Genomic DNA, 102,198 nt, shown 5'->3' with positions numbered 1-102,198 from the left:
TCTGGGACAGCTCCCGGAAGTAGCCGATCACCGTTAGGAGAGCACCTCGTGGAGAAGATCCTTCAGTTGCAGGACCTGTCGGTCGCCGACATCGATGACACCACGCTGCCAGCCTTCAGCTCGTTGAGCTACCTCTGCGAAATCCACCAGGACTAGCGGGGGTTGAGCGGGAGGTGCTGTGTCCCGCTCACCCAGCGTCGTTCTGAAAGCGGCGCGGGCGGTCGCCCATCTGGGCACCGTCCGCGCCGCCCAGCACCGTACCCACCGTCCGGAGGAACAGCGATGGACAGCCCGCCGCTTCGCCGCAATCGCGACTATCAGTGGCTGTGGAGCGCACATGCGCTCTCGGCCTTTGGTTCGCAGGCCTGCTACATCGCTCTTCCCCTGGTCATCCTGTCGGCCACCCACTCTGTGACGGACTTCGCCGTCGTCACCTTCGCCGAGACCGTCGTCGGCCTGGTGGCGGCCCTTCCAGCGGGCGTCCTGGTGGACCGGGTCAACCGCAAGGCTGTCCTGCTGGCCTGCGACCTCGCCCGGGCGCTGGTCTTCGCCCTGCTCACCCTCGCCGTCGGCGCGCACCGAGTCACCTTGCCCATCGCCTTGATCGCCGCCACGGCCAACAGTGTCCTCACCGCGCCCTTCGGCCCTGCGGCCTCCGCCGCGCTGCGCAGCGTCGTTCCACCGTCGCAGTTGACCGCGGCGCTCTCCCTCAGCCAGGTGCGTGCGGCTGCGGCGACCCTGGTCGGCCCGCTGCTCGGTGCCGCCCTGTACGCTGCCGCACCCGCCCTGCCCTTCATCGTGAACGCTCTCTCGTTCCTCGCCTCGGCCGGCTGTATCGCCTTCGTGAAGATCCATGGATCGTCAACTACGAGCAGCGCCCGCGCCCACCCTGCTCGCAAACTGCTGCCCGATCTGACCACCGGCCTGTCCGAGGTGCGGCGCAGCCCGTTTCTGCGCTACACCCTGATCAACTCCGCAGTCGTCAACTTCGCCTTCGGCGGGATCATCCTGACACTCATCACCGCCAACTCCGCCGGCGGAACAACCGGCTTCCACAACGGCCTGATCATTGCCTGCTCCGGAGGCGGCAACCTCCTCGGCTCCCTTCTCGCACCCTGGGCAGGCCGCCACTTCACACCCCGCATCCTGGTCCTCGGCGTCCTGTGGATCACGGCAGCGCTGGTACCGCTGCTTGCCGTCCGAGGAGGCATCGTCCTCACAGTGCTGCTCATCGCCGGCTGCAGCGTGCTGGTTCCCTCCGCCAATATCGCCATCTCGGCGGCCACCCTGCACAGCGTTCCGAATCACCTGCAGGGGCGTGTCCAGACGGCGTGCGCGATCCTCCCCGGCCTGATCGTTCCGTTCGGGCCCCTCACTGCGGGTCTGCTCTTGGAGCACCTGGCCAACCCCGAGGTCTTCCTTGTCTTCGGCGCCGTCCTGAGCGTCCTCGCGCTCTTCAGCACCACCGACAACGGCCTTCGCCACATCCCCGATCTGCGTGATCACGCAGCCCCGACCGGTCCGCAACCGTCCAGCAGTAGGAAGGCCGCAGCATGACCGGTGCCCCGACACCGCCGCCTGAGGCCCTCCGGCTGAGGGAACCCTCGCAAGGCGCCAGCCGGGCAGCGCGGTTGCGACGGCTTCAGCGTCTGCGGGCACAGCGCTGTCCGGTCGGGTCGTCATGTCAGGATTTCCTATTTGCTGTCCGTTGGCGTCTCCCCTTCCAGGTGCCAGTGCAGGTTGCGCACCCCTGACTCCAGGGACAGCCGGGCGATGACGGGTTCCCATGCTTGGGGCGCATCGCCGCTGATCGCCACGGGAGTCCGAGGCTGGCGTACTCGCCGTGGTCCCAGTGGGCGCAGTCCGGTGGGGGTTAGCCCGTGGGCGGCCAGGGACTGTGCAGCAGTAGCGTCCGCATGTGGGTCTCCGCGCGGTGCTCGTTCTTCAGGATTACTGCGGCGCGCACCGCGTCCGGATCCGTGCCGGCGGCCGGGGCGTGGTTCAGCAGGCGTGCGACCGGGTGCAGCGCCAGGTGCACGGTGAGTACGGGCAGGGTGCCCAGCAGGGCGACGAGGAGTCCATCGGCGGCGGCCAGCAGTCCGAGGGCGGCCGAACACCACAGCGTGGCGGCGGTGTTGAGGCCGCGCGCTCCGGCGCCATCGCGCCGGATCAATCCGCCGCCCGGGGAAGCCGATGCCCGACACGACGTACGAGGGCACCCGGGTAGGGCTGTTGGTGTCGCCGACTGCCACGCTGTAGAGCACGAAGAGTGTGGCGCCGGTGGCGACCAGGGAGATCGGTTTGCAGGCCCGCTATCCGGGCTCGCCACTGCCGTTTGACGCCGGTAGGCGCTCCGCAACCCGCCCAGTCGCCAGCCGGAGCAGGAAGTCGAACATGGACAGATGGTGAGTGGAGCACTTCTTTCACAAGTGGTTCGGGGTCCGCCGGAGCACCGGCTCTAGTGCCGGACCCTTGGGCTATGCCTGCACAGCCCAAACCTTGACCGGCGCGTCCTCGAGTTGGTTTGGCAACTGCCAGGAGCGGAGGTGCTCCCATAACAACGGTGGGGGCATCCCCAATCGGGACACCCCCACCACCAAGATCTTCAGCCGGCTTCTAGTCGGCGCGGTCGGGCTAGGGGATGTTGACGGGGAGGCAGCAGCACGAGCAGGACCAGGCGGTGTTGGCGGTGGCCGGCTCCGGCTTCGCTGCCGGGTCGTGCATGCTGGTCACGGTCAGTGCGTTGAGGTCGAGGTCGCTGAGGTCGAACTCGACCTCCATCGCCTTGGTTTCGAGGATCTGGGGCATGGAGTCCTCCTACGTGTTGTGTTCCGACGCGACCCGTCCGGATTTTTGCAGGGCGGTATCGCGTATCCCGTCCACTCTCGGACTTTCGGCCTTGTCCGGCATCGGTAGAAGTACTTAACGGTGTACGTCTTCAGCTGCAGGACTGGCGTCGGTCGGAGATGTACGTAAGCGGTTAGGCATTTTTACCGACGCGGCTGGGGCGGACGGCTGCGAGCATCGCCTTCATGATCCTTGACGCCGCGCGTGGCCTGCCGCGCGGACTGGGCGGGCCGGAGGAGGCTGGATGACCGACACGACGGTCGGTGCGACGGATTTGCCCGCCGCCTCTCCCGGCGCGGTGACCGTGGCGCCGTACGCGGTGGTCCGAACCGTGGCGCTCTCTGCCCCGAAACCGTCGCCAACGGCGATCGCGTATCGTGAGATCGTCGGACGACTGGTCGACCTGACTTCCTGGTCCGAACGAGCCGGCCTCGAGCTGTGCGACACCCTGCACGACCTTGCCGGCTCCACACCACCAGATGTCCGTAGCCGGGTGCTGGTGCCCTTGCGACGAGACGTGCACAACCAACGATCACCGCGGCCGAAACTTCGGGCCGCGCTCGCAGACCTGCCCCAGCATTCCCCCTTGCTGGACGAGTGGCTGTCGTGGCGCGACGAAATCGACCGGATCGTCGACCAACTCGACATGCTCACCGAGCCGGCGTTGAAGGCCGACCGCAGTTCGCTGGCCGAACTCTGCCGGAGCGAGGAACTGCAGTGCGCCGTCGCACTGACCAGCGGGGATCTACTGCACGCGGTGCAACGTGCGGCCATCCAAGGTGAGGCACCGGACAAGCAGGCCCGCAAGTCCGAGGCCACGGTGCTGCGGTACGCGATGCGCGCCGTCACCAAGACCAGCCCGCTGTCCTGGTTCTCTCACGTCGGATGGGGCCAGTGGCGCGAGGATGACAGCGGACACGATCTGCGTCGCGCCGTGCCGTCCGCTGTGGCCCGGGTGGAGCGATCTACGCTGGAAGCGTTGGTCCAAGCGGTTCTCGGGCGCGGGGAGTTGCGTGCGGTATTGGACCACCGGCTCGCGCCGGGCCTGCGCTTCGACGGGTCGCACGTGCGATACCGTCGACGCTCCCCCGTCGACGAGACGTCCCCAGCCATCGTCCGCGAGGAGCAGGTGGCCGTTCCGCTGACCGCGCCGCTGCGCCATGTGCTTGCCCATGTCGGGGTCGGCGGCACCGTACGCCCGCACGACCTCGCCGCGGGTATCGCGGCCCGGCTTCCCGCGTCGTCGGACGAGGCAGAGCGCGCCGCGGTGGCGTACGTCGACGGGCTCATCGACCAAGGGTTGCTCCAGCCGGAAGACCCGTTCGATCCGCAGGCGAAAGACATCGTCCACGAGGCCACCCGCTGGCTGGTAGCCATCGGGTTCGCCGAAATGGCCGCGAAACTGGCCGACATCGGAGCGGACACCGAGAGGTACGCGCAACTTCCCGCGAAGTCCCGAGCCGAATGCCTGGCCCGGATCCGGTCCCGGTGGGCGGAGGCATTCTCACTGGTCGGAGCTGCACCTGCAGGCCGCAGGGCGCCGCTCACCGAGGATGTCGCCACTCACACGGTGACGGCCCTGGCCGCCGGTCACGGCAGCGCGGTCCTACCCGACATAGTCCGCCTGAGCCCCCTGTTTGAGCTGTTCGATGGATACTCGGTGGCCCGCCAGGTGGCACGGGACCGGTTCGTCGCACGCTTCGGCGTCGGCGGGAGCTGCGACTCGCTCGTCGAGTTCGCCGACGAAATCACCGAGGCATGGCGAGCGCTCGACCATGGGGACCGGGACAGCACGCTCGGCCGCCCCGACGGCCTACAGTCCGTCAGCGGTCAGGTCCAGGAGTTGCTGCGTCTGCGCGCCGAAGTGGCCTCCGCCGTCCCGGCCGCGGGAGTGGACGGCGAAGCGGTCCTGCCGGAGCAGCTGGTCGCCGATGCCGGACGTCGAAGTCCCGCCTGGCTCCGGACCCGCCCGACCTCCTACAGCGTGTTCGTACAGCCCGTCACGGATGCCGGCACCGCCCGCTTGTGCGTCAACCATGTCTACGGCGGCTGGGGGCGCTTCACGAGCCGCTTTCTCGACCACCTCGGCCCGGACGCGAAGCAGCAGGTGTCGGCGCAGATCGCCGAAGCGCTCGGCAGTGTGGAACGGGTAGCCCAGATCCGCCCTGTGGGCGGGTTCAACGCCAACCTCCATCCCCGGCTGGTGGCTGACGAGGTGTCCGAGGTCGCGGCCTGGGCGACGCTTCAACCAGAGCAGCTGGAGCTGGTCCACGACACCACTGGCGATCAGCTGCGGCTGCGGGTCGCCGCCACGGGCGAGCTGATCAATGTGCTGTACCTGGGCTTCCTCATGCCGTTCGTACTGCCAGGCCGTTGGATGCCGCTGGTGAACGACCTGGGGTCTGGCCTCGTGGACCTCGGTGGGGCGCTGGCGCGGACACAGGACCGCGACACCGCAGTGGGCCGCATACGGTACCAGTCCCGGTTGCGCTACCGCGATGTGATCCTCTCCCGTGCCCGGTGGCGGCTCCCGGCGGAGACGGCACATGCCTGGCGGGCCGATCTGGATCACGGATCACCCGTACAGGCGGCGTCTCGCTGGCGGGCCCTGCTCGGCATCCCCGAGCACGTCTTCGTCTCAGCGGCACCCCCCGAGGGTGCCACCGGGCCGAGCTCGATCACGTCCTTCTTCAAACAGCCCAAGTCCCAGTACGTGGACCTCGGAAGTGCCCTGCATGTGCGCTGCCTGTCGCGCACCCTGGCCCGCTACCCCGACAGCCTGATCATCGAAGAGGCGTTGCCGGAGCCCGAGGCCGGGATGCGCACCGTCGAGATCGTCGCCGAGACCTACCGGAGTCACCCGTGACAGCTCCAACCCTCCGTACCGCAATGCTGCGGCTGCGGCCGATCGTGCACGCCAGCCCGGTCCCTGACGGAATCCATGTACGGGGTGCTCAGTCGAGCTTCACCATGAACGGCGCTTCCGGACTGTGGCGACTGTGGCAAGCGACCTCAGTGGCCCTGGCTGACGGCCGCTCTCACGAACAGTTGCTGGACATGGCCCCCAACCCGACCGTCCGGACCGCGATGACCACACTGGTGCAGCAGTTGCACGAACACGACATGCTGGTCGAGATACCCCCGGGATGGGGTGAGTCACTGGACCCCGCCGACCCACCCGCGCGGATCGCCAGTTGGCTGGCTGCGGTCGCACCGGATCCCGTCGGCGCCTGGGAGCGGATCCGGTCCGCGGCGGTCACCGTCAGCAGGAGCGGTCCGGTCGCCGCCGCCGCTTCCCGGGCCCTGAGCGGGGCCGGGGTGAAGGCACTCTGCGCGGACGGTGTCGGTCAGCTGCCGGCCGCGCCCGTCCTGCTCGCCGCCGGTGACGTGTCTGTGGCGGTGGCGGCCTGCGGCGACGTCGGTTTCGTGACCCCGGCGGGATCCGCCGTATCGGCACACCGTGACGCCGAGGCGATCGCCGACCGGATCGGGCTGCCCGCCGAGATCCCCTCCCCGGCTGTGCTCGCCGCGTTGGTCGGCGGTGCCGCAGCGCATCGTCTGGTGTGCGCGATCGCCGGTCTGCCCGACCCCGGCGAGGACACATTCGCCGCCGCACCGGCAGCACCGTCCACGATTGGTTACCCCACCGCCCTCATCGCCCGCCTTGATCCGCTGCGTGCCGAATACCACCCGTGGTTGGACTCTGCCGAGCCCACCCTGCCGGTCGGCCGACCGGCCGATCAGGACACTGTGCTGACCCGGGTCGAGGCTCTGAGCGACCCCGAGACCGGCGTGCTGCCCGTTCTCGAACTGGACGACCTGCCGCAGCTGCCGGCCGGACTGGCCCAGTGCCGCATCGGCAGTGCCGTCGTCTGCGGCATCGGCACCGATACTGCCACGGCCCGGCTGAGCGCCGCCGTGGGTGCAGCAGAACACCTGATCGGCCTGGACAGCGGAGCCCCCGCCGTGGTGGGCGCCGACACCAGGCACGCCGAGGGTGTCCTGCTGCGCCGGCTGGTCCATGGACACCACCCTCATCCCGGCGGAACCGAGGCGGAGGCGGCGGATTGGGCGCTGTCGCCAGATGCCCGCCGCTGGTTCAAAGCGGTGACTCTGCGCTTCGGCGTCGAAGCCGACCTTCGGGTACACCGGACGGCCCCGGGCGTCTATCATGCCGAACTGCTCGGCGACACTGAACTGTTGGGCTGGGCTGTGGAGAACACCCCGGCGGACGCTGCGGCATTCTGCGCGCTGGCCGCGGCCGGGACCCTGCAATGGCGGGCCGCCGGCGGTGACCCGGCGGCGACAGTACATGCACCCTGTGGTGCCGCTCCCGCGCCCGCCACCAAGGCGCCGCGCTCGGTGCCTTGGCAGACCGGTAGCTGGATCTGGCCGGCAGCCGCGGCCGAGCGCGAAGACGCTCTGCAGCGTGCACTGCGTCGACTGCTCGTCACCCGTGCACAGTCCGCCACGCCGGTGGCCACGAACAGTGGCCTGCCCCGGGCGCTTGCGGTCGCCGGGTTCGTCGCCTTGGAGTTCACCCCGTGACCGGCACCACGCTCCGTTCGAAGCGACTGCGTCACCTTCTCGCCAGCGCTATGACCGACGCCGAGCTGCCGTGGCCGGTTCTGGACCTGAACACGGCGCTGACTGCCACCGCCCCTACCGCGGTGGTGGCACTGGACGATTGGACCCCCGACCAGGCTTCCGCCCTGTCCGCCCACACCTGGCGGACCGGGGCGACGCTGCTGCCGGTCCGGGTCGATGGGTCGACGGCACTGGTCGGGCCGCTGCTGCACCGCGACGCTCCTGCCTGCCTGGGCTGCGTCGAGACGGAACGCCTCGCGACCATCGGCGGTCGTACTCCGAGGGATCAGGGCGATCTACTCCTTGGCGGCGTGTGCGCGCCGACCGCGATCCCGCTGCTCGCCGCCCTTGCCGCGGATGCCCTCGCCGACCCCGCCCGCTGGTCGGGCACCATGTGGGCGGTGCGCACCAACGATGGCAGCTGCTCCACTCACTGGTCCAGGCCACGTCGCGGCGGCTGCTCGATCTGCGGGCCGCTGCCCAAGGACACGCCGGAACGTGCTCGGCTCGTCCCTGCCTCACGACCACTGGCCGATCCCTACCGGCTGCGTCAGGACAACCCGGCCACCAGTCGTGACGGGCTGCGTTCCGCACTGCACGACTGGCGGCTGGGCCCTGTGGCGGGCCTGTCCCGCCAGGAGGAGTACCCGCTGGCACTCGCCCACGCCGCAGTGGTCGGCGACTGGGAGAAGCGCGATGGCGGATACGGCCGCGCACTGACCTTCGCTGGTGCCGAACGGATTGCGCTGTTCGAAGCCGTCGAGCGGATGACCGGAATGGGCCCGCGCGGCAAGCGCACCGTGCTGCGCGGCAGTTTCGCCGAGCTCGGACCGCAGCGCGCCCTCGATCCCGCCCAGCTCGGGCTCTACGAACCGCACCTGGAGGAACTGCCGGAGTTCCGGATCGCCCGCTACACCCCGGAAACGACGACAGATTGGGTATACGGCTGGTCGATGGGCCGGGACCGAGCGCTCGCGGTGCCCGAGCAGGTGGCTTACTGGGGCCTTCCCCAGCGGCGGTCCGGCGGTGACTCGCCTCCGTTCGTCCTGGAGAGCTCCAATGGCTGCGGTCTGGGCAACAGCCTGGAGGAGGCGGTGCTCTACGGCCTGCTCGAGGTCGCCGAGCGAGACGCGTTCCTCATGGCCTGGTACGCCCGAACACCCTTGACCCGGATCGCGCAGCCCTGCGAAGACCCACTCGTGGGCCACTCGGCCGACCGGCTCGACGCCCTGGGCTACGACCTGCTGCTGTTCGACGCAAGCAACGACTTCGGCGTTCCCGCCGTGATCTCCCTCGTGCTGTGCCGCGACGCCGACTCCGCTGCCCCGCAGGCGTTCTTCGCGGCCGGAGCCCACCCCGATCCCATGGAGGCCATCCGCTCGGCCGTCGTGGAAGTGGTCGTCAACCTCGAAGTCGCCGCCGAACAGGCACGCACGTCGCCCCACACGTTCGACCGGGACCGACTGCGGCGGATGCTCGACGAGCCACAGCGGGTAGTCGCCCTTGACGACCACACCGGCTTGTACGCGCTGCCTGAAGCCCGTTCACGCTTCGACTTCCTGCTGGCGGACAGCGGACCGCCCCGACCCTGGCAAGAGATCTGGCCCGGACGGCCACAACCCGTACCTGATCTCGGCGTCCTGCTGACGGAGATGGCCGCCCATGTGGTACGGGCCGGCATGGACGTCGTCGTCGTCGACCAGACGGACCCGCAGGTACGCGACACTCTCGGACTCCATGCGGCCAAGGTAGTGGTGCCCGGCGCGCTGCCGATGACCTTCGGCCATGTCTACCGCCGCACCCGCGGTCTGCCGCGACTGCTGGACGTGCCGTGGCAGATGGGCCGCCTGCCGGTCCGTCCCCGCTACGAACACCTGCCTCTCGACCCCCATCCCTTTCCTTGAACGGGCAGGCATGACCGATCCCATGCGCACCGCGCTCGCCACCGCCTACGCGCACGGACCCGGAAAATCGATCCAGGCGTCGAACCGGACCGTACGCCCCGACCGGTACCGAGCAGCACACTCTGTGGCTCTGGGGAGCCTCGCTGACATCCCGGACTTCGGCCCGGCCCTGGTCCGAACGCTCACCGCGGCGCTGGCCCCCCACCGGTGGGAGCCCTGGAACCCGCACAACGACCACCGGGCCTACCCGTCTCCGCGCTGCGTGTACCTCACGGACGCCGCACTGCGGCTCGGTGAGCACCGCTGGCCGATCGATCCGGTCAGACTTCTGCTGGAAGGAGAACGACGGCTACCCGATCCGTCCACGGTCACCTCGGCCACGGTCGAGCTGACCGTCGAACCCCACCGGCTGTCCGACGGGTACGGCACCCTGCGCGACGCACTCGCCCTGTTGGAGGCCGGCCACCTCAGCTCCGCCCTCGTCGAGGCAGGGCGCGCCAACGGGCTGGCCGTGCATGCCTCGCCCCAGGTCGGCGGAGGCGGATCCGGCGTTGTGGCGGAGGTGACGATCCGTCACAGCACGGCCGTGACCTGGCCATGGCAACAGGTCAGCGCTGCACGCAGTTCGGCGCTGGGCCCACGGGGCCTGTCTGCGGATCCCCGACCGTTGCCTGCAGGGGTCCTGCAGCGCCTGCTCCAGGACAGCCGCCCGCCGACGGGTTCCCTGGCCGGCCGGCGCGGCGGGGGAGCGCTGCGGCACAGGCTCGCGGTGCGCGGGGTGACCGGGTTCACGGACGGACTGTACGAACTGGGCGAGGGAGGACTGATGGCACTTCGGCCAGGTCAGGCCACTCAGGGGATCCAGTCCGCGTTCCGGTTCGGTCCTGCGGACATCGACGTGACCGGCATGAACGTGGTCTGGGTGATCAGCGCCGATGTGGACGACGTGATACGAGGTCAGGGCCCCGACGGCTACACGAATGCGCTGCTGAGCGCAGGGGCGGCTGCCCAACACGTGTGCTCCGCGGCCGCCGCGGCAGGACTGTTCTGCCGCCCGGTGCGCAGCCTCGACGAACCCGCCACCGAGGCCGCAGTGCAGGCCGACATCGGCGAGGACATCGTCTACATGCTGCTCGTCGGCCGGCCCCGTGCCCAGGACTTCTGCTATGACCTCACGGACCCGGAGGAGCCGACATGGCAGTGACTCCCGCTTCGTCCCGCGGCAGGACATGGAGCAGCCTGCACTGCTTTCTGTACTGGCGGCCCGAGCACACCGATACCTTCCTCACTGCGACCCTGACACCGCTGATGGAGGCCCTGCGTACGTCCGGCCGGATCGAGGAGTGGTTCTTCATCCGCTACGCCGAGAACGGACCCCACCTGCGGATCAGGGCCCTGGGAGCTGACCCGGCGACCACTGAGGAACTGCACGAGCACCTGACCGAAGCCGTGCGGGCCGCGCCGTATCCGATCGGTGACCAGGTCGAGCAGGCATACCGGCGGACCGCGGGCGATCCGGAGGCCCTGCGCGGGCATGGTGAGGTGCGCGAGACCGCCTACGAGCCGGAGACCGAACGCTACGGCGGCGCAGCTGCGCTGCCGGTCGCGGAAGAGGTGTTCTGCCAGTCCAGCAGGATCGCCGCGGCGGCCGTCGCATGCACCCCGCAGCACGGCCAACGACTGGCCGCCGCAACAGACTTCGTTCTGGCTACCGCGCTGGCACTCGACCTCGACCCGCTGGATACCGTCCGGTGGCTGCGTCGCGGTGTGATCGCCTGGCGTGGGTACTCCGAGAGCACGAGTCTGGCTCCGACGACGGTCCAGGGCTCGGCACTCGACGCGGCGGCGACTCAGTCGGCGGCCGTCGTCCGCCGCTGGCACGACATACACTCGTCGAGTGCCTCCGGAACGCGGTTGCGTGACCAGTGGGGCGCCTGCGTCAAGGCGGCACGCTCGCGCCTGGAGGTGGACGACGCGGTCAGCCGGGAGCGCTGGCTTCAGGTGTGGTCCTCGCAACTGCACATGCAGCTCAACCGGATGGGCGTGCTGCCCGACGAGGAGCGTTCGCTCTACTGGTTCATCGCCTCGTCCCTTCTCGCTCCCGGCGGCACCACCGACTTCTTCGCCGACCACCCCCGGGCTGTGGACCGCTGTTACATCGACGCCAGCAACTACGCGCCGAGTCGGATGCAGTGGCAGCAGCCGAGAGACCTACCACGGGTCGAGAAGCAGACCCAGCGCAAACCGTTCGTCGGATCACCGGTGGCCCTGACAGCCGGAGAGTCGCCGAGTATGCCGCTGGGCGAGGCCATGACCCGTCGGAGGTGCGCGCAGGGGGATCTCGGCGGGTCCACGAACGCGGAGGATCTCGGCAACCTGCTGTGGTCCGCCCATGCCGGACATGCCGCACCTGATACCCGTGGCTACCAGCCTCGCCCGTACCCGAGCGCCGGCGCGAAGTACGTCGCCCGACTTCGGCTCATCGCCCGCGACGTCGCCGGCCTGAGCCCGGGCATGTATGAACTGGAGCCAGCGACCAGGACGCTGCTGCCGATCGGGGCGGCACCGACAGCCGATGAACTAGCAGCTGCGTCCATGTGGTTCAGGCGCGAGAACGCCTCTGCCCCGTATGTCGACGTGTCGGCGCTTCCCGCGATGGTCGGCCTCCACGTTGAACTCGGCGCGCTACGAGAACGCTACGGCCTGCGCGCTCTGCGGTTCGCCTTCCTGGAGGCGGGACACCTCGCTCAAAATCTGGCTCTCACGGCCGCGGCAACGGGGCTGTCGCTAGGCGTGGTGGGTGCGTTCTACGACGACATCGCACACGAGCTGTTCATGCTGGACGGCATTGATGACGTGCTTGCCTACTTGTTGCCGGTCGGCCAGCTCCGGTCCGGGGTGACTGGAGTTGTCGGACGGGCGGATCGCTGAAGGGCCGTACGGCTCTAGGAACGATAAGGATTGTCTGTGTTGTCGACGTTCGACCCGTGCCTCGAGCGGGAGCAGCTTGCGGTAGCCGTCTTCTGGTGCGAGGCGGTCGCCTACCCGGCCGACCACGGCCGGGCGTTCCGGCTGGGCGGGTACGCGGCCAGGACTCCCGAACTCGCCTTGGGCTGGCTCTTGGAGCGGGCCTCCGATGTGGCCGACCAGGTCGCGGAGATGGCGGCACTTCCCGTCCACTGCTGGCTCTATGACGCTCCCGGGCACGCGAGTGTGCTTCGTTCCCTTGCAGCCGGAGAGATGTTTGTCTTCACTGTCTTCGACGAAGGGGTCCGGTTCATCCTTTCCGCCCGACCGCCGGTGTTCCAGTCACCCTCCCGGGCACTCCAGTTGGACACTGCCGGAGGCCAGGTGCAGTTCCCGGAGCACCCGAACCCGGACAGGTTGCTCTCCGGAGGGCCGTAGTGAGCTCGCTGCTACGCCCACCGGTGCCGAGACTAGCGGGGCAGTGGATTGCGCATCGGAGTGATCAGGCCGAGTCGGCGTCATTGGCGCTGAGGAGGAGGCTGGTCAGGGCCGTGCGGGAGGAGACGTTGAGTTTGCGGTAGATCCGCGCGAGGTGGGCATCCACGGTGCGTTTGCTGAGGAACAGTTGTTCCGCGACATCGCGGCTGCGCTTGCCGGTCGTGACCAGGGCGGCGATCTGGCGCTCCCGCTCGGTGAGCAAGTCGGTGACGCCAAGCTGTGGGGATTCCGTGACTGTGCTCTCGGAGGTGGCGCTCGCTGCCAGCAGATCCTGTGCCGCGACAGCGTCCTCATGGACCCGCACGGCTCCGTGGATGTCGGCCAGGTTCACAGCTGAGGCCAGCCAGTTGGCGGCGGTCTCCGGGCCGAGTGCACTTTCGACTGAGGACGCGCCCACAACCAGCGTCCAGGCATGGTGGATCGGCCTTCCACCGCGCCGGAAGCCGAGAGCGGCCTGTTCGAACAGTTTGGCCGCCAGGGCGTGCTCACCGTCGGCCATGTGCAGGATGGCTTGAGCGCGGTCGACATGCGCCTGCTGGACAGGAAGCCCCAGTCGCTCGGCGGTGGAGTCACCGTCGCGGGCCCAGCGCCGGGCCGCGTCGGCATCGCCGGTGAACAGTGCAGCCGTGGACAGCATGGCCAGTAGCATCGGGTGGTAGTTGGGCTGGAACAGGTGCAGGTCCTCGCCTCCGCCTCCCTCGAGCAGAGCTTCGGTGCAGCCGGGGGCGTCTCCGCTGATCAGTCGCACCATGGCCAGCTGCATGGCTGCGGACCCTGCCCACCAGCCGGGCTGTGCGGTGCGTGCGCTCTCCTCGGCGAGTGCGACGACCGCGGCGGAGTCGCCCCGGCTTCGCGCCCAGACCATCGCGCCGACTCTCATCGCTTTGCTCATGCTGATTCCGTCGTCCGCACCGGTGGCCCGGGCGACACGCTCCGCCTCCAGCGCCCATTGCTCGGCCTCGTTCAGCCGGCCGGCCTCCTGATCGATGTAGGACAGGCCCAGCAGGCAGTGCGGCACCATCTGCTGCGGTCCGCCAGCCTGTGCGAGGGTCAGACCGCGGCGGAAGTGCCGCGATGCGGCGGGGTGCTGCTCGGTGAACAGCTCGGTACAGCCGAGCATGGCAAGGAGTTCGGGGGTGCGTGCGGCTGCGGCATCCGGCAGGCCGTCGACGAGTTGGGTGCAGTCGAGGAGCGCGGGAATCGCGGCGGTCATGTCGCCGAGGTAGCTGTCGCCGAACGCGGACAGGACGCGCACAGATGCGACGGCCGTGGCGTTGACCTCTCCGCTGGTGCCGGTCTCGTCCCTTGCGGCAGTCGCCGCCGCGACTTCGCGTACCAGCGTGCGCGCCTGCCGGTAGGTGCCCCAGAACACGTGCAGGCTTCCGTATTCGAAGGCGAGCTCGGCAGCGGCTGCGGGCAGCGGTCGCGGCAGCGCGTGCAGGGCGGTTCGCGCGGAAGCCTCGGCCTCAGCGAATCGGCCGAGTTGGCGTTCTGCGGCCGCGCGGGCGGCGTACGCCTTCAGGCGCAGGTCCTCTGTCAGATACGTGTGGTCGCGCAGGACTTCGTGGGCCATGGTCCGGGCGGCCTCGAGTCTCCCGGCCGCGCTCAGGGCGCGAGAGCAGTCGATCATCAGGGCAGCCCGTTCAGGGGTCGGGCGGTCGCCACTCGGCAGGGCGTCCAGGGCCAGGCGAAGCCAGCGGACCGCAGTCGCCGGAGCGTCCGGGAGGACTCCTGTCGCGCCCTGGGCCAGCAGGATGACGGCAGCCGGCGCGTCCGTGCCGACGAGGTGCTCGGCATGCCGTGCCTGTTGTACGACGGAGGCCCCACGGGCCGCGAGTAGGCCCAGCGCTCGCTGATGGGCGGTCAGGCGGTCCGATATCCCGGCGCGATCGTGGGCGACGTGGCGCAGCAGCGGGTGTCGGAAGGTGAAGCGCCCGCTCGACGTGACGGGACGCACCACGTCGGCTCGTACGAGGTCGTTCAGCGCGTCGAGGGTCTGGTCGAGATTGTGCCCGGAAACCTCCGCGACGTCCTCGGGGCGGAACGGGTCGCCGAGTACGGCAGCTGTGTGCGCTGCCGTAGCCGCATCCGGCGTCAGCGCGTCGAGCTCCGCAGTCAGGGCCACGGCCTCGCGAAGCAGCCCGTCCGTGTCGGATCCGGGGCGGTCCGGCCAGAGCTCGGGCTCCCAGCCCCCGGCTAGAAGAATGCGCAGGTGGCGCGGGTTTCCCTCGGACGCGGCGCGCAACTGCTCGGCGAGCTCGGAAGAGCTGAGAGGCTCGCGAACGGCGGCGGCAGCCACCGGGACGCGCCAGTGATCGAGCAGGACGGTCACCGCTTCGGTGTCCAGCGGTTCGGGGTCGATACGGACCACGCTTCCGGTCCGTACGCCGTGGTCCAGCGCCTCCAGTAGTACGGGGTCGGTCCGTCGGGGCTGGTGTGCCAGAGCGAGGATTAAGGGTCCGGGTACGGGGGTTCGGACCAGCCGTGCGGCCAATTCGGCAGAGGCAGGGTCGCACAGGTGGACGTCGTCCAACAGCAGCATGCCCCCTCCGCCGTCGGCGGCCCATTCCGCCAACCGGGAGCGGATCGCGCGGAAGACCGCTTCGTCGTCCGCTGCCGACACGCTCAGGCCCGGCCGGTCTCCCCAGGCGTCGCGGAACACCTGATAGGCAGTGGTGTTCCCGCGTACGGCATGGGCCCGGGCCACCTGGACCCCGCATCCCCCGGCCAGTTCTGCCAGCACGCTGATCAGGCGGGTCTTGCCGATGCCCGGATCCCCGGCGATCTCCAGGACAGCGCCGTGTCCGGAGCCCATTGCTTCCATCACCCCGATGAACCCCGTGGTTTCGGCCTCCCGCCCGACCAGCAGGTCATGGGTCCCCTGAAAAGCTGGAATGAACATGCGCACCCCTCCTGGCCGCGCCCCGAGACGTATGTTCCGTCGCGGGCGGATCCCGCCGGCAGACCCGAATGCAGGTCGAAGACGTCCGGTGCTCCGGCGGTCCGGAGGCGGCAACAGCTTGCACTGTACCCGTCACGCTGAAGCGGAGCCGCAGAGGAGACTTGAGCTTCTGAAGCGTAACTTGATTTTAACTTCTGATTCCAAACACAAAATGATGGGTGAGCCGCTCATTCCGGCACATCCCAGGTGAAGCGGTGGACGTGGATGCCGAAGTAGGGGAACGACTCCACCCCCCGCACCCCAGGGATCGTCCGGATACGGTCGTTGATCACCGCGGACAACTCGTCCATCGTGCGGCACACGACTTCGGCGAACAGGTCGAAGGAGCCCGCTGTGGCCACGAGGTAGATCACGCTGTCGATGTGACCGAGGGCGTCCGTGATCTCCCGCGGGTTGCGGTCGACCTTGATGCCGAGCAGCGCCATGACGGGCAGGCCCAAGGCCAGCGGATCGGTCACGGCGGCGATCTGCAGCACCCCGCTCTCCATCAGCCGCTGCACCCGGGTCCGGACCGCCGGAGCGGACAGTCCCACCTCCCTGCCGAGGTCGGTGTACGAAGTCCTGCCGTCTTCTTGCAGTCGCCGGATCAGTGTCCTGTCGACTGCGTCCAAATCGATGCGGGCCGTCACATGATCACCTTGCGCTCCACGGATCAGATCAGAGGGGTCCGATAGCTGGTCAGGCTGACTGCTTCTCCGACACAGACAACCGGGTCCTGCCTGAGGATAGACACGCGATCATGCGAACGTAACAACGGTGCAGCGCCCTGGTCGCGATCTGCTGCTGCTTCGCGCCCGAGACTGGATGTGATCCACGGGAGATGACCCCCGGGTGGGCGACCCGGTGGGAGTCCCACGGTGCGCCGCCCAGCTGTGATCGGCGGATCCGGCGGTGTCCCTGTACACCGGAAGCATGTCGACTGGACCTCCTTGAGCCCGGACTGCGTCGCGGCGTGCCCCTGCGCAGGCGCACATGCTGGGCGAACACGAAAAGCTGGGGGCTGAGTTTGACGATCACCCGCGGGATTGACTGGGCAGGACCACTAGACGTGGCCGACGCTGCGCCAACCGCCACCGGCGCTCAAACATCGACCGATTGAGCCGAGCCGGGTAGCTCATCGCACGGCACCCTTCGGATGCTGTTCGCCTGGACTGGACCTTCTGGTATCCCCACGACTCGTACAGGGCCTGGACGCGGGGTGGGTGGTGTCCACCAGCAGCACTGGCAACCGCCAGCTCTTCGCCGACTCCCCGCTGTACGCGGTGATGGTCAAGCACCTGGCCGTCGCCAACTCCGCCGTGAGCGCATAGGACTGCCCCGCCAGCTCGACCAGATCGACGCGACCCGCTCGGAGATCGCGCACCTGAGCCAGGAGATCGACCGGCAGTTGCAGCCCTACCGCCGCCAGGTGGAACTGCTGTGCACCATCGCCGGGATCAGCCAGACCCTCGCCGCGGTGATCCTCGCCGAGGTCGGCGCGGACATGGGCCGCTTCCGCACCGCGGGACACCTGGCGTCCTGGGCGGGGATGTGCCCGGGCAACTACGAGTCCGCCGGCAAGTCCAAGCCCGGACGAACCCGGCACGGCGACAGCTGGCTCAAGGGAGCCCTGGGCATGGCCGCCAGCAGTGCCTCCCGAAGCAAGAACACCTACCTCAACGCGCAGTACCGGCGCCTGGTCCCCCACCGGGGCAAGAAACGGGCCCTGGTCGCTGTCGGCCACTCCATCCTCGTCGCGATCTGGCACATGCTCGCCCACGACATCCCCTACCAGGACCTGGGCCCAGACCACTTCACCGCCCGGATCAACGCCGAACGCCGAGCCCACCGACTCCTGGCCGAACTCTCCAAACTCGGCTACGAAGTCACCACACAGCCCCGCCACGAAACCGCCTGACCTGCAGCACAGTTCACCGGTGCGGGTCATTTTCTAGAGAGCTCGGGAATGGTTGACGAGATCCCGTCCGATCCAAGTGATCGGGCGGGATCTCGTGGTTTTCGGGTCTGCAGGCGGTCGTCGCCGGGGCGGTGGCGGTGCTGGTGGAGTTGCACGGGAGCGGCTGGTCGGGGTGGTGTGCTTTTTGTGAGCGATCGTTCAACTATGGAGGTGCCGGTGGGCCGCAGACGGCTCTGGGGCCGGGCAGAGGTCCTGGCCTCTGCTATGCGACTCTTCCGCCACCGGGGTTACCTCGGCGCCTCGCTGCGGGACATCGAGGAGGCGACCGGGCTGCACCCGGGCAGCCTGTACCGGGTCTTCGAAAGTAAGGACGGCCTGTTCCGCGCCGCCCTGGACGCTTACAACGACCAGGTGGTGCAGGGCCGGGTCCGGGTCCATCTCCTTGAGCCGATGGACCCCGTGGCCGGCATCCGGTCGTTCTTCACCTCAGCGTTCGAGACCGGCCTCGATCCCGATCCGGGCTGTCTGCTCACCAACACCGCCGTGGAGTCCTTCACCGTTCCGCAGGCCGCCGCCGGAGTACGCCGAGGGCTGGACGCGATCGAGTCCGGCTTCGCAGACGCGCTGACGCGGGCCCGCGCGCTGGGCCTGCTGTCGGCGGATCTGGACGTCGAGGTGTCGGCAGCCCGGCTGCTGGCGCTCTATCAGGGTCTGCTGGTGCTGGTCAGGGCCGGCACGCCCCTCACGAAACTGCACACCATCACCGATGGCGCGATGGCGTCGATCGGCCCCGAGAAAGACGGACAGCGATGAGTGACTCACAGCAGCTCTGGACGAACTATGCCGCGTGCTGGTCGGCCGACCCCGACGAGCGGCTCGCCGCCCTTCGCGCGGTGGCGGTCGAAGACGTCGCCTACCGGGACCCGGGCACGGAGGTCGGCGGGCTGACCGAGCTGGCCGCCTACATGACCGGATTCGCAGGAGCCTTCCCCGGCCACCGGTTCCGTATAGACGAGGTACTCGACCACCACGACCGCTCGCTCGCACGGTGGACCCAGCTCGGCGAGCAGGACCAACCCGCCATGGCGGGCGTGAGCACCGCGCTCCACCGCGACGGCCGACTCGCCGACATCACCGGGTTCTTCTCCGCGTGAGCGGATCTCGCAGCCTCGCCGAGCATGTCGCCGATCAACTGGCGCCGCTCGGCGAGGTCACCATCCACCGCTACTTCGGCGGCTGGGCACTGCGCAGCCACGGCAGGCAGTTCGCGATCGTGATGGACACCCTCTACCTCCGCGTCGACAGCGCGGCCCGCTCCTTCTACGAGAGGGCCGGGTCCACGCCGTTCACCTACCACGCCGCGGGCCGCCAGGTGGTGGTGCACACCTACTACAGCGCTCCGGCAGAGGCGATGGACGATCAGGACGGACTGCGCTCCCTGGCCCGCACGGCACTCCGCTGATCAGCCGAGCCCCAACCGCCGCACCGACGGCACACCGCTCAGAACTCCGCCCCCGGTCGCTGCAAGCGGCCCGTCCGCCCGGTGGGGCAGGGCCGGGAACGGCGGCGACGGAAACGCGAAGGTAGGTCTGAGTTCGGGAAGCGATCATCACGGACTTGGGAAGCGATCTACAACGGCTCGAACCGCTGCTGGCCAGGCCTATTCGTGAACACCCTGGGCGACGGATGACCAGGCCGTCCCCGGTCGGAGCAGATCGCCGGGTCCGCAGTGGCCAGATGTCAGCGTGGGTAGGGTCGGGGCGTAATCGGACAGCGCGACAAGGGGGAGCGATGGGACAGGCCGTGAAGCGGATCGACTCGCTGGATCCCGGTGACCTGGGCGTCCGGGTTCCGGGCGGCCTGCAGGTGCAGGTCATGCACCCGGTGACCGGCCAGAGGCAGGACCGTCCAGTGCGCTGCCCGTGGTGCCAGGGCGGCACCGACCTGCTGCTGCGCACCGGCCCGAGGGACGCGACGGTGATCTGCGACCAGGGCCACGCCTGGACCGACATCGGCGTGCGGACCGCAGCGGTCCCCCAGCTCCACGCCCTGGCCCGGCACGGCGGCGTTCCGATCGCCGCCCCGGTGCTGATCCCGCAGACCGCCAGTGGCGTGTGGCTGTGGCTGCTGCCCGACGCCGAGGCCCCCGGCGCCGGCGGCGAGGACCTGCCCGTGACCGAGGCCCCGGACACCGCGCCTGGGTACTGCTGGACGGCTGCCCGACCTGGTGGTGCGTGACCCCACCGCGCCGCTGTCCTCGCGCTGGGCCCACTTCACCTGGGGACTGCTGGGCTGGGCCATCGCGAACGACGGCACGCTGTACGACCGCCTGGTCCACCATCCCGAGACCGGACCAGACACCCGCACGGTGGGTCCGGCGCTGTGGCTGCTGCTCTACGACACCGCCACCACCGGGCCGTTGCCTGCCGAGCACTGGATGCGGCTGGACCTGGCGGACCTGGCCGCTCGTTTGAACCCCGACGACCAGACCACCGTGCCCCTGCGGGATCGGCTGAAGACCCGGCAGGACCCCGAGGTCTGGGAGGCACTCAACGAGACCGAGACACCTCCGTGCTCCGCGCCTCCAGCACGGAGGAATGGATTCAGGCCTGCGCCCTGGCCCATCTGGTCCTGCTGGCCCAGCTCTACCAGGCCAGCATTGCCGGGGCTACGCGGCCGGGCTGCGCCTGGACCCGACGTTCGCGCGACCGCGGGCTGCTCGACTGCTGCGCAGTAAGGGATCGGCATGGAGACGTTCTTCAGCGACGGGAAGCTCTGGCCGGGTGGCGGCCCTTACCCCCACTTCCTGGTCCAGCTGGGCGATCGTCCGCAGTTCTGTGTCTACGCCCGCGCCCACCACGAGCTGTTCGGCCGGTATCCGTAGCTCGGCATCGTCCCGGAGCGGTGGCTGCACTCCACGGTCCAGGGCATCCACCAGCGCGCCACGCCCCGGCAGATCGACCTGTTGCGGGCTGCTGGCCGTAGGGAGCTGCGGATCATGCGGCCCTTTACCGTCCAGTGGGGCCCGACGTGGCCCGGGATCACCGCAGTCACTGTCGCCGCCTACCCCGAGACCGGCATGGCCGAGCTGAACCGGCGCGCACGGGCGGCGACCAGCAGCGTTCCCGGGCTCGCCATGCGTCCTGCCGAATCGCGGTTCTGGGCGCATTCGACGCTCTGCTACGTCACGGAGGCGTTCGAGGACCACCGGCTGAACCGCGCGCTGCGGGCCCTGCGTCCCGAACGCGTCGACGTCACCGTCGACCGGATCCATCTCGTAGACCAGCGCCAGGATCCCATTGCCGGGTACTACACCTGGGACGTGATCGAGGAACTCCCCCCACAGCCGCTCCATGACCCGCACGGGCCACGACGGGCCCGGTCAGCGTCACCTTGGTTGCGCTATCTGCTGCGGGACGCCTTCGGCGCGGTGCCCGTCACCGGGGACGCCTCCATGGACGTACGCGCCCTGGCCCTGGCCTACCGTATCTTCGCGCTCCAAGGCCCCACACGCTACGCGTTCATGTTCGAGCAGGCGGTGCCCAAGTTCGACCCCGGCCCGGACCTCCGGGCGCGAGCCTTGGAGAGCACCTTCGGGGTGCTGGCCGCCGCAGTCGCGCAGGCCGACGCACAGGCGACTCCCGAGCGCGGCGCGTACCTGCTCTGGACGGCAATGCACGGCATGGTGAGCATCGAGCTGACCCATCGAGACCGCACCGAGCTGCCCGGCTGGTCCATCGCGTCGGACTGGGAGGGCATCTACCTCGACGGCGTGCGCGCAGTCTGGAACGGCCTCGCCCTCTGACAGTGATGATGTGACTGGTGGTTCTGCTGATGAGCCTGACTCGCCCTCTGACTGACGTCTCGGACTGTCCTGTTTGGGATTTGTCGGCTCATCAGCGGCACCATCACGCACGCGGCCGGACGGGCGCTTGTGACTTCAGGAGCTTGGTCCAGGAGCCCCGTCACTGTCTTGTCCACCCGCCCGACCGGCGCGTGCCGCCCTCGGCTCGGACAAGCGGCAAGGACGGACCTGACCAGCATGACAGTAGCCGCCGTCGCCCCAGGACTTGGTGATCGTCGCGTAGGTCGCGGCCACGGTGCTGTTCCCGGTCGACTACGATGGCGACCGCGCCTGGCCGATCGGCCCGGCCGGCCGCCGCTTCGAGTTCGTGGCAGCGGTGCCTGGCTGGCATTACCGGAGCAGTGGCGCCGACTGGATCATGTTGTTCTTCGAACCCGTCGACCGGCTGGCCCTGTTGACGTTCGATTGGAGCTGACGGCCCGGCCGGCCGGTCCCGTTGTTGCTCGCGAGAGGCGGAGCGAATGTCGCAGGACGACCGGCAGAACGATCAGGGCGCAGCAGGCGCCAGAGCGGCTGCGCAGAACTTCTTCGACGAGATGCGCCGGTGGGAGGAGTGGATGGAGTCCTGTCGGCGCGACACCACGTACGCTGAGCAACTGGCAGCAGTGAAAGCGGTGTTCAACAGATATCTGGCGAAAAAGGCGCTGGCTCGGCATCAGTCGCGCTACGACCTGCTGTGCTTCGGCACGCCGCCGGATTTCGAGGAGCCGATCCTCCGCGTCGAGCAGGAGACGCCGAGGAAGTGCTGGGTGTACGTGCCGGAGGGACTGATCGGCGGCGAGGCCCGGTACGCCATGGTGCGCGAGGGCGGCGCGTGGAAGGCCGCGTTCAAGGAGGTCGACGTCGCCCTGACGGGCAAATGGAAGCGGTGGCTGGATCTCTAACGCCCGGCCGGACAGGCGCGTGCTAGTGCAGCGCCGCGTTATTTCGTTGAGGTGTCGGTGAGTCAGGCGGCCGGGTCGAGGTACAGGCGGCCGTTGTGCTGGCGAGGCAGCCTGTTGTCCTCGTGGGGGTCGCGGCTCGACGCACACGCAGATGGTGCTGCATCGGCTCCGCAGGACTCTTTGGCACGCAAAGCGCGCTGCCCCGCATCCGGTGCCTGTCGTGATCACCGCCTGCCAGATCACACTCCTGACCGGGTGGCGAGCCGTGACCGCGAGAGGATGAGACAGAGGTCGGTCAGCGTCGGGGGCGCCGGATTTTCATGTCGTCGAGGCTGGTTGCGGTGCCGCGCAGCGTGCTGTGGCGGATTCCGCGGTTGGCCAGGTCGGAAGCTGCCCTGTCGCAGGCCCGTTGGACTGCCGCGGCGTCATCGGCGTCGGCGGGTTGCCGGACGACGCAGCGGAACGTGAAGTTGCGTGGCGGCAGCTCGTAGATGAGGGTTCCCTCGTCGGTCAACGTGGCATTGAGGATGTCGTGTTCGGCGGCGGTCTCGATGAGTGCGGCACGTTGAGCCTGGTCGAGGTCGGCGAACGTGCCGCGGACGATGACGCGGTAGGTGCGGTCATTCATGTGTCGGGGGCTTCCGTTCAAGGGGGGCGGGTTCAGCTGTCGGGTGTGCGTGGTTCTCGGCGAGCAGGGCTGCCAGTCCGTCGAGGAGACGTTCGAGACCGAAGGCGAAGCGGTCCTCCATGGACGGGGCGGTGAGGTCGCCGGCCAGGGCGACGAGGTTCGGGTAGGTCGCTTCCGGCAGTCCGCGCAGTCGGTCGGCCGCCACCTGGGCGACCTCGGAACGGCTGGCGCCCTCGGTCTCGGATGCGGAGATGGGCGCCTGTTCCTGGAGCACGAAGCCCTGGACGAAGGCACCGAGAAGGTAGTTGGCCAGGGCGGCATCGGCGTCGGAGAATCCGGCTTCCCGCAGCCGGTCCAACTGATCCTCCATGAGACGCAGCAGGTTCGGGCCGAGTGCGAGCCGCCCTGCCACGACCTTGGCGGAGTCGCGCTTGGCCAGCAGGTGCCGCCGGTAGCGCAGCGAGTACTCGCGGAGCTGCTCCCGCCAGTCGCCCTGTCTGGGTGGCGGCTCAGCGTCGGCCATGAGCTCGTCGGTGAGCAGGTCCAGCAGTTGTTCCTTGTTGCGGACGTGCCAGTACAGGGAGGCTGCTTTCACTCCCAGTTCGGCGGCGACCTTGCGCATCGACAGCCCGGCGATGCCCTCGCGTTCCAGCACCCGCAGAGCCGCTGCGAGGAGCGTCTGACGGGTCAGTCCCGGCTGTGCAGGGCTCTCGGCTGCGCTGTCGTCTGCCACCGGCCACCTCCGTCGAAAGAAAACCAGATTGCAATCTAACACCGTTAGGGGCAGTCTATCGGCGCTGGACAACCAACTAACACCGTTAGGGAGTGTGATGGAGGAGTTGACCCCCCGGCGCAAGAGGCTCGTGCTTGCCGCCCTGTGCGCCACGATGTTCATGGCGATGCTCGACAACGTCATCGTCAACATCGCCCTGCCCCGCATCGGGCAGCAGTTGCACAGCGGTGTCAGCGGACTGCAGTGGGTGGTCGAGGGCTACAGCCTGGTCTATGCCGCCCTCCTGCTCACCGGCGGCACGCTCGGCGACCGGTACGGCCGCAAACGGATCTTCCTCAGCGGACTGGCGCTGTTCACGGCAGGATCGGCGGCCGCGGCACTGTCCGGGTCGATCGGCCTGCTGATTGCCGCACGGATGCTGCAAGGACTCGGCGCGGCACTGCTCACGCCGGGCAGTCTGTCGATTCTGCGGCACGTCTTCACCGACGAGAAGGAGCGGGCCCGGGCTGTCGGGCTCTGGTCCGGCGTCTCCGCCGTGGGCCTGGCGATCGGCCCGGTCCTGGGCGGGCCGATGGTGGACGCGTTCGGATGGGCCAGCGTGTTCTGGATCAACGTTCCGATCGGAGCGGCAGGGCTGGTGCTTGCCGCCCGGGAACTCCCGGAGTTCGCAGGCCGGGCCCGGCGAGTGGACCTTCCCGGCCAGTCGCTCTCTGCGCTGGGCTTCGGCGCCCTGGTCTACGCACTCAGCGAAGGACCGGCCCGCGGCTGGACCGACACCCGCGTCCTGGCCCTCGCAGCGGCGGCGGCAGTAGCCCTGCTGACCTTCGTCGCGGTCGAACTCCGCACCACGGACCCCATGCTCGACCTGAGCTTCTTCCGGGACCCGGTGCTCAGCGGGACCGCGTTGAGCGGATTCATGGTCAGCTTCGGCGTCTTCGGTGCGTCGTTCTTCTTGCCGTTGCTCATGCAGGATGTGTTGGGCTGGGCACCGTCGAACGCGGGGGTGGCAGGGCTGCCCATGACCGCGATGATCGTTGTCGCCGCGCCGCTGTCCGGCACACTCACCGCGCGCTACGGTCCCCGGATACTTTTGGTGACCGGCCTGGCCCTGTGTGCCGTGGCTCTCGGCGGCCTCTCCTTCTACAGTGAGCACGCCCGCTACCCGCAATACCTGTGGGTGTTGCTCACGATGGGAATCGGCATGGGGATGACCTTCACGCCGGTGTCCATCATGGTCATGCAGCGCGTCCCTCTCACCCAGGCCGGTATGGCCTCTGCGACCCTCAACATGCTGCGCGAGATCGGCGGTGTCGTCGGCGTCGCAGCCCTGGGAGCCGTCCTCACCAGCCGCCTGGCCGCCACATTGACCGGATCGCTCGATCGGCTCGACGTTCCCCCCGGCACCCGCCACAACATCGCCGACTCGGTCGCCGGCACGGGAGCAGACACAACCCTGGTCCTGCCCGCACCCGTCCATGACGCCGTGAACACCGCGTTCATCGAAGGGCTCCATCTGGCACTGCGCTGCGGCGGCGCGGCCATGGCCACCGCAGCTGTGCTCGTAGCTGTCCTCCTCCGCTCGGCACCGGGCCAGGCCACCGCGCCCGCCGGCGAACCGACACAGCAAGACGAACCGGCCTACCAGTAAGAGGAGGACAAGCGGGGGATGGGGCGGGCGACGGCGGTGGCCGTGGTGCTGGACGAGGCCACCCGCAGGTGGCCGGAGCGGACCGCCGCATCCGCATCCGGGCAGGTCCGCCAGGTACTACGGGCCAGGATCGTGCTGAGCGCTGCGGACGAACCGACGAACGGCCGCGCGGCCGGATCGCCGCTGCCGCGAGGGGTGGCGTAGGGGTGCTCGGTCGCCCAATTGAGCAGTGCCAGGAGCGGCAGGGACGCGCCGAGCACGGTGACCGCCCACCAGCCCCCGGCGCGGTAGGCGAGCGTGCCGAGCTGCGACCCGAGCGCACCGCCGGCTAAGAAGATGGCGATGAAGACGCTGTTCAGGCGGGCGTGGGCGCTGGGATCGAGCTGATATACGACGTGCTGGCCCAGGATCAGCGTGGTTTGGACGGCGACGTCGAGCAGGATCGCGGCGAGGGCGAGGAGCGCGATGTTGTGCCCGCCGAAGCCGGCCGGCAAGGCCGCGAGGGCCCCGAGCAGGAGCGCTGCCACGGTCATCGGGCGGCCCAGACCGCGGACGGCCCAGCGGCCCACCAACGGTGCCACGGCCACGCCTCCGGCTCCGACCAGTGCGAAGAGGCCGACACCGGATGCCGGGTAGCCGAACGCAGGGCCGGTGAGCAGGAAGGAGAGCGTGGTCCAGAAAGCACTGAAGGATCCGAAGACCGCCGCTTGGTACAGCCCGCGCCGCAGCAGCGCGGGGTGTGTGTGGACCAGGCGCACGGTGGAGCGCAGCACGTGATGGTACGACAGGTCGGTGGTGGGTGCGTGCTGCGGCAGGGCGAGGTGCAGGGCGAGCGCGAGCAGCGCCGTCAGGACGGCCGAACCGAGGTAGACGACCCGCCATCCCGCGGCGCCCGCCGCCAGGCTGCGGAGGGTGCGGGAGAGCAGGATGCCGGTGAGCAGCCCGGCCATCACCCGGCCGACGATCCGGCCACGGGCATGGTCGGGTGCCAGGCTCGCAGCGAAGGGAACCAGGATCTGGGCGACGACCGAGGTGGCACCGCTGACCAGCGAGGCGAGCAGAAGGATCGGGAAGCCGGTCGCCGCGCTGGCGACGGCCATGGCGAGGCTGGTGACGGCGAGCAGCAACGCCACCAGACGCCGCTTCTCGACGCGGTCGCCCCGCGGCACCAGGAACAACATGCCGAGCACGTAGTCGATCTGGGTGACTGTCACCAGCGCCCCGGCCGTGGTGGTGCTGACCTGGAACACCCGGGCCGGGTGGAGAGCAGGGGCTGGGCGTAGTACAGGTTCGCGACCGTCATGCCGGTGGAGAGGGCGAGCAGCGCCACGAGCCAGCCCGGAACGCCCTCGCGGGAGCTTCGCAGCGTGGGGCCGACCGGGGCAGGAGCGGTTGCCGGTGTGGGGGTGGGTTGGGTGGCCGTGGCTACCTCCTGAGGCACGTGCGCTCCGGGCTGGAGCCGGCCTTCGCCGCGGGGCCGGGACCGTCGCCGGTCGGGCGTGCCAGTTCGACGTCCTGGTCGATCGCCTTCGGCGCCCGTTGACGTTCAGCCTAGGAAGGCCCAGTGGATCGGCTTGCCCGACGGCGCACCCTCTTGGCACAGTCCGTGCACTCGTTGCCCGGCGAGGGGATCCCTTGGAGCCTCGGCGGCGGTGGGGTGCGGCATCCTCGCCGGCTGCTGCGCGTCTGAGCGGCCCGGCTGGCAGGATGGCTTCATCGCTCCTCGGCAACTACGCCCTGACCTCGCAGAGCAGGAAGCAATGTGTCCGCACCTTCGGCTACCCGCTGATGCGCCTGGTGGCCGTCGTCGAGTGCGGGACCCGCGCCCTTATGCGCGCGGCGTTCGGGCCCGACCGCTTCGGCGAACTCAGTCGGCGTCTGCTCGGGGTGCGTGCTGGGCGGTTCATGGTCAGGGGGTTGACGTCTCCTTGATGATTTTCTCGAGGAGTGCCACGGTGTCGGCGATCGGTGCTGCCACCAGGCTGATGCGGTCCATGACGGACATGTAGGTGTCGACGTCGGTGCGTTTGTCCAGGTAGAGGGCGCTGGAGAGTTGTTCGAGGTAGACGATGTCGGGCAGGTCCGGCACGGGGAAGCGCAGGATGGTGACCGGGCCGCCTGCCGCGGCGTGGCCGCCGACGTGGAACGGCAGGATCTGGAGCGTGACGTTGGGCAGGGCGCAGGCTTGGATGAGGTGTTCGAGCTGGGCGCGCATGACCGCGCGGCCGCCCAGGGGCCGGCGCAGGGCTGCCTCGTCGATGACGGCCCACAGTTTGGGGGCGTCGGGTCGGGCGAGGTGTTCCTGCCGTGTCATCCGCAGGGCCACGCGGCGCCTGGTCTCCTCCTTGGAGGCGTTCGGGAAGCCGAGTCGGGTGACTGCCTCGGCGTAGTCGGCGGTCTGTAGGAGGCCGGGGATGAACTGGACTTCGTAGGTGCGGATGAGGGAGGCGGCTTCCTCCAGGCCCAGGTGCGTTTCGAACCACGGGGAGAGGATGTCGCCGTACTGGCGCCACCAGCCGGGCGTGTTGGCCTGCCGCGCCAGTTGCAGGAATTCCTCGCGCACTGCGGCGTCGTCGACGCCGTAGGTGGTGAGCAGGTCGGCGACGTCGCGTTCCTTGAAGCCGGTCCGGCCCAGCTCGAGGCGGCAGATCTTGGCGTCGGAGGCGCGGATCACCGCACCGGCTGCTTCGCGGGTGATGTGGCGTGCCTCACGCAGGCGCCGCAGCTGGGCGCCCAGAACGATGCGCTGGACCGTGGGGCCGCTCGATTCGCGGGCGCGGAGAACCGCGGGGGCCGGGTCGCGGTCCGCTTGAGGTGCGATCATGCCTGGTCCCCCTGGGGCTGCCTGCGGCCCGTCGCCTTCGTATCCATGGTCGCCGTACGGCCACTGGGCCGACCGGTCCTCAGAGCTGCGGTGCTCAGGGCTGGACGTAAAACTTTAGCAGTCGATGGCCCCCGCTTGCGGCGGTTGCCCGAGTCGCCGAAGCCAGGGCCCTGCAGCGGACGGGTGGATGCCGTCGGTGCGGCCGCCGGGGTCGACCCGGTTCACCGGCCCGCGAGGAAGGCGTCGAAGTCACCGTCCCGCGCGCCGTGGACGAACGCGGCGATCTCGGCACGCGTGTAGATCAGCGCCGGGCCGCCGGGGTGGCGGGAGTTGCGGACGGCGATGCTGCCGTCCGGGAGTTCAGCCAGTTCCACGCAGTTCCCGCTCGGGTTGCTGCGCCGGCTCTTGCGCCAGGCGACCCCCTCCAGCTCGGTGGCCGGCATGCCGTTGCTGACGTGCTGCATCTGCGCCTCTCAATGGTGAAGCCGGCGGCCCGGCGGACTGCGCCCGGCTCATCAACCCGGCTTCTCCGCGGGCCCCGTGGACCGTTCCTGCGAGGTCACCTGCGGTCGGGACCCAGGGCGGTGTCCAGGTCCGCAGGGCCCGGCGCCAGAGCCTAGCATGATCATATGAAATTGCATCTGCAGTTACAGATGCACTTGCAGTTGCTGTGGGAAGTGGAGCACGATGCTCAAGAGCAAGCGAGGTGTGCGCACGCGTTCGCCGTGGAGCCCAAGGAGTGCGATGCCCGTAGACCCAGCCGCCCGACTGCTCCGGTTCCCAAAGGCCGACACGGTCTGGGACTGGGTGCCCCAGGCCGCGGGCAGAACCGGACCGCAGGATGCGCGGCAGGAGTGCTGCCCCGGCCCTCCACGCCTGGACCGCTCCACTGTCGACCGGCGCTCCGCGCTCGCGTTACCGATCGGGCCCCCATCGTCCTCTACCGCACGGGACTTCACCCGCACCACACTGCACCAGTGGGCATTGGACGACCTGGTCGACGACGTGGCCATGACGGCGTCGGAACTCGCGAGCAACGCACTGCGCTACGGCCAGGACCCCTGCGCGGCATACACCTCGCCGCCCACACTCTGGCTCGGGACCTGGGCACAGCACTCACACGTGCTCTGCGCGGTCTCCGACTCCAGCGATCACGCCCCCCAGGTCAAGCAACCCGACTGCCTCGCGGAATCCGGGCGCGGCCTGCACGTGATAGCCGGCCTCAGCGATGCCTGGGGATGGACACGGCGCACCGGCGGCGGCAAGGTCGTCTGGGCACGATTCCACAACTGCCCCCTGCGCAGCGCCTCGTGACCACGAATCAAGCAACCGCCCCACTGCTGCGGGCACTACGATCAACCAGGACACGCCGCGCAGCCGCGCACCACGGACGGATCCGGTGGCGCGTGCGCGCCGCACACCAGCACCAGCGGGAGCGTATATGAGCAGCCAGGAGCGGGACTTCCCCTCGATCGACCCCAAGGGGTCCCCGCCGGAGCTCGACGTCACGATCCCGCACTCGGCCCGGATGTGGAACTACTGGCTGGGCGGCAAGGACAACTACGCGGCCGACCGGCAGGCCGCCGAGCAGGTCATGGCGGTGTTCCCGGGCATTGTCGACGTCGCCCGCGCCTCGCGGGCGCTGCTGGCCCGGGTGGTCGCCTACCTGGCCGCCGAGGCGGGCGTCCGCCAGTTCCTGGACATCGGCACCGGCCTGCCCACCGCCGACAACACCCACGAGGTCGCCCAGGCCATCGCCCCGCAGTCGCGGATCGTCTACGCCGACAACGACCCCCTGGTATTGGTGCACGCCCGCGCCCTGCTGACCAGCAGCCCCGAGGGCGCCACCGCCTACATCGACGCCGACGTGCGCGACCCCGACACGATCCTGGCCGAGGCGGCCAAGACCCTGGACTTCACCCAGCCGGTGGCACTGGTGATGCTGGGCATCCTGGGCAACGTGCCGGACTACGAGCAGGCGCAGGCGATCGTGAAGCGGCTGGTGGACGCCGTGCCTTCGGGCAGCTACCTGGTCGTCAACGACGGCACCGACACCAGCACGGAGCGGGTTCAGGCCACCGACCGCCACAACGAGGGAGGTGTCGCCACCTACTTCAACCGCAGCCCCGCACAGATCGCCGGCTACTTCCAGGGGCTTGACCTCCTGGAGCCCGGCGTGGTCTCGGCCTCCCGCTGGCGCCCCGAACCCAACCCGTTCGGCGAACCCCCGATCGTAGACGCCTACTGCGCAGTCGCCCGCAAGCCCTGACCCTCATGATCCGAGCCTGCGGAAAGTGCCGCCCCCGCAGGACGGTGGCTCTGTCGGTGAGTGCCTTGGGGCCAGGGCAGCAGATACTCGGGGCCGGTGAACGGATGAAGGGAGCGTTGCCCCTGCCGAGAATGCCGTCCGTGCAGATCAACCGGCCTGCGACCGTTGCCGAGCAGCACGGTCGATGATCATGCCGCACGGGCGGCCGGAGATCGGGGTGCGTTTCCTGGCCGCCCTCTCGACCCGATCGCCCGGCCCGTGAACGGTGCCGTGCGCCTGCTCCGTCGCAAGGCCGCCGACGTCCGCGGCGCGGAAAGCTTCGTCGGCGAGGCCCTCGCCATCGCACAGGAGGCCGGCGGCATGGGGATCCGCCTGGTGCGCGCGGACAGCAAGTTCTACACCGCCGACATGGTCGCCGCCTGCCGCCGGGCCGGTACCCGCTGCTGTGCACTCATGTACCCCCAGGGGTACATTGCGGCCCGTGCGCCTGGCAGAGTTCCTGCCTGTCAGGCCGACCTGCCCAGCAGTTTCGCCAACCGGGCCGCCACGGCCTCGGCGGTGCCCCGGGCGTAGCGGGAGTTCATCGCCTCGTAGGTGCACCGGTCGTAGCTGTCGGTGTCGGCCATGTACTTCGCCCCGCCGTTGACCATGGTGGCGATCCAGGTCACCGGTGCCGTGGAGGCAGCCTTGACGGCCAGCCCGGTGCGCACGCCCAACTCCGCCTGCAGGCCTGCGATCGCCAGGTCGCCGATGCGCAGCAGGGTGATGACGGCGTGGGTGCGCCCGTCCGAGCGGTACGGGTAGCTGCGGGTCGGGCACAGGGCGTGCAGTTCCGGTGGTGGGACCTGTGCCTCGACTGTGATCTGTTCGCTGACCACGCCCAGTGGTCGGCTCAGGCTGCCGGTGGTGATGGCGTCGGCAGTGCGCAGGGCTTCCTGCGCCAGTCGCGATCCCAGCGCCGCGAGCAGTACCCGGGCGGCGGCCGGGTCGCTGGTGGTCAGGTAGGGCGCCTGGTCTCCGGCGGCGCCGGGCAGGAACAGAGCGACCGCGCCGTCTTCGCGCAGGTGCTCCTCCATCTCGCGGCAGGCGGCCCCGGCCAGGTCTGCGCTGACCTCGCGGGTGGGGCTGTGCGCCGCCGGAGACTGCATCACCGAGGACTGGACCGCGTAGTTCATCAGGAGGGCGATCGGGCGACCGTGCTCGTCGTCGATGCGCAGGACGGCGACGGTGTGGTCGCTCGGGCCGCCGTCGTCGGAGCCCAGCCACCAGCCTTCGGGGGTGCGGACGTCCCGGTTGACGTTCACCCGGCACACCCCGTCACCGGTGCCCAGCCGCGCCGGGCGCAGGCCTTTCACCGCGTCCTCGGCGGCCCGCTGTACGGCATCGTCGACGGCGCGGCTGAGCAGGGCGTTGCGTTCGGCCTCGACGCCGGTCAGCCGGTCGGGAGGGAAGACGTGGGGTGCGGAGAAGGTGTGGCTGGCCACCACCAGGCAGTGTTCGTACGGTGCGCCCGTGGCCTGGTGCAGCAGCGTGAGCAGGCGGGCCAGCTGGTCCTCGAAGACCGAGGTCTGGTCGACCACGGCGAGTGCGACCCGGGTGGTGCCGTCGTCGAGCGCCAGCACTCGGGCCGACAGCGGATCGTGGACGGTGTGGAAGCCATCGAGGGGCAGTGCCTCGGCAGGGATGGCGATCGGTGAGCGGCCGGCTCCGGCGCGCAGGACCGCTGCGGCGGTCGGGCAGGTCACCGCGTGCTCTCCTCTAGCAGGGCGAGGATGCCGCCGACGATGGTGTCCTCGGCGTGTCCGCGCACGATCGGGCATCCGCGCACCGAGTGCACGGGTCGGTCGAAGCGGGCGTCGTCCGCGATGTAGCCGATGCGGTCGTTGGCGATGGAGACCAGCAGTGTGTCCGCCAAGGGCGAGGCCTCGCGCAGCCGTTCGCCGATCTCGGTGACCACCTCGCCGGACACACCCGCGAGTGCGATGTCGCCGATCCGGATCAGCGCCAGGCGCAGCGGCACGGTCTCGGTCCGCTGCTGGCGCATGCTCGCCATGACGTCCACCCCGGCCTTGCACGGCAGGTGGACCGTTCGCTGGCCGGCGCTGATCGGGGCTGTGGAGGAGCCGCGGGTGATGCCTTCGGCGACCCGGACCGCCTCCGCACCGACCATCAGGCCCTGGGCCTCCATGGCGCGGTAGGCGCGTTCGGCCTGCCGCGCGTCCGGTGCCGCTCCGAAGGGCAGGCCCAGGTCGACGCGGGGTGCCTGGTCGCCGATGGTCCCCGGCGTCCACAGGCAGACGGCCTGCTCGTCGAAGTGGTCCTCGACATGGCGGCAGGCGGCACCGGCGAGGTCGGCGCTGACCTCGCCGGTGCCGAGCACGACGGTGGGGTGGACGGAGTAGTTGACCACGAGTGCGATCGGCCGACCGTCGAGCCCGTCGAAGCGCACTACCCGCACCGCCTTGTCGCAGGGGCCTTCCGGATTGAAGCCAAGGATCCACTCGCCGTCGGAGTACACCTCGCGGTTGATGTTGACGTCGGCGCTGCCGGTCGCCGTGCCGACCGTGGCCGGGCGGGCCGAGGCGCGGGCGGTGCGCAGCGTTTCGAGCATCGCGTCGTAGACCGTGGCGGTGTAGGCCAGGGACTGCTGCGAGCCGGCGTGGGCGAGGGCGCCCGGGCTGACGTCGCCGATGCGTGGGGCGCTGTGGGTGTGGGTGGCGGTGATGACGATGTGGTCGAAGGGGATGCCCAGCTCCGCCTCGATGCGTCGGCGCACCGGGGTCATGTCGCCGGCCTCGACCAGGTCCAGGCTGATCAGGGCCACTTCGGTGGTTCCGTCGTCGGCCACCAGGGCGCGCAGGTGGATCGGGTCGTGGACCCGCTCGAAGGGCCGGCCCATGGGGTGCAGACCGGTCAGGTCCTGCGGGGTGATGTCCGTCCTGGCCGCGCCGACGCGCAGTCGGGCGGCCCCGGTGGTGGTGCCCGCGCTGCCGCCGCGGGCGGGGGTCGGGTCGGGCTTGGTGGACAAGGGTGGCTCCTGGGTGCGACGGCTGCCGCCTGGGCAGCCGGTTCTGTACGTGGTCGGAACGGGCTGGGCCGGTGGGTTCGGCCGGGGGAGGGGGCGTGGCGCCTCAGTGCGAGGAGGCGCGGACCGGGCCGGGGAACGGAGGTGCGGCGTCCGGTGGAAGGGCTATGTCGAAGGCGTTGAGCAGCATGGCCAGTGCGGTGAAAGTGCCCAGGCAGCCGACCAGGTCCACCAGTGCCTGCTCGCCGAAGTACTCGGCGGCCCGGTCGTAGAGCTGGTCGTCGACGCAGTGGCCGTGCAGCAGCTGCTGTGCGAAGCGGTGCAGCAACTGTTCGTCCTCGCGCGCGAAGCCGGGTTCTTCGCCGCGGGCGAACCGGGAGAGCGCCTCGGCGTCCACCCCGGCCTCCTGGGCCTTGCCGACATGCGCGTTCCAGGAGTGCCCGGCCTCGAAGGCCCGGGCCGCCTCCAGCAGGGCCAGCTCCCGCAGGCGCGGCGGCAGCGAGGACTCCTTGATGCAGTAGCTGCTCAGTTCCTCCATGCGCACGCCGAGCCCCGGGCTGCGCAGCAGGACCTGGAAGGGCCCCTGGGCACCGCCGGGCCGGGCCGACAGCTGCGCGCGCGGCGCCTGGTGGCCGTTGGGTGCCGGCTCCTCAAGGGGTTTCAGTCGCAAGACGCTCTCCTGGGTTCGTTGCGTGAGCGCCGATCGGCGCCGGGGGGGCTGGGGGACCGCACGTGCCGACGGTCATCAGGATGTGGTGCGGGAGTACGCCGAGGGAAATGGCGTTCCCCTATGTTCGACATAGCGGATCCCGATGAGGTGCCGCCACGGCCCGTGCGCACGTTCCCCGGGTGCCCTTGCGGTTCGCAGCACCGGCGCTGAGCAGGGACTAAGGCCTGGGTCCGGGCTGCGGCCGGTGGCCGAACACGCTCCGGGGACACCCCTGGCCGCCCCGTTCAGGCATATCTTGCGCAGTCGGAACCTTGCGTCCCCTGCGCCGCGGGTGGCACGGTCGTCGCAACCCGGCCCACCTGGCCGCGGACCGCTTGCCCGGGTATCCGCCGACGAACCCGTGAGCGCCGCGCCACCAGACCAGGTCCGTCGGGCAGCACCGCAGGGCCCGTGCGAGGCACTTCGGCGTGCCTTCCCCGTGCCGGGGGACCGCTCATCCGTAGACGGGTGCCCGCCGCAGACGCCCCTTCGGTCCCGCACGCCGTCCACCGTCGCGCCACCCCCAGGGCGTCTGTCATGAGCCCTGGAGGGCCGACGTGTCACTGCCCGAACGTGCCCATTACCATCCACCGATTGATCGAGGAGACGAGTTGACAATGATGTACACCTCAAAGACCCAGCGCCGACGTGCCGCGGTCGCCGCCACGGCGCTCGCGACCGCCGTGTTCACCGCCGCCTGCTCCAACACCATGGGCAGCGCAGGCAGCGGCAGCACCGCGGCGAGTGACAGCGGCTCGCTGTTCGGCGGCACCGCGGTCACCGGCGTGACACTGACGCTGTGGCACAACACCGCAGACCCGCAGGCACTCCTCGACCTGTACAAGGCCTATGAGAAGGCCTCGGGCAACACCATCCAGCTGGTGGACATCCCGGCGAGCACCTTCCCGACCACCGTGCAGACCAAGTGGGCCACCGGGGCCCGGCCCGACCTCCTGGAGTGGCACGGCAACCGCACCGACCTGCTCTCGCTCAACGGGTCGCAGACCATGGTCGACCTGTCCAGCATGGCGTTCGTCGCCAAGGAGGGGCAGTTGGCGACGCTCTCCGGCAGCCTCGGCGGCAAGACGTACGCCGCAACCATCGGCATGCCCACCGTGTTCGGCCTCTTCTACAACAAATCGGTCCTGGCCAAGGCCGGACTGTCGGTCCCGAAGACCTACGCCGATCTGGCCGCCGACTGCACGGTGCTCAAGGCCAAGGCCCCGGGCGTGACCCCGCTCTACGAGGCGGGCGCCTCAGGCTGGCCCCAGCAGGTGCTCTCCTCGTTCGACTACGTGGCCCAGTACAACGCCGGAAATGCCTACGCCTCCTCGATCCTGGCCGGCAAGGCCAGGCTCAACGACTCCAGCGGCCCGTTGGTCACGGGGCTGCAGGCGTACTCCGCCCTCAAGTCAGCCGGCTGCTTCAACTCCGACGCCGCCACCGGCACCTGGGAGACCTCGCTGAAGGAGGTGCTGTCGGGCAAGGCCGCCATGGTCGCCAACGGCTCGGACAGCATCCCGATGCTGGACGCCGACGCCAACGGCGACACCGCCGCAGTCGACTCCGCCGTCGGCTTCACCGGCGTCTCGGCCACTTCCGCGGTCGCCGGCTACGCACCCAGCCCGCTGGGCACCTACTACGTGCCCAGGACCGGCGACACCAACAAGGAGCGCGCCGCGATCCAGTTCATCGACTACGTCACCGGCGCCGGCTACGGGGCCTACATCAAGGCAGCCGGCACCATACCGACGCTGTCCGGCACGGCTACCCCGACGATGCAGGGCCTGATGCAGGAAGTCGACAAGGCCTACAAGAGCGGCGCCACCCTGACCTGGAACTCCCAGGTCCCCGGCTCGGGCAACTTCGGCCCCGAGTCCGGCAAGCTGCTGGCCGGCCAGGAGAGCGCCCAGGCGGTCGCCGACAAGATCCAGGCCTATTACACCCAGGCCTCCGCCGCCGCCGGCAACTGACCTCCCCGAACACGGACCACATGATGAGACCACCGACGTCCCCCGCGCGCGCTCTCCGCCCCGCGCGGACCGCACAGCCAGGCGGCCTCGCCGGCGACGCCGCGCTCCCCGAGACCGGGAGCGCGGCCCCCGCCCGACGCGGCCGCACACTCTTCCACTACCTCTTCGCCCTGCCGTCGATCCTGCTCGTGCTGCTCTTCTTCGTGATCCCGTTCGTCGCCAACGCCGTGTTCGCCTTCACCCGGTGGACCGGCTACAGCACCGTGATCAGCTGGGACGGACTGGCCAACTTCCGGCTGCTGCAGCAGCTCGGCGTGCTCAGCCACGCCACCGAGGTGACCGCGTTCTACGCCGTGACCTCGATGGCCGTGCAGAACGGGGTGGGCCTCGCGCTGGCCGTCGCGCTGCAGCGCAGCAACCGGGTCAACTCCTTCTTCCGGTCGCTGTTCTTCGTCCCGGTGCTCATCTCACCGCTGGCGGCCGGCTACATCTGGAGCGCTGTGCTGAGCCCGGACGGGCCCTTCAACGCCGTCATCTCACTGATCGTCCCGGGCGGCTTCCACTACGCCTGGCTCGGCCACAACCTCTCCGCGCTGGTCTCCGTCGCCTGCGTGGACGCCTGGAAGTGGACCGGACTGGTCACCCTGGTCTACATCGCCGGCCTGAACCGGATCCCGCGTCAGATATCCGAGGCCGCGCTCCTCGACGGTGCCGGCCCCTGGCGGCGCTTCCGGTCCGTCACCTTCCCGCTGCTCGCCCCGGCGCTGACCTTCAATGTGGTGATCACCCTGGTCGGCGCATTCAGCGCCCTGGACGTCGTCTTCTCCACCACCGGCGGCGGCCCCGGCGACGCCACCACCGTCCTCAATGTGGCCCTCTACAACCAGTACGGCCAGAGCTTCTTCGGCCTGGCCAGCTCACTCGGATTCGTGATCACTCTCATGGTCGTACTCACCGCCGTCCCCCTGATCAGCTGGCTGCGCCGACGGGAGGTGCAGATGTGAGGGCGCACACGCGCACCTGGCTGCGCTGCGGTCTGCTCGGCCTGTTCGCCGTCCCGTGGATCGGCATCCCGCTGTGGATGCTGCTGGTCAACTCCTTCAAGTCCCAGGGCGACTCCAGCGTCCTCTCCCTGGACCTGCCCACGAACTGGGACCTGGTGCAGAACTACCGCACCGTCATCGACCGCGGCTCCTACGTCACCGGCCTGACCAACAGCCTGCTGGTCGCCGTGCCCACGATCCTCGCGGTGCTGCTGTTCGGCTCGATGGCCGCCTGGTCCTACGCGCGCTCCAGCTCGCGCTCGCTGCGGGTGGCCTACTACTGCACCACCCTGTCCGTCGTGCTGCCGCCGGCCATCATCCCGACCGTGTACGTGCTCACCCAACTGGGCCTCAACGGCTCGCGGCTGGGCTATCTGCTCACCATCACCGGGACGCGGCTGGGCGTCGTGGTCTTCCTGGCCACCGGGTTCATCCGCACCCTGCCGGTGGACTTCGAGGAGGCCGCCGCCATCGACGGCGCCGGCAAATGGCAGATCTACTGGCGGATGATCCTGCCGCTGCTGTCCCCGGTACTGGTCACCGCCTCGGTCATGCTGATCATCTCGGTCTGGAACGACTTCTTCTTCGCCCTGTTCCTGCTGCAGGGACCGGGCCGCTCCACGCTCCCGCTGACGCTGTTCCAGTTCGCCTCCACCTCCACCCACGGAGTCGCCTGGAACCTGGTGTTCGCGCACGTCGTGCTCTCCAGCCTGCCGCTGCTGGTCGCCTACGCGTTCCTGCAGCGCCGGGTGCTCTCCGGTCTGACGGAGGGCGGGGTGACCGGCTGACGTACGGGGACCGGTGCGCGGGGGAACTGACGGCGACACGGCAGCGGCACCGCGGGGTGTCGCCGTCAGGGCGTGCCCAACGCGGCGCGCAGCTCGCCCCGCAGCCAGCGCAACCCCGGGTCGCTGTTGCGGCTGGGGTGCCACAGCATCGACTCGGTGAAACGGGACCCGTCGTACCCGGGCACCTCCCGGATGGTGAAGGCGCCGGCCCGCGAGGCCCGCTCGGCCACTCGCCGGGGGAGCAGCGCAACCAGGTCGGTGTCCTGGACCAGCCAGGGGAGGTGCGCCCACTCGTCGGTCAGCACGACGACCCGCTGGCCCACCCCCAGCCGGTCGATCAGTTGGTGGGCGATGGTCGGGGCCCCCGACCTGCGGCTCACCCCGGCATGCCTGAGCTCGGACAGGATCTCGGCGGTCAGCTCGGCCTGCGCCGCCACGGGATGGCCGGAGTCGAGCAGACAGACGAAATCGTCGCTGAACAGCTTCTCGCTCTCGGCCGGGACGCTGAAGCTGAGCGGTGCGATCACCAGATCGGCCTCCAGCAGGTCGCGCTCCGCGAAGGCGTCCTTCAACGCGCAGAACTGGACTGACAGCGTCGAGGAGCTGTCGCTCAGCCGGGCACTCAGCGGACGTCCGATCACCCCGGTCGCATAGCCGGAGCAGGAGATCACGAAGCGGCGTTCGCTGGTCGCGGGCTCGAACCCGGCCCGGGTCCGGAACACGCTCTCGGCCGCGGTGAGCGCCTCGGTCACCAGCGGCAGCAGCCGGTGCCCCAGCGGCGTCAGCTCATAGCCCGCAGTACCCCTGACCAGCAACTCGTCATCGAAATAGCGTCGCAGCCGGGCCAGGTAGGAGCTCATGGTCGGCTGGCTCATATGGCACCGCTCGGCGGCCCGGGTCACATGCCGCACCTCCAGCAGCGCATGCAGCGGCATCAGCGCGTTCATGTCGAGGCCGCTGAGATCCATGCCGCCTCCAGACGAGTCCGATCCACCGTTCGCGACTGTGACCCTAGCGCTGACCGGCCCAGATCCAGGCGGCGGCCCCCGGCCCACCGCTCCCGGGGCTGCTCTGGACGGCTGAGGTCGCGGACGGGTAGCGGTCACTGCTTTCGGGAATCGAGGGCGGACCGGGTGCCGTCCTAGACTTCGTCGCCCAATCACCCCGGCAACGGATCAGGCGATGACCAACTAACGCGCCCAATGGCAGTCTTGCGGCGTCACGAGCCTCCCCATTTCACGTTCCCCTACGGATTCGCCGCGAACCGGCTGCATATCGCCATGACGAGAAGAGAACGTGAGATGGAGCGACCCTTGCTCGCGGCCAGGACGCTTTGCAGTCAGTATGCCGTCGTCTGCGATTCCAGGTAGTCCCGCAAGAAGGCGTACCTCGCCGTGCTGTCCGCCGCACCGATCGGCTCGAAAGCGGCGCCGAGTTCCATGGAGACCGGCTTGCTGGTCCGCAGCGCGGGCCAGGCGGGCAGTGAGTCGTGTCCCTGGCAGTTGGGGTTGCCAGTGGCCGCGAAGTTCGCGACGTAGGAGGACATGGTGTCGGCTGCGGCGTAGTCCTGGACCGTCCACGGCCGGTCGGTGCCGGACAGGCCGCCGAAGATGTAGTAGAGATCGGACCCGTGGTAGGCGCCGAGAACCGAGGAGTCCTGGGCGGGCGTGATCGGGTTGGTGGTGTCGATTCCGGGCGGGGCCTGCGTCCACCAGTAGGCGTAGACCGGGCTCTGGGCCCGCGCGGCGAGCCTGAACTGGGTTCCCCACAGGAAGGTGGAGACGCGCTCCTCGTCGTTGGGCGTAGGCGCAGTACTGCTGAGCCGCCTCTGCGTCCGTCGAGGCCGGGTAGAGGGCCAGGAACTGCTCGGCCCGGTCGCCGAAGGTGCCGGCGGCGAAGCTGCGGTAGTCGGCCACGGTCATCGTCAGTGTCGGCGAGGCCCCGTTCTCGTCCCTGCAGTTCCCGGTCAGGACAGGTACGTCGGTCTCCATGCCGGGATGCATCGCCTCGGTGTAGCTGGCCGGCAGCACATATCCGTCGAGGACATTACCGAAGTCGGTCGCGTCGCTCGGCGCATCGGGAGCGAACGTCCGGGCCACGATCTCGCCGGCGGACAGTGCCCGCAACTCGGCCACCGAGGAGGCGCCCAGGTACGAGGCGAACGCGGAGCCGGTCGCCTCGGCGGCGGCCAGGGTCGAGTATCCACCCGCCACATGGCCCAGCGAAGGGTCCTTGGTGTACTGCACCCCGGACGAGAGCAGCGCCCGCTGGAACAGGCCACGGGCGAGTCGGGAGATCATCAGGATGTTGGTGAAGGAAGAGCCGTGCGACCAGCCGGCCAGGGTCACCCGGTCCGGGTCACCGCCGAAGGCGGCGATGTTGCGCCGCACCCACTGCAGCGCTGCGACACTGTCCAGCACGCCCCAGTTGCCGGAGGCGTGGTGGCCGGACTCCGCGCTCAGCTCCGGGTGGGCCAGATCGCCGAAGGGTCCTACGCGGTGGTTGAAGGTCACCACCACGACGCCCTTGCCGGCCAGGGTGGCGCCGTCGTAGATCGGCTGGCCGGACCACATCGCAGAGTTGCGTCCGCCGTAGATCCAGACGAACACGGGTCGGCGCTCGTCCTGGTCGGCGGCGGCCGTCCACACATTGAGGTTCAGGCAGTCCTCGCTGAGCTCCGGCACCTCGGCGGGCGGAATGCCGTCCACCGGTTGCGGGCAGGCGGGCCCCCAGGAGTCCGCAGCCCGGACGCCCTTCCAGGACGGGGCGGCCTGCGGGGGCCGCCACCGGCTCTCCCCAGCGGTCGACGCGGCGTAGGGGATCCCCTTGTAGACCGTCACGCCCCTGACGGCGGCGGGGACGCCGCTCACCAGACCGGACGCCGTACGCACCGCGCCACGCTCGCCGCCCCCACCCGCGGAGGCCGAGGCACTGTCGGCCCCAAAGCCGCTCAGAACCGCCCCGCTGACGGTGACGCCCACGGCGCCCCCGAGGAAGCCCCGACGCCCCAAAGGCGGGGCGCCGTGGTTGGCCGGGTGGGCGTGGTCAATATCGCGCAAGTTCATCGAGTCTCCCGGAGATAGGCGGAGGGCCGCATCGCGGGCACAGCGCTGTGCCCGCTCCCGCCTGCGGATGGATCGGCCTCATGCTAGGTATCGAAAGACGTCCCTACCTATGACCGTGCAGCATCCGATCCGGAATACTTAGCCTTCGAATATTGCTCGGCGCTCCCCTGATTGAGATTCATATTCCGGAACTATCAGTCGATTCTGCACTGTGGTCCCTCGACGCTGTCGCCAACGATGACGGCTTTGCACACGCAAGGACGACGAACAGATTCTGCACACCTCGGTTCCTGTCACCGCCCGGATTCACCTTTTCGGGGACGAAGCCGCGAGGACGCGGACGGCAACGCTCTGCCACTGTGGAGTGATGAGCCGACCCGACCTGAGGGTCAGCCTGGACGAGGCCACATGGCGTGGATTGTTCGCGCTCGCCGAGCTTCACCACACAACCCCGGAACGCATGGTGAGGGGTTGGACGGAGAGCGAGGACGCTGGGCCAAGCTCGGCGCGCTGCCGCGCGGCACTGCCGTGGACACGCTTGCACTGTCTGCCTACACGGCGCTAGGCGGCCCGGAGTTGACCTTCGGCAGTGGCGAGCGTTGGACGCTCCGCTTCGCCGACTCTGCCAACCGCAATGCGAACATCGGCATGCTGCGCGAGCACGCCGCTCCGCGTTCGAAGTGACGGTGACGACGGGGTTGTTGGCGCGTTTGGGTGACAATGGCATATACCCGTGGAAAATGTCGGCCTTTCTCCACCTGGTCTCTTATGCTGCGGCTAAGGCACGTGTCCACAGGGCAGCTTGCACTTGGGAGATGCTTACTCATGTACGGCCAGCTCGCTCGGACCGGCATCCCGGCGCTCGCCCTTGGCCCATTGTTCGTTTCCGTCTGGGCCGTCGGCGCTGGGCGGTGGGTGACATTCGTCATCTCGCCGCTGGGTTCACTGTTCAACCTCTACACCTGCTCGATCCTGCAATACGCAGGACTGGCCACCTTCCTCAAACCAGGTGCTCCACACGCCAGCAGGTCGAGGTCGGCCTCGATACCGAAGAGGGGGCAAGCATCTCCCGGCGTCGTGGACGCGCTGTGCCGTTGAGCCCATGCCGTCGCACCTTCCCCGGCCTCAGCGGGCCAAGACGCCCTGGCCGGGCGCGGCAGGCTGGGCCGACCGCCGCAGCCGCCCGCACGAGAGCCACCACGGCCGCTGCGGAGCCCTCGTAAGGCGCGCGCGAATCGCCCCGGAACCGGCCCGATGCATGCCGACCGCGCGTGCACCGTCGAACCAGACCCATTCCGGGCCACGTGCACTGAGTTCACCGTGCGCAAGTCGCCACACGCCATTACCCATCGCCCAGTCCGGGACGTGCGGCGCGTCCCGCTCATTTGTCGATTCCTGGCGCCCCTGAATACGGACGGATTTTCTAATGCCTTCTAGCCCCCGCAAAGACAGCGCGCACGACCACGACGCACCGACGCTTCCCCTGCGCCGGCCCGGCGTGGTAACGACGGGCTTGGTGGTGCTGGCGACCCTCGTGGGCGCGCTACTGGCGCTGACCCCCACATCTGCGTTCGCCGAATACGATCCTGGCCACCGGCTCACCGACCCGCCGGGGATGTTCACCGAAGCCACCATCACCGCCATCGGCAGCGGTCGGACGGTGTCCGGATTCGAGGCGCCTGCCTCGTTCGATCCCCTCCAGGGCTACCCCGCCGCCATTCCCAGCGGTTCCACCGCCCATGCCAGCGGATATGCCGGGACCATCCAGATCAAGGACCCGATCACCGGACGCGCCGGCCTGACCTACTGCATCGATATCAACACCGAGACCGAGGTGGGGGTGAACTACCGGCTCGACGACTGGAACGAGGCCAACGTTCCCAACCTCGGCTACATCGAGGACATCCTCAGACACTTCTACCCCACCACCGGCCAGCCCGCGGCGGCTACCACCGATGCCGACCGGGGCGCAGCCGTGCAGGCATCCATCTGGTTCTTCAGCGACAAGTACATCCTGGCAACCACCAGCCCTGTCCGCGCCCTGACCAAGGCCATCGTCGCGCAGGCGCTGGCGGACGGGCCGGGCGCAGAGCCTCGGGAACCGCACCTGACGGTCACACCCGCCGAGAAGCCAGCACCGTCCACCGGGGAACTCGTCGGCCCCTTCACCGTCGCCGCCGACGGCCCGGCCACGCTGCGCACCACCGGGGTAGAGGTCTTCGCCGATGCCCAGGGCGCCACGCAACTGCACGACGGTGACGAAGTGCAACCCGGCGCGCGCCTTTGGGCCCGCAGCGCCTCCGCCACCACCCCGCAAGGCTTCGTCCTCGAACGTGTCACCACCGTGCTGGCAGGCACCGTCCTGCTCTACGACGGCTCCAACCCGAGCCTGACCAAAGCCCAAAAGATCGTCCTCGCCCAGCAGACCCAACTGGTCGCCCGGGCCGGGGCCGTGCTGCATCCCTTCGCCGCCGGCGCTCTGAAGGTGACCAAGGTGATCCGCGGCGATGCGGCAGGCCTGCAAGGACCCATCACCATCCATGTGAACTGCCGGACCCCCGAGCCCGACCTCGACCAGCACCACCGGATCTCCCTGCCCGCCGGGGCCCCGGCCGGTGACCACTCCAAGCTCATCACCGGGATTCCCGCGGGCAGCACCTGCGCCCTGACCGAACCGTCCACCGGTGACGACGCTCTGGTCGACCTCGCCCATGCGCCGGTGTTCGTACCCCAAAGCGTCACGATCGAGGCAGATGAGACCCGGCAGGCCACCGTCACCGACACCTACCAGCGAGGGCGCGGCGCGCTGCAGCTTGCCAAGACGGTCACCGGCCCCGGGGCCGGCTGGCAGGATGCGATCGGGCTCGACGTGGCCTGCACCGACCTCGGCCGCACCGGCCACCACCATCTCACCCTCGCGGCAGGAACTGCGGCCGGCACCCACCGCCTGCCCACGATCAGCGGTATCCCGGCCGGCTCGCGCTGCACGGCGACCGAGACCACGTCCGGGGCCAACGATCGTGTGGCTCTGCAGACCGCAGTGTCGATCACGCCGCCGGGCGTCACCATCCAGGACGGCGTTACCAGCCTGATCACGATCACCGACCGATACGTCAGGCGCGGCCAGGCAGGCACCAATGCGGGCACCGAGGCGGGCACCGAGGCCGGACGCCTCGCCGCCACGGGGCTGTCCATGCCCCTGGCAGTACTCGCCGCACTCAGCGTGGCCATGCTGTTGATCGGGTGCGCCGCCGTTACCCGTCGCCGACCGCGCCGCCGCCCATGACCGGTACCGCGCCCGAGTTGGCGAAGACATGCATCAGCAACGGGGCGGCTGCGCCGGCTCTCCACAAGTCCTCTCAGGCGACCGTATCGATCGTGCTCCCGCAGGTCCACGGCGAGGGGATCTTGGTGATGCCTGGAAATCGGGCACGCCCGGTTCGGGAGGCGGTCCGGGGAGACCCACCGGCGGCAACGTCGGCAGGGCGCCCCGGACCGACCTCACCGGCTGGCTGAGCATGCCGGACGCGCCACCTCCGACCGTCTGCAGCACCTGCTCGCCGGCGCCCATTGGAACGCCGACGAGATCCGCAGCTTCAAGCTCGCCCTCCCTGCGAACGGCCCCGGGTCGGCACGTCGGGCACGGGAGACAGCACTGTCGTCGTCGCCGGGCGCCGCAAGGACCAGCTCGACCGCATTACCGACGAACACCCTTCCCTCGACGTCCTGCGGCTCGACGTTACGGATCCCGCCTCGATCGCTGAGGCCGCTGCAGCACTGGTGCGCACGCACCCGGACCTGAACATCCTCATCAACAACGCGGGCGTCATGCTGCCGGAGAGCCTCAAGGACCCCCGGCTGACCGTGTCGGAGAACACGATCCGCACCAACCTGCTCGGCCCGCTGCGCATGACCCAGGCACTGCTGCCGCACCTGCTCGGCCGCGGCGACGCAGCCATCGTCAACGTCTCCTCCGGACTGGCTTTCGTGCCGCTGCCCATCACTCCGACATGGAACGCCACCAAGGCCGCGATCCACTCGTTCAGCGAGAGCCTGCGCATCCAGCTCGCCGATACGAGCGTGCAGGTGATTGAACTGGTCCCGCCAGCCGTGCGCACGACGCTCATGGGCCAGCAGGACGACGGAAGGGCCATGCCGCTGGAGGAGTTCCTCTCCGCGGTGGTCTCCCTGCTGCACTCCGAGCCTGACGCCAAGGAGATCATCGTCGACCAGGTCAAGTTCCTGCGGTACGCCGTGGCCACCGGCTCCTACGACCGCGTCCTCACCCTGCTCAGCAGCTTCTGACTACCACCACGCCGCCGCTGAACATGCAGCCCGGCTGATCTCGTGGGCCCCCGGCGATACGAAAACAGTCGGGCTGCTCGGAAAGGTCGCTTCGCTTCACGCCTGGGCTTCTCAAGGCCTGGGCTTCGCGGCCGGGGATTCACTGGGGGCCCGAGTCAGTTGCCCACGCCGAGGCCTGCCATGAACAAGGACGGGTATCGGTCGCCACGCGCCGCACCCCGCGGCACTGCCTTCTCGATGCCGGCGAGGTCGTCCGTGGACAGGCTCAGCTCCATCGCGGGCAGCGCCTCGGCCAGTCGCTCTCGGGTGCGGGCGCCGACCAGGGGCACGATGTCCTCACCCTGCGCGGCCACCCAGGCGATGGCCAACTGGGCGACGGTGCAGCCCTTCGCTTCGGCGATGCGGCGCAGAGCTTCCACCAGGGTGAGGTTGTGCTCCACGTTCCCGGGGGAGAACCGCGGACTGAAACCGCGGCCGTCACCGGGGCCGGCGGTGTGGCCGGCGGACCAGTGCCCGGAGATGAGGCCGCGGCTGAGGACGCCGTACGCGGTCAGGCCGATGCCGAGCTCCCGCAGCGCGGGCAGAACCTCAGCCTCCACCGCGCGGGAGACCAGCGAGTACTCGATCTGAAGGTCGGCGACCGGGTACACGGCATGCGCGCGGCGGATCGTCGCCGCGTCGACCTCCGAGAGGCCGAGGTGCCGCACGTACCCGGCGTCGATCATCTCCTTGATCGCGCCCACCGTCTCCTCGATCGGGACCGTGGGATCCAGCCGGGCCGGACGGTAGATGTCGATGTGGTCGGTGCCCAGCCGGGTCAGCGAATAGGCCAGGAAGTTCTTCACCGCCTCGGGACGGCCGTCCGTCCCGCCGAACTCCGGGCCCGGCCCCCGCAGCATGCCGAACTTGACGCTCAGCTGGTAGCTGTCCCGGTCCCGGCCGCGCAGCGCCTCGGCGAGCAGCAGCTCGTTGTGGCCCATCGCATAGAAGTCGCCGGTGTCGATCAGCGTGACGCCGGCCTCCAACGCGGCGTGCACGGTGGCGATGCTCTCCGCGCGGTCGGCCGCGCCGTAGGCGCCCGACATGCCCATCGCGCCCAGGCCCAGCGCGGAAACGGCCGGGCCGGTGCTGCCCAGGGTTCGTGTCTGCATCGCATTCTCCTTCGTCGTCGGTCTGCCACCCACTGTGCGTCCGCTCCGCGCCCTACGGGAGCGGAGCGTTGATCATGGGAGTGCCGCTCCCTGGATCGGCTCCTGCGCTCGAAGGACCATGGGGACATGCAACGTGACCAGCTCGCGGACTTCCTGCGCCGCCGTCGGGAGGCGATCCGCCCGGCCGAGGTCGGCATCACCGACGGCCCCCGCCGCCGCACCACCGGTCTGCGCCGGGAAGAGGTGGCCATGCTCGCCGGCATGTCCGTGGACTACGTCGTACGCCTGGAGCAGGGCCGCAGCAGCCAGCCCTCGACCCAGCTCCTGGGCGCGTTGGCCCGGGCGCTGCGCCTTTCCGACGACGAGCGCGACCACTTGTTCCGTTTGGCCGGCCACCAGCCGCCGCCCGCTGACGGGGCGGCCCGCCTGGCCCGCGCCGGCCTGATCCGTATGCTCGACCTGCTCGGTGACACCCCGGCCCTGGTGCTGTCCGACCTGGGCGAGATCCTCGCGCAGAACCGGGCGGCCGCCCTGCTGACGGGCGACCGCACCAGCTTCTCCGGTGACCGGCGCTACGTCGTATACCGCTGGTTCACCGACCCGGGCGCCCGTGCCGCCAGCCCGCCCGAGGAACAGGAACGCCAGGCCCGCGAGCTCGTGGCCGATCTGCGTGCGGCCGTCGGCCGCCGGTCCGGCGATCCCGTCGTCACCGGGCTCGTGGACCGGTTGCGGGCCGCCAGCGCGGACTTCCGCCGGATCTGGGAGGAACACGAGGTGGCGGTCAGGCGCGCCGACCGCAAGACCCTGCTGCACCCGCGCGTCGGCCGTCTGCTGATGGACTGCGAGACCCTGGTCACTCCCGACCAGGGCCAACAACTGCTGGTGCTCACCCCGGCGGACGCCGGGACCCGCGAGCGACTGGAACTGCTGCGCGTACTCGGCACCCAGGAATTCCCCGCAGGGGCGACGGACACCCCGACACGGTGAAGCAGCCGCCCCGCATAGCACCGGCTCGCCACTCGCCGCGCCCGAAGTGACCGGCCAACCGCGGTTGCCGTCCCGGCAGGGCCTCGAAGACTCCGGCCGCACAGCACCGCTGGAAGCGGCTGTGCCAGTAGGGCCTGCCCGGAGAACCCGCGGCTTCTACGGCGTCGCCGCCGTCGGCACCCCTGCCTTCACAGTGGTACTTCTGGCCCTGCGGCGGCCCCGGCCAGATCATCGTGGGCGACGTGAGCGTGGGGTCAGCGCAGAGTGGTCGAGGGCGCAGCTAGGCTCGGTTGCTTGCCCACCTGGCCCCGGAGGTCCCGCGTCCCTGCTTCGGGCTGCGGGACTGCTTCCCTGACCGGTCGGTGCCAGATCCGGCGGGTCGTCAGCTCTATCCATTCCCAGTCGTGTTCGCCGGGAACGGTCCGGCCCTGGTGGCGCCACTGTTCGGCCAGGGCGGCGTACACAGGCTCGTCGGGGTCCGGCAACCGGCGGCGGGAGCGGCGGGCGTGCGTCAAGGACACGCGCTCGACGAGGGGAGCGGCAGTCACGGTCTGCACAACGGTGAGCCCAAACGTTTCGTCACGGCTGCCGTCCACCGGAAGCCCGGTAGGCCGTCCGGGGGAGTGCACTTGCCCGGGTGGTGGCTCGACCGCCACGCTGGGTGGTGTGCCCGTGACGGAACCGGGTGCACAGCCGCGGGGCCGCTCCTGGCGCCAGGCGCCGGAGGTCCCCGTGCTGTGGACGGGGACCTCCGTGACATGCTTCGCGGCGCGGGTCGGCCCTCCGCGTTCGGGATGTTCACGGGGGGCCGACCGTGCGGTGTTGTGAGGCGCCGCGATCAGCCTCTGCCCGTCATGGCGCCGGCTATGCACAACCGCCCCCATCGCGGCGGACACCGCCACGCGGAGACGGCCGGTGTCAGGCAGCACTCCGCATCCTGGGTCGCTGGGGCCTCGGGATCGGGGTGGTCACCGGAAGAAGATTCTGGGCTTCCCCGGATCTGAGTGTCCGTCACTTGCCGCTGGCACATTTATTGACCTTGTGCTGCGGGCATCCCTCCATCAAGCGCCGGCCGCGCCCGGTCAGGAACCTGGGCAGGGCGGGGCTGCGTGTACGCGTTGAACGCCTGAGTGCTTGTGGTTCCCAGGGGGGAGGACGGAGACCGGGCATGGCCCGCCACGCCCCGAACATTCTGCTGGCCGCTCTGCTGGCGGAGGCGCGCTGGAGCGCGGGCGAACTGGCGCGGGCGGTCAACGCCCTTGGCTCTGCCAACACGTTGGAACTTCGCTACGACCGTACCTCTGTGGCCCACTGGCTCTCCGGCTCCCGCCCCCGAGCCCCGGTCCCCGACCTCGTCGCAGCAGCTCTCAGCTCTCGCGCCGGCCGTCTGGTCACCGCTCAGGACACCGGCCTGGCCCAGCCCGTACGCCCCCCGCACTTATCGATGTACGACTGGTCTGCAGAAGTGGACCCGGTGACCCAAATGGTTTCCCTGGCCCGTGGTGACGTCGACCCCGCCCACCGGGCCCTCCTCGCCCGGTCCGCTTACAGTCCGGTCGGCCTCGACCTGCTCGGCTGGCCGCAACGGCTTGCCACCCCGCCATCGGGCTCACATCACCGGGCCGCCGCCGCCGACGCACGGGCGCTGCACGAGATGACGCACGTCTTCGCTGACCTGGCCGAACGCCATGGCGGTGCCCACGCCAGAACCGCCCTGGCCTCCTACCTCGCCGACGACGCCGGCCGCATGCTCACTGCACACGCGCCGACCGCCGTGCACCAGGACCTGCTCACCGCCACCGCCCAACTCACTCACCTGCTCGCCGCCATGACCTCCGACACCGGCCACCCGGGCCTGGCCCAGTGCTACTACCAGACCGCGCTGGGCCTGGCCCGCGCTGGCGGCAGCCGGACCACCTATGCGATCACCCTGCGCGCAATGAGCGCCCAGGCGCTACGCCTGGGCCACCACCATTCCGCCCTCCAACTCGCTGACGCCGCCCTACAAGCCGCGGGCTCCCACGCATCCCCAGCCACCCTGGCGTTCCTGCACATCCAGCGCGCCCTGGTCCACGCCCACGACCGGCAACCAAACGCTGCCCTGGACGACCTCACCACAGCAGAGAGCCAGTGCGAGCGCGCCTCGGCTCCACTCGGGCCCTTCACCTCCTACCCCCGCGCCGGGCTCGACTACCAGCGCGCCCAGACTCTCCTCGTCCTCGGCCACCGCACCGAGGCCCTGGTCGCGCTGCGCGCCTCCGCAGCACATCGACCCGCCACCCAGCGCCGCTCCTTCGCCCTCACCCAGGCCCGCCTCGCCGAAACCCTTCTGGACATCGGCCACCTGGAGGAAGCCTGTACCCACTGGCACCACTTCCTCGACCACTACCCCCACCTCCATTCCACCCAGACCGACCAGGCCCTCAACCGACTGCTGGCACGCCTGCGCCCCCATCAACGCCAGCGGCACGCCGCCGTCCTCTGGGAACGCGCACGTCGTGTTGCCCGACGCTGAAGATCGCCACGATCCGGGCAGGACATGCGAAAGACCACAGCCACGCCCACGACTCCTGAGCCGCCGTCAACGAACCACCGCTGGCTGACCGGATCGCGGCGTGCCTCGGCAGGTGTCGTTCAACGCGTTCACGCATCCGCTGCGCCGCCCCGTTCTTCACCGTGCATATCGGGGCTTTGATGGGGGAGGACCGGCGATCTGCGCGGTAGCGCGGTGCGCAGAGCAGGCGGCGTGCACCGGGTCTGCCGCGAGAAGCGAAGGGGGCTGATGCTCACCACGTCCCGGGGCTGGCGGTTGCCGTTCTCTAGAGGAGTGTCATGTCCGCATCTGAACATGAACCGATTGCTGTCATCGGCATGGGCTGCCGTTTCCCTGGCGGGGTGGAGACCTCGGCCGCGCTGTGGCATCTGGCCGCTGAGGGACGGCGGACAGTGGGGCCGGTGCCGCCGGATCGGTGGGATTCGGCCCGGCTGGTGGCGTTGCATGATCCGGGGCTTCAGGCTCAGGCGGCGGCTGGCTGCTTCGTGGAGGGGGATGTGTGGGCGTGGGAGCCGGAGGCGCTTTCGGTGGCGCCGGCGGAGCGGGAGTGGGTGGATCCGCAGGCGCGGGTGATGATGGAAGTCGCCTGGGAGGCAGTGGAGCACGCGGGGATCCCGGTGGACCGGATCCGGGGTTCGCGCACCGGGGTCTACATCGGCACGTATGCCGTCGACAACCTCTTCCGCGAGGCGCGGCCGGTTGAGGATGCGCCTAACCCGGCCTACCTCTTCGGGAACTACACGGCCAGTACGGCGGGGCGGGTGGCTTTCGCTATGGATCTGCGGGGCCCGGTGATGGTGGTCAGCACGCACTGTTCGTCAGGACTGGTGGCGCTGGACGCGGCGTGTGGGGCGTTGACGCTGGGTGAGTGCGACACGGCCCTGGCCGGGGGTGTGCTCCTGATGCTCGCCCCGCAGACGCACTACTACGAGGCCCCCCTGCTGCTGTCACGACAGGGAGCCTGTCACGCCTTCGACGCGCGGGCCGACGGGTATGTCCGGGGCGAAGGCGCGGGCGCGCTGCTGCTGAAGCGGCTGGCCGACGCGCGGCGGGACGGGGACCGGGTGCTCTCGGTGATCCGGGGCAGCGCGGTCAACAACGACGGGCAAGCGACCCGGCTGACCGCACCGTCCACCCTGATGCAGCAGGAACTGTTCCGGGACGCAGTGCGCAGGGCGGGGATCGATCCGGGTGAGGTGGGCCTGGTCGAGGCACATGGTCCCGGGACGCAGGTGGGCGATCCGGTCGAGTACACCTCCATCAACGCGGTGTACGGGCGGCAGGGTCGGGGCCGGTGTGCGCTGGGTTCCGTCAAGACGAACATCGGGCACTGCGAGCCGGTGTCGGGGATCGCCGGCATGATCAAGGCGGTGGAGTCCTTGCGGCGGGGCGTGGTCCCACCCAACCAGAACTTCCGGGAGTGGAATCCGGGCATCGACCGGTCCGAACCGTCGCGGCTGTTCGTACCTTTGGAGTCGGCCAACTGGCCGGTGCCGGGCAAGGGACGGCTGGCCGCGGTGTGTTCGTACGGGGTGAGCGGCACCAATGCCCATGTGGTGCTCGAAGCTCCGCCCGGCGCCCGCCGTCGCCGGGCGGGCGCCAGGAAGTCCGATGCGGGGCACGGGGCGTGGCTGTTCCTGCTGTCCGGCAACTCCGCCGAGTCCCTGTCCGGAGCGGCGGCGCGTCTGGCTCGCTGGGCTGAGGGCAGCGGTGCACAGGTGGCGGCGCAGTCCGTGGCGCACACGCTGGCGCTGCGGAGGAGCCATGCCGAGCACCGGCTGGGGATCGTCGCCCGCGACTTGTCCCAGCTGGCCGAGCGGGCGCGGGCGTTCGCCCGTGACGAGGGTCCGCAGGGCGTGGCCGGCGGGGTGCCGGTGCTGCCGCCCGAGCACCTGGGCCCGGTGTTCGTCTTCACCGGGCAGGGGTCGCAGTACCCGGGGATGTGCCAGGGGCTGCTGGCGGTCGAGCCGGTGTTCGCGGCGGCGGTCGACGAGTTGGAACCGCTGATCCGTGCCGAGTCGGGCTTCTCGCTGCGCGAGATGCTCATGGAGCCCGAGGGCCTGGTGGGCGTCGCTCGCATCCAGCCCGCCCTGTTCGGGGTGCAGGTGGCCCTGGCCAGGCTGTGGCGGTCCTGGGGTGTGGAGCCGGCCGCGGTCATCGGGCAGTCGCTGGGCGAGGTGGCGGCTTCGGTGGTGGCGGGGGTGCTGACCCCGGCCGACGGCGCGAAGGTCATCTGTCGCCGGGCACGGCTGCTGGCCACCATCGCGCACGGAGCCATGGCCTCGGTGATGCTCAGTGCCGAGGAGACACAGGCCGCGATCGACGCGGCGGGCGCCGACGGGGTCTCGCTCGGTGTGCTCACGGCACCGCGCACGACGGTGATCTCGGGTGACGCGGCGCAGGTGCGTGCCCTGGTCGACGCCTGGAACGCGGTCGGCGCTGCCGCCCGCATGGTGGACGTCGATGTGGCCTCGCACTCCGCCCAGGTCGACCCGGTCACCGACGAACTGCACGCGGTCCTGTCCGGCCTGCCCGCGCACCGCCCCCAGGGCATTGCGTTCTACTCCACCGTCACTGAGGACCCGCGTGATCCCGGTCCGCTGGACGCCTCGTACTGGGTGCACAACCAGCGTGATGCCGTGCAGTTCCAGCGCGCGGTCAGCGCCGCCCTGGCCGACGGGCACCGGCTGTTCGTCGAGTGCACCGCCCAGCCGCTCGCCTCCCGCCCCATCGCCGACATCGCCCAGGCGGCCGGGGTCCACGACGTGGTGGCCGTCGGCTCGCTGCGCCGCGGCGGCGAGGACCAGGAGGCGTTCCTCACTCACCTGGCTACCGCGCACGCCGCCGGTCTGGACTCCATCGACTTCGCCTCGCACTATGCGGAAGGGGAACTGGCCGAGGTTCCGGGCACCGTGTGGAACCGCACCCGACACGGGGGAAGCCAGCCTCCGTTCGCCCTTGTCGCCGCGCAGTTGCCCGCGGCTACCCAGCATCCGCTGCTCGGCGGTCACCTCCACGACCCCGACCACAGCGGCCGGCACCTGTGGCAGACGCCCGTCGGCCCGCACCGGCTGCCGTGGCTGGGCGACCACCAGGTCGCCGGGGTCCCAGTGCTGCCGGGTACCGGATTCGCCGAGATGGCGCTCGCCGCCGCGGCCGAGGTGTTCGGCACCGATCGGGTCGCGGTCACCGACCTGCGCATCGAGGCGCCGCTGGTCCTGGATCCCGAACCGGAGGCCACCACCCGCCTGCTGGCGGATTCGGACGGTACGCGCGCCCAGTTCCAGATCCTGACCCGGACCACTGACGGGCCGCTCATTCACGCCCGGGGCACCGTCCAAGCCCTGCCCGACAGCGCGACGCGCCCAACCACCCCGGTGACCCTGTCGACAGACTCCACCTGGGCCGACTTCGACCCGGCCGACCTGTACCGGCACTTCCGCGAACGCCACAATGTCTTCCACGGCCCCGCCTTCAGCGCCATCGACCGCATCCAGATCCACTGCGACCACGGACGCGCCCTCGCCCGGCTGGGGATCGCCGAGAGCGCCCGGGTCTCCGCCGCGCGACTGCGACTGCATCCGGCGCTGGCCGACGAGTTCGTGCAGACTGCGGTCGCCGCCTGGCTCGACACCTGTGCCACCAGCCCCGGCCCGGTCGTCGTCGCCGGATTCCAGGAGATCCGCCTGCACGGCCCAACCGCCCATGCCCGGCTCGCCTCCGTTGAACTCCAGCACGCCGACGACCTGTCCTGCACCGCATCCGGCACGCTGGCCACCGCTGACGGCACTGTCGTCGCCGAAATCCGCGGGCTGCGCTTAGCCAACATCACACCGCCGGAACAGCGCTACGCCGACCGCCTCTGCCACCTCGCCTGGGTCCCCGAACAACCGGACCGGTCCCCGCAGGGCAGCGACCAGCGGTGGCTGGTCCTCGCCCCCGAAGCCACAGTGTGGAGCGGACAGCTACGCGCCATGCTCGGCAAGCGGTCAGCAGGCGCCCGCCTACTGGCCTACGTATCCGAGCGCCCCCTGGACCCCGGGCAACTGACCGAAGCCCTGGACGACACGACCGAACCGAACCGAACCCACGTGCTGCTCACCCTGAACGGGCATCAGGGCACCTCCGACGCGCCCGCCCGCGCGTTGGCCGACGTACACCGCACCCTGGCTGTGCTGCGGCAACTGGCCGAACGCGCGACACCGCCCAGATTGTGGGTGATGTGGCGCGGAGACGACGCCCTGGCCGCCGCAGGCGTCCGTGGCCTGCTCAGGTCCGCCGCCTACGAACACCCCGAACTGCGCCCCAGCTCCCTCGAACTGTCCGGCCACACCCCGCTGGAGGCGGTCCTTCCCGATCTGCTCAGCGAGGACCAGCCCCTCATCGAGATCGCCTGGCGGCACGGGATACGGTGCGTGGCCCAGGTGCACCCCGGCCCCGAACCCGCCACACGCGCTGCTGTCGGCCTGCCCGCCCTGGCCCAAAGCGACGGCAGCTACCTGGTCACCGGCGGCCTGGGCGGGCTGGGCCTGCGGACCGCCCGCCGTCTGGCCGAGCGCGGCGCCCGCCGGATCATCCTGTGCGGCCGCACCGCCCCCGACACAACTGTTCTGCACGAACTGGACGAGCTGCGCACCGCGACCGGTACCGAGGTCGAGGTCGTCCTCGGCGACATCGCCCAGGACGCCACCGTCCAGCACGCCCTGGCCACGGCCACCGCAGACGGCGCCGTACTGCGCGGCATCGTGCACGCCGCCGGCGTCGTGGAAGACGCCGTCCTGGCCAACCTCGACCACAAGCTGATGGAACGGGTCTGGCGAGGCAAAGCCGAAGGGGCCTGGGCCCTGCACCAGGCCACCCTCGAGGCGGAGCTGGACTTCTTCGCTGTCTACTCCTCCGTTGCCTCCCTGCTCGGCTCCCCGGGCCAGGGCGCCTACGCCGCTTCCAATGCCTTCCTGGACGCCCTTGTCGCCCACCGCCTCACCCAGGGGCTGCCCGCCACCGGCATCCACTGGGGTCCCTGGAGCGAGGTCGGCCGCGGCCGGCACCTCGCCGAGCGCGGCTTCGTGATGATCTCCCCCGACGACGGCACCGACGCGTTCGAACGCATCCTCACCGACGGCCACCACCAGATCGCCTACTCACCCATCGACGTGGCCCTGTGGACCGCCCCCTACCCGGCCCTGGCCCGCTCGACCCTCCTGGCCGACCTCCTCTCCAACACACCCACCGCCGACACCGGCACCTCGCCCGTGCGCGAGGCGCTCCTCGGGACGGACAGTGCCGCAGAACGCCGCCCGCTCCTCCAGGAGTTCGTCATCGGCCAGGTCCGTGAACTCCTCGGCAACACCAACCGGCACATCGGCCCCCACACCAGCCTGGTCATCCTCGGCCTGGACTCCCTCGGCGCCGTCCAGCTCCAGCAGCGCCTCAAAAACGCCCTGCACATCGACATCAAACCCGGCGTCATCTGGGTCAAACCCAGCCCCGCGGCCCTGGCCGACGCACTCCTGGAGCAGATGGGCCTGCCCACCGCGACGGGAGGACAGAGCTGATGGGCCGATACTCCCGCCTCCGGTTCATCCGAACCCTCGATCCAGACCGCGACCACGAACGCATCAGCAACATGGTCAGCCGCTACGAGTTCCCCTTCGACTACCGGCTCGGCTTCGAGTACGCCGTCATGATCGACAACGCCGTGCCCTCCATCAGCGGACTCCTGGTCAAGACCGGCCAGTTCCGCGACCACGGCCAGAAACGGTTCGACGACACCATGCTCTTCGAGTACGAACTCAAGCGCGCCGGTCTGGACTCCCCGCACGGCCGGACCGCCGTCCGCGCGCTCAACACCATCCACGGCCGCTACGACATCACCAACGACGACTACCTGTTCATCCTCGCCTCGCAGACCCTGGGCCCCATCGACTGGATCAACACCTACGGCTGGCGCCGCCTGACCGGCCACGAGGCCCGCGCCCTGGTCAACACCAACCGCCGCATGGGGGAGTTGATGGGTATCAAGGACATCCCCCTTGACCTCACGGGCTTCCGGACGGTCCTGGAGACCACCCTGCGCGACCGTGCCCGCTATCAGGACACCAACCGTCAGGCCACCGAGTCCGTCATACAGACCATCGCCCGCTGGTACCCCGCCCCACTGCGTCCGCTCATCCCGCACGCCGTCACCGCACTGGTCGCGCCGTACCTGCGCCCTCTGCTCGGCCTGCCGGACCCTCACGGCCCCCTCGAGTACACCGTCCGCACCGCTCTCAAGGCCCGCGGACGCGCCCTGCGCCTCGCACCACCGCGGCCGGCTCACCATCCCTACACGCCCCACCCCAACTCGTACCCCGCAGGCTGGACCATCGCCCAACTCGGCCCAGGGCACGGCGGGCGCTCCACGGAAAGCCGGTGAAGGCAGTGACCGCACCCAGCGGACCTCACAGCGGTGGTCACCGCCAGATCCACTACGCCGGATACGCGGGGATGGCGCCCATCCCCGCCCTCGGCCTGACCCTGCTGCTCAGCAACGACTACTCCCACGCCCTGCCGCGCTGGGACTACTCCACGGACCGGCTCGTCGCGTACTTCGCATCCGGCGAGCACAACGCGGTCCTCCAGTGCTTCGTCCAGTTCTTCGCGATCACCCTGGTCCTGCTGTTCATCGCGGGGCTCACCGAGGCGCTCCGGCCCTCTGGACGGCCCGCCGTGTTCGCCGCTGCTATCCGGCCCGCCGCGTCCGTCGTCGTCGCCCTGTACCTTCTGTCCACCATGCTGTGGCTGATGACCGCGATCGGAGCCGGGCACCACACCATGGACGCCACCCTGGTGCGCTTCACCTACGAAGCCTCCATCTTTATGTGGCAGCTCACCCAGCCCGCCGTCGCCCTGACCGTCTTCGCCACCGGCATGGCACTGCGCGAGTCCGCTGCCTTTCCCCGCTGGACCGTCCGCTACAGCTTCGCCACCAGCCTGCTCGGCCTGCCCAACACGTTCCTCGTCCTCACCGACAGCGGCTGGCTCTCCCCTGGCGGGTGGCCCAGTCTGGGCCTGTACGCCCTGTTCTTCGTCTGGACCGCCGTCCTCGGCGCCCTGATGACCCGGATACCGGCCGAAGCACCCACCGCCTGCCCCGACCCTCGGCCCAGCGTTGACGTCCCCTCATGACCGGCGAATGAACGGGGTGTCATGAGCCATACCGATCCGGCTCAGCCGGCTACGCAACAGCCTTCTTCCACCTCGGCCGCCACTTCTGGGTCTCAGGCCCTCGTGTCCCCAGTCACGGTCACTGCTGCACTGGGCGTCGCCCTGCTGCTCTTCCAGGCCTGGATCTACACTCGGTGGATTGCCGCAGGTGACGCCCGCCCCATCCCCTCCGGCGACTACACCATCTCACCGGGCCGTTCGGCCGTCGCGTGGGCCGTACAGGGACTCGTCGCGCTCGCCGCCGTGCTGATTGTGTGCAAGGTGCTACGTGACAGCCTCCGTGCGCGTGCGGTAACACTGGACGCAGCGCTGGTCCTCGGCTTCGTCTGCTCCGGCTGGCAAAATCCGATCTTCAACTACGACCGGCTGACCCTGCTCACCAGTCAGCACATGTGGAGCCTGCGGAGCTGGGGACCCTACATTCCCGGATGGAGCAGCCCCCACCCTGAATACCAGGCCCAGAACATCTTCAGCCTGTCCTTCGTCGGCATGACGACAGTGATCGTGTGGCCATGGCTTCAGGGTTGGATCACTGCGCAGGTCGTCGCGCGGCGCCCGCTCTGGGGATGGGGACGATTCCTCGCCACCACGCTCGCTGCCGGCCTGTGCGCGGACACCGTGCTGGGAGTGACGTGGATGCAGACCGGGGCCTTCGCCCAGATCTCTGCAGACGGGCCCCTCACCCTGTTCCCCAGACACTGGTACGCAGTGTCCTTGCCGTACGTGCTCTGCGTCGTCGTCGGCTTGGCCACTCCAACCGTCGTGGTGCAGCACTACGCTCGCAAACACGACACGGTCCCCCTGATCTTCGGCGGCAGCCACAGGCTCGGGTGCCGGAGACAGAACATCCTGAAACTTCTCGCCGGCATCGGATGGGCCAACCTGACAGTATTCGCCTACATCGGAGGCTGCGCGCTGATCGGGAGTCTGGTAGCGGCACCCATGCCCTCAGATGTGCCGAGCTACCTCTGGCCACCTCAAGCGCCATAGTGAGCTGCCCTCTTGGAACCCGATCGGACAGGGGCGCTCCTCTAGCCGTGCAGGAGGGACAACCGGCCCCCCGGGCTCGCGAGAACGCTACCCGGCCCACGCTTGCGTGCCCAGCCTGGCCCAGTCGTCGGCTGCGCCGAGCTCCTGCGGGACCGGCTTCACGTAGGCACGGGCACTGCCTGGAGGCAGGCTGACTCCTCCAGTCAGCGTTTCCGACGTCGACGTCTCGCCTGTGCGGACGTATCCGTTCGGCCTCTGTCACCCGTACGGACCGTTATGCCCGGGCTGGAAGTCGGACCACAGGAACACTCACCAATACGTCGGTTCATCGGCTGCAGGCCGCTCCCGCGACGTTCGGCTGGGCCCGCGTGCCGACGACATCGGGGGTAGCGTTTGGTCTGCGCCGGTCCTGTGCCGATGAGCGCGAACGCCGGGTGGTGCCACAACGTGAGGACTCACTGTGGGCAACGTCGACAGGCAGTCCCGCCCCCCGTCCATACCGCGGCGTGCCGCTGGACACGCCGAAGCAGCATCCGGGTACGATCCCTGGACGCTGCGCTACCAGGGCTACGATGCCGCTGAGGAGGGGCTGCGCGAGGCACTGTGCGCCGTGGGCAACGGCTACGTGGTCAGCCGGGGAGCCGCCCCAGAGTCCATCGCTGACGGGGTGCACTACCCGGGCACCTACCTGGCCGGCTGCTACGACCGGGCCACCTCCTTTGTCCAGGGGCGCAGCGTGGAAAACGAGGACCTGGTCAACGTCCCCAACTGGTTGCCACTCACTTTCCGGGCCGAGCAGGGTGCCTGGCTCGGTGCTCCCGGACCCTGCGATCAGGCCGCCGGGATCCACGACCAGCAACTGGAGCTCGACCTGCGCCGAGGCGTTCTGACCCGGCGGGCCACGGTCGTGGACGCGTTCGGGCGGCGGACCGGCCTGGTCCAGCGGCGCATCGCGCACATGGGCCAGCCGCACCTGCTCGCGCTCGAGACGGTTCTGGTGCCAGAGAACTGGTCCGGCCGTCTCGACATCCGGTGCGCCATCGACGGCACGGTGGCCAACACCGGAGTGGCCCGCTACCAGGGCCTGGCCGATTCTCATCTGCATCCCGTCGACCAGGGGGCTGACGGTTCCGTGCTCTGGCTCCAGGCCCGCGCCCGGGGATCCCCGCTCTGCATCGCCATGGCGGCGCGCACCGAGATGTTCCAGGCAGGGTGCCCCCTGCCGGTCGCCCGCGCCGACAGCGCACGGGACGGCTGGGTCGCCCAGGTCATCACGGCGACTGCGGTCGCGGGCGAGGCGGTGACGGTGCAGAAGATCGTCGCGGTGTTCACCTCCAGGGACCCGGCGGTCGACGACCCGCTGCGCGCCGCGCGGCGCCTGGTCACCCGGGCCGAGGACTTCGAGGCACTGCTGAGGTCCCACACGCTGCGCTGGGCGCAGTTGTGGCGCCGCTGCCGGATCGAAGCCGACTTCAGCGAGACCGGCCCGCTGCACCTGTATCTCTTCCACCTGCTGCAGACCGTATCCGAACACTCCGCCGACCTCGACGTGGGAGTCCCGGCGCGGGGGCTGCACGGCGAGGGGTAACGCGGGCACGTCTTCTGGGACGAACTGTTCGTCCTGCGGGTGCTCAACCTGCGCCTGCCGGACCTCAGCCGGGCCGTGCTGCACTACCGCTACCGGCGGTTGGACGAGGCCCGCCAGGCGGCGCGCGACCTGGGCCGCCTCGGGGCGATGTACCCGTGGCAGAGTGCGTCGGACGGCACCGAGGGGACCCAACGCCTGCATCTGAACCCGGTCTCGGGCAGGTGGCTGCCGGACCACAGCCACCTGCAGCGCCACGTGGGTTCCGCGATCGCCTACAACGTGTGGCAGTACTACCAGGCCAGCGGGGACACGGCCTTCCTGGAGGCGTGCGGTGCCGAGATGCTCCTGGAGATCGCCCGGTTCTGGTCCGACACGGCCGTCCACGACGCCGCACTGGGACGCTTCAGGATCCGCGGGGTGGTCGGGCCGGACGAGTACCACGAGGCATACCCGTGGGCGACGGCTCCGGGCCTGGACGACAACACCTACACGAACGTGCTGGCGTCCTGGGTGCTGGCCCGGGCCCTGGAGACGCTCACGATCCTGCCGCCGCGCCGCCGCGACGAACTACTGGAACGACTCGGCCTGAAGCCGGCCGAGCTGGAGCGATGGCAGACGGTCAGCCGCAATCTGCACATCCCCTTCCACCAGGGTGTGCTCAGCCAGTTCGACGGATACGAGCGGCTGGCCGAACTCGACTGGGACCGGTACCGCAGCCGCTATCCCGACATCCGCCGCCTCGACCGGATCCTCGAGGCCGAAGGCGACAGCGTCAACCGGTACAAGGCGTCCAAGCAGGCCGACGTCCTCATGCTCTACTACCTCTTCTCGCCCCACGAAGTCCACGACCTGCTGCGCCGCCTCGGCTACCGCGCCGGCCACGATCTGCTCCGCACCTCCACGGACTACTACCTGCGGCGCACGGCCCACGGCTCCACGCTCAGCTCGGTCGTCCACGCCTGGGTGCTCGCCCGATCCGACCGCAGCGCTTCCTGGAAGTTCTTTCGTGACGCCCTCGCCAGCGACGTCAACGACGTCCAGGGAGGCACCACTGCAGAGGGGATCCACCTGGGTGCCATGGCCGGCACCGTCGACCTCCTCCAGCGCTGCTACACCGGACTGGAACTCCGGGAGGACGTGCTGTGGCTGGCCCCGCGACTACCCGGGCCACTGCACCGGCTGGAGCTCGATCTGCGGTACCGGGGCAGCTGCGGCCTGAACGTCGTCGTGGACCGCGGCCAGGTCACCGTCCGGATGGAGGAAGGGAACGCGAACCCGGTGACGATCGGCCATCGGGGCGACCTGTTCACACTCCGGCCGGGAACAAGCGTCACACTGCCCCCGTGACCTGTACCGGCTGCGGTCTCTGATCATCGTGCCGGATGCGGCACCACGGCGACCGGGACCTTAGCGTGGTGGAGCACCGCATGGGCTGGCGCCGCAGGCGCAGTGGGCTCGGGCCTGGTCCAGAGTGGGCCAGCCACGGTCTCCAAGACCATGGAGGGAGGCCTCTACGCCCCGCTTCGGCCAAGGCCGCCATCGAGCTCGCCCGCGATGCCCACAGGCTGCCCTCGCCAGGGGACCTCGCCACCGCAAAGGCCCTGGCTGACCTCGACCAGGTGTACGACGTCCTCGCCTTCCCTCGATACCCAGTCCGCGACCCGCACCAGAGGCGAAGATGATCACCGAGGCACCTCCGTCCGGGAACTTCTCTGGGGTCAAGCATCGGCGAGTTCCGCGGTGCCGGGGGATCGCGTGAGCCAGACGCGTCGGGGGGTAGCCGGACCGATGGACACCCCGCGATGATGGGCTCATGAAGGCTGCATGTCGCGCCTGGGAACAACTGGAGGCCTGGGCCGACCTCACCGCCGGGCCGGCCAGCTGCGGCCAGGGCCAGGCCCTGGTCGCCGATGGTGGCGACATCGCCCACCTCCACAATGACCATGACGCCGACCTTTACCTGACCGACGAGGCCATCGGGCGGATGCGCATCGAGCTGGAGCACTCCACCGCTGTACGCCTGTACCCGGGCACCGGCTGGGTCACCCTTCGTCTGGACTGCGACCAGGACGCCGAGTTGATGGTCTCCCTGGTCAGCGTCGCCCTGCAGGCGCATGCCCGGCATCGGCCGATGCCGGCGGCAAGCCTGTGCAACCGCGGGCGCATCACGATCATGCCCACTGGGCAGGGATCCCCCAGCGCGGAGCAGTCCGAACTACCGAGGAGGATCCGTGTCCCTCGACTTACGCGAGGACGAAGCCGTTCGCAAGGTCAGCGAACGGCTTAAGGCCACCTACCGTCACCAGTACCAGCCGGACAGGGTCGAGGCCACGGTCACCGCGGCCCGCGAGCATTTCCTCAGCTCGCCGATCCGCGACTTCATCCCGGTCCTGGTCGAGCGCCGAGCGCGGGCCGCCCTGGACAATCACCCCCGCGGAACTGTGGCAATGATCTGAGCCGGCCATGCTGAATGCTTGCGTCTGAGCCCGCCCCGCCACATAGCCGGCGACGGCTTCCGGACCGGGTCCAGGCACCATCGGGGTGTCCGACGGGGGACTGCAGCAGCATGGTCCCGGTTCATCGGTTGAGCATGTAGCTGGGATAGTCCGGGATGGGGCCACCGAACTGTGTGACGAGGACTTGGAGGGCGAAGTAGATGACGAATGTGCCTTGCAGGTAACCCGATACGGCCAGCCATCTGAGGAGGGCCTTCAGGCGCGCCGGAACCGAATCGGGAATTCCCCGTTCCACAGGGGAGAGTCCGTCGTCGCCGACGTAGTAGTAAAGAAGCCCTGCGGGCAGGAACCACAGCTCACCTATCAGCAGGAGATAGAGCGGTATCTGGAAGGGTTCGCCACCCCAGAGCGACAGTGCGTGGACGGCACCCGGATAGGCGGAGATCTGGAGCCTGATCATGGCGCCTTCGAGCACCAGGTCGATCAGTCCGGTGGTGAGCGCGGCGAAGAGGATGAGACCGGCGTTGCCCGTGTGTGGCCGGTGGCGCTTCAGCCAGCGCATGATCCCCCGGACCATGAAGGCCATGACGGGAACGAGTGCGGAGTAGCCGATGGTGAGGATCAGTGGGAACGGCTGTCCGTTCGTGGGGTTCTGCCAGCCCGGTATCTGGTCGCCCCACGACCTCACGTGGATGAAGTAGGAGTTGTTGAAGTAGCCCGGACGCAGGTAGTTGTAGCAGGCGTCCATCCAGAGCATCGTGGGCACGCTGAGGAAGAGCATCGCCTCGAAGGAGAGCCTTCCCGCACGCCGTGAGGTCCGGACGGCGAGCCTGAGGCTCCAGAGCAGCAGAACGAGGTAGAGCGACTCGTAGACGCGGACCGCGACTTTGGCGTAGGTCGGTTCCGGGTCGGGGCCGGTGGAGAAGTGATGGGGTCCCCCGACGATGAGCCAGCGTGCAATGGTCCAGAAGGTCAGCCCGAGGCCGAGGGCAGCCAGCCCTGCGTACCAGTAGACCGGGCGCTGCCTGTGCAGCGGCCCGGGCACTGCGGCAATGCTGCCGACAGGCGTCTCGTGGCTGGTCCGGCCGGTCATTCTGCTCCCTCGGGGAGGTGCTGTGGACCGAGGTCTTCGATGGTCCAACCCAGGGGGTAGCTCCGTGGCCGGTGGCGGTACGGGCGGGCGTGGGGCCTGGCGGGTAGGAGGCGGACCAGTCGTCCGCGTGCGCGCAGGGCCCGGCGGACCCAGATGGTGAACCATTCGGGAGGGTCGTTCAGGCCGACCAGTCGGCGTACGGGCGGCTCCACCAGGGCGATGATGGCCGTGCGCAGGAGCGGACGCGTGAATCGGGGGAACCAGGACTGGACTATGCCGATCAACGTGTCGGCCATGGCGCGATTGGCCTGTGCGTACTGCGCCCGATGGGTCAGTCCGTCGTCCAGTAGCGCGAGAAAGTCCTGGTAGGTCTCGGGGACGCCTTTGACGCCCATGAGCTGGCCCAGCCGGCGATCGGTCTCCACCATGGCCTGCACTTCGATGTCGGTGAGCTTGCGCCAGCCGTACTGGTTGATCCACCGGATCGGGCCGGTGGTCCAGGACGCCAGGACGAACAGGTAGTCGTCGTTGCTGATGTCGTAGCGGCCGTGGACCTTGTTCAGGGCCCGTACCGCCCGGTGGCCTTGCGCCGAGTCGAGACCGGCTCGTTTGGCCTCGTACTCGAAGAGGACGGAGTCGTCGACACGCTTGTCGCCCGCGGTGGCGAACTGCCCGGTGTGGACGAGGAGGCCGCTGATCGAGGGCATCGTCATGTCGGTCATTCCCGCGATCTTGAACGCGAGGTGGTAGTCCCAGGGGAACTCGTATCGAGTGACCAGGGAGAAGATTTCGGCGCAGTCCTTGACCGGGTCGAGGGTCCGGATGTAGCGGAGCCTGTCGTAGCGGCCCATCAGTGCTCCTCCTCGGATTCCTGGAGGCCCATGTGCTGGAGAAAAAGCCATTCGGCGAGCCGGGCTGCGGTGGCATTGACCCAGATGACGCCGGGCAGGATCTGGGTCTTCAGCGCGTTCTGGAGGCGTTGCTGGAGCTGGAGGTGCCGAGCGAGTCCAGGCCTAGGACGACGAGGCTGGTGTGCGCGCCGATGTGGCGGGCGGTGCCGCCGAGCAGCTCACGGACCTGCCCGGTGATGAAGCCCTCCCTCTCCCTTATCTGAATGCCGAATCGGGAGAACCGGGACCGCGCGCCCAAGGCGTATGGCTGCACAGACAAGGGCACGTCTTCCCAGGACTACCACATCCCACCATCGACAGTCAACTTCCGTGGTGGATAACGCATTTATGCCGACGAGACCAGGCGTAATGAGGCTGCCGTACGTCCGAGATGATGCTGCAATCGGCCCCGCCCGCGTCGTACACCGCGGCCATCGAGTAGTCCGCACCGGAACAGGCATGGCGAAGTCCTCCGCACGTACGTGTTCAGGGGTGTTGGCGGTCGGGGCCGGCGTGACGGCAGCAGCCATCTCCTGACAGGTCAACGCACCTTGACGAGCCGGTCCCGGTCGGTCAGGACCCGCGGGATGCGCTGGTAGTCCGTCTGCAGTGCCGACCAGGCCGACTCCGCGCGCCAGGTCGGCACCACCGACTTCGGCTGCGCCGATTCTTTCGGCGGCTCGACCGCGGATCCGGATCCTGCAGGTCCTGGAAGGCATCCGGAACGGCGACATCGTCGGTGCCCCGAGGCCCGCACCTCGCCCACCCGCGAGCGGGCAATGGCCCACTCCTTCCAGTCCTGCTCGGCCGCCTCTACGCCCGACCAGCGAAAACGCAATCCTCAAGACCGGAAAAGACAACAGCGACTGAGGATTCCGAACGGGTCATTGCGCGCGGTCATGGAGGAGGCGGCCCGCAGGAGGTCGGAGGCCGCCAGTGCTGGGCGCCTCCGCCTGCGCCACCCCCGTGCCGCCCTCGGTCGGCACGGCCGCGCCGGCTGTGTTTCGTTGGATGCTTCGGTCCCCGTCAGCGCCGGCGGCCCCGTCGGGTGACACCGGCCAGCAGGAGTCCGCCTGCCAGTAGTGCGCTGGACACGCCCAGGAGCCACCTCGACGCGCCGCCGCCGCTTTTGGCCAGTTCCGTGCCCGTGGGCGGGGCGCTTCGTACCGGGCCGGGGCGGTGCGTGGGGGTCGGATTGTGGGTTGGCGTCGGGGTGGTCGGCTGCGGTGTCGGCGTGGGGGCTGGCTGGACGCAGAAGACGAACTCGCGGGAACTGCTCCCCTCGGTCGGGTCCGTGACCTCGATGGTGGCGGCGGTGGTGCCGGTCTCGGTGGGTGTGCCGGTGATGGAACCGTCGTGATGGAGCGTCAGCCCATCCGGGAGCGCCCCTGTGGCCAGGCGCCACGTCAAGTCTGGCCTCCCGGCCGCGACGTGGGCGTCGAGATGCAGTACGACGGGTTCGTCGACCGTTACGCAGGGCAGGTCTGCGGCAGTGGTGATGCAGGGAGCCTGGGTGGTGTTCCTGAGGTTGTGCTTCCACCCGGCGAAGGTGTTGCAGATCAGCGTGGTGTACGGGCGCGATTCGTCGGTGACGTTCACGCCGTATCCGTAGCTGTCCTCGAAGCCGGGGCGGTCTTCGGCGCTCCGGTCGATCTTGTTGTAGGCGATGGTGATGTCCGTGTTGCGGCCGAAGAAGCTGACGCCGATGTCGGTGCCGTGGCCGGAGAAGGTGTTGTGGCTCACCTGCAGGTGTGCCGCGCCGGCGAGCAGCAGCCCGGTGGAGGCCGCCGCCGGTCTGCCGTAGGACGAACCGATGATCGTGTTGCCGGTCAGGCTCCCGGAACTCGGCGCGGCGAGCGCCGGGGATCCGATCTGCACTGTGTTCTGGGCCACCCCGCCGGGATTGGGGGTGAGGGGGTCCGGCGGACCGAAGGTGTTGCCCGAGGCGTGGACGGTCACGTCGCCCTGCACCAGCAGCGCGGTGCGCTGGAAGATCGAGACGGTACTGCCGGTGACGTTCACTGTCTGGGGGCCGGCATCGGCACGCAGTTGAACCGAGTGGACGGTCTGGCAGGTGGAGTGCTGGGTGATGTCCAGGACCTTCACGTCGGTGATCGCGCCACTCGCGTTGTTGTAGAGCAGGCCAACGGTCGGGGTGGCTCCGGCGTTGCAGCCGAACGAGGTGAACCCGGTGCCGCGGACCGTCAGGTTTCTCAGGTTCATCGTGGTGCCGGCGTTGGTGACCACCGGTCCGTCGAACAGGCCACTGGGTCCCGCGGCCGGGTTCGGGTCGTGCGCCGTGATCTCATGACCGGCACCGATGACGGTGAGCCCGTTCGGCACCGTCAGCGTCACCGTCGTGTCGCAGTTCGCACTGAGCGTGAATCTGGCTCGGGCCAGCGTCCCCTGACACGCTGTCGTGATATCCCCGCCAGCGGCATGGGCGGCGAGGGTGCCCGCAGCCAACTGCCCGGATAGCGCCACGGCCACGGCAATCGCGAGCGAACGAGTGGACATGGATACCCCCGGAAACGTATATAAATGGACGAATATCACCAGAACATACGCGCGAGGACCCGGGCAGCCGAGCAGGCGCCAGGACGACGCGCGAGCCTTGCGGTCGAACGGGTGTCTGCCGGGCCCGAAGTGATCACCGGAATCCGGCTCACGACCTGACCCGAAGCGACATCACAATCGATACTTCCGGTACCTGGCCGCGGTCTTGGTGCTGTCCCAGTTGTGCGCGCAGGAGGGCCTGTTCACCGCGGCCGGGGATCTGGTGGCCAGGGCTTGCCGGGGCAACGCCGACACCACACCTCTAAACTCACGCTCGCCGCGTGACAACCAACGGCGTGTCCACCATCACGGGCGAAGGCCCTCCACCCCGGCCGTCTTGCGTCCGGCATTGCCTCCGTCACCCGCCGCACGCTGACCAGCGTGTTGCTCAGGCTACGGAGCACCAGCTTCTGCAGGTTCCTGGCCTTCGGCAGATCCCCTTCCCTCGATGCCGTGAAGATGCGCTGGCGCAGTCGGCGTACGTTCTCCTGCGCGCGGTCCCAGTCGATGCTGTCCCAGTCCGCGAAGGAGCCGCCCTCCGGTCCGTTCACCCCGGCCAACGCCACGGTGTCCAACTTGTCCTTCGGTGCTGCCACTGTTGCCATCGTTCCTCCCCACAAGCTCACCCGGCTCACGTCTGCGTCCTTTCAGACCCGGGCACCGGCCCGGTATCCAGCGAGTTGGCCAGGACGGTGACGGAGAGGCCGTCCCTGTGCTGTCCCGGTTTCCTCTGGCCTTTCGGCCCGCTGGCCTTCGCTTCTTGAGCCATCCTGTCCCGCCGCAGACGTCAGCCTTCCTCACGGTCGGCCCACCACTGCCCTGCCGGACAGCGGCCTGTGTCGGGGTTTCCACGTTCCGCGCATGCGAGATGCGGCCGGGGTGGGCGCCCTCTATGCCCCGGGGCGGTGGTGTCCACCCGGGTGGCATGAACCGACCGCCCAGCGCCTGCCGCCTTGCAGCGGCCCCCCGCTCCTGCATCCCACCGGCGGGGGCTTTCCTCACGAGACGTCAACGAGGGTTCACTGGTGTTCGCCCGTCCAGCCTTCTCCTTGCCTGTCGCCCCTGGGTGGAACAAGGGCTCTTGGGCTTCTCCCTTGAGCTTCGCACCCCGCCGTTACCAGCGACGCACGTTCAGGCGGAGACGGGTCATCGGACACGAACCCGGGACTACCCTGACATCGGCGACACCGCCGACCCCCTCTCGAAGAGCATCCACTCAACACACACGACCTCGTGTCGCACGCTCATCTGGAGAGTGCTTCTTTCCTCGTAACGGTCAGGAACCTAGACAAGTCCCATCGTTGCAGGTCAGCAGCACTCTGCACTTGTTTGATCAAGGGCCGAACGGCTTCGCACCCGACGACAGGGCGTGGGAGGTGGTGCGCCGGCCATATCGAACGCCGGGCAGCGATCAATGGCGGTGGCTGCTGTGTCACGCTGTCGGCCATGGAGCATTTGACGGTCCGTGGACTGCCCCTGTCTGGGCGGCTGACGTCCCTTCTCGCCCAGGGCCGGTGGCGCCAACCCGACCCGGTCACACTCGCGAAGGTCATTCCGTGGTTCGAGGACCCGCTCAACTTCCTGACCAGTACGGCGGCGATGGAGCAGCAGTCCCGTTCGATGGACATGTTCGCCGATGACCCCTACTGCGCCTTCTTTCGTGAGACGCGGGGAAGTATTAGCAGCACGCCGGTGGAGCTGCCGTGGCTGGACGTCGAGCAGGCAGTCCTCATCGCGGTGAACCTCATGCCTGGCGACGATGTAGCCCTGGCGCTGGACTACCGGACCGACCCCTTGGACCCCCGTGTGGTGGGCAGTGACTTCTGGACGAACCCGAGTCTGTGCGAGTGGCGCACAGTGGCCCCTGCATTCTCCGTCTTCGCCGCCGACCTGGGCTTCTAGGGTTGGCGCGGGATCCGCCATCGATGCGCGCCGCACCCAGCAGGTGCAGGACCAGAACCCACTGCCGCCGCTAATAGGGAGCACATCAGGCGAGGTCGGCGCACAGCCTAGCCTCACTGACGCAGGCGGCATCCAGCACTCGCGAAAGCCCGGGTGAACTCAACCGGTCAGCGCAACAGTGCTGTGATCCTATCGGCTGGGGTGTCGTAGTCGAGGGTCTTCCGGGGGCGAGTGTTGAGGCGCTCGGCGATGCGGTCGAGGTCCTGCTGGGTGTGGCCGGCCATCGTGGTGCGCTTGGGGAAGTACTGGCGCAGGAGGCGGTTGGTGTTCTCGTTGGTGCCACGCTGCCAGGGGCTCTGCGGGTCGGCGAAGTAGACGGCCAGGCCCGTGGCCGCGGTCACGTCCTTGTGCGCGGCCAGCTCCATGCCGCGGTCCCAGGTCAGGGTCTTGCGCAGGTGGGCGGGCAGGGTCAGCATCGCGGCGGACACCCGTGCTGTGACGGTGGCGGTGTCCCGGCCGTCCAGTTGGACGAGCAGGGTGAAGCGGGTGGTCCGCTCGACGAGGGTAGCGATCTGGGTGACTCCGCTACCCATGACCAGGTCTCCCTCCCAGTGCCCGGGGACGAGGCGGTCGCGCACTTCGGCGGGCCGCTCGTGGATCGGAGTCGCTTCCTTGATCTGCGAGCGCCACTGGCCGGTGACGGTGTTGTGGATGTTGCGGCGGGTCGGGCGTCCTGAACGCAGGTGCTGCTGCAGGGACTTGGCCAATACGCCGCGTGTTTGCATGAACAGGGATTTGTAGATGGTCTCGTGACTGATCCGCATCCCGGAGGCATCGGGATACGCCTTCGCCAGATGGCCGGCTATCTGCTCAGGCGACCAGTCGTCGGCCAGGCGAGCGGCAACCACCTCCCGCAGGGGCTCGTTCAAGGCCAGCAGGCAGAGCTTGGGGCGCCGGGCGCGTTGCCATGCCCGGTCCTCCGCATCGACGGCCCGGTAGTGCTCAGTGCCCTTGTTGCGGCTGATCTCACGGCTGACGGTGGAGGCAGCCCGTCCCAGGGACCGGGCGATCGCGCGCATCGAGTCCCCGCGGGCCAGGCCCCGGGAGATCAGCTCGCGTTCGCCGTCGGTCAGGAACCCGGGCCGACGCGAGCGGACCGGCGGGACGTAGCCGCCGTTCGACTTGAGGATCGTGAAGACCGAGCCGGGTGCCCGACCCAGGGCTCTGGAGATCTCACTGATCGACTCGCCGGCCTTCCAGCGGTCCCACAACTCACGCTTCTGTGTGTCCGACATCCCCGGACGACCCATCCTTGCCATACGCCACACCCTCTCCTACCTGGGGTGTTGCGCTGACCGGTTGAGTTCACCCGAGGTTAATTCGACACTCCCGCTCGACCAGGTCGAGGACGCCATGTGGCCGTCGCTGTCCGAGCATGAGCGCGGTTCGACGCCAACGCGGAGTAGGTGCCGACAACGTCCGCGACCTCTTCGCGGCGTCTCACTGATCAGTTCAGCCGTCGTCACCAGCGCGGCGTCGACGCTTCAGCTGCGGGCCGAAGCGGAAGGCGGCTGCGCCCGCGGTAAGAATGCCCGCTGCCAGGAGGATCAGGCTCCAGGTGTCGTGGCCGCCGCTGGTGGTCGTACTCGTCGCCGCAGCGTTGATCGTGGATCCTGTCGGGCCCGGTGCAGCGATGGTGGAGGGCCCGGCGGTCGCGGTGCCGGAGCCGTCGGGCGTGGCTGAGCCGGTCGTGGTGGGTGTGGCGGTCGCCGGGGCCGTCGGCTTCCCGGCGCTGGCGGTGCGGGTGCCGGGCGTTTCCGAAGGGGCTGAGCCGGGCGCCGCCTGCGTCCCGGTGATGTCGAACGACGTCACGACGTTGTTCTGTCCGGTGTTCAGCTTGCACGGCACATTGACCCTGCCCAGGCGTGTGATGTTGCCGTTGGCGTCCTCCGGGATGAGGTGCAGGGTGAAGTCGCCAGCGGTGATCCTGGCGCTGCCGGGTTTGCTGAAGCTGAGTGTGGGTGCGGTGCCGGTCGCCGGGATGTTGAAGGAACCTGTCGGGATGCCGGTCCTGGCGATGGTGAGGTGCACGGGGACGCGGATGTCGCCCTGGGGTGCGGTGACGGTGGTCCCGGCGTCCAGGGTTCCTTCGATGATGCTCACGCCGAGGACGTAGCGGAGTCCAAGCGCGAAGCCCGTGTTCACTGCGGCCGCCGCGGTGATGGCGAACGGCCGACTGGACTGGCCGACCGTGATCGAGGTGGGGATGTCCGTGGATATCGTCGCCGTGATGGGCTGGCCGCCGATCGTCGGGAAGGTGCAGGTGTACTTCAGCATTGCCGAGGCCGGTTGTGCGGCAGCGGTTCCGGTTCCGAGAGTTCCCACGATTCCGCTCGCGGCTCCTAGCGCTGTCGCAACTCCGAGGACAATCATCACCTTTGGTCCTCCTGCATTCTTCCTGGGGTTCATGGTCCGTTCTCCATTGCGCGTTTGTGTCTGTCGTTGAACGATTTCTGCGGATTCCAGGGATCGGTGCTGCGCTCCGGTCATGTGACGCGTCTTGGATCCGTGCTACCCGGCGGTCCCGGCCGGTGTGGCTCGTGGCGTTCCTGGAAGGCCTGGCTCAGGTGGCTCTGGATGCGGGCGTGGCGGAACTGGTACACCGCGCCGGCCTGGCGGAGCACTCCTCGTTGGTGGGCGTCATCCAGGAACGCGATCAGTGCCCAGGGCAGTCGCCCGGTCAGCGGTAGCCAGATGCGGCACAAGGCCACCCACTGACCCCACGCGGTCAGGCTGAGCCCGTACCCGAGCCCGGCTCCGAACGCGGCTTCGAGTCCGAACACGGTTCCGACTTCGAACCCGCGCAGGGGCCCGTACACGATCCCGTTGACAAGTCCGACTTCGAGTCCGATCACCAGCGCCCAGGCGAGGAGGTGGAAGACCACGTTCCGGCGGTCCATGCCCAGCAGTTCAGCGGGGCTGACGACCGACTCGGGCCGGACCGGGGCTTCGAGCAGGGAGATGAGGCCGAACACGAGCCCGCTCGCCAGAGCGATCCCGAGCAGGAACACGAACCCGGTCATGAGCCCGCCGCTGGTCTGGCCGTCCCCGAGCCCGAGCGGTTCGACCACCCGCTGGTCGATGAGTGCCAGCATCAGCATGACCGCCAGCCCGCAGCCCACACCGACCACGAACCTGGTAGGCACGTTCCCACGTGGCTGCCAGGTCCCGGGGAAGAGCCTGATGCGCACCGGAGAGGGTTTGAAACCCTCGCGCTGGGACGCGAACCAGTACACGAGACCGAAGAGCAGTCCGGCCGCGAGCCCGTGCAGGAGCCCGACCACGAGTCCGCGCACGATCGCGAACCCGAGCCCGTGCGAGGTCGCGACCAGGTCCACCGGCAGGTTCCCGATCGCGGTCGTGACGCCGAAGGCCAGTCCCGCCAAGAACCCGATGAATAGCGTGCGCGAGAAGCGGCTCATGCTGGTGCCCAGTTCCCACCAAGCGAGGTCTCTGATTTCGCTCTGGCCATCTTGGCGAAGTAGGTCAAGGTGGCGAGCGAGGTAGCCGAGCCAGTACGCGGCACGATCGGGGTCCCAGCGCCGCTGACGGCAGCGGCCGGTTTCGGCGTCGGACTCGGATTCAGATTCGTAGGCGGCGGGGATGAACGCCGCCAGGAGGTGCCTTTGGAGGGCCTCGGGGGATTTGAACTTGCCGATGTCTAAAAGTTCCTCCGGGCCGTTTCCACTGATGTCACGGTAAGCGGTGCGGGCCAGGGCGACCATTAGGGGGGTGGCGAGCGCTTCGGCGACGTTCTTCGCGCCCGGGCTCGGTGAGTCTCCGCCGAGCTGAGCCAGGACCGGCTCCCAGGTGGTGCTGTGCAGTTTGTCGTCTGCCCCCGGTTGGCTGGTGCGGCGCAGGTAGTCGGCGAAGTCGCCTGGCCTGAGGGGGTCCAGCTTGATGCCGGCGGCGGCGCTGAGCACGCTCATTTTCGCGGCCTCGGCGTATTCCTCCGGGCGGCTGGTCATCAGCAGCGGCAGACTAGTCGCGTTGAGCCTTCGGAGCGCTGTGGGCTGCAGGTCGCTTGCTATCTCGTCGAACCCATCGAGGACAGGCAAGATCCGGCCCCCTTTGACCAGGGTGCGGGCCAGACTCGTTCCGTTCGCGGCTGGCGCTGCCAGGCCGGGGTAGTCGCGCACCAGTTGGTCGCATAGCCAGGCGCGCAGCGTGGTGATGGCCGGGTTCCAAGAACCGAGGCCGAAGATCACCGGTACACGGTCGCCGGGGACGCGGGAGCGCAGCAGGTCGAGAACCAAACGCATGGCCAGGACCGTCTTGCCCGACCCGGCCTCACCGAGCACCACCATTCGGCCGGACGGGACAGATCGGTACGCCAGCGCGATCTGCTCGACCCGGCCGACCAGTTCGAGGGGCGGTGGGTCCGTGTCGGGCGGGGTGCCACGGATGTTGGCCCAGTGGTCGAAGCGACCTACGTCGGCGTTTCGGAAGCTCACGGCGAGCGAGGAAGAAGAAAGGTGCAGACCTCGCCGCTCCCACTCGTCACGCCACTGTTCTTCCACCCTCGTGGCAAGTAGCTTGGACGCCTCCGATAGCCCTGACGCACTGTCCGGGCGTGGGAGCTGTTCGAGTTGGTCAGTGGTAACAGGTAGGCCGATCAGCTCGTTGAGTTCCTTGATTCGCTCTGGAGCCATGAGTTGGTGCCAGCGGTCCACCCGGCTCGCAGCGAGCATTCCGGGCCCTTCGGGGTGGTGCTGCTCACTGACCAGTCCGATGACGCACCCGCCGCTCCACACCGCTGCCCCGGACATCCCCTCCCAAGGAGAACCGTCCCCCTCCAGGACACCACCGGGAGATGCCTCCACAGTGATCTCCAGGCGGCCCTGGAGCAGGTTCGACCACGGCCTGGCGCGGCCGAGTGCGTGGTGAGAATCCCGGTAGCGCTTGGGAACATCGCGGCCTGACGAAGCGGAATCAAGGCGCAGCTTGAACCTTGGGAATCCCAGCGCTTCACAGTCGACCACGTCCGTGACGCGGGCGAACCGTGCCGGCGAGACGTCGGCGGTACGCAGTCTGTCGATGCTCGAGTAGTCCACAATCTTGATCACTGCGATGTCGGCGGTGAGGTCCTCCCAGACCGAATTTCCGGGCAAATCCGTCGTATGACCGTCCCTGGTGACGAAACGCACCTGAACTGATACCGCGTCATGCACAACATGTGCGGCCGTGAGCACGGCGTTCCCCGTCACCAGGTAACCCGACCCGCGCCTGCCCGCGGAGCCTGCGGTCAGCGTGGTGATGACCTGCACTGCTCGCACTTGCTCGAGCCCGCTCGGCTCCAACGTGCCGTCGTCCGCGATGCTCATCGCTCGTCTGCCTCGGCGATGCCGGACACGAATGGCGGATTGTTCGACTCCCTGAGGGTCGGCTGCAGTACAAGCTTGATGCGCTGCGTCGCGGTGGTGTCCACCGCCGCGTCCACACCGGATTCCACCACCCAGAACCGCACCTTCGCCCCCGCGTGTCCAGATCGCTCCAGTGCGACCGAGACCTCCAGCTCGATGGGCCCCAACTCGAAACGCAGCGCCTCAGCCGATGCCGCGGCAATCGCCCGTTTCAACTCCTCCCGCAAGTCCCTGATGACACTGGCCAACTCGATCACTCGAAACTCCCTTGCTGCTTATCGTTTACCCGCTGTTGCAGTCTCTCGGATCATCTTCAATGAAGCGGGGAAATCGCTGTCTCTGCCATCCAGTGCTGGACGGATAGGATTTCTGGGAACCATTATTCGATTTCGATCGCTGACGTATCGCGTTTCATTAAGATTGCCCATTTTGGCGATCTGGTGACACGCATGAGCCGTATCGGTGTGCAGGTGCTTCACTTGGATTAAATTGCCGCCTGGCGTCAATGAGAGTGTTCTCGAGCATGCCCCCTTCTTAATGTTTGCAATCAATAGTCTGATTAATAATCAGCTAGTCAAGGCATCGAGATAATACAAAAAACGTACACGAATATACTTCCATATATTTCAAGGGGGCCGACATGGGAGCGGTTGCCTGCTGGGCGGTTCGGCGAAGGCGTGCCATCGACCAGCTGGAAAGAGCGTCCTGGATGCGCCGATATCCCTCAGGCGGGTACGCGGTGTTGATGGGGCGCGTCCTCTCCATCGACACCTGCCCGGGCCTCTTGCGGGCTGACTGTACATCAAGTCGCCGTGCACGTGCACCTGATTCTGCATTTGCTCATGCTGATGCTCGTGCACCGCACTGACCACGGGCGGGAATCGGAGGGCTACGACGGCACCCGCCTGGCCCACGTCCTGGCCGACCTGCCGGTGGAGATCGTGGTGCGGATTCGTTCGGACCGCGTGATGCTGCGCGACCCCGGCCCGCCCCGTTCCACACCCCGTGGCGGCCGCCCGCGCCGCCACGGCGGCGTGCTCACCCTGGCCAAGCCCGACACCTGGCACACCCCCCACGCCACCGCCACGACCCAGACCACCCGCTACGGCCAAGCCGAAGTCCTGGCCTGGGACCGGATGCACCCCCGCCTGCAACGCCGCGGCCCGTGGCTGGAGTACACCGACGCCGAGCTACCCGTCCTGCATGGCACACTGATCTGACTACAGGTCGAGCACCTGCCGGGCGAACGCGAAGCCAAGCCACTGTGGCTGTGGTCCTCCGCCACCTCGCTGACCAGCACGGACGTCGACGTGCGCTGGCAGGCGTTCCCGCGGCGCTTCCCTGGGCTGGACCCGGCCCAAGATCCGCCGCCCCGACACCGCCGACCTGTGGACCTGGCTCGTCATCGCCGCACACACCCAGCTGCGACTCGCCCGCCCGCTCGCTGCCGACCGGCGACACCCCTGAGAACGCCCGGTCCCGCAAGGGAAGTTGACCCCCGCCCGGGTACGGCGCGGGTTTCGGCACATCCGCCCGAAGACCGCCCTGCCGGCAGCCGTGCCGAAACCACCGCACCCCGGCCCCGGACGCCCACCCGGGTCGACAAACCGCAGACGAGCCGCCCGTCACGACGTCGGAAAGACCGTCAAACGCGAACTCACTCTCGAGGCCCACCTACAGAAGCTGGCAGAGGCTAGTTAAAGATCAAGCTAAGAGGTCGCACAGATTGGCGCGGTGGTGGCACCCCGGCAGCAGAACAGGCACAGGTCTTGGCGATCATGGAGTTGCGACGCTCTGTGATCACCGGGGAGACCTGTGCCTGTACTGCCATCATGGCTGACCGAACCACTCTGGAGCCAATTCGCCGCTCTGCTGCCAGAGCGGTCGACCTACGCGCCGACGCATCCGCTGGGCTGCCACCGCCCGCGCATCAGCGACCGGCTCGTCTTCGACAAGATGCTGCAGCTCCTGCGGTTCGGCTGCTCCTACCAGGCGATCGCCGACACGACCTGCTCGGCCACCACGATCCGCAACCGCCGCGACGAGTGGATCCGGCTCGGCGTCTTCGCCAAACTCAAGCAGATCGCGCTGGAGTCCTACGACCGGATCGTCGGCCTGGTCCTGGACCAGATCGCCGTCGACGGCTCCATCACCAAAGCCCCCGGCGGCGGTGAAGTCGCCGGGCGGTCACCGGTCGACCGCGGCAAACAGGGTCTGAAACGCTCGGGCATGACGGATGGTTACGGCATCCCGCTGGGCCGCGTGCTGGCCGGAGCCAACCGTCACGACTCCCCGCTGCTCGCCCCGACCCTGGACCGCCTGGAGGACCTCGGGCGTGAGTAGTTCCGGTACAGGAATTCACGACGAGAAGGATCATGGTCGATCCGCACTACCACGGCGTCGTCTCGGGTTGACGAAGTTCCGACAATCTTGCCTGGGTCACATAGTCGGGCGGCTACGGTCCGCGCGTGCCAGTCGAATTCCTGAGCGATGATCAGGCGGGGTCCTATGGGGCCTTCACAGAGGTGCCGACGCGCCCTGAGCTGGAGCGTTTCTTCTTCCTGGACGACGACGACCGCGAGGTGATCGCGTTGCGCCGGACGGACACTCACCGTCTCGGGTTCGCGTTGCAGATCTGCACGGTGCGCTACATCGGGCTGTTCCTGGCGGACGATCCGCTGGCGGTGCCGTGGGAGGTCATCGACTACCTGGCCGCGCAGTTGGGTATCGAGGACTCCTCGTGCGTGAAGCGATACACCGACCGCAAGCCGACGGCCTACGACCACGCAACAGAGATCCGGGAGCGGTTCGGGTACCACGACTACTTCGACAGGGAGTGGGCGAGGCGGTTCCGGACGTTCCTGTACGGGCGGGCGTGGACGCACGCTGAGGGGCCGGTGGCGCTGTTCAACCACGCGGTGACCTGGCTGCGCAGGAACCGGGTGCTGCTGCCGGGGGTGAGCGTGCTGGCCCGGCAAGTCTCGGAGGCCCGGCATGCGGCGGACCGCCGGTTGTACGAGGCGGTGGCGAAGGCGACCGGCCGGGCCGATCCCTCGCTGGCGGCGGCGCTGGCCGGGCTGCTGGTGGTGCCCGAGGGCAAGCGGGTCTCGGAGCTGGAGCGGCTGCGGACGCCGCCGACGAAGTCGACGGGGACCGCGATGCTGCGGGCGCTGGAGCGGGTGGAGGAGATCTCCGCGTTCGATCTGAGTCGGGTGAACCTGTCGCGGGTGCCGGTGAACCGGTTGACGACGCTGGCCCGGTATGGGCAGCTGAGCAAGGCACAGACGATCGAGCGTGCGCCGGAGCCGAGGAAGATCGCGCTGCTGACGGCGGTGGTGCGGAACCTGGAGGCGGCGGCGGTCGATGACGCGCTGGACCTGTTCGCGCTGCTGATGGCCACTCGGTTGATCAGCCCGGCGCGGCGGGCCTCGGACCGTGAGCGGCTGTCGATGCTGCCGCAGTTGGAGAAGGCGGCGCGGACCCTGGCGAAGGCGTCGAAGATCCTGGTGGAGGAGCTGGACCGGGTCGAGACCCGGGAGGCGGACCTGGACGTGGCCGCGCTGTGGGCGGCGGTGGAGGAGGCGGTGCCGCGCGAGCAGGTCTCCAGCGCGGTCGCACTGATCGAGATCCTGGTGCCGCAGGACGACGGATCGGCGGAGAGCGCGCTGCGCGAGAAGCTGGCCCTGCGCTACAACACCGTCCGCCCGTTCCTGTCCCTGATGGGCGAGTCCACCGCGCTGGACTGCGCCCAAGGCGGCAAGCGGGTGCTGCGGGCGGTGCACGGCCTGCCGGCGCTGGCCCGGCGCCGGGTCAAGGAGCGTCCGCTGCTGCCGCGCGAGGTCGACACGGAGCTGGTGCCCCAGATCTGGCGCAAGGCGGTGTTCTCCAACACCAAGCTGCCGCAGGGAGCGGTGGACCGCGACGCCTACGTGGTGTGCGTGCTGGAGTTGCTGCACAAGGCGCTGAACCGGCGCGACGTGTTCGCCGCACCGTCGAACCGGTGGGCCGACCCGAGGGCGCGGCTGCTGGACGGGCCGCGGTGGGAGGCGATGCGCGCGGACGTGCTGGCCGGCCTGAGCCTGACGGAGGACGTCGGCGAGCACCTGGCGGAGCTGGCCCGGGGTCTGGACGCGGCGTGGCGGCAGATGGCGGCCCGGCTGGAGGAGGCCGGGGACGAGGCGAAGGTGGAGATCGTCGTCCCCGAGGGCGGCGGCCGGGCGAAGCTGAGCGTGGACAAGCTTGGCGCCCTGGGCGAGCCGGAGTCGCTGCGCAGGCTGCGGCTGACGGTGGAGGCGATGCTGCCGCGGATCGACCTGCCGGACCTGCTGTTCGAGGTGGACGGCTGGACCGGGTTCCTGGATGCCTTCCGGCACGTCTCGGGCCGGGCCGCGCGGATGGAGGGGCTGCCGGTCAGCCTGGTGGCGCTGCTGGTGTGCGAGAGCTGCAACATCGGCATGGTGCCGGTGATCAACCCAAACGTGCCGGCGCTGACCCGCTCACGGCTGTCGCACGTGGACCAGAACTACCTGCGGGCCGACACGATCGCCGCGGCGAACGCCACCTTGATCACCGCGCAGTCCCGGATCGAGCTCGCGCAGATGTGGGGTGGCGGCTTGCTGGCGTCGGTCGACGGCCTGCGGTTCGTGGTGCCGGTCAAGAGCATCAACACCGGGCCCTCGCCCAAGTACTACGGGTACAAGAGGGGCATCACCTGGCTGAACGCCGTGAATGACCAGGTCGCCGGGATCGGCGCGATGGTCGTGCGTGGCACCCCGCGCGACAGCCTGTTCACCCTGGACACCCTGCTGAACCTGGACGGCGGGGTGCGTCCGGAGATGGTGGCGACCGACAACGCCTCGTACTCCGACATCGCCTTCGGCCTCTACAAGATGCTGGGCTTCCGGTTCGCGCCGCGCTTCCGCGACCTGGCCGACCAGCGGTTCTGGCGCGCCGAGGTCCCACCCGTGCCGGACGGCCAGGAGAGGGCCGGGGACTACGGGCCGTTGGAGAAGCTGGCGGTGAACCGGGTGAATCTGAAGCGGATCGAGACCTGGTGGCCGGACATGCTGCGGGTGGCGGGGTCGCTGATCACCAACCAGGTCCGCGCCTACGACCTGCTGCGGATGTTCGGCCGCGAAGGGCACCCCAGCCCGCTGGGGGCCGCGTTCGCCGAGTACGGGCGCATCGACAAGACCATGCACCTGTTCGCGGTGGTCGACCCGGTCGACGACACCTACCGCCGGCTGATGAACCGCCAGCTCACCGTCCAGGAGTCGCGCCACCGCCTGGCCCGCGCGATCTGCCACGGCGGCCGGGGCCAGATCCGGCAGGCGTACCGCGAGGGCCAGGAGGACCAGCTCGCCGCTCTCGGCCTGGTGCTGAACGCTGTGGTGCTGTGGAACACCCGCTACCTCGACGCTGCAGTCACCCAGCTCCGCGCCGAAGGCCAGGAGGCCAAGGACGAGGACGTGGCCCGGCTCTCGCCGCTGAAGGACAGGCACATCAACTTGCATGGCCGCTACGCCTTCGAGGCCACCTCCCCGTCCGCCGGCCTGCGCCCGCTGCGCGACCCGGACAGCCCGCAGGACACGGACGAGGAGCACGACGACAACTGACCCGCTACTGGTACCGGGTCAATGGCGTGCCGGGTTCGCGGCCGGGCTGTTCGATTGCCCGGCGCGGGGCCGGGGTGGAGTGGGAAGCTGACGGTGTATCGGATGGCTAGGGGACATTGGGGGAGGCCATGAGTACGGGCACGGGTGGTGCGCTGGAGGGGTTGGACTTGGCGGACGCAGTCACGCTGCTTCGGGACCAGGTTGTCGAGGCCCGGCGGCGGCTTGCCGACCCCGCAGGCCCCGGCGCCCAGGGGGTCGAGTTCACGCTGGGGGACATCACGTTGGAGCTGGGTCTGGAGCTGACCGGCACCAAGGGGGTCAACGGCGGGCTGAGCTGGAGCGTGCTGAGCCTGGGCGCGAAGAAGGAGAGCACCAGGCAGGCGACCCACACGCTGACCGTGACACTGAAGCCGCACCACACCGGCGGCGGCGACGTCAACGTCCGCGACGTGGAGTAGTCCGCCGCCGGAACGTGTTCCGCACCGGGGTAGAGAGGGCAGAGGGGGGATTGTGGTGGAGCTGGACCGACGTGTGCAGATCCGAGTGAGCCTGGCGGGTCTGGACGGACGGGGCTTCGGGTCGGGGTACCTGGTAGCGCCGCGGCTGGTGCTGACCGCAGCCCACGTCCTGGACGATATGGACACCACCGCCCCGGGCGCGGTCACCGTCTGCCGGCCCGACACCAGCGGGCAGGAGTTCACCGCCACCGTGCGCTGGCAACGCCAGGACGAATCGGTGGACGCGGCACTGATAGAGGTCCGCGAGGGCCAGGACTGGCCGGTCCCGCAGTCCCTGACGGACGTGCTGACCCGCCCGCCGCAGCGCTACGGCCTGCTCATCGGCACCCGCACCCACCCGGTCACCCTGACCGGCTTCCCCCGCCTGCAGAAGGACCCCGACAGCGGGCGGCGCCTGGACGAGCAGGTCACCGGCAGCATCACCCCCGGCACAGGCTCCCTGGACAACCGCTACGAGATCCTCAGCACGGACCCCCTTCCAGCCGCCGACACCGCGCCCAACCATCCCAGCGGCTGGTCGGGCATATCCGGCGCCGCCGTGCTGGCCGGGAACAGCCTGGGCGAGGACCTGCTGTGCGCGGTGGTGCGCCGCGACCGCCGCGCCAGCGGCGGCACCCGCTTGACCGCCACCCCCGCCGCACTGCTCCTGGCCGACGACGACTTCCGCACCGTTGTCACCGAGCACTCCGTCTGGGAGCCGGTCCTGGAACCCTTGGAACCCGCCAACCTGCTGACACCAGTCGCGGCCGCCCGCGACCTTGACTCCCCGGCCGCGTTGCTGCGCGCGGATGCCGAAGCCGTGCCATTCCACGGCCGCGCCGGCGAACTCGCGGACCTGCAAGCCTGGTGCCACACCGGCCCTCCCTCCATCGCGATTCGTGTGCTGACCGGGCCCGGCGGGCAGGGCAAGACCCGCCTGGCCCGCCGCCTGACTGACCTCCTCAGCCACCAGGGCTGGGTCACCGGACACCTGCGCTCCGACCTGACTGACTACGACACCCCACCCGACCTCACCACCCTGAACACCGCCCTGCCCCTGCTCCTGGTTATTGACTACGCCGAAACCCGCCCCCGCCTGCTCCGCCGCCTGATAACCCACCTGCACCGCACCCGCCACCCCGCCCGACTACTGCTCTTGGCCCGCTCGGACGGCGAATGGCGCACCGACTCCCTCAGCGCCACCCGGCCGGTCAGCGCCCTGCTCGCCGCTGCCCCGGTCACCGCCCTGAACCCGCTGATCCCCGGCAGTCGCCCCGCCTCGGAGCGTCAGTCAGCGTTCACGCGGGCAGCGAACGGCTTGGCCCGGCTTCTGCCTGCGGTCCCCACCGTGCCCGCGCACGACTGGCAGCGTCTCGCCACCCGCCTGCAGCCCGCCGACGACTTGGGCGACCCCCGCTTCGACAACGCCCTCACCCTGCAACTGGCTGCCCTGGTTGCCCTGCTCCAGCAGGGACCGTGGCCTGCCGCTGTAGTGCCCGGCACCCCGGCCGAGGAGATCCTGCTGCAGCATGAAAAGCGGTTCTGGGAGGATAGTGCCGAGGCCCCCGCCTTCAAACTGGGACTGCCCACCACCACCCTGGCCGCAGCCGTCGCCGTGGCGTCCCTGGCCGGGGCCGCCGACCAGCAACAGGCTGTCACCGTCCTGCGGACAGTCCCGGTGCTGCCCGGCGACAAGGCGATCCAAACCGCGGCCTGGCTCGCACGCTTGTACCCGGCAGACGGAGAGCGCTACTGGGGCTCCCTGCAACCCGACCGCCTCGCCGAATACCACGCCTCACACTACGTCACCCACGGCACAATCCCGTTGCAGGTCCTTCTCGGTGTGGCCAGCCCCGAACAGCAGGCCCAGAGCGTCACCGTCCTGGCCCGCTCCGCCATCGCCCACTACAACGGCCGCCGCACCGCCGATAGTGACCACGTCCTGCAGACCCTAGACACGGCCCTGGACACCGTTCCCCTCACCCACCAGGCCCTGCAGTCCGCGGCAGCGGCACTCCCCCACCCGTCGCGCATCACCAACTCCCTGGCCGTGCGCCTCACCACATCCCTTACCCACGCCGACAAGCAAGCAGCGGCCGACAATCCGGCCGCCCACGGGCCCGCCCTCGCCGGCTCGCTGTCCAACCTCGGTATCCGGCTGTCGGAGGCGGGTCGGCGCGCTGAGGCCCTGGCCGTCACCCAGGAGGCGGTGGAGATCTACGGTCGGCTCGTGGCCGACAGCCTGGCCGACAGTGCGGCCGCCTACGAGCCCGCCCTCGCCGGCTCGCTGTCCAACCTCGGCACCCGGCTGTCGGAGGCGGGTCGGCGCGCTGAGGCCCTGGCCGTCACCCAGGAGGCGGTGGAGATCTACGGTCGGCTCGTGGCCGACAGCGCGGCCGCCTACGAGCCCGACCTCGCCACCTCACTGTCCAACTTTGGCACCCGGCTGTCGGAGGCGGGTCGGCACGCTGAGGCCCTGGCCACAGAACAGGAGGCGTTGGGGATCCGGCGTCGGCTCGCGGCCGACAACCCGGCCGCCTACGAGCGCGACCTCGCCGGCTCGCTGTCCAACCTCGGCATCCGGCTGTCGGAGGCGGGTCGGCATGCTGAGGCCCTGGCTGTCACCGAGGAGGCGTTGGGGATCCGGCGTCGGCTCGCGGCCGACAACCCGGCCGCCCACGGGCCCGACCTCGCCGGCTCGCTGTCCAACCTCGGCATCTGGCTGTCGGAGGCGGGTCGGCGCAGTGAGGCCCTGGCTGTCACCGAGGAGGCGGTGGGGATCCGGCGTCGGCTCGCGGCCGACAACCCGGCCGCCTACGAGCCCGCCCTCGCCACCTCACTGTCCAACCTCGGCATCCGGTTGCCCGAGGCGGGTCGGCATGCTGAGGCCCTGGCTGTCACCGAGGAGGCGTTGGGGATCCGGCGTCGGCTCGCGGCCGACAACCCGGCTGCCCACGAGCCCGACCTCGCCACCTCACTGTCCAACCTCGGCATCCAACTGTCGGTGGCGGGTCGGCGCAGTGAGGCCCTGGCTGTCACCGAGGAGGCGGTGGAGATCCGGCGTCGGCTCGCGGCCGACAACCCGGCTGCCCACGAGCCCGACCTCGCCACCTCACTGTCCAACCTCGGCAACCGGCTCCCCGAGGCCGGGCGACACGCTGAGGCCCTGGCCGTCACCCAGGAGACAGAGGAGATTTACCGTCGGCTCGCGGCCGACAACCCGGCCGCCCACGAGGCCGCCCTCGCCGGCTCGCTGGCCAACCTCGGCATCCGCCTGTCGGAGGCGGGTCGGCACGCTGAGGCCCTGGCCGTCGAACAGGAGGCGTTGGGGATCCGGCGTCGGCTCGCGGCCGACAACCCGGCTGCCCACGAGCCCGACCTTGCCACCTCACTGTCCAACCTCGGCATCCAACTGTCGGAGGCGGGTCGGCATGCTGAGGCCCTGGCTGTCACCGAGGAGGCGGTGGAGATCCGGCGTCGGCTCGCGGCCGACAACCCGGCTGCCCACGAGCCCGACCTCGCCACCTCACTAACCATATGGGCCGTGCTCCTAGCGACCGGAGGCGATCTGTCTGGGGCGCTACGTGCCATAGGAGATGCGGTGGAGTCCTACCGGCGTCACATCGCCGCGATGCCCTTCTTGCTTCCGCAACTCCACACGGTGTTGGGCCTTCAGTCGCAAGTTCTAGACGCACTCGGACGCCCGCAGGACGCGGTTGTGGTGCGGAACTGGATCGAGGCGAATCCGCTGCCGCCTGACTCTCACAATTGATCATCTGTGAGAGTTCTGCGACGGACCCCGGAGCGATCACGTTTCCGCAGGTCGCTGTTCGCAAAAGTCCTCTCGAAACCTGCGTGTTATGCGAGGCACTTCTGAGAGACTTCCGCCCATGGATTTGACGCCCGATCAGGCCGCGCTCGCGGTTGAACGCCACGACTGCCCGAACTGCGGCGTGCCCGCCGGCAGCGCCTGCCGGACCCGCGGCGGGAAGACCGCCGCGAAGTACCACACCCCCCGCTTCGTCCTGGTCCCCGCGCTCCGCGAGGAACTGGAGATTCTGGTGCCAGCCGACCGGCAGCCGGGCCGGACCTGGAAGGCGGCCCCCGCCCTTGCCGTTGTGCCCGCGCCTCCCGGCGAGCGGCCGATCCGGATCGGGTACGCCCGGACATCGACCGCACGCCAGGAACTGGCCAGTCAGCTCGAAGCCCTGCGCCGGGTCGAGTGCCACAAGGTCTTCTCCGAGCAGATCAGCACCAGGGTCAAGGTGCGCCCCGAACTGGAGAAGGCACTCGCGCTGGCCCACCAGTTCAAGGAAGCCGCGCCCGAGGCGCCGGTCGTCTTCACGGTCCACGAGCTCAAGCGTCTCGCGCGCAACGCAGCCGAGCTGATGACGCTGTCCGCCCAGCTCCAGGCCGGTGGCATCCAACTCGAACTCCTCACTGGCCCGCTCACCGGCGTCTATGACCCCAACGGCATGGGCGCCATGTTCTTCGCCGTGCTCGCGGTCGCCGGGCAGATCGAGCGCAACTACATCCGCGAGAAGACCCTCGAAGGGCAGGTCATCGCCGCAGCCAAGGGCAACCACGGCGGTCGGCCGAAGGTCATCGACGACGACATGCTCACCTTCGCCGTCGCGCTCAAGGACAAGGGCATCCCCGTCCCGGAGATCGCGAAGAAGCTCACGATCAAGACCGGGAAGAACGCGGGCAGCAACCCATCAGTCGCCTCGCTGTACCGAGCACTCGCCGAAGCCGAAGCCACCCTTTCGGGAACGGATGGGCCAGCCCAGACACCTTGATCCTTCTCATCGTGAATTCCTGTACCGGAACTACTCACGCCCGGACCTGGGACCGCTGCCCGACGACATCACCGTGCACCTGGACGCCGGCTACGACTCGGACAAGACCCGCACCCTGCTCGACGAACGCGGCCTGCACGGCCGCATCGCACAGAAGGGCGAGAAGGCGCCGATCCAGGCAAGCCAGAGGTGGCACGTCGAACGGACCCACGCCTGGCAGAACGCCTTCCAACGACTCGCCCGCTGCTATGGAACGCAGGGCCACCGTCATCGACGCCTTGTTCGACCTCGCCGACACCATCATCACCGTGCGCAGCCTGATCCGACAGGCATGGACGACCCACCGCTGGGACGAACGCCCGAACCGCCGCCCATGAGCACACGCCTACCTGCGCGACCTCTAAGCCAAAACGGCTTGGAGCATCAGGGTTTTGACGTACACCAGGCTGGACCGCAGGATCCGCGGGCACAACGCGGCCATCTCGACCTCCTCTCGGCGGTCGGTGGAGATCTCGCCGCCCTTGCCGTAGTAGATCACTGCGTTGGCCCGGTTCCAGGACTCGATGACGTTCAACCCTCCTCGATCTCGCGCTGCAGGCCCCGTCATCGGGTGGTCCTCGCGGGCCTACCGCCCTTGACCTGCCGGTGGCGGGGTCTGCAGATCAGATGACTCCGCTGGTACGTGTCAAGAACCGTCGATCGGCTCCGACCCCACAGTGACGATCCACGTCTCACCACCGTTGTCGACAACACAGGAGGAACACGTGGCTCAGCTGCTGAGAGTCCAGAACATCACCGTCTCGAGTGACGGGATCGGTGCCGGGGAGGACCAGACCCTGGAGAGGCCGTTCGGTCATGTCGAGCCGGAAATGCTGTTCGCCTGGGCCGGCGCCACGGCGAGCTGGCCCATGCGCACCGACCCCGGGGGCAGCCGGGGCCTGGACGACTACTTCACGCGGGACTACGCCCGCAACATCGGCGCCGAGATCATGGGCCGCAACAAGTTCGGTCCCCAGCGCGGGCCCTGGCACAACCACCAGTGGCAGGGCTGGTGGGGCGAGGAGCCCCCGTTCCGCACCCCGGTGTTCGTCATGACCCACCACAAGCGTCCATCGTTCACCCTCTCCGACACCACGTTCCACTTCGTCGACGGCGACCCGGCCACGGTCCTGGAACAGGCCCGGGAGGCAGCGCAGGGCAAGGACGTCCGACTCGGCGGCGGGGCTACCACCATCCGGCAGTTCCTCGACGCCGACCTCGTCGACACCCTGCACGTGGCGGTCTCGCCGGTGAAGCTCGGCTCCGGAGTACGACTCTGGGAATCACCCGATGAACTGCTCGACCGGTTCCACCTGGAGGTCGTGCCCAGCCCGAGCGGGGTGACGCACCACTTGTTCTGGCGCAAGTGACCGGCCCTCAGGGCGGTCCTGGCCGGCTGCTTTGCCGGCCAGGACCGCCCTGAGGCGGGCCGCGAGCGATGGCTACTCGGCTCTACTTGTCGGGCTGCGGCAGGACCCGTCGCCTTGGGGCCCCGCCCGGCCTGCGGCGGAACAGCGACGCCGACGCCGACGACGGCATCGGCTGAGTCCTCCAGGCCGCCGAGCAAGCGCCCCTTCCGGGCCCTCGACCTGCCGGGTAGGAGCGCTTCGTATTCTCCCTTCCAGGTAGTCGGTTGCCGCCACCCCCTGGTCAGGGCCACAGGGGCGTGGGTGAGCCGTCCGGGTTCAGTCCGTGCGGCCATTTCTCGGTGAACAGCCGTCCCTCCACCGAGATGAGATTGGCCTACGCCGAGGCGGCGGGCGTCCATCGCGGCCTCGAGCAGGGCTCTGACGGTAGGGGTGCCGTATTCGTAGCGGTGCAGGGAGTTCGGGTGCGCCAGCGAGGTCCTGGGTGACCCGCCCGTGTCCACGCGCACGGGTCAGGGCGTCGGCCAGCAGCAGGTCACCGTCTTGGGCCAGGACGGCCGCGGCAGCGATTGCCTGCGTCGGTGGAGCGGTAGGTCAGCGGCGTCCGGCATCTCAGCTTGACTCTGTCGGATTGTGTCCTGAACACGAAGCACCGACCCATTGCGTGTGTGCCGCGCGCGTGCAGTCCAAGCGCCGGGCGCGCGCTGCGGGTGCGCCCCTTGTACGGCCTGCCGCACAACCCCCATCAGGGTGTTGACTGAAAGCTGCTTCTGTGCAGTCGGGACGCCGCCGGCAGGGGCACGGGGAGCCGCAGTGCAGTCGGCCTCGGCTGGCCGACTGAACGACGAGCGAGGAGCCTGCGACGATGCACCATGCCCAGGACCGGCGCCTGCCGGAGATCCAGGTAGTTGACAGTCCGCGTATCGATCCGTATCGCGACAAGGTCGTCTACACATACGACGACCCGCCGCACATGTGGCACAAGGCGCTGGGGGAGGGGAATCTGCTGTTCCAGTTCGGTCTGTTCGACGCGGCCGAGCTTGCGCGTGGGCCGACGGCGGGTTCGGTGGGCCCGTCGGAGGTGCGGCACTTCGGGCGGCAGCTGGAGTTGGCGGGGCTGGTCGGCCCGAGTCGGCCGCAGATGAACCGGATCCTCGACTTAGGGTGCGGGTGGGGGTTTATCAGCCGGTATCTGGCGCGACGCTTCCCGGAGTGCCGCCGCATCGATGCTGTGAACATCAGTGAGCGGCAGCTCGGCTACTGCGCCGAGAAGGTCGCCGAAGAGCAACTGGGCGACCGGATCGAGCTGTTCCTGTGCGACGGGCAGGACGTGGACCTGCTGCCCGACCCGGAAGTCCCGTACGACCTGGTGGTAGTGCGCGGGGTCTACACGCACTTTCTCAACGACGTGTTCGAGGCGTCGGTGAGCGCGGTGGCCAAGCGGTGCGCGCGCGGCAGCACGGTGGTGATCTCCGACACCCTGTACAAGACCGATCTGACGTCGTACCGGCCCGCCATCGAGGACACCGCGGACCGGCTCGCGTGCGGCAACCGCAAGTCCCCCGGCCATTTCGTCCGAGCTCTGGAGGCGCACGGCCTGGTGCTGCAGGACATGCGGATCATGCCGTCGAACGCGGAGGTCGTGCACTGGTTCCAGAAGGTGCGGCTCAACATCGAGCGGCACTTCCCCGACGGGGTGAGCGGGCCGATCGAGGAGTTACGAGAGATGGCGATCAGCTTCTCGGTCACGTTGGAGCAGGACCAGGCGTCGGTGTACAGCATCGTCACCCGCCGCGCGGCCTGAGAGCAGAGGGCTTCCACTATGACCACCGCACCCGATTCCGCCGACGGCGAGGGCAGTGTTCCTCCGTCGGCCATGTCCGCCACCTGCTGTGCGGGGTCCGACGAACTCCTCTTGCGGGCACGCGACCTGACAACACCCCTGCTCCGCTCTGGCGTCGACACCCTGCCGGGCACGATGCGGCAGGTCTTCGGCTACCACCCGGGCTGGTGGGACAAGGACGGCACCCCTGCGACGCGCGGGCAGGAAAGGCCCTGCGCCCGGCACTGGCGTTGGCCGCCGCTCGCGCGACCGGGGAAGAGGACCCTGGGCCGGTACGGCCCGCCGCTGCGGCGCTTGAACTCCTCCGCGTTTTCACGCTGCTGCATGACGACGTCATGGACAAGGACCCGGTACGACGCCACCGGTCGGCCGCGTAGCGGGTGTTCGGTACCGCCGACGCGATCCTGGTCGGCGACGCGCTGCAGGCCCTGGCCTGCTCGGCCCCGGCGCATGCGTACGCCTGGCGGCCTGCGTGGCCGAACTGTTCGAGGGGCAGCACGCGGACTGCGCCTTCGAGCGGGAGGACGTCGCTGTGGCGCAGTGCCTGGCGATGGCCCGCTGCGCATCGCGGTCATGGGCTGCGTCGTCAACGGCCCCGGCGAAGCACGCGAAGCCGACCTTGACGTCTCCTGCGGCAACGGCAGAGGACAGATCTTCATCGCCACCGTCCCCGAGTCGAGGATCGTCGACGCCCTGCTGGAAGAGGCGCTGACCATCGTTCCTCCCCCGGACACCGACGTACCGCCGCAGCATCCGTCGCAGGAGAGGACCACCACATCATGACCGACCAGCCCACTGCCGCCGACGTCGCAGCCATGTACGACCATTTCACCGACCTCCTGGAACACGCCCTCGGCGGCAACATCCACCTCGGCTACTGGGACGACACCCAGGACACCGCACCGATCGGCCAGGCCACCGACCGCCTCACCAGGCTGGTCGCCGAGCGTCTGGCCCCGGCCGCGGGTGACCGGGTCCTGGACCTGGGATGCGGAACCGGCAAACCGGCCGTCGACATCGCCGCCGCCAGCGGCGCCCGCATCACCGGCATCACCGTCAGCGCACACCAGCTCGATGGCGCCCGGCAGCGCACGCCCCTCCCTGTCGGCCGAGGCAGTGCCACCTTCGAGCTCGCGGACGCGACGGCGCTTGCCTTCGAGGACGCCTCCTTCGACGGCGCCTACGCCATCGAGTCCATCCTCCACATCCAGGACAAGAAGACGGCGCTCGCCCACGTGACACGCACATTGCGGCCCGGCGGACGGCTGGTCGTCGCCGATATCTTCAGGAAAGGACAGTCCACAGCCGCTGAGGCCGAACTCATCGAGCAGGTGACCGGTCTCTTCCAGATGACCGTCATTCCGACCCAGGCCACATGGCACACACTCATCGGACAAGCCGGACTGAAACTGACCGAGTTCACCGACATCGCCGACCACGTGCGCAGGGGCTTCGACTCGGTGGTGGCCCTCTTCCGCGACACGGCCCAGGCCCAAGGCGGGCATACCGCCGACGAACTGACGTCCGCCGCCGATCTGGTCGAACGCTTCAGCCGCCTCCCGCAGCTTGGCTACGTCCTGCTCACTGCGGACCGTCCTTGAACAGCTCCACCCCACTGGTCTTGAGGCAGGGGCACGACGCTGGGACCCCGCCCCGAGAACGGACGCCGTTCGGACACTGCCGACCTCGACGACAAGGACCCGTGTGATGACTGCCCCTCCGCGCCCCGGAACCGGCCCATTGGACATTCCCACAGCTTCCGGCGGGCTGCCCCTCATCGGTCACCTGCACCGTTTTGCAGCCAACCCGCTGCGCGCCTTCGAGGAACTGCGTTCGGCCGGCCCCCTGGTCCGCATCCGGATCGGGCCACGCACCGTGTACGTCGTCAACTCGGTAGAACTCGTGCACCACATGCTGATCACGGGCCGCGCCGACTACGACAAAGGCGGCTCGTACATGGACCCGCTGCGCGAACTGATGGGCGACAGCCTCGCCGTGTGCTCCGACGACGTGCACCACGTCCAGCGGCCCTTGCTGCAACCCGCCTTCCACCGCTCCCGCCTTCCCGGCTACCTGGAAGGGCTGGCAGAGGTGGCCGTACAACAGGTCGAGTCCTGGCATCCCCAGCAGGTCCTGGACGTCAATGAGGAGATGGACCGGCTGTCCACGGGCGGGCTGACCCGGTCGATCTTCCGCGACCCGGTCGCCACGCGCAGTGTCCAGCAGTTCCAGCGCGATCTCCCCCTCGTCCTGGACGGCTTCGCCCTGCGCGTCGCGCTGCCCGCTCTGGGCCGACTGCCACTGCCGGTCAACCGGCGCTTCGACCAGGCCGTGCGACGAAGCCAGGAAGCCTTCCGCGAAATGATCGCCCACCGCCGCGCACACCCGGGAGACCACGACGACCTGCTCACATTCCTGCTGTTGCCCGAGCATCACGACAAGGGACTGCTCACCGACGAGCTGGCGGCACTTCACCTGTGGGGATTCATGATCGGAGGAATCGAGACCACTGCCTCACTGCTCTCCTGGACCCTCCACACCCTGGCCACCCGGCCCGACCACCACCAGCGCGTCCGCGAGGAGATCGACACCGTCCTCGGCGGAAGACCTCCCACCTACCAGGACACCGCCCACCTGCCCTACGTACACAGCCTGTTCACCGAGATGCTCCGGCTGTACCCGCCGGTGTGGCTGCTCAGCCGCACCACGAGGCGCGCCACCGACCTCGGTGGCCACCGGCTGCCCGCCGGCGCGGACGTCGTCTTCAGCATCTGGACACTGCACCGCGACCCCACCGTGTTCCACGATCCCGGCACACTCGCACCCGACCGCTGGCAGGACAACCGCCCGCCGAACGCGCACCGCCCCGGATACCTGCCCTTCGGCGCCGGCTCACGCAAGTGCATCGGCGACTCCTACGCAGTGGCCATGGCAACCCTGACCCTCGCGGTCATCCTTCAACGCCACACCCTGATCCCGGCGCCGGACAGCAACCCCACCCCCCGCGCCCGCATGGCCCTGCGTCCGGCCGGCCTGCGACTGACCGTTCAGCCCCGTACCCCGGTGTGATCCTTCCTACCCACTTCCTGCCTCCACGGAGAGACACATGCCCGACATGCCGACGAACCTCCCGCCGCTCTACGCGCCCTTCCCCTACGCGATCCACGACGCCGCGGATCACGTCGAAAAGGGCACCGTGGAATTCCTCGACCGCTTCCAGCTCTACTGGGACGACGCCCAGCGCACCCGCATGGTGGAGATCCGCAACGGCTACCTCGCCGCCATGCAGGCACCCGAGGGCCCCGTCGACCGACTGCAGTGCCTGGCCGACTTCTGCACCTGGGCCTTCGCCTGGGACGACGAATACTGCGACGAACGCCCCATCGCCCACCGGCCCGGCGACTACGCTGTCGCCAACGCCCGCCTCCAGCGCGCGATCGAGATCGCAGAGTACCCCCTGGACCCCACCGACCGGTACGGAGCGGCCCTCCACGACATTCGGATCCGCCTCGACGCCTGCGCCGACCCCGGTGCAGGCGAAGACTTCACCGACTGGGTCCTAGCCTATCTGCGCACGGAGATCCGCAGGGTCACACTCGCCGCCGCCGGACTGCGTGAGGACCCCAGCGCCTACGTACACACCCGCCTCGTATCCGGCGGAGGAATGGTCTTCCCCCGGCTCTCGGCGACCGTCACCTGCGGTTCCGTCCCCGGCTCCTACCGCACCGACCGCCGCGTGCGCGCACTCACCGAGATGTCCGCACTCCTGGTCGACGTGGAGAACGACGTCTTCTCCCTCCCGAAGGAACTCGAACGGAACCTCGACGGCAAGATGGAGAACCTGGTCATCCTCCTGTCCACAGAGCAAGGTATCCCGGTTTCCCAGGCCCTCGACGAAGTGGTCTCCCTCGTCCACCGCACCGCGGGTCTCTACATGCGTCTGCACGACAACCTCCTCTCCGATGCCCCCGCGGAACTCGCCCGGTACGTACGGAGCATCGACAGCTACTGGAACGGCTGCAACCGCTGGCAGCGCGACAGTCCCCGCTATCTCCACCGAGACGGTCCTGACGGAGACGTCCAGCCTCGCGAACTCACCGAAACGCTCACCGGTGCGAGCACCGGAGCACCGCCGCTGCCCCACATCGCCTGGTGGTGGGAGTACGACCCGGCCCGTGGTTGAGGGAACTCCTGCACCGCGTCGTGTGGATGGGCGAGGCAATCGGCGCCCCGGGGAACATGGACCTCGAACGCTTCGGCAGACACTGGAAGCAACTGGGGGCTCGTTCGTTATTTGGCCGCTGCTTCTGTTGCAGGTGGTCGTTGTTGCGGTACGGGGTCCTCGGATGAATCCGACGTGGATGTCGTTTCGGCCTCAGCCGCAGCTTGTCACGCCTGTGCGGGCGGAGTGTCGGTCCGGGCTTCGTTGAGGCGCTGCTGCTCGGCGGCAGCGAGGTATCGCTGGGATCCGGAGGGGGTCATGCCGAAGAGGTCCCACACACGACGCACGTCGCCGCCGGTGGCGAGGGCTTCGTCGAGGATGCGGTCCTCGCGGATGGCTCTGGCCGAAATCCCCAGCACACCGGTGGCCCAGACGTTGCTGGTCGGTTCGGTGTCGTAGGCAGTCTGATGGTTGATGAACAAGTGCGGCTTCGCGGTCCGGGGCCATCTTTGGGCGCGATAGTCCAGGTAGTCCGCGAGTCGCTCGCGCACGGGAGCGGCCAGGAGGATGACCCGGTGGTCCTGGTGGAGGCGGCCGTCGTGAATGTCGGTGGTCAGGACTTCGCGGAGGTCTTGGACGCTGAGCGCGTGGAAGGCGATCAGCGCGCCCAGGACGGCCCGGACGGGATCGGGGTCTCGCAGGCGTTCCTCCACGAGATCCGGGGCGAGCTGCTGGGGAACACGCCGGACGATGACACTGCCGAGCTTCCTGGTCGGGTTCTGGAACACCAGTTGGTGGGCCTTGAGGGCGCGGAACAGGGATCGGACGGCCGTGATGGCCGCGGCGTGCTGGGCGCCCTCGGCGGGCAGGGCGTCCAGGATCTCCTGCTGGGTGACCTCTCGGAGGAACTCGTGGCTGGTGGCCCAGATCTGGGCCAGGGGCACGATGGCGCGGGCGTAGTTGCGTATGGCCGAGTGCGAACGCAGTGGTTTGAACCGCGGGGGCGTGGTGCGGCCGTTCTGAATCGTCTCCAGCCACGTCCGCAGCTCGTCGCGTACGTGCTCGGGGAGTTCCGCGGTCTTGTCGGCGAACCAGGTCTCGGTGCCGTTGCGCGGCAGGTCGTCGTCGAGGAACCCGGCTTCGGCCAGGACAGCGGTGGCGTGTTTGACCGTCACACCGTTCATCGAGGCCAACGCCTGGACGTCGCTCGCCTTGATCGCGGCGCCGGGTGTGTCCTGCATGGCGACCACGGCGCGAAGGGCGGCGCGCACGGTGGCCTGGACCTGTTTGCTCCATCCCAGCCGCTGCGCGCGCTCACGCGAGAGGGCCGTCAACGCCGCCACCAGTTCTGTGTCGACCGCATCGGGCAGGCGCCCAGGCTTGCAGACCTCCCAGTCACGGTCCGGTGTGAACAGCAGCAGTTGCTGATGCACTGCCGGGACCAGGGGCCATCGGTAGTCGGGCGTCCTTGTTCTGAGCCGTCGATGTTCTTGGCGGTCCCTCAGCGGCACCGAGAGCCGGACCCGACGGTCGCAGTCTCCGAAGAAGAGCTGCTGGCCGTGGCGGTTGGAGCCCTCCAGGTCCAGCTGATGGCCGTGCTTGCCGGCCTGCACGAGTCGGGCCTGGCGGCGGCAGAGCCGACACACCTCGTCCATGAGGTTGGCCGTGCGCCCGCAGATTCGGCACGGCCGCCGATCGGGATGGCGCTTGCGGAACATTCGACAGGCGAGGCAGAACCCCCGGCTCTGGTCGAAGACGCCCCAGGCCAGGCAGTCGGGGCAGGAGGAGGCGAACGCCGGGCGCCCGGGGTGGCACCACAGGCACAGGCCGGCGCTGAAGTAGTTCTCCGTGCTGCCGCAACGGCGGCACGGAGGTGGTGTTCGCGGGCCGCGGGGGTGGCACTGGTGGCAGAAGTCGACGTTCCATCTCATCACCGGTCTGGCGAGGCAGACGGGGCAGGTCCTCGGCTCTTTCATACAGGCGGTGCCGTCCGGTTGCGGCCCAGACGGGGCGCGGGCAGGCAGCTGACCGACCTCGTCGATCTATGCGGATATCCGCATAGATCGACCTATGCCGAGACCGCGACTATGCCGAGGTGACCGTCAGCATGCGTGATCGCGGGCGGCGCGGCGACTGTTCTGCTCGGCATAGTCGCAGGCGGGAGGATCTATCCGGCCCAGGGGTTCGGTCCCTGCTTGAGGATGACAAGCTCGCGTGCCTGGTCGGCGGGCCAGAGGTCGATCCGATAGAGAAAGTATTCGCCAGGGCCGCCGTTGGTGTTGATGTCGGGCGCTTCAGCCGGGATGTAGGAGACCCGGGCTCGCAACAGGCCAGCGGGAACGGTCATGCTGGGCCCGTCCTCCGGGTGGACGCCCGGGCTGGATACTGTGAGTTGACCGGTCGGGACTTCCAGGTCTGTCTCCGCGATGTGCTCGGCCGTCGGCTCGATCATCGGTTCGGACTCATGGACGATGATCAGCGACTCGACCATGTCGTCCCGGGCGGTGCCGACGGAGATCGAGTGCGGCTCCACCCCGATGCGATGGATGTAGACCGCTTCCTGGGTCCAGCCGGCTGGCGGAAGGTCCGGGTCCGTCGCGTGGTCAGCCATCCATGCGTCATAGGGCTCCAAGTCTTGGACGTAGAACTGCCCGTGATCGGCATCGATCAAGAACTTCAACGAAGCATCAGTCACCGCCGCAGGCTATCTGTCGGAGCCGACAGTGCCGATCGAGCTGGGTCTTTGTCTCGGAGACCTCCAGCCCGAGACTGTCTGAGGCTCATGCCTCACAGGCGGTCGAGGAACGCGAGCACCTTGTCGGTGGGCCGATAGCGGCCCGGCCTGGCAGTGACCGGTGCGGTGAGGGCGAGAGCCTGTTCCTTGATGGTCATGTCGGCGTGGACGTAGGCGTCGGTGGAGCGGACGCCGGCGTGGCCGAGCCAGAGCGCGATCACGGTCGTATCGACACCGGCCTGGAGCAGGGACATCGCGCAACTGTGCCGTAGGACGTGGGGGTGGACGCGCTTGTCCAGGAGGGCCGGGCAGGCTTCAGCGGCGGCCTGGACTTGGATTGCCAGGCGCTGATGGCGATATTTGAATTCGGCCACCCCCCGCTCAGGCTCCGGGCAGACCTGCTCACTTCGGTTCCCCACCTGCAGGCCGTTGACCTGCGACGGAGCGTCAGACCTCCGGAGTCGCCCGTTGGACAGCTGCTCTTGAGGGTCGGGGTGACCTGTCCAGGGTGGGCGAAGCCCATCGCGCAGCGACGCCGAAGGCGCCCTTGACGGGGCAGCCCGACCCGGATTCTTGGGAGACGGGCGACTCCGACCAGCAGTTGCACGATCAAGGAAGTGGGATGAAGAGCAAGGGTGGTCGAAATCGGTGATCCCCATCAGTTGCCGCCGCCTATGGCGACACCACGCTGGTGACCCGCGTCGGCGCCGTGCACGCTGACCACGCGGCGGCGGATTCCTCGGTGATCGGAGTCCCCACCTCCTCGTCCACGAACCCGGGACTGGTCACGGCCATGTTCCGGCACGGCCGGATGTCCCACGGCACCAGGCTGATGGACATGGCCACCGGGTCCGGCTACAGCGCCGCCCTGGCCGCCTACCGCCTCGGCGACGCCAACGTGACCACCATGGACATCGATCCCTACCTCACCGAGGCCGCCACCGAGCGTCTGCACAGCATCGGCCTGCGGCCGCAGGTGATCACCGGCGACGGCGCCGGCGAGCTGCCCGACCAGTACGACCGGATCGTGTCCATGGTCTCGGTGCCCCGCATCCCGGCGTCATGGCTCAGCGCGCTGCGGCCCGCCGGACGGCTGGTCACCACGCTGGCGAACACCGGACTCATCCTCGCCGCGGACAAGCAGCCCGACGGCGGGGCCCTGGGTCGGATCGAGTGGGACCGCGCGGCGTTCATGACCGCCCGCACCGCTGCCGACTACCCGGCGATGTTGAACAGCATGTTCGCCGAGGTGCGCGAGCGCGACGGCGAGGACATCTCCCAGAGCCCCTACCCCGTGATCAACGTCCCGCAGGCGTGGGAGGTGTGGTCGATGCTCACGGTCACCGCGCCGGGGATCGAGCACCGGTTGCAGTTGGACGAGGACGGCCGGATCACCGCATGGATGCTGCACGCTGACGGGTCCTGGGCCCGCGCCACCATGCCCGCCGGGGCTACCGGTGCCACGGTGCACCAGGGCGGACCACGCCGGCTGTGGGACATCCTGGACCAGATCCGCCGCCGATGGCTCCATGAAGGATCACTGCCTGTGTACGGCGCCAAGGTCACCATCACGTCCGACGGAGAGACGACGCTCCGCCGCGGGCAGTGGGCGGTCACCCTGTGACCCCCGCAGGCAGGCGTCCCAGGTGGCACCCGCCCACGACCACGCCGGCCCCGCGGGCCGAGCCCTACCAACTCCCCGACGGCCGCAGGTTGGTCGCCCCGCAGCCCGTCCAGACCGCAGCCCTCCAGCTAGGAATGTGGATCATGCTGGACGGTCGGCCCTACGAGATCACCGACATGCGCTCCCGCCCAGAGGGCGGCCGAGTGATCCACCTAGCCAGGCACCCACCACACTCCATGACCAGCCTGGAAAGCGTCCCGGTCTACACCGTGGCCCCCGCGATCCAATCCGGTCGGCACGAGGAGATCCCCACTGGGCCGGAACGCGCCAGCGCCCCAACCCCGGCAGCATGATCGATCTCGGCGCTCCCGACCCCAAGGAGAAGCCCTCGGGCGCGGAGGAGGAGCTCGCCCCCAGCCTCAGGCCGGGCGCTCCTCCGCTGCCGGGCCGTCATGCCTCGCGCACCCTCCGGGCGGACCCCGGCCGTGGCCCGCCCGAACCCCGGAGCCGCGCCCAACCCACCTGCATGTGGCTGGCCTTCGCGGTGCGACCGCTGGTGGCGCTGCTCGCTGGGGTCCTGGGGACCGTGACTGGGCTGCGACCGACGCTGACGTGATCACCGGGCTGCTGGTGGTGCCCATCTGGATGCTGTGGCGCTCCCGATCCGGCACCTGCCCGAGCTGCCCGGAACGAGCACACCGATCGAACCCGTGCGCGCCCCGGCGGCCCGGACCACCGCCTCTCGACCGCACCGAGCCCCTGGAGGCGTGATGACCAGCAGCTCCCCTGCGCAGCCCTGCGCCAGTACGCCGACCCCGGCCGCGGATGTGGCGGACAGCCGTACGGCCCGGGCGGTGCTTTTTGCCGACTCGGCCGTCCTGACCGTGCCCCCCGAGCAGCCGTTCCTCCGGGTCCGGCAGGCGAACTCCGGCTGGGCCGTCCTGCCCGGCGGCAAGACGGAATCCGGCGAGTCCCTGAGGGACATCGCTTGGCGCGAGGCCAGGGAAGAGACCGGTGTCGAGGTCGAAGTGCAGGACCTGCTGGTCCTGAAGTGGCTCAGCGCTACGGCGGGTCCGCCGGCGGGCAGGGAGCACCTGTGCTTCATGTCGACCTTCGCCGCCACCATCCGGGTGGACCAGTTCGACCAGCTGTCTGTCCCGGCCGGGGAACTGCACGAACACCTCTGGTGGACGGTCGAGGAAGCGGCGCAACCAGGGCGAGTCAAACCCGTCGTCCGGCGCAACCTGCGCGCCGCCGTGGACGCGTGGACCGCTGGTATCGGCGCCGTCTACTCGTAGACCTAGCCGGCTGCCGCCCGCACCCGATCCTTACAGCCGACGCAACCCAATGGAGCTCCCCGTGTCCGACAGCGCCTCCCCCCACCTGGCCGATACAGCGACGGCGGATTGCCCCAGCGACCGGGTGCTGGTTGTCGTGCGAGGCCCGAGCGCGGTTGGGAAGACGACCGTCGCCAAGGGATCCGGGCAGCCTACGCCCGACGGCAGGTGGCCCTGGTGCACCAGGACGTCGTGCGGCGGGAACTGCTGCGGGAGCGGGACGTCCCCGGAGGCCACAACATCGAACTGATCTGGCAGATTACCCAGTTCGCCCTTGGGCACGGCTTCCATACGGTCTTGGAGGGCATCCTCGACGCCGACCGCTACGGCGGCATGCTCGCTGACCTGAGTGTCGCCCACACCGGCCCCCAGCACTGGTTCTACCTGCACGCCCCCTTCGCGACCACGGTCGAGCGCCACAGCACCAAGCCCCAGGCCCGCGAGGTGGGCGTCGATCAGCTCAGAAGCTGGTACCGGGAGCTGGACCTGCTGCCCAACGGCGCGGAAACCGTCATCGGCCCGGACAGCACGGCCGAGCAGACCCTCGCCCGGATCCTTGACACCACCCAACTGATGGACCACTAGCCATGACCCGACACCTGACCCGCCCAGAACCCCGCCCGCCGACCTGGCACGGGCCCTCCCCGACACCCGCCTGCCGGGCAGTCGCCACACCGCGACCGCCCGAGGCCCTGCGCCGGTCGCCGGCGCAGTGGACCGCCTGCTCGGACAACAACACGCCCGGTGCACCACGTCCGCTGCAGGATGGCGGTGGTCGCGATGACCAGCGCTGAGGCCACTGGCGTGGCGGTCCTGGTCAACGGGTTGCCGGGTGCTGGAACGTCAACGCTGAGCACCGCCCTGTCCCGGGCGCTGGGGCTTCCGCTGTTCAGCAAAGACGTGATCAAGGAAATCCACGCCGAGACGCTGGGCAGCCATGCGATCGGCTACTCCCAGCGGCGGTGGAACTCGGCTCTGGGTGCCGCCGCCAGTACGACTATGTGGGCACTGCTCGCCCAAGCCCCTGCCGGAGCGGTGCTGGAGTCCAGTTGGCGGGCGGACGTGCGAGAGCTGGCACTGCAGGGCCTGAGCGGTGCCCCGCATCTGCGGCCTGTCGAGGTCTGGTGCCAGGTACCGCTGCAGGTGGCACGGGCACGGCTCGAAGCGCGCCTGCTGCGGCATCCGATCCACGGGGAACAGCCCGGCGACACCGAATGGGACAGCTGGCACGAACTGGCTCGACCCCTCGCGCTGGGACCGGTCCTGCGCGTGGACACCACCGCGTCGGTGCACATCGCTGCCGTTGCGGCCCAGATCGCCGACCTGGCGCGCGAAGGACCCGCCGGCCGCGCGAACACCACATCACCGCGCTCCTGACCCTTTCCCTCTCCTCCCGGCACATCACCCGCAACGATCACGGAGGCACCTGTGGCACCGCCCAGCACCGCCCAGCACGGCACCCCGGCCTACTGGTCCGCTCTGTACGACAAGGGCCACCCCTTCGCACCGCTCACCGAGGAGGAGAAGGCGCTCCTGGCCGCCTTGGCCAGCACGCCGGGGACAAAAGCGCTGGACCTGGCCTGCGGCACCGGCAGCGTCACCCGATACTTGGCTGAAGTCGGCTTCGACGCACTGGGGTTGGACTTCTCCGAATCGGCCATCGCCAGCGCCACCGCCGCGACGCCGGAGGACATGGGCGCCACCTATGTGTGTGCGGACCTGGCGGATGTGCCCGATCTGGTGGAGCCCGGCTCGCTGGCGCTGGTGGTCTGCCGACTTGCCGTGGCCTTCCTCGACGGACCCCTACTGCTGGACCGCGTCCGCCACTGGCTGGAGCCCAGCGGCACCTTCATGATCGTGGTGCCCGACCGCCAGCACCTGGACCCCACCCGGCGCACCATCTACCTGGACGAGACGCAGCTCGCGGACATGACCCGCGGCTGGGCCACCGTCGAGCGGCACCACACCGGGCGGCTCCTGATCCTGGTCCTGCGCAATTGGGCACCCACCCATCGCGCCGCCGAGAAACGCACCCCGAGGCCCAACTCCCTGTTCGGGGTGGCAATCGTGGTGCAGGACCCGCAGACCGGAAAGATCCTGCTCGGCCACTCCGCCCGGTTCCCCGGCCTGCTGGAAGCCGTCGGCGGCAAACTGGAGACCGGCACCGTGGTGGAGGACCTGCGGCACACCGCCGCCCGGGAACTCGAAGAGGAGACGGGACTCAAGGCAGATCCCGCCGATGTTCAGCTGCGGTCGGTGCTGATCGATCAATGCGGCGTGCCCAGGGTCACGGTCGCCGCCTACATCAGCAAGTTCAGCGGGCAGCCGCGCGCCACCGAGCCGGACCTGATCGGCGCCTGGGAATGGTTCCCGGTCGGCGAGCCGCTGCCCGGGGGCGTGTTCAAGCCGACGCTGGACATTCTGGCGACCTGCTTCCCCGAGCACTTCCACGCCGACCGGCCCGCGCGGCGCTACGACCTGCACCACTCCTATACGACCTTGCCGGCAGCACGCATACCTGCGGCACCCGGGGAACTCAGCCCGGAGCACTACGCTGCCAGCCGCTCGGCGACCTGGTCGTCCTCCGCGGTCCTGTTCACCGACCCGCACGGCCGGGTGCTGCTGCTGGAGCCCACCTATCGGCCCTCGTGGGTGCTGCCCGGCGGCGGCAATGAGATGGGCGAGCATCCCGACCAGGCAGCCAGCCGCGAGATCCGCGAGGAACTCGGCCTGGAACGCACCTTCACCCGCATGCTGGTCATGGACACCGTCCCGCCCAACACCCCGGAGGCCAACCCGCGCTGGGCCTTCCCCGGCGCCACGCACACCGTGTGGGACGGCGGCGAACTGAGCGAGCGACAGATCGCGGACCTTCGCATGAGCCACGAATCGGTGGCGGCCCGGCTGCTGGAGCCGGCGGACCTCCCTGACCGGATGACACCGGGCGAGGCCCGCAGAACGATGGCGGCTCTGCGCGCCCGCATCGACTGCACCACTGCGGTCCTGCGCGACGGGCACCCGCTCACCCCCGGAGTCCTGGACCGCTACGCGGCGCTACGCGAGCCCAGGCCCCCGCGCCGGACCTGGACCTGGTACCCCGGTGAAGCCGTTCCCGAAGGGCTGACGGTGCGCCAGGGCTGGGGCTGGTGCGTGGGTGATGACGGCCGCGTCATGGTGCTGCTCGATCCCGAAACGGGCTTGGCCTCGCTGCCCGGCGGCACGCTCGACGGAACCGAGGACGCTGCCGCGGCCCTGCGCCGGGAGGCCGCCGAGGAGGCACAGATCCGTATCGCCGATCCGGTCATCCTGGGCTACCTGCTGGACGCCGACGACCCCCACAACCCCATTGCCCGGGTAGGGATGGCAGCCACGGTGCGCAGCGTGCTACCCACTGCCCCCGACCTCTCCAGCGGCCGGCAGCTCGTTCGTTTGTGGGCCAGCCTGTCCCAGGCGGCTCAACTCCTGGGCTGGGGACCGGCAGGCACCGCTCAGGCCCAGGCCGTAACGCGGGTGGCTGCCACGGTCTACGGACTGCCGATCCCGTTGCCCAGCCCCGTCAGCGAAGTACCCCGGGACGGGGTGGCCTTGTGAGCCGTCCAGCCGAACCCGGCGCCGAACGGGCCGCCCGCCAGGACCTCCTGGCGCCTCTCGGCGGCATCGAGCCGACCGGCGTCGTCGAGGAGCAGATCTGGACACGGCGCGTCTGTGGGTGAGCAGCGGGGCACCGCTGTGGCGCACACGGTCGCTGGACGAGCCGTCGATGCACTTGGTCAGTTTATGTGTGCCCGTCGACCGGCGCACCGGCGCCATGCTGCTGGCGGCTACCCCACCAGGTACTCGCGGAAACCGCGGCGCTGTGCCAACGTGGAGTGAGGTCGGCCCAGGGCGCCCTGCTGGCGTTGCCGCCAATGGGTTTCCCCGGACCGCCTCCCGCACCCGGCGTGCCTGTCTCCAGGCACCGGGC

General features: G+C 69.3%; 81 protein-coding genes and 7 pseudogenes. 59 read left to right on the top strand and 29 right to left on the bottom strand.

All coding sequences use genetic code 11. From position 1 onward, the window contains the following. Positions 1 to 282 precede the first annotated feature (282 nt). Positions 283 to 1,557 carry an MFS transporter gene (locus ABH941_RS37190; protein WP_370135158.1) on the top strand — a complete coding sequence of 425 codons (1,275 nt, stop codon included), beginning with the start codon at positions 283 to 285 and terminating at the stop codon, positions 1,555 to 1,557. Between the two features lie 316 nt (positions 1,558 to 1,873). Here the strand turns inward: ABH941_RS37190 and ABH941_RS37185 are convergent, their stop codons facing one another. Together ABH941_RS37185 and ABH941_RS37180 are read right to left on the bottom strand one after the other, a co-directional pair. Next, a complete protein-coding gene (locus tag ABH941_RS37185; protein WP_370135156.1) occupies positions 1,874 to 2,173 on the bottom strand; it encodes an MgtC/SapB family protein in 300 nt (99 codons plus the stop codon). 461 nt (positions 2,174 to 2,634) lie between these two features. Continuing rightward, positions 2,635 to 2,808 carry a hypothetical protein gene (locus ABH941_RS37180; protein ID WP_370135153.1) on the bottom strand — a complete coding sequence of 58 codons (174 nt, stop codon included), beginning with the start codon at positions 2,806 to 2,808 and terminating at the stop codon, positions 2,635 to 2,637. A 343-nt stretch (positions 2,809 to 3,151) separates the two neighbouring features. On the opposite strand from ABH941_RS37180, the gene ABH941_RS37175 reads away from it, so the two are divergent. The 6 genes from ABH941_RS37175 to ABH941_RS37150 all read left to right on the top strand — a co-directional run bounded on the left by ABH941_RS37175 (position 3,152) and on the right by ABH941_RS37150 (position 12,743). Beyond that, positions 3,152 to 5,713, top strand: coding sequence for a lantibiotic dehydratase (locus ABH941_RS37175; RefSeq protein WP_370135150.1), 2,562 nt, complete (start codon positions 3,152 to 3,154; stop codon positions 5,711 to 5,713). A gap of 191 nt (positions 5,714 to 5,904) precedes the next feature. Next, positions 5,905 to 7,395 carry a hypothetical protein gene (locus ABH941_RS37170; protein ID WP_370135148.1) on the top strand — a complete coding sequence of 497 codons (1,491 nt, stop codon included), beginning with the start codon at positions 5,905 to 5,907 and terminating at the stop codon, positions 7,393 to 7,395. Further along, entirely contained in the window at positions 7,392 to 9,338 is a 1,947-nt protein-coding gene (locus ABH941_RS37165) for a TOMM precursor leader peptide-binding protein (protein ID WP_370135145.1), read from the top strand. Before ABH941_RS37170 ends, ABH941_RS37165 begins: the two co-directional genes overlap by 4 nt. 10 nt (positions 9,339 to 9,348) lie before the next feature. Beyond that, entirely contained in the window at positions 9,349 to 10,542 is a 1,194-nt protein-coding gene (locus ABH941_RS37160; protein WP_370135143.1) for a nitroreductase family protein, read from the top strand. After that, positions 10,533 to 12,269, top strand: coding sequence for a thiopeptide-type bacteriocin biosynthesis protein (locus tag ABH941_RS37155; RefSeq protein WP_370135141.1), 1,737 nt, complete (start codon positions 10,533 to 10,535; stop codon positions 12,267 to 12,269). Before ABH941_RS37160 ends, ABH941_RS37155 begins: the two co-directional genes overlap by 10 nt. Positions 12,270 to 12,308: 39 nt before the next feature. Beyond that, a complete protein-coding gene (locus tag ABH941_RS37150) occupies positions 12,309 to 12,743 on the top strand; it encodes a hypothetical protein (RefSeq protein ID WP_370135138.1) in 435 nt (144 codons plus the stop codon). 64 nt (positions 12,744 to 12,807) lie between these two features. Here the strand turns inward: ABH941_RS37150 and ABH941_RS37145 are convergent, their stop codons facing one another. Both ABH941_RS37145 and ABH941_RS37140 read right to left on the bottom strand, forming a co-directional pair. Next, positions 12,808 to 15,705, bottom strand: a complete 2,898-nt coding sequence (locus tag ABH941_RS37145) for a LuxR C-terminal-related transcriptional regulator (RefSeq protein ID WP_370135135.1) — start codon at positions 15,703 to 15,705, stop codon at positions 12,808 to 12,810. A 227-nt stretch (positions 15,706 to 15,932) separates the two neighbouring features. Further along, on the bottom strand, positions 15,933 to 16,394 hold the full coding sequence (locus ABH941_RS37140; protein WP_370135133.1) for an Lrp/AsnC family transcriptional regulator: 462 nt from the start codon (positions 16,392 to 16,394) through the stop codon (positions 15,933 to 15,935). A 758-nt stretch (positions 16,395 to 17,152) separates the two neighbouring features. On the opposite strand from ABH941_RS37140, the gene ABH941_RS37135 reads away from it, so the two are divergent. From ABH941_RS37135 to ABH941_RS37090, 10 genes are all read left to right on the top strand, one after another. Continuing rightward, positions 17,153 to 17,662 carry a transposase gene (locus ABH941_RS37135; protein ID WP_370135130.1) on the top strand — a complete coding sequence of 170 codons (510 nt, stop codon included), beginning with the start codon at positions 17,153 to 17,155 and terminating at the stop codon, positions 17,660 to 17,662. A 186-nt stretch (positions 17,663 to 17,848) separates the two neighbouring features. Then, the gene (locus ABH941_RS37130) at positions 17,849 to 18,475 is read left to right on the top strand and encodes a TetR/AcrR family transcriptional regulator (protein ID WP_370135127.1); all 627 of its coding nucleotides are present in this window, start codon (positions 17,849 to 17,851) and stop codon (positions 18,473 to 18,475) included. Next, positions 18,472 to 18,816: a nuclear transport factor 2 family protein gene (locus tag ABH941_RS37125; protein ID WP_370135124.1), complete on the top strand. Its 345-nt coding sequence runs from the start codon at positions 18,472 to 18,474 to the stop codon at positions 18,814 to 18,816. Before ABH941_RS37130 ends, ABH941_RS37125 begins: the two co-directional genes overlap by 4 nt. Next, positions 18,813 to 19,124 (top strand): TfoX/Sxy family protein, encoded by a 312-nt coding sequence (locus ABH941_RS37120; RefSeq protein WP_370135121.1) that lies wholly within the window; start codon positions 18,813 to 18,815, stop codon positions 19,122 to 19,124. The genes ABH941_RS37125 and ABH941_RS37120 overlap by 4 nt, the downstream gene beginning before the upstream one ends. A gap of 329 nt (positions 19,125 to 19,453) precedes the next feature. Continuing rightward, complete coding sequence (locus tag ABH941_RS37115) at positions 19,454 to 19,900, top strand: hypothetical protein (protein WP_370135118.1); 447 nt, start codon at positions 19,454 to 19,456, stop codon at positions 19,898 to 19,900. Continuing rightward, the gene (locus ABH941_RS37110; protein ID WP_370135115.1) at positions 19,893 to 20,399 is read left to right on the top strand and encodes a hypothetical protein; all 507 of its coding nucleotides are present in this window, start codon (positions 19,893 to 19,895) and stop codon (positions 20,397 to 20,399) included. The genes ABH941_RS37115 and ABH941_RS37110 overlap by 8 nt, the downstream gene beginning before the upstream one ends. Positions 20,400 to 20,408: 9 nt before the next feature. Then, positions 20,409 to 20,546, top strand: coding sequence for a hypothetical protein (locus ABH941_RS37105; RefSeq protein ID WP_370135112.1), 138 nt, complete (start codon positions 20,409 to 20,411; stop codon positions 20,544 to 20,546). Positions 20,547 to 20,660: 114 nt separating this feature from the next. Next, entirely contained in the window at positions 20,661 to 21,467 is an 807-nt protein-coding gene (locus ABH941_RS37100) for a TetR-like C-terminal domain-containing protein (protein WP_370135109.1), read from the top strand. 295 nt (positions 21,468 to 21,762) lie between these two features. Continuing rightward, positions 21,763 to 21,942 (top strand): hypothetical protein, encoded by a 180-nt coding sequence (locus ABH941_RS37095; protein WP_370135107.1) that lies wholly within the window; start codon positions 21,763 to 21,765, stop codon positions 21,940 to 21,942. Positions 21,943 to 21,988: 46 nt separating this feature from the next. Beyond that, on the top strand, positions 21,989 to 22,411 hold the full coding sequence (locus ABH941_RS37090) for an NTF2 fold immunity protein (protein ID WP_370135104.1): 423 nt from the start codon (positions 21,989 to 21,991) through the stop codon (positions 22,409 to 22,411). Between the two features lie 295 nt (positions 22,412 to 22,706). Here ABH941_RS37090 and ABH941_RS37085 read toward each other — a convergent pair whose 3' ends face one another. Continuing rightward, positions 22,707 to 23,039 carry a DUF6204 family protein gene (locus ABH941_RS37085; RefSeq protein WP_370135101.1) on the bottom strand — a complete coding sequence of 111 codons (333 nt, stop codon included), beginning with the start codon at positions 23,037 to 23,039 and terminating at the stop codon, positions 22,707 to 22,709. After that, a complete protein-coding gene (locus ABH941_RS37080; protein WP_370135098.1) occupies positions 23,032 to 23,772 on the bottom strand; it encodes a TetR/AcrR family transcriptional regulator C-terminal domain-containing protein in 741 nt (246 codons plus the stop codon). The genes ABH941_RS37085 and ABH941_RS37080 overlap by 8 nt, the downstream gene beginning before the upstream one ends. A 97-nt stretch (positions 23,773 to 23,869) precedes the next feature. Here ABH941_RS37080 and ABH941_RS37075 point away from each other — a divergent pair, with 97 nt between their 5' ends. After that, positions 23,870 to 25,420 (top strand): MFS transporter, encoded by a 1,551-nt coding sequence (locus ABH941_RS37075; RefSeq protein ID WP_370135096.1) that lies wholly within the window; start codon positions 23,870 to 23,872, stop codon positions 25,418 to 25,420. Here the strand turns inward: ABH941_RS37075 and ABH941_RS37070 are convergent. Further along, entirely contained in the window at positions 25,411 to 26,670 is a 1,260-nt protein-coding gene (locus ABH941_RS37070) for an MFS transporter (protein WP_370135094.1), read from the bottom strand. The two genes, ABH941_RS37075 and ABH941_RS37070, sit on opposite strands and share 10 nt — an antisense overlap. A gap of 457 nt (positions 26,671 to 27,127) precedes the next feature. Here ABH941_RS37070 and ABH941_RS37065 point away from each other — a divergent pair, with 457 nt between their 5' ends. After that, positions 27,128 to 27,352, top strand: coding sequence for a hypothetical protein (locus ABH941_RS37065; RefSeq protein ID WP_370135091.1), 225 nt, complete (start codon positions 27,128 to 27,130; stop codon positions 27,350 to 27,352). On the opposite strand, the gene ABH941_RS37060 is transcribed toward ABH941_RS37065, so the two are convergent. Both ABH941_RS37060 and ABH941_RS37055 read right to left on the bottom strand, forming a co-directional pair. Further along, on the bottom strand, positions 27,330 to 28,244 hold the full coding sequence (locus tag ABH941_RS37060) for a helix-turn-helix domain-containing protein (protein WP_370135089.1): 915 nt from the start codon (positions 28,242 to 28,244) through the stop codon (positions 27,330 to 27,332). The two genes, ABH941_RS37065 and ABH941_RS37060, sit on opposite strands and share 23 nt — an antisense overlap. Positions 28,245 to 28,465: 221 nt before the next feature. Continuing rightward, positions 28,466 to 28,708, bottom strand: a complete 243-nt coding sequence (locus ABH941_RS37055; RefSeq protein ID WP_370135086.1) for a DUF397 domain-containing protein — start codon at positions 28,706 to 28,708, stop codon at positions 28,466 to 28,468. Positions 28,709 to 28,988: 280 nt separating this feature from the next. Between ABH941_RS37055 and ABH941_RS37050 the strand changes: the two genes are divergently transcribed. From ABH941_RS37050 to ABH941_RS37040, 3 genes are all read left to right on the top strand, one after another. Then, a complete protein-coding gene (locus ABH941_RS37050; protein ID WP_370135084.1) occupies positions 28,989 to 29,558 on the top strand; it encodes an ATP-binding protein in 570 nt (189 codons plus the stop codon). A gap of 127 nt (positions 29,559 to 29,685) precedes the next feature. After that, positions 29,686 to 30,513, top strand: coding sequence for an SAM-dependent methyltransferase (locus tag ABH941_RS37045; protein WP_370135082.1), 828 nt, complete (start codon positions 29,686 to 29,688; stop codon positions 30,511 to 30,513). A 258-nt stretch (positions 30,514 to 30,771) separates the two neighbouring features. Further along, positions 30,772 to 31,086: a hypothetical protein gene (locus ABH941_RS37040; RefSeq protein ID WP_370135079.1), complete on the top strand. Its 315-nt coding sequence runs from the start codon at positions 30,772 to 30,774 to the stop codon at positions 31,084 to 31,086. Here the strand turns inward: ABH941_RS37040 and ABH941_RS37035 are convergent. From ABH941_RS37035 to ABH941_RS37025, 3 genes are all read right to left on the bottom strand, one after another. Further along, positions 31,020 to 32,258, bottom strand: coding sequence for a hypothetical protein (locus ABH941_RS37035; protein WP_370135077.1), 1,239 nt, complete (start codon positions 32,256 to 32,258; stop codon positions 31,020 to 31,022). The genes ABH941_RS37040 and ABH941_RS37035 overlap by 67 nt on opposite strands. Next, on the bottom strand, positions 32,255 to 33,541 hold the full coding sequence (locus ABH941_RS37030; protein WP_370135073.1) for a neutral/alkaline non-lysosomal ceramidase N-terminal domain-containing protein: 1,287 nt from the start codon (positions 33,539 to 33,541) through the stop codon (positions 32,255 to 32,257). Before ABH941_RS37030 ends, ABH941_RS37035 begins: the two co-directional genes overlap by 4 nt. A 103-nt stretch (positions 33,542 to 33,644) precedes the next feature. Next, positions 33,645 to 34,208: a carboxymuconolactone decarboxylase family protein gene (locus ABH941_RS37025; protein WP_370135071.1), complete on the bottom strand. Its 564-nt coding sequence runs from the start codon at positions 34,206 to 34,208 to the stop codon at positions 33,645 to 33,647. 656 nt (positions 34,209 to 34,864) lie between these two features. Here ABH941_RS37025 and ABH941_RS37020 point away from each other — a divergent pair. The 3 genes from ABH941_RS37020 to ABH941_RS37010 are packed head-to-tail and all read left to right on the top strand — an operon-like array spanning position 34,865 to position 38,051. Then, positions 34,865 to 36,220: an ABC transporter substrate-binding protein gene (locus ABH941_RS37020; RefSeq protein WP_370135068.1), complete on the top strand. Its 1,356-nt coding sequence runs from the start codon at positions 34,865 to 34,867 to the stop codon at positions 36,218 to 36,220. Positions 36,221 to 36,243: 23 nt separating this feature from the next. Further along, a complete protein-coding gene (locus tag ABH941_RS37015) occupies positions 36,244 to 37,224 on the top strand; it encodes a carbohydrate ABC transporter permease (RefSeq protein ID WP_370135065.1) in 981 nt (326 codons plus the stop codon). After that, positions 37,221 to 38,051, top strand: a complete 831-nt coding sequence (locus ABH941_RS37010; RefSeq protein WP_370135062.1) for a carbohydrate ABC transporter permease — start codon at positions 37,221 to 37,223, stop codon at positions 38,049 to 38,051. The genes ABH941_RS37015 and ABH941_RS37010 overlap by 4 nt, the downstream gene beginning before the upstream one ends. Before the next feature lie 65 nt (positions 38,052 to 38,116). Here ABH941_RS37010 and ABH941_RS37005 read toward each other — a convergent pair whose 3' ends face one another. The 3 genes and pseudogenes from ABH941_RS37005 to ABH941_RS36995 all read right to left on the bottom strand — a co-directional run. Next, positions 38,117 to 39,019: a LysR family transcriptional regulator gene (locus tag ABH941_RS37005; RefSeq protein ID WP_370135058.1), complete on the bottom strand. Its 903-nt coding sequence runs from the start codon at positions 39,017 to 39,019 to the stop codon at positions 38,117 to 38,119. 371 nt (positions 39,020 to 39,390) lie between these two features. Further along, complete coding sequence (locus tag ABH941_RS37000; RefSeq protein ID WP_370135161.1) at positions 39,391 to 39,741, bottom strand: carboxylesterase family protein; 351 nt, start codon at positions 39,739 to 39,741, stop codon at positions 39,391 to 39,393. Positions 39,742 to 40,033: 292 nt separating this feature from the next. Beyond that, a pseudogene (locus ABH941_RS36995) lies at positions 40,034 to 41,116 on the bottom strand (carboxylesterase family protein); the annotation flags it as partial. A 471-nt stretch (positions 41,117 to 41,587) separates the two neighbouring features. Between ABH941_RS36995 and ABH941_RS36990 the strand changes: the two are divergent. The 3 genes from ABH941_RS36990 to ABH941_RS36980 all read left to right on the top strand — a co-directional run bounded on the left by ABH941_RS36990 (position 41,588) and on the right by ABH941_RS36980 (position 45,421). Then, the gene (locus ABH941_RS36990) at positions 41,588 to 41,800 is read left to right on the top strand and encodes a hypothetical protein (RefSeq protein WP_370135055.1); all 213 of its coding nucleotides are present in this window, start codon (positions 41,588 to 41,590) and stop codon (positions 41,798 to 41,800) included. A gap of 742 nt (positions 41,801 to 42,542) precedes the next feature. Further along, a complete protein-coding gene (locus ABH941_RS36985; RefSeq protein ID WP_370135052.1) occupies positions 42,543 to 44,402 on the top strand; it encodes a thioester domain-containing protein in 1,860 nt (619 codons plus the stop codon). Positions 44,403 to 44,686: 284 nt separating this feature from the next. Beyond that, positions 44,687 to 45,421 (top strand): SDR family oxidoreductase, encoded by a 735-nt coding sequence (locus ABH941_RS36980; protein WP_370135050.1) that lies wholly within the window; start codon positions 44,687 to 44,689, stop codon positions 45,419 to 45,421. A 155-nt stretch (positions 45,422 to 45,576) separates the two neighbouring features. Here ABH941_RS36980 and ABH941_RS36975 read toward each other — a convergent pair whose 3' ends face one another. Further along, positions 45,577 to 46,572, bottom strand: a complete 996-nt coding sequence (locus tag ABH941_RS36975) for an aldo/keto reductase (RefSeq protein ID WP_370135048.1) — start codon at positions 46,570 to 46,572, stop codon at positions 45,577 to 45,579. A 126-nt stretch (positions 46,573 to 46,698) separates the two neighbouring features. On the opposite strand from ABH941_RS36975, the gene ABH941_RS36970 reads away from it, so the two are divergent. The 9 genes and pseudogenes from ABH941_RS36970 to ABH941_RS36930 all read left to right on the top strand — a co-directional run bounded on the left by ABH941_RS36970 (position 46,699) and on the right by ABH941_RS36930 (position 62,353). Then, positions 46,699 to 47,559 (top strand): helix-turn-helix transcriptional regulator, encoded by an 861-nt coding sequence (locus ABH941_RS36970; RefSeq protein WP_370135046.1) that lies wholly within the window; start codon positions 46,699 to 46,701, stop codon positions 47,557 to 47,559. 1,168 nt (positions 47,560 to 48,727) lie between these two features. Further along, positions 48,728 to 50,074 (top strand): tol-pal system YbgF family protein, encoded by a 1,347-nt coding sequence (locus ABH941_RS36965; RefSeq protein ID WP_370135044.1) that lies wholly within the window; start codon positions 48,728 to 48,730, stop codon positions 50,072 to 50,074. Between the two features lie 317 nt (positions 50,075 to 50,391). Next, positions 50,392 to 55,668, top strand: coding sequence for a type I polyketide synthase (locus ABH941_RS36960; RefSeq protein WP_370135042.1), 5,277 nt, complete (start codon positions 50,392 to 50,394; stop codon positions 55,666 to 55,668). Then, the gene (locus tag ABH941_RS36955; protein WP_370135038.1) at positions 55,668 to 56,528 is read left to right on the top strand and encodes an oxygenase MpaB family protein; all 861 of its coding nucleotides are present in this window, start codon (positions 55,668 to 55,670) and stop codon (positions 56,526 to 56,528) included. Before ABH941_RS36960 ends, ABH941_RS36955 begins: the two co-directional genes overlap by 1 nt. Before the next feature lie 5 nt (positions 56,529 to 56,533). Beyond that, positions 56,534 to 57,280, top strand: a complete 747-nt coding sequence (locus ABH941_RS36950; protein ID WP_370135035.1) for a hypothetical protein — start codon at positions 56,534 to 56,536, stop codon at positions 57,278 to 57,280. 21 nt (positions 57,281 to 57,301) lie between these two features. After that, entirely contained in the window at positions 57,302 to 58,309 is a 1,008-nt protein-coding gene (locus ABH941_RS36945) for a spirocyclase AveC family protein (protein ID WP_370135032.1), read from the top strand. A gap of 496 nt (positions 58,310 to 58,805) precedes the next feature. Then, positions 58,806 to 61,244: pseudogene (locus ABH941_RS36940) on the top strand (glycoside hydrolase family 65 protein). A gap of 466 nt (positions 61,245 to 61,710) precedes the next feature. Continuing rightward, positions 61,711 to 62,184, top strand: a complete 474-nt coding sequence (locus tag ABH941_RS36935) for a luciferase family protein (RefSeq protein WP_370135029.1) — start codon at positions 61,711 to 61,713, stop codon at positions 62,182 to 62,184. Next, the gene (locus ABH941_RS36930; protein ID WP_370135027.1) at positions 62,129 to 62,353 is read left to right on the top strand and encodes a three-helix bundle dimerization domain-containing protein; all 225 of its coding nucleotides are present in this window, start codon (positions 62,129 to 62,131) and stop codon (positions 62,351 to 62,353) included. Before ABH941_RS36935 ends, ABH941_RS36930 begins: the two co-directional genes overlap by 56 nt. 121 nt (positions 62,354 to 62,474) lie before the next feature. Here ABH941_RS36930 and ABH941_RS36925 read toward each other — a convergent pair whose 3' ends face one another. The 5 genes from ABH941_RS36925 to ABH941_RS36905 all read right to left on the bottom strand — a co-directional run bounded on the left by ABH941_RS36925 (position 62,475) and on the right by ABH941_RS36905 (position 67,497). Further along, positions 62,475 to 63,446: a spirocyclase AveC family protein gene (locus ABH941_RS36925; protein WP_370135023.1), complete on the bottom strand. Its 972-nt coding sequence runs from the start codon at positions 63,444 to 63,446 to the stop codon at positions 62,475 to 62,477. Continuing rightward, complete coding sequence (locus tag ABH941_RS36920; protein ID WP_370135021.1) at positions 63,443 to 64,297, bottom strand: oxygenase MpaB family protein; 855 nt, start codon at positions 64,295 to 64,297, stop codon at positions 63,443 to 63,445. Before ABH941_RS36920 ends, ABH941_RS36925 begins: the two co-directional genes overlap by 4 nt. 109 nt (positions 64,298 to 64,406) lie before the next feature. Beyond that, positions 64,407 to 64,616, bottom strand: a complete 210-nt coding sequence (locus ABH941_RS36915; RefSeq protein WP_370135018.1) for a hypothetical protein — start codon at positions 64,614 to 64,616, stop codon at positions 64,407 to 64,409. A gap of 746 nt (positions 64,617 to 65,362) precedes the next feature. Next, the gene (locus tag ABH941_RS36910; protein WP_370135015.1) at positions 65,363 to 66,892 is read right to left on the bottom strand and encodes a right-handed parallel beta-helix repeat-containing protein; all 1,530 of its coding nucleotides are present in this window, start codon (positions 66,890 to 66,892) and stop codon (positions 65,363 to 65,365) included. A gap of 203 nt (positions 66,893 to 67,095) precedes the next feature. After that, on the bottom strand, positions 67,096 to 67,497 hold the full coding sequence (locus ABH941_RS36905; protein ID WP_370135013.1) for a reverse transcriptase N-terminal domain-containing protein: 402 nt from the start codon (positions 67,495 to 67,497) through the stop codon (positions 67,096 to 67,098). An 841-nt stretch (positions 67,498 to 68,338) separates the two neighbouring features. Here ABH941_RS36905 and ABH941_RS36900 point away from each other — a divergent pair. Next, on the top strand, positions 68,339 to 68,794 hold the full coding sequence (locus ABH941_RS36900; protein ID WP_370135010.1) for a hypothetical protein: 456 nt from the start codon (positions 68,339 to 68,341) through the stop codon (positions 68,792 to 68,794). Positions 68,795 to 68,953: 159 nt separating this feature from the next. On the opposite strand, the pseudogene ABH941_RS36895 reads toward ABH941_RS36900, so the two are convergent. From ABH941_RS36895 to ABH941_RS36880, 4 genes and pseudogenes are all read right to left on the bottom strand, one after another. Next, a pseudogene (locus ABH941_RS36895) lies at positions 68,954 to 70,113 on the bottom strand (IS30 family transposase). Between the two features lie 193 nt (positions 70,114 to 70,306). After that, complete coding sequence (locus tag ABH941_RS36890; RefSeq protein ID WP_370135007.1) at positions 70,307 to 71,179, bottom strand: DUF6801 domain-containing protein; 873 nt, start codon at positions 71,177 to 71,179, stop codon at positions 70,307 to 70,309. A 161-nt stretch (positions 71,180 to 71,340) separates the two neighbouring features. Then, positions 71,341 to 74,178 carry an NACHT domain-containing protein gene (locus ABH941_RS36885; RefSeq protein ID WP_370135005.1) on the bottom strand — a complete coding sequence of 946 codons (2,838 nt, stop codon included), beginning with the start codon at positions 74,176 to 74,178 and terminating at the stop codon, positions 71,341 to 71,343. After that, a complete protein-coding gene (locus tag ABH941_RS36880) occupies positions 74,175 to 74,474 on the bottom strand; it encodes a trypco2 family protein (protein WP_370135002.1) in 300 nt (99 codons plus the stop codon). Before ABH941_RS36880 ends, ABH941_RS36885 begins: the two co-directional genes overlap by 4 nt. Positions 74,475 to 75,104: 630 nt before the next feature. Between ABH941_RS36880 and ABH941_RS36875 the strand changes: the two are divergent. The 7 genes and pseudogenes from ABH941_RS36875 to ABH941_RS36845 form a co-directional block, all read left to right on the top strand. Further along, a pseudogene (locus ABH941_RS36875) lies at positions 75,105 to 75,918 on the top strand (transposase); the annotation flags it as partial. A 114-nt stretch (positions 75,919 to 76,032) separates the two neighbouring features. Next, positions 76,033 to 76,551 (top strand): annotated as a pseudogene (locus tag ABH941_RS36870) (transposase); the annotation flags it as partial. A gap of 134 nt (positions 76,552 to 76,685) precedes the next feature. Next, positions 76,686 to 79,832, top strand: a complete 3,147-nt coding sequence (locus ABH941_RS36865; protein WP_370134999.1) for a Tn3 family transposase — start codon at positions 76,686 to 76,688, stop codon at positions 79,830 to 79,832. Positions 79,833 to 79,960: 128 nt separating this feature from the next. Continuing rightward, a complete protein-coding gene (locus tag ABH941_RS36860) occupies positions 79,961 to 80,290 on the top strand; it encodes a trypco2 family protein (protein ID WP_370134997.1) in 330 nt (109 codons plus the stop codon). Positions 80,291 to 80,363: 73 nt separating this feature from the next. Then, positions 80,364 to 84,101, top strand: coding sequence for a tetratricopeptide repeat protein (locus ABH941_RS36855; protein WP_370134994.1), 3,738 nt, complete (start codon positions 80,364 to 80,366; stop codon positions 84,099 to 84,101). Positions 84,102 to 84,219: 118 nt separating this feature from the next. Beyond that, the gene (locus ABH941_RS36850) at positions 84,220 to 85,128 is read left to right on the top strand and encodes a recombinase family protein (protein ID WP_370134990.1); all 909 of its coding nucleotides are present in this window, start codon (positions 84,220 to 84,222) and stop codon (positions 85,126 to 85,128) included. A 46-nt stretch (positions 85,129 to 85,174) separates the two neighbouring features. Continuing rightward, positions 85,175 to 85,505, top strand: a pseudogene (locus ABH941_RS36845) (transposase); the annotation flags it as partial. Between the two features lie 23 nt (positions 85,506 to 85,528). Here ABH941_RS36845 and ABH941_RS36840 read toward each other — a convergent pair. Further along, positions 85,529 to 85,702, bottom strand: a complete 174-nt coding sequence (locus tag ABH941_RS36840; protein ID WP_370134986.1) for a Tn3 family transposase — start codon at positions 85,700 to 85,702, stop codon at positions 85,529 to 85,531. A gap of 190 nt (positions 85,703 to 85,892) precedes the next feature. Here ABH941_RS36840 and ABH941_RS36835 point away from each other — a divergent pair, with 190 nt between their 5' ends. The 7 genes and pseudogenes from ABH941_RS36835 to ABH941_RS36805 all read left to right on the top strand — a co-directional run bounded on the left by ABH941_RS36835 (position 85,893) and on the right by ABH941_RS36805 (position 92,560). Continuing rightward, complete coding sequence (locus ABH941_RS36835; RefSeq protein WP_370134983.1) at positions 85,893 to 86,537, top strand: dihydrofolate reductase family protein; 645 nt, start codon at positions 85,893 to 85,895, stop codon at positions 86,535 to 86,537. 862 nt (positions 86,538 to 87,399) lie between these two features. Further along, entirely contained in the window at positions 87,400 to 88,338 is a 939-nt protein-coding gene (locus ABH941_RS36830) for a cyclopropane-fatty-acyl-phospholipid synthase family protein (RefSeq protein WP_370134981.1), read from the top strand. 206 nt (positions 88,339 to 88,544) lie between these two features. Beyond that, the gene (locus ABH941_RS36825; protein WP_370134979.1) at positions 88,545 to 88,754 is read left to right on the top strand and encodes a polyprenyl synthetase family protein; all 210 of its coding nucleotides are present in this window, start codon (positions 88,545 to 88,547) and stop codon (positions 88,752 to 88,754) included. Between the two features lie 178 nt (positions 88,755 to 88,932). After that, a pseudogene (locus ABH941_RS36820) lies at positions 88,933 to 89,160 on the top strand (flavodoxin-dependent (E)-4-hydroxy-3-methylbut-2-enyl-diphosphate synthase); the annotation flags it as partial. Continuing rightward, positions 89,157 to 89,978, top strand: a complete 822-nt coding sequence (locus ABH941_RS36815; RefSeq protein ID WP_370134976.1) for a cyclopropane-fatty-acyl-phospholipid synthase family protein — start codon at positions 89,157 to 89,159, stop codon at positions 89,976 to 89,978. The pseudogene ABH941_RS36820 and the gene ABH941_RS36815, both read left to right, overlap by 4 nt. 106 nt (positions 89,979 to 90,084) lie before the next feature. Continuing rightward, positions 90,085 to 91,446 carry a cytochrome P450 gene (locus tag ABH941_RS36810; protein ID WP_370134973.1) on the top strand — a complete coding sequence of 454 codons (1,362 nt, stop codon included), beginning with the start codon at positions 90,085 to 90,087 and terminating at the stop codon, positions 91,444 to 91,446. 37 nt (positions 91,447 to 91,483) lie between these two features. Then, positions 91,484 to 92,560 (top strand): hypothetical protein, encoded by a 1,077-nt coding sequence (locus ABH941_RS36805; protein WP_370134970.1) that lies wholly within the window; start codon positions 91,484 to 91,486, stop codon positions 92,558 to 92,560. 206 nt (positions 92,561 to 92,766) lie between these two features. On the opposite strand, the gene ABH941_RS36800 is transcribed toward ABH941_RS36805, so the two are convergent. The 3 genes from ABH941_RS36800 to ABH941_RS36790 all read right to left on the bottom strand — a co-directional run bounded on the left by ABH941_RS36800 (position 92,767) and on the right by ABH941_RS36790 (position 95,932). Next, positions 92,767 to 94,194 (bottom strand): hypothetical protein, encoded by a 1,428-nt coding sequence (locus ABH941_RS36800; RefSeq protein ID WP_370134967.1) that lies wholly within the window; start codon positions 94,192 to 94,194, stop codon positions 92,767 to 92,769. A gap of 512 nt (positions 94,195 to 94,706) precedes the next feature. Then, a complete protein-coding gene (locus ABH941_RS36795) occupies positions 94,707 to 95,234 on the bottom strand; it encodes a hypothetical protein (protein WP_370134965.1) in 528 nt (175 codons plus the stop codon). Positions 95,235 to 95,326: 92 nt separating this feature from the next. Then, positions 95,327 to 95,932: a tyrosine-type recombinase/integrase gene (locus ABH941_RS36790; protein ID WP_370134961.1), complete on the bottom strand. Its 606-nt coding sequence runs from the start codon at positions 95,930 to 95,932 to the stop codon at positions 95,327 to 95,329. A gap of 32 nt (positions 95,933 to 95,964) precedes the next feature. Here ABH941_RS36790 and ABH941_RS36785 point away from each other — a divergent pair, with 32 nt between their 5' ends. The 7 genes from ABH941_RS36785 (at position 95,965) to ABH941_RS36755 (ending at position 101,947) form a co-directional block, all read left to right on the top strand. Beyond that, on the top strand, positions 95,965 to 96,897 hold the full coding sequence (locus ABH941_RS36785; RefSeq protein WP_370134959.1) for a methyltransferase domain-containing protein: 933 nt from the start codon (positions 95,965 to 95,967) through the stop codon (positions 96,895 to 96,897). 349 nt (positions 96,898 to 97,246) lie between these two features. Next, positions 97,247 to 97,513: a hypothetical protein gene (locus ABH941_RS36780; RefSeq protein WP_370134956.1), complete on the top strand. Its 267-nt coding sequence runs from the start codon at positions 97,247 to 97,249 to the stop codon at positions 97,511 to 97,513. Positions 97,514 to 97,667: 154 nt separating this feature from the next. Continuing rightward, a complete protein-coding gene (locus ABH941_RS36775) occupies positions 97,668 to 98,195 on the top strand; it encodes an NUDIX domain-containing protein (RefSeq protein ID WP_370134954.1) in 528 nt (175 codons plus the stop codon). Between the two features lie 216 nt (positions 98,196 to 98,411). Then, the gene (locus tag ABH941_RS36770; protein ID WP_370134951.1) at positions 98,412 to 98,819 is read left to right on the top strand and encodes a kinase; all 408 of its coding nucleotides are present in this window, start codon (positions 98,412 to 98,414) and stop codon (positions 98,817 to 98,819) included. A 195-nt stretch (positions 98,820 to 99,014) separates the two neighbouring features. Then, on the top strand, positions 99,015 to 99,611 hold the full coding sequence (locus ABH941_RS36765; protein ID WP_370134948.1) for an AAA family ATPase: 597 nt from the start codon (positions 99,015 to 99,017) through the stop codon (positions 99,609 to 99,611). 51 nt (positions 99,612 to 99,662) lie between these two features. Continuing rightward, positions 99,663 to 101,825, top strand: coding sequence for an NUDIX domain-containing protein (locus ABH941_RS36760; protein WP_370134944.1), 2,163 nt, complete (start codon positions 99,663 to 99,665; stop codon positions 101,823 to 101,825). Next, a complete protein-coding gene (locus ABH941_RS36755; protein WP_370134942.1) occupies positions 101,822 to 101,947 on the top strand; it encodes a hypothetical protein in 126 nt (41 codons plus the stop codon). Before ABH941_RS36760 ends, ABH941_RS36755 begins: the two co-directional genes overlap by 4 nt. The last annotated feature ends 251 nt before the right edge of the window (positions 101,948 to 102,198 follow it).

It is taken from the genome of Streptacidiphilus sp. EB103A (genome assembly GCF_041261405.1).
In the GTDB taxonomy this organism is placed as follows: Bacteria; Actinomycetota; Actinomycetes; order Streptomycetales; family Streptomycetaceae; genus Streptacidiphilus.
The sequence above is the reverse complement of the archived record's forward strand: the minus strand, read 5'-3'. Positions and strand labels throughout refer to the sequence as shown.

Bases quoted from the DNA above. Each gene is read 5' to 3' on its own strand.
- ABH941_RS37190 (WP_370135158.1), top strand. From the start codon at position 283: ATGGACAGCCCGCCGCTTCGCCGCAATCGCGACTATCAGTGGCTGTGG.
- ABH941_RS37180 (WP_370135153.1), bottom strand. From the start codon at position 2,808: ATGCCCCAGATCCTCGAAACCAAGGCGATGGAGGTCGAGTTCGACCTC.
- ABH941_RS37170 (WP_370135148.1), top strand. From the start codon at position 5,905: ATGGCCCCCAACCCGACCGTCCGGACCGCGATGACCACACTGGTGCAG.
- ABH941_RS37160 (WP_370135143.1), top strand. From the start codon at position 9,349: ATGACCGATCCCATGCGCACCGCGCTCGCCACCGCCTACGCGCACGGA.
- ABH941_RS37155 (WP_370135141.1), top strand. From the start codon at position 10,533: ATGGCAGTGACTCCCGCTTCGTCCCGCGGCAGGACATGGAGCAGCCTG.
- ABH941_RS37145 (WP_370135135.1), bottom strand. From the start codon at position 15,705: ATGTTCATTCCAGCTTTTCAGGGGACCCATGACCTGCTGGTCGGGCGG.
- ABH941_RS37125 (WP_370135124.1), top strand. From the start codon at position 18,472: ATGAGTGACTCACAGCAGCTCTGGACGAACTATGCCGCGTGCTGGTCG.
- ABH941_RS37115 (WP_370135118.1), top strand. From the start codon at position 19,454: ATGGGACAGGCCGTGAAGCGGATCGACTCGCTGGATCCCGGTGACCTG.
- ABH941_RS37105 (WP_370135112.1), top strand. From the start codon at position 20,409: ATGGAGACGTTCTTCAGCGACGGGAAGCTCTGGCCGGGTGGCGGCCCT.
- ABH941_RS37100 (WP_370135109.1), top strand. From the start codon at position 20,661: ATGCGGCCCTTTACCGTCCAGTGGGGCCCGACGTGGCCCGGGATCACC.
- ABH941_RS37090 (WP_370135104.1), top strand. From the start codon at position 21,989: ATGTCGCAGGACGACCGGCAGAACGATCAGGGCGCAGCAGGCGCCAGA.
- ABH941_RS37085 (WP_370135101.1), bottom strand. From the start codon at position 23,039: ATGAATGACCGCACCTACCGCGTCATCGTCCGCGGCACGTTCGCCGAC.
- ABH941_RS37075 (WP_370135096.1), top strand. From the start codon at position 23,870: ATGGAGGAGTTGACCCCCCGGCGCAAGAGGCTCGTGCTTGCCGCCCTG.
- ABH941_RS37065 (WP_370135091.1), top strand. From the start codon at position 27,128: ATGGCTTCATCGCTCCTCGGCAACTACGCCCTGACCTCGCAGAGCAGG.
- ABH941_RS37060 (WP_370135089.1), bottom strand. From the start codon at position 28,244: ATGATCGCACCTCAAGCGGACCGCGACCCGGCCCCCGCGGTTCTCCGC.
- ABH941_RS37055 (WP_370135086.1), bottom strand. From the start codon at position 28,708: ATGCAGCACGTCAGCAACGGCATGCCGGCCACCGAGCTGGAGGGGGTC.
- ABH941_RS37050 (WP_370135084.1), top strand. From the start codon at position 28,989: ATGCCCGTAGACCCAGCCGCCCGACTGCTCCGGTTCCCAAAGGCCGAC.
- ABH941_RS37045 (WP_370135082.1), top strand. From the start codon at position 29,686: ATGAGCAGCCAGGAGCGGGACTTCCCCTCGATCGACCCCAAGGGGTCC.
- ABH941_RS37020 (WP_370135068.1), top strand. From the start codon at position 34,865: ATGATGTACACCTCAAAGACCCAGCGCCGACGTGCCGCGGTCGCCGCC.
- ABH941_RS37015 (WP_370135065.1), top strand. From the start codon at position 36,244: ATGAGACCACCGACGTCCCCCGCGCGCGCTCTCCGCCCCGCGCGGACC.
- ABH941_RS37005 (WP_370135058.1), bottom strand. From the start codon at position 39,019: ATGGATCTCAGCGGCCTCGACATGAACGCGCTGATGCCGCTGCATGCG.
- ABH941_RS36985 (WP_370135052.1), top strand. From the start codon at position 42,543: ATGCCTTCTAGCCCCCGCAAAGACAGCGCGCACGACCACGACGCACCG.
- ABH941_RS36975 (WP_370135048.1), bottom strand. From the start codon at position 46,572: ATGCAGACACGAACCCTGGGCAGCACCGGCCCGGCCGTTTCCGCGCTG.
- ABH941_RS36970 (WP_370135046.1), top strand. From the start codon at position 46,699: ATGCAACGTGACCAGCTCGCGGACTTCCTGCGCCGCCGTCGGGAGGCG.
- ABH941_RS36965 (WP_370135044.1), top strand. From the start codon at position 48,728: ATGGCCCGCCACGCCCCGAACATTCTGCTGGCCGCTCTGCTGGCGGAG.
- ABH941_RS36960 (WP_370135042.1), top strand. From the start codon at position 50,392: ATGTCCGCATCTGAACATGAACCGATTGCTGTCATCGGCATGGGCTGC.
- ABH941_RS36955 (WP_370135038.1), top strand. From the start codon at position 55,668: ATGGGCCGATACTCCCGCCTCCGGTTCATCCGAACCCTCGATCCAGAC.
- ABH941_RS36945 (WP_370135032.1), top strand. From the start codon at position 57,302: ATGAGCCATACCGATCCGGCTCAGCCGGCTACGCAACAGCCTTCTTCC.
- ABH941_RS36935 (WP_370135029.1), top strand. From the start codon at position 61,711: ATGAAGGCTGCATGTCGCGCCTGGGAACAACTGGAGGCCTGGGCCGAC.
- ABH941_RS36925 (WP_370135023.1), bottom strand. From the start codon at position 63,446: ATGACCGGCCGGACCAGCCACGAGACGCCTGTCGGCAGCATTGCCGCA.
- ABH941_RS36920 (WP_370135021.1), bottom strand. From the start codon at position 64,297: ATGGGCCGCTACGACAGGCTCCGCTACATCCGGACCCTCGACCCGGTC.
- ABH941_RS36905 (WP_370135013.1), bottom strand. From the start codon at position 67,497: ATGGCAACAGTGGCAGCACCGAAGGACAAGTTGGACACCGTGGCGTTG.
- ABH941_RS36900 (WP_370135010.1), top strand. From the start codon at position 68,339: ATGGAGCATTTGACGGTCCGTGGACTGCCCCTGTCTGGGCGGCTGACG.
- ABH941_RS36885 (WP_370135005.1), bottom strand. From the start codon at position 74,178: ATGAGCATCGCGGACGACGGCACGTTGGAGCCGAGCGGGCTCGAGCAA.
- ABH941_RS36860 (WP_370134997.1), top strand. From the start codon at position 79,961: ATGAGTACGGGCACGGGTGGTGCGCTGGAGGGGTTGGACTTGGCGGAC.
- ABH941_RS36850 (WP_370134990.1), top strand. From the start codon at position 84,220: ATGGATTTGACGCCCGATCAGGCCGCGCTCGCGGTTGAACGCCACGAC.
- ABH941_RS36830 (WP_370134981.1), top strand. From the start codon at position 87,400: ATGCACCATGCCCAGGACCGGCGCCTGCCGGAGATCCAGGTAGTTGAC.
- ABH941_RS36815 (WP_370134976.1), top strand. From the start codon at position 89,157: ATGACCGACCAGCCCACTGCCGCCGACGTCGCAGCCATGTACGACCAT.
- ABH941_RS36810 (WP_370134973.1), top strand. From the start codon at position 90,085: ATGACTGCCCCTCCGCGCCCCGGAACCGGCCCATTGGACATTCCCACA.
- ABH941_RS36805 (WP_370134970.1), top strand. From the start codon at position 91,484: ATGCCCGACATGCCGACGAACCTCCCGCCGCTCTACGCGCCCTTCCCC.
- ABH941_RS36800 (WP_370134967.1), bottom strand. From the start codon at position 94,194: ATGGACGAGGTGTGTCGGCTCTGCCGCCGCCAGGCCCGACTCGTGCAG.
- ABH941_RS36790 (WP_370134961.1), bottom strand. From the start codon at position 95,932: ATGGGGATCACCGATTTCGACCACCCTTGCTCTTCATCCCACTTCCTT.
- ABH941_RS36780 (WP_370134956.1), top strand. From the start codon at position 97,247: ATGATCGATCTCGGCGCTCCCGACCCCAAGGAGAAGCCCTCGGGCGCG.
- ABH941_RS36775 (WP_370134954.1), top strand. From the start codon at position 97,668: ATGACCAGCAGCTCCCCTGCGCAGCCCTGCGCCAGTACGCCGACCCCG.
- ABH941_RS36765 (WP_370134948.1), top strand. From the start codon at position 99,015: ATGACCAGCGCTGAGGCCACTGGCGTGGCGGTCCTGGTCAACGGGTTG.